The sequence below is a fragment of the Iodobacter sp. CM08 genome, assembly GCF_033446605.1.
Taxonomy (GTDB): Bacteria; Pseudomonadota; Gammaproteobacteria; order Burkholderiales; family Chitinibacteraceae; genus Iodobacter.
Window position 1 is genome coordinate 1 of the sequence record NZ_JAWQUO010000019.1, and the last position, 88564, is coordinate 88564.

Genomic DNA, 88564 nt, shown 5'->3' on the forward strand with positions numbered 1-88564 from the left:
AAAGCTATTTAGGCTGGCGGCGATGGTTAGACCGCGCAGGCCAAAATATCACGGCAAAATCAGGGATTGAGCAGGCGATAGGAAAAAATATCCTTTTCAACTATTAATGCAGACAGAGCCTTTATATTGCGCTAGCAAGGCGGGCTTAGAGCACTTTATTCGGGCGCTGGCCGCCGAGCAAAGCCTTACTACCTATCCGGTCACCTGCATTAATTTTGATCCAGGCGTGATGGATACTGAGATGCAGGCCGAAATTCGCTCACGCAGCACCGCCGAATTCCCCGATGTGGGGCGGTTTATTGCCCGCAAGCAACAGGGGCTATTGCGTCAGCCTCAGCAGGTGGCCGCCGCGCTAGTGCAGCGCTTGGCCTCATTGCCTCAAGGTGGTGAGCGTTATAGCGTTGAGGACGAGTTGTAGGGGCTAGGCTTAGTTTTATCTTAAGGAATTGATGTTGCACAGCCCACGTTGATAAAGGCTGATACATCCCGCGTGGGCTGCGCCCACCCTACAAGAGCTTGGCTTGGGGCGGACAAATTAAAACAACACCTCATCTAGCCGCTGGCTAAAGTCTTTTGGTGGGATGATATCGCTGCGCACAATTTTGACCGGTACGATGGTTCTATCCAGCCACTGCCCGCGTTCGGCTAATACATGGCTGAGGGCGATTTCGGCGGCATCGGCGTCGCTACTGACCACTACGCCCATTTTATTGAGATTTAAGCGCTGAGTTTCGAGCCGGATATGGCTATTGGCATCGGTGAGCGAGGTTTCTAGCAGCGCCAACATAGCTTCTGGCTCTAAGGCACTGCGGCAGGCGTTGAATTCTGTGGAGAGCTGATCAAGTTGCTGGGTCAGCGCGGCATAGCGTGCTTCGCTTGGTTTGCAATAGCGCCAGCTGATTCTTACTTGCTCTAGCTCGGCGGCTAGTTGGCGTTTAAATTGTTCTCTTGCTTCAATATGCCAAGCGGCGTGGCTGGCGACTAGCTTCAGTAAGCGTTGTTTTAACATTCCATGCAGCGCATCAATGCTGCCTGCTACTTGGCTAATCTGCTGGCCACGGCATACCAGTACTTGTTGCGCCACATCTTGCCTTACGCTATCGCCAAATACCTCCATACCATAGCGTTGTTGCAGCTGGCTTTGCATTACCAGTACGGCATAGGCGTGATCGGCCAGCGGGTTTTGGGCAAACCAAGTTTGGGCTTCTGCCGAATGGCTAATGGTTTCTTGCACACTTTCGCTGGTGCCAAATGCAGCGTGGGCATGGGGCTCGGTGTTCCAACTATTGCTAGATAACTCAATCGGCACAGGCAGCTGCGCCACGATGCGGCCACTCCAAGAAACTGCAATGGCACAGGCATTTTGTAATCGTACTTGATAGCGGCTGGCAAGCTTAATCCGTGGGTTTGCAATCTCTGCTAGTGCATCAAGTAAGCTTGGGTCGCAGCTCAGTACCGTAGGTTTAAATAGCGCTGTTAGTGAGTTCCAGAGTTTCATACGCTTTCCATATATAGCCGTGCTGCCAGTGTTTGCTTTATTGATTAACTTGGCCAATAGAGGCTAAGACTAAGCCTACTTAGATTGATTCAGCTTTTATGACTTTTCCCTACAATCCACACCCCCAGCATCACAATAGCCGCGCCCAGCCATTGAATCGGGCTGAGGCGTTCGTCCAAAATACCGATGCTTAATAAAATAGACAGCATGGGGCCAAGGCTGCCGATGATGGCAGTGCGGCTGGCACCAATCCGGCTCATGGCGGCGGCGGTGGCGTAGATCGGTAGCACCGTAGCAAACACGGCCATAGCGGCGGCAAGGCCATACACCGGCAGGGGCTGAATCAGCGCTTGCACGGGGTGAGTGATTAAAAAGTGGCAAATAATGGCGATGCTAGAAACGGTGAGCCCCAGCTCGGTAAAGCGCATCGCGCCGACGCGGGCAATCACCTTGGGGCTCAGGCTCATATACAGGGCGTAGCAGGTGGTGCTGGCAAGGATAAAGCCAATCCCGACCCAATCGGCATTGGTGTCTTTTAAGCCTGGGTACACCACTAAGGCGATGCCTAAGTAAGTAATTGGCAAGGCTTGCTTAATGCGCCGTGTGAGCACCGCACCGCCAAGCATCACAGAAAACAACACGGTAAGGGTGGGATACAGGCTAAGGATCAGCCGCTCCAAGCTAGCACTCACCGTCATTAAGCCAATAAAATCCAGCACGCTCGATAAATAATAGCCCAGCAGGCCTAAGCCAATCAGTGCCAGATAATCCCGCCTAGCCAATGTTGCCTTGCTACGCCATAGGCTAAAGCTGGCTAAAATCAGCAGCACAAATAACATGCGTAAGCAGACCATGGTAATGGCGTCCACACCGTGCCGGTAAGCCAGCTTGGCAAATATGGCTTTGCAAGAGAAACCTGTAGCGGCAAAAACGGCCAAAATCACACCAAAACGAAAGATGCTGTTGCTGGGGGATGTTGTATACATCTTGCTTCCATTTAGGGAAACGATGGTTTAGGCGGCCTTAGCCCGATCATCTGCCAAAATCTCTGCTAGCCCTGCTTGTATCAGGTGGTAGGCAATGCTGGAGTTGCTGGGTAGCTCGGGTAGGTTTTCTGGGCTAAACCATTGGGCATCTTCGATTTCATCTGGCTGGGGGGTGATCTCGCCCGAGCTGTAATCGGCAATAAAAGCCAGCATTAAAGAGTGGGGAAAGGGATGGCTTTGGCTGCCAAACCAGCGTAGCTCACCCACTTTTACCCCTACCTCTTCATAAATTTCGCGGTGAATACACTCTTCTAGGGATTCACCAGCCTCTACAAAGCCCGCTAAAGCGCTATAAACGCCTGGCCTAAAGTGTGGTGAACGGGCTAGTAGTAGCTCTCTGCCCTTTTTAATCAGCACCATCATGGCGGGTGAAATTCGCGGATAGCTACGGTGTAGGCAGGCTGGGCATTCGCGTGCGGTTTCTGTTGGCATGCGGGTGGTGGCGGTGCCGCATCGGCCGCAAAAACGGTGCTGCCGATCAAAGGTCAGTAGTTGCTGGGCGCGGGCCGCAATCCAATAGCTGCTGTTGTCGAGCAAGCCCCATGCACTGCGTAGGCCAATGGCCTGTAGCTGATCGGAGTATGGGGTTTCTTGGGGCCAAGCCAGTAAGGTACAGGCTCTGCCTGAGTACTCGCCAATTTGCACACTGATTTCAGCGCTGGCAGGTAGCGTTTCGGCGAGGGGCAGTTGGCCATCGGCGCAGACTAAAAGTTGATCGCCAATAAACGCCAAGCACAGCGCGTCCATGTTTGCCGCCGTATGAATATATTGCGGAATAAAATTGACAGGCCACATCACCATACCTTTATTGTTTTAATGAGTAGAGAAATTCCCGTCAGGATGGTGACGCTTTCAAAGCAGCGTTTAATCATCTGATTGCCTTGTTTTAAGCCCCAGTGCGCCCCTAAATACCCACCTAGGGCGGAGGCGATTAGCAAAATAGGAACCCAAGGCCAGTAGAGCCCCGCTTGCATTGCCAGTGAAATAGCGCCTGCGCCATTCCAAAATAAACCCACCAACACCATGGTGTAAGCCACGGCGCGTTTGTAATCTATCCCAAACCAATGCACCAGCCACAGCGTAACAAATAGCCCCGTACCCGAGGTAAATGAGCCATTGAGTATGCCGATTAAAAATAAGCCCGCCGCACCTTGCCAAAGCGCTAAGCCGCTGCGGTGACGGCTTTGCGCTTCTTGCCCAAGTGAGGGGGAGAGTAGCGAGTAAACACCCAAGCCACTAGTAAGCAGAGCGAGGATAAGTAATGTCCAGCGTTCAGGAATCTGTAACACCAACATGGTGCCAATAAATACGCCAGGTAAGCCACTTGCCAGAATAATCAGCGAAAAGCGCCAGTTGAGCGTGCCCGCTTTGAGATGCTTGACCGTAGCGCCTAAGCCTAGCGCTACGCTGGCCACTTTATGCGTAGCCAGCGCCACTGGGAAAGCCAAGCCTAGAAATAGCAAAATAGGTAACTGCAATAGGCCCGCACCGCCACCCGCAAGTGCGGAAAGGATGTTGGCAATGAGCGATACAACAAATAATGCAATTAATTCAGTCATGGATTTGGGCACAGGTGATGCTGTGGAATGAGGTGATCTAGCCGCTTGTTGGCCTGAGGCTAAGCTCGCTAGCGAGCGTATGTCGATTTAAATCCGCATAAAAAGTAGTTTTTCTTTAATCTGAGGCTACTTTAAGAAAGCGCTGCTAGCAGTGTGTCGCTTAAATACATCAGTACACGCTAAGTCATCCGCTGATCAGCAGCTAAGCCACCGTGGTTTCTGTGGCTATTTGTCAGGATACGCAAGTTATCCTGCTAGGTCATTCCTTATGAAAACTAACTAATTTGCGCTGAATCTTGGATGTGTAGGGGCAGATGTAGGTGGATATGCTGCAATTACATGACTATTTGCCTGCATTACTAATTTTTTACATAACCTTACCGTTAGTCGGTCAATAGGCAGCGTTAGCTCTTACCTAGGGATAGTCCTAAGCTGTTTTGGCTTGTCAAACACACGTTTGATTCGTAGCATCAAGATGGTTTACTACAGAGAGCATCGGGCTTTGGCTTGTGCTAATCAAAACAAGACGGGAGATTTACATGAATTCTTCGCTGCCACGGGCAAGCCGCCCCTTTGCTGTTTTGCTACTGACCTCCTTGCTCGCTGCGTGTGGCGGTGGTGGAGATGCCAATACTCCAGCGGATACTCGCAATATTAAAGAAGTGGTTTCTTTTGGCGATAGCCTGAGCGATATCGGCACGTATAACCCGACTACAGCAGATGCTGATTTAAGCAATGATATTCCGGTTGGTTTACGCTTTACTACCAAGCTTGTTGTAAAAGAGGCTGGCAAGCCTGATGTTCAAACAGCTGGTGCTGTTTGGACTGAGTTTTTTGCCGCTGAATATGGTTTAAATTTAACCCCAAATCGCTTAGTCAACTTCAGCGGGTTAAATCCAGTCACTGGTGCGCCAGTGGGTACACCAAGTTTAATGGGCAAGATTTATGAGCTAGGTGGTAGTGCCTACGCAGAAGGTGGCTCAAGAATTGATACAGAGCTAACTGTAAATGCCAAGGGCCAAGCGATTAGTAATGGGCTTGTAACGGTGGCTCCTGGCGTAACTTACCAATCGGCAACTGCGCTATCGATCAAGGGCCAAATTGCCAAGTATAAAGCGGCACGTACTAGCTTTAATGCCAGCCAATTGGTATTGATTCAAGGCGGCCCAAATGATTTCTTTGCTTTCTTAGCAGGGGTGGCTGCAGGCAAAATCAGCCCTACAACAGCGCCAACCGAGATTGGCAAAAATGTGACCTCAATGGTCACACAAGTGAAAACATTGGTTGCTATGGGTGCTAGCAAAGTGGTTTATGCCAATATGCCAGATCTAGGCGTTACCCCTCAGTTTGCACCAACGCCTTTAAAAGGCTTAGCAACAACGCTTTCTGTTGAATATAACAAAGCGGTTGCTGCAGCATTAGCCACCGAAATCGCCGCGAAACAAGTCGTGATTGTAGATACCGCAGGCCTTGTGGCTAAAGCGATTGTTAGCCCAGTAAGCTTTGGTTTGGTTAACACCAGCAATATGGCGTGTAATAACGACACCACGCCATCAATCAGCGCTCTACCGCCAAGCACAGATCCAACTAAAGTTTCTGCCCTGACTTGCACAGGAAAAACCCTAGTGGCGGCTAATGCAGATGTGACGTATCTATTTGCAGATGGCGTACACCCATCGATTACAGGACATGCTGTTCTAGGTAAAGCAGCAGCAGGCACTGCCATGGCAGCAGGCTTTGTGAAGTAAGCTTTACCCATAAAAAAACCGCGCTTGGCCTTGGGCTTAAGTGCGGTTTTTTATTGCCTAGAATTTGATAATAAGTACTTTGCAATCAGTTTTCCAAAAAGTAGTCAGCCGTCATTCCCGCGTAGGCGGGAACCCCGCCGAGCTGCTGGATCCCCGACAAAGGTGCTCGGGGATGACGCTTTTTTAGCTGGATTAAGATACAAGAAAACGGATGCTTCACTACTTATCGCCTAGGCGCTGTGTATCCGGTAAAATTCGCTCATGAGCAAATTAACATTAGATCGCATCCTGCAATCGCAGGGCTTTGGTACGCGCAAGGGTTGTCGCGAGATGATTACCGACGGTGAAGTGGCCGTAAATGGTGAGATTGTCAGCAACTTTAAGCTCGCTTTTGAAACTACAGGGCTAGAGCTCACTATTTTTGGTGAAAGCTGGCCCTATCGTGAGCACGTCTATATTGCGCTGAATAAACCGGCCAATTATGAATGCTCACGTAAACCTAGCCATCATCCAGGGGTATTAAAGCTATTACCTGAGCAGTTTAATTGGCGCGAAGTGCAGCCCGTCGGCCGTTTAGATCACGATACCACCGGCCTGTTGCTGATGTCGGACGATGGCTCGTTTATCCACGCACAATCCTCCCCTAAGCGCCACGTGCCCAAGGTGTATGTCGCCATCACTGCCGAGCCGGTGAGCGATGAATTGGTCGCGCTGTTAATCGCCGGTGTACAGCTCAACGATGAGCCTGCGCCTTTGGCTGCCGTGCATTGCAAAAAGCTAGGTGAGAATGAGCTAGAAATCGTGCTGGAGCAGGGCAAATATCACCAAGTCAAACGCATGCTGGCCGCAGCAGGCAATCATTGCGCTGGTTTACGTCGCTCGGAAATTGGCGGCTTAAAACTGGCTGAGATGAATTTACCTGAGGGTGAATGGTGCTATTTATCTGAGGCACAAATGGCGCTGTTGGTGTCAGCACAGTAAAACACATGGGGAAAGCATGAAATGTAATGGCGTAGTCATCTATTTGTTATAAACTTGCCATTAAATTTCATTATTCTTACTAATTTTTTGCTGCCTGCCTAAGGGTATCCCCATGAATTTATGTAATGGCTTGCTTATGGCCAGCATCGCGCTGGCACTTACTGCGTGTAATGACTCTGATTTGGCGGCTCCCGAAGCCGTAGCTGCTCCTGTTGAGGTTAAACTGATTGCCATTAATGATTTTCATGGCAATATCGAAGCAGGAGCGATCACCCTAACCGTTCCCGATGCCAGTGATCCAAGTAAAACCACCAAGGTGCCGGTAGGTGGTGCTGAATATCTGGCGACCTGGGTTAAAAACCTTAAAGCTAAAAATTCAAATAATGTGGTGGTTTCAGCTGGCGATTTGATCGGTGCTAGCCCGATGATTTCTGCGCTTTATCATGACGAGCCAACGATTGAATCCATGAATGCTTTGGGTTTGGATTTTAATGCGGTAGGTAATCACGAGTTTGATGATGGCCGTGAAGAATTACTGCGTATGCAAAATGGCGGCTGCCACGCAGATAAAGTAGGTTGTGCCGATGGTAAGTTTGACGGTGCAAAATTTAAGTTTCTGGCTGCTAATGTGCAGGACAGCAAAACCGGTAAAACACTCTTCCCCGCTTATCAAATCAAAGAATTTCAAGGCGTAAAAATCGGCTTTATCGGCATGACTTTAAAAGGCACGCCGGGTATTGTTACGCCGTCTGGTGTGGTGGGTTTAGATTTTAAAGACGAAGTAGAAACCGCCAATAAGCTGGTGCCTGAGCTGCAAAAGCAGGGCGTTGAAACCATTGTGGTCTTGCTGCACGAAGGTGGGGTGACCGTTGATAAAAAATACAATGAATGCAATGGCATTTCTGGCCCCATCGTCGATATCGTAAACAAGCTAGATAAAGCCATTGATGTGGTGGTTTCTGGCCATACTCATCAGCCCTACAATTGCAAAATCAACGATAAGCTGGTGACCAGCGCCTATCAATATGGCGGCATGGTGACGGACATTGATCTGACGATTGATCCTAAAACCCGCAATGTGATTAAGATGAGCGCCAATAATCTGGCCGTGACGCGTGATGTGCCAAAAGATGCGGCCCAAACATCGTTGATCGAAAAATTCCTGAAATTGGTTACGCCGCTTAAAGATCGAGTGGCAGGAACCATTGCAGGCCCGCTGACTAAAACAGCCACGGCAGCGGGCGAAATGCCGCTAGGCCGAGTGATTGCCGATGCTCAGCTTGATGCCACAGCAGATAAGAGCAATGGCGCTTCGCAAATTTCCTTTATGAACCCAGGTGGTGTGCGTGCCGAGCTGGGTCCAGATGCCGCTGCTAAGGTGACTTACGGCCAGCTGTTTACCGTACAACCCTTTGGTAATACCCTCGTGACGATGACGCTGACTGGCGAGCAAATCGATAAGGTGCTTGAGCAGCAGTGGAATGCTGGGGCGGCCAAAATCATGCAAGTGTCGGCAGGCTTTAGCTATATATGGGATAAGAGCAAGCCAGATGGCAGCAAGGTAGATATTGCCAGCATTAAGCTCAATGGCGTGGCTATTGATCCAAAAGCTAACTATCGCGTGACGGTGAATAATTTTATGGCAACGGGTGGCGATGGTTATCTGGAGTTTGTAAACGGTAAGAGCGTGCTTGGCGGCCCGCAAGATGTGGATGCCTTGGAAAACTACCTGAAGAAAAACCCAATGCTTGCTGTGCCAAAAGCAGAGCGTATTAGTGTTTTGAACTAAGCCATATCATCCGCTTGGCTGACGCGATAAAGCGTTACCCTTGATAGGATTGAGTCACCGCCCCCTTTGCTACTTAAGCGAGCAAAGGGGGCTTTTTGCATCTAATTAGCCCCATGTTTTTCTGCTGAGTTTGCTTCTGCTAGGGAAAAAGAGCCAGCTGCCGTTGATGATTTGGCATTGGTGCATGTTTATATAAGCGTATCGGTCAGCCAGAGCAGATCATCCCAGTGCCAGACTGACGTATTCTTAGTGGAAATGCAGTGATCAATGTCAGTAGATTTAGCTATGCTTAAACCTACCTGATTATGTCTTTTGCTCAATGAACTCTTTGTCGATGGATTTGTAGGGCGGGTGAAACCCGCGAGCAATGCTGAGTAAATACGCGGGTTTCACCCGCCCTACGATATTTATAATGAGATTGAGCAAGAGGCTAATCAGTTAAACCTCTATCTAGGGAGCGAGCCAATGAAGCATCAATGTCTACAGCGCAGGCAGTTTTTATTGTTGGTGGGCAGCTTACTTGCCACGGTGGCCATGCCAACATGGGCGGCTGGAGCCTCGGGTGAAGTTAAGCAGCTCCTTGGGCAGGCGTGGAGGAATGATCAGCCTTTAAAACTGGGCGACCCGATTAGCTTAGGAGACCATTTACGCACGGGGGCAGATTCAAAGCTGGTGGTCAGGCTGGATAATGATGTCTATTTGCTACGTGCCAATGGCTCTTTGCAATTAGAGAAAAAAGGCCTAGTGCTGGGGAGCTTACGTTTACTGAGCGGCGCTTTACTTGCGGTATTTGCTAAGGGTAATAAGCAAATTATTACGCCAACGGTAACGGCAGGGATACGCGGTACAGGGCTGTATGCCGAGGCCAGCGAGCAAAGCACCTACTTTTGCCTCTGCTATGGCGAAGTCGATTTAAGCCCAATGCACCAAGAAGCTCGGCGCTTTCGGGTAAAAGCCAGCCACCATAAAGCGCATACGCTGGATGCGAAAGGCAGCATAGAAAAATCGCCACTTCGTAATCATAGCGATGACGAATTGGCGATTTTAGAAGCATTAGCCGGCCGTAAGCCTCATGCACTGGCCGGCTGATTTAAACGCCTACTTTTGTTTAGCTAAGCGCTCATTCCAGTTTTTAACCACGGCATCTAACGCGGCCTTGGCAGATTTACGCCCTGTGATCGCCGATTGGATTTCATTTTGCAGGGTGCGCTGCATGGTGGTTTCATCTGGCAGAATGCCTGGTTCTAAAGTCAGTGTTTTAGCGTTGCCAATAGATTGGGCGGCCACGGCGCGGGCCTTTTCTACCGGATCACTGCTCTTCGCTCCAGACATAAAGTACTGGTCTGCTGCCGCTTTTTTTGTCGATGGGAACGTAGTGCCGGTTTCTTTAGAGAAGGCCAATTGAGCTGCATCGCTGGTAATAAACTTACCTAGCTTGGCCGCATCGCTGGGTGATTTTGTGCCTTTAGGGATCACGTAATCCATCATCCAGCCCCCAAATGCCATTTTTCCCTCTGCAATTGGAAAAGGGGCGATTTCAGTTTTGCCGTAAATCGCTTTGCTATCTTGCTCGGTGCGTTTTAATGCTTGTGGCGCGGTGGTCATCATGGCAATGCGCTGCGTGTTATACGCGGCAATTTCTTGCTCGAATTCAATTTTAAATACATCTTTAGGTATTGCGCCTGCTTTATATAAATCTACAAATTTTTGCAAGAATGCAATGTGCTGAGGGGAATTAAATACTGCTTTGCCATTTTCAATCACTGGCAAGCCCGCGTAATAAAACCAATTGATAAAACTGCCACCACTTTCTGCCGATAATTTAGGTGTAAATGCGGGTAATTTTGTTTTTGCAGTAATAGTTTTGGCTTGGCTAATTAATTCATCAAAATTTTTGGCTGGGGTTTTTATACCCGCTTTATCAAATATTTCTTTATTGTAGGCAATCACAGCCACAGAGTTATACCAAGGAAAGGCATAGATTTTTCCTTTATAAGTAACATCGTTAAGTGCATTGTCTTGATAAAGATTTTTATCCGCCCCCAAGTATTCATTCAGCGGCAAAATATTGCCTTGGCGGGCAAAATCATGCACCCACGGTACATTAAAATTGACTAGGGCCGGAGGGTTACCCGCTGCAATAGCAGCAATCAGCTTAGGCTGAATTTGATCCCAATTCATATCGACCCAAATGGCATCTAGGTTTGGATTTTGCTGATTAAATTGAGTAGCAAGGCCTTTAAAGTAATCATTAAATTTAGGTGCCATATTCATGGTCCAAAATTCTAGTTTTACTTTTTCAGCGGCAAAAATGGGTGAGGCGCTTAAAATACTGGTTACAACCATTGCGCTAGTAATAATTTTTTTATTCATCTAGATATGCTCCATTTTTTTTGGCGGTGCGGCTTGGTAACATAAGTATTGTGTTATCTATGTGATTTTAAATATTGTGTAAAAGTGTGAAGTGTTGTTGTAAAAATGTGACTTACATTTCTAATGAACTAGGTATAGATGGCTGTCATATTGGCATATGATGATTGACCGATATTTGTGTATATCTTTGTTTATTGAGCAATGATAAAACGATGGAGTAAGGCTTTTATATTGTGGGTATGTTGCTGGGTAATATGATTTTGCCTCATTGCTGATTTACTTATTTAAACTTAGTTTGCAACCTATACTTACTCAATTAACCCTTGCGAGGTATGAACACAATGTCTGTTTTGATCTGTGGTTCTATGGCTTATGACACGATTATGGTTTTTCCAGATCGGTTTAAAAATCATATCTTGCCAGAAAAAATTCATATGCTTTCGGTGTCGTTTATGGTGCCGGAAATGCGTCGGGAATTTGGTGGTTGTGCGGGTAATATCGCTTATAACCTTAAAATGCTGGGTGGGGACCCACAAATTATGGCAACCGCAGGCTGCGATTTTGCTCCCTATGCCAATCGCCTAGATAGATTGGGTATTCGTCGTGATAGCATTTTAGAAGTTGCAGACACGTTTACTGGGCAATGCTTTTTAACCACTGATTTAGACGACAACCAGATCAACGCTTTTCACCCCGGTGCCATGAGTTTTTCGCATCTAAACCGTGTGGCGGATATCCAAGTAGCGATTGAGCTGGCGATTATTTCCCCCGATGGCAAGCAAGGCATGCAAGAGCATTGTGAGCAGCTTGCTAGCGCTAATATCCCCTTTATCTTTGACCCCGGCCAAGGCCTGCCAATGTTTAATGCGGCGGAGCTATTGCGGATGATTACTTTGGCCAGCTATGTGACGGTGAATGACTACGAGCTAGAAATGGTACTGAACACCACTGGCCAGAGCATGGATGAGCTTAAAAACACCGCAAAAGTGCTGATTGTTACGCTAGGTGAAGATGGCTCTAAAATTTATGAAGGCGGTATTTGCCATGATATTCCCGTGGTTGTGGCCAATGAGGTGCTAGACCCAACCGGCTGCGGTGATGCTTATCGTGCTGGGCTGTTATTTGGCATCAACCAAGGGTGGGACTGGCCAAGGACTGGGCGCTTGGCCTCATTATTAGGCACACTTAAAATTGGCTATAAGGGCGGGCAAAACCATGTTTTTAGCCGTGAGGAGATTGCGGCACGGTTTGAGCAGGCTTTTGGCTTGTCCTTGGTGTAGGGGCGCTGTGCGGCTTGCTTAATAAGGGATGTTTTGCAGCAAGATCAAAAAAGATATAGTGCACTAAAAGTGTGAACAGTTGGCTGCATTCCAATGCTATCAACGTAAGCAATATGCCATTCTTAGGGCGGGCGTAACCCGCGAGCGATGCTGAAAAAACGCGGGTTGCACCCGCCCTACGAAAAATATTTCGCTTAAGTTGATAGGATTAGGCCGCACTCCCCTTGTTTTTTGATTTATTTAAATAATTACATTTAAACTAAAATAGTTATTAAAAAAATCTACGCATCATAATGAAAGTTGGTGGTAGATCAGCCATTTTTAACCCATTTTATTCATATATTTAGTGTTTTTCGCGGATGAATAGTCTTTGTACGTAATGTTAGTTAAATAATATTAGTAATTTCTACTGTATTAAATCTGTCATGCAACTGACTTGTTGTTTTCATGCTTTGTCTATATGGTTTGTGCTCACGTCGGGAATCCTGACTAACCATAAAAGCAGGGGTTGCAATGAATAAGAAGGCGGTAGAAGGCTGCAAGCTAAAAACGTTGATGGCACTGTGTTTAATGGCTTGGGGAATAAATGCTCCCGCACATGCGGCAGCAAAAGTGGTGATTAGCCAGGTTTACGGCGGCGGCGGTAATAGCGGGGCGATATTTAAAAGTGATTTTATTGAGTTATTTAATGCGGGTGACCAGCCTGCAGATCTTACTGGCTGGAGCGTGCAATACGCTTCGGCAACGGGCAGCAGCTGGCAAAAAACAGCGATCAATGGGGTCTTGCTTGCTGGGCAGTATTACTTAGTTCAGCAGTCTACCGGCACAGGTGGCAGTGCAAATCTACCCTCTCCAGAAGCGACAGGCACCCTGCTGTTAAGCGCAAGCAGTGGCAAAGTGGCTCTTGTTAAAAATAATTTGCTTTTGGCTTGCGGCGCGCAGTGCAGCAGCAACGCTAATGTTTTGGATTACGTAGGTTTTGGTTCTGCAAACAATGCAGAAACTAACCCAACTGCGCTATTAAGTAATAGTACGGCTGCCCTACGCAAAAACGCAGGCTGCACAGATAGCAACGACAATAGCGCTGACTTTATAGTGACCACTCCTGCACCGCGTAATGGTGCAACCCTGCTGCATACTTGCGGTGGTGTATCTCCAACGCCTACCCCAACACCCACTCCAACACCCACTCCAACACCAAGCAGCCAACGCATCCATGATATTCAAGGCCATACGCATCGCTCGCCTTTAGAAAATACCGTGGTGAGCAATGTACCAGGGGTTGTAACCCTATTGGCAAGCAATGGCTTTTATCTGCAAGACCCGCTGCCAGATAACGATCCTTTAACGTCTGAAGGGATTTTTGTGTTTGTTGGCAGTGCGCCAACGGTGGTGGTGGGCGATTCGGTATTGGTTTCTGGCACAGTCAGCGAGTTCCGCCCAGGCGGCACGGGTGGTACCAATAATTTAACCACCACGCAAATCAAATTAGCCAGTGGCGGCGCTAGCAAATTGTCTAGCGGCAATGCGCTGCCTGCGCCCGTTATCTTGGCTAGCAATGTGCCAAATCAGCGGCTATGGCAAGGTAATGTGGCTGATATTGAGCAAGCCACTACGCTTGATTTAGCCAATGGCCTCGATTTTTATGAAAGCCTAGAAGGCATGCGCGTGCAAATTAATGGCGCGGTAGTGGTTGGCCCGAGCAATAAATTTGGCGAAGTGTTTGTCGTTGCAGATCACGGCAGAGCCGCAGGCCCGCGCTCACCACGTGGTGGGGTAGTGGTGACTGAAGCCGATTTTAACCCAGAGCGCATTAAATTAGCCGCAGGTGCAATCAAGGCACCTGCTGTTAATGTGGGGGATTGGTTCCCGCAAGCGGTGGGCGTGGTGGATTATAGCTTTGCTAACTATAACTTACAGCTTAGCGAATTAGCCGCTCCTGTGAGTAGCAATTTGCAGCCAGAAACCACGGTTAAACAGACTAGCGATGAACTAGCGATTGCCTCATTTAACGTAGAAAACCTCGATGCCAATGAAGGCGGGGCTAAGTTTGCTCGCTTAGCGGTGCAAATCGTACAAAACCTGCAATCGCCCGACATTCTTGGCTTGATGGAAATCCAAGACAATAACGGCGCGACGAGCGATGGCACGGTTGACCCAGCCCAAACCTTGGCCAAGCTCATCACGGCGATTAAAACGGCAGGCGGTCCAGCTTATCAATATCGCCAAATCAACCCCGTAGATGGCCAAGATGGTGGTGAGCCAGGTGGCAATATCCGCCAAGTTTTCTTGTTTAATCCAGCAAGAGTGAGCTTTATTGATCGTGCGGGTGGCTCTGCCACTCAGGGCATCGACGTGGTGGCTTGCCCAGAACAAGCCTGCCTGACTGCTAGCCCTGGCCGTATTGCTCCAACAGACCCAGCTTTTAATGCCAGCCGTAAACCGCTTACCGGCGAATTTTCTTTTAATGGCAACAAGCTGTTTGTGATTGCTAACCACTTTAATTCTAAAGGGGGAGATCAGCCTTTGAGTGGCCGTTTCCAACCGGCTAATCGCAGCTCAGAAGTGCAGCGCAATAAACAAGCACAAATCGTGGCTGATTTTGTTAGCCGGATTAACGCCTTGGATCGTAATGCCAATGTAGTGGTGCTGGGGGATATCAATGATTACCAGTTCTCTACCTCAGTACAGCGCTTAAAGGCGGTGGGCTTAGTGGATCTAGTTGAAACGCTGCCAGAAAACGAGCGCTACACCTACGTTTATGAAGGCAATAGCCAAGTGCTGGATCATATTTTGGTGTCGCCAGCCTTAGCCAGCCGTGCTCAATACGATGTGGTGCATGTGAATTCTGAGTTTGCAGATCAAGCATCGGATCACGAGCCAGAAGTAGCAAAGCTAACCCTGCCACAAGCATGGTTTGATATCACTGCGCGCTTTAGTCAGCAAAAATCAGGCTTGGTTTATAACGCGGGCAGCAAAACATTTAATGGCAGCCTTAGCTTGGCCGCGCAAAGCGTTGTAAGTGGCCCAGTCCGTGTGCAAATCAAAGATTTACCTGCAGGGGTAACGCTGGCAAATGGCGCTGAAGATGGCGTACTGCTTGCTAATATTACTGCCGGTACGGCGCTGGTTTTACCGCTTAAATTTAACAATCCGGCACGTGTTGCGATTCGTTTTACTGCACAAATTCTGGCTAATAAGGACTTTAAATAATGAAACATATCCTTAAACTAGCATTGGCTGGCCTTGCCTTGGTTTGCAGCAACATGGCTTCGGCGGCGATGTATCAAGTGGATGTGGATACTCGCGCTTTGGAAGGGCAGGGCGGTTTTGTAGCCTTGGGTTTAAATGGCCTAAGTGATTCACCTTTGGTTCGTGCGCTCGTTAGCCAGTTCCGTGGCAGCAGCTTTGGGCTGGTCGATAACAGCAACACGTTTAACGTGCTTGGGCAGCTTAGCTCTACTTTAAAGCTGGATAATTTGCAGCCTAATCAATTTACTCAGGGCGTTATCTTTGGCAAAAAACTACAGTTCAATGTTGAATTTGCAGAAAGCAATTCGGTAATTGGTTCAGGCACTAGCTTTGCTTTTTCTTTGCTAGATAAAAACTACGGCTCTTTGTTAAGTGCGGATCCATCGGGTGTTGCGGTGATGGCAGAATTTACCCCGGGCAGCGCAACGTCATTTAACAGCTTGCTTCGTGCCGATGGTAAGGCCGTGGCAACGATTACCCCCGTACCAGAGCCAGAAACCTACGCCTTGATTGGTTTGGGTCTATTAGGTTTGGCCATGCAACGGCGTAAGCGCAGCTCTTACATCAGTAAGATTTAATACGGCAAAGAGCTGGTTTCACTGCTTGTGGTTAAAAACGACCCTGCGGGGTCGTTTTTTATGTTTTGAAGTTGTTGTAAAAATAGAATAATTAATTTTAGTATTTAATTTGATTGTTTGTAAGTTTACTTACAGCAATGTGAAGGCGCGTAGCTATTTCTCATTATTGTGGTTTTTATTGCCGAGAGCTTTCTTACAGAGCTTCTGACGAATCGCTACATAAATGCGCTGATCGATGAAATTATATTTTTTTATGCCAAATAATTAATTACTCTGAGCTTATGCTTGCTTAGAAATTTAATTGTGATTTTTTGAATCCTGCTTGCTTCTTTCTATTTGATTTATATCGGTTTTTTTGGAGTGCAGGTCACGTAGTGAAAAGGCCTAATACCAATTCCACAAAAAATCATAGCTAAAGACGTTGGGGATATCTCTAGTAGGAGTACTCCTTAACGTGAGGTTTACTGCTAGGCAGCACTTTTAGACTCGGAAAGAGTTTTCTCTATTAACGTAGTAAGGTGGGAGAATCACAAATGCGATTGAAACAGCTCGGATATATTCTCGCTACGGCGTGTGCTTTGAATGCAGGGGCTGCAATGGCCGCCGGCAAAACTTTGATTTTTTGTTCTGAAGGTAGCCCAGCCGGCTTTGATCCGGTGCGTTATACCTCTGGCACGGATTTTGATGCCTCTGCTGAGCCTGTTTTCAATCGCTTGGTGCAATTTAAACAAGGCTCTACTCAAATTGAGCCAGGTTTAGCAGAAAAGTGGGAAGTATCGGCTGATGGCCTGACTTACACTTTTAACTTGCGTAAAGGCGTGAAATTCCACACCACGCCTTTCTTTAAGCCGACTCGTGACTTTAATGCTGATGATGTGGCGTTTACTTTTCAGCGCATGACGGATAAAAATCTACCGTTTAACAAGGCCGCACCTTCAGATTTCCCATATGTATCTGATATGAGCCTTGATACCAATATTGTGGGTATCGAAAAAGTAGACGCTTATACCATCCGTTTAAAACTGAAAGCAGTGGATGCGGCCTTCTTGCAAAATATCGCCATGTCTTTTGCCTCTGTTTACTCGGCTGAATACGCAGATAGCCTGCTGAAGAGCGGCAAAACGGCGCAGCTAAATACCATGCCTATCGGTACTGGCCCATTTATTTTCAAAAGCTATCAAAAAGACAGCAATATTCGCTTTGATGCCAATCCAGAATACTGGAAGAAAGGCGAAGTAAAACTGGATAAGTTAATTTTTGCGATTACCCCAGATGCTTCTGTGCGTTACCAAAAGCTGCAAAAGGGTGAATGCCATGTGATGGTTTATCCAAAGCCAGCTGATCTGAAAGCCATGCAAGAAAACAAAAGTTTATCCGTGCCTTCACAAGCCGGTTTCAATCTTGGCTATTTGGCTTACAACGTTCAGCACAAACCACTGGATAAATTAGAAGTTCGCCAAGCGCTGGATATGGCTATTAATAAGAAAGCCATTATCGAAGCGGTTTACCAAGGTGCGGGCCAGTCTGCCACTAACCCAATGCCACCTACTCAGTGGTCTTACAATAAAAAGCTAAAAGATGCGGCTTATGATCCGGTTAAAGCGAAGGCGCTGCTGAAAAAAGCGGGCATTGCAGAAGGCACTGAGATCACGCTATGGGCCATGCCAGTACAGCGCCCTTACAACCCAAATGCCAAACTGATGGCTGAAATGATCCAAGCGGATTGGGCTAAAGTGGGCGTGAAAGGCAAGATCACCACTTACGAGTGGGGCGAGTACCTGAAGCGCGGCAAGGCGGGTGAGCACGATGCAATCTTGGTCGGTTGGACTGGTGACAATGGCGATCCTGATAACTGGCTAGGCGTGAATTTGGCTTGCGCTTCGGTAGAAGGCAATAACTACGCTAAGTGGTGCAATAAAGAGTTTGACGAGATGGTCGTAAAAGCGCGCACTATTACTAATCAAGCCGAACGCACTAAGCTGTACGAAAAAGCACAGGAAGTCTTTAAGCGTGAGCTGCCTTGGACAACCGTTGCACACTCCACCGTTTACGTGCCACTGCGTAAAGAAGTGCAAGGCTTCAAAATCAGCCCATTTGGTCTGACTTCTTTCTCTGGCGTGAGTCTGAAATAACTATTTGATCTTCCATAGAACGGCCGCTGCGATTCGGGCGGCCGTTTTTGCGTAGTGCTTTTGTGTATGTTGATGTCATTGGCCTTTGCAGTTGCTGTTTTTGTGCTGAAGGTGTGTTTACGTAGCTAAAGTTTTTTATGTTTTTCGCAGCTAAAACTGCCGTGCGCCGTATGGAGAAATATCCATGTTTAGTTTTATTTTTCGCCGCTTAAGCGTCACGATTCCCACTTTTTTGGGCATCACCGTTTTAGCGTTTGCGCTGATTCACATGATTCCGGGCGATCCGGTTTTGGTGATGGTGGGTGAGCGTCGTTTAGACCCAGAATTTTATCGCCAAGCCCTGATTCGGCTTGGTTTAGATCAGCCTTTATATGTGCAGTACTGGCAATATCTGCTGAAAGTATTGCATGGTGATCTAGGTTTTTCTTTGGTGACGCATGAGCCTGTGATTAGGGATTTTTGGGCGCTGTTTCCTGCCACATTTGAGCTTTCAATGTGTGCCATGTTGTTTGCTACGGTAACGGGGCTTGCCGCAGGGATTGTGGCAGCAACGCGTCGCGGCACCGCGATCGACCATGCCGTAATGGGTACGGCCTTAACTGGCTATTCAATGCCGATTTTCTGGTGGGGCTTGCTGCTGATTATGCTGTTCTCGGTGCAGCTAGGCTGGACACCGGTTTCGGGCCGTTTAGATTTGGAATTTGATATCCCGCGCGTGACTGGCTTGATGCTGATTGATACGCTGATTTCAGGTGAAGAAGGTGCGTTTAAATCTGCTGTGATGCATCTGATCTTGCCAACCATCGTATTGGGTACCATCCCAATGGCAGTGATTGCACGCATGACGCGCTCGTCCATGCTAGAAGTGCTACGCGAAGAATATATCCGTACAGCCCGGGCCAAGGGTCTTTCTAAAACGCGAATTGTCTTGGTACACGCATTAAGAAATGCGCTGATGCCCGTGGTGACCGTGATTGGTTTACAGGTAGGCACCATGCTGGCTGGTGCCGTACTGACAGAGAGCATTTTCTCTTGGCCGGGTATTGGTAAATGGCTGATTGATTCGATTTCACGCCGTGATTATCCGGTGGTGCAGGGCGGTATTTTATTGATCGCTACGCTGATTATTATTGTTAACCTAGTGGTTGATGTGCTGTACGGCATTATCAATCCACGTATTCGCCATGCGAGGTAAGTATGTCGAACATTAAGTCTTTGGCCGCAGCTGAGCCCCTTTATAGCTATCCATCACCACTCAAAGAATTTTGGCAAAGCTTTAGCGCCAATCGTGGTGCTTTGGTTTCATTTATCTTTTTTATGCTGTTGGTTGTGGCCGCTTTACTTGCTCCTTGGCTCGCGCCACACGCGCCTAGCGAGCAGTATCGTGAGTTCTTTTTAACGCCTCCTGCATGGCAAACCGGTGGCTCTTGGCAGTTTTTTTTAGGAACCGATGAAGTAGGCCGAGATATTCTTAGCCGCCTGCTGCACGGTGCAAGGCTGAGCTTATTAATTGGCTTGATCTCGGTAACGATGTCGCTATTGCCGGGGATTGTGTTGGGGATGATTGCCGCTTTTTACCCTAACTTTATTGGCACCTCCATCATGCGCGCGATGGATGTAATGATGGCACTGCCTTCATTACTCTTAGCCGTGGCAATTGTGGCCGTGCTAGGGCCGGGGCTGCTGAATACGATTTTGGCGATTTCCGTGGTGAGCTTGCCATCTTATGTAAGGCTGGCGCGGGCTTCTGCCATGGGCGAGTTATCAAAAGATTATGTGATCGCATCTCGCCTATCGGGTGCGAGCAAGTTGCGCCTGATGTTTAACACCGTGCTGCCCAATTGTATGGCACCGCTGATTGTGCAAGCAACGCTGGGCTTTTCTGCCGCTATTCTGGATGCCGCTGCCTTGGGCTTCTTGGGCCTTGGCGCACAGCCGCCTTTGCCTGAGTGGGGCACGATGCTGGCCTCTGCCCGTGATTACATCGAGCGCGCTTGGTGGGTAGTGACTATGCCAGGGGTAACGATCTTAATCACCGTGCTGGCGCTCAATCTAATGGGCGATGGCCTGCGCGACGCGCTAGACCCAAAACTGAAAAAGCTAGCTTAAGGCTGCATTGTAGGGTGGGCAGGATTTTCTGCCCACGCGGCGCAAGGTGCGCCATACCGCGTGGGCAAGATAAAACGCCTTGCCCACCCTACTCAAGACAGACCTTTTTAAAGGCTTGGAGAAAATAATGAGTTTATTAGATATAAAAAACCTCTCCGTTGCGTTTGGTTCGGTTGATAAGCCTTTTCGGGCGGTAGAAAGCGTTGATTTCTCGATTAATCGTGGCGAGATCGTCGGGATTGTGGGCGAGTCAGGCTCGGGTAAAAGCGTCACCATGCTTGCCTTGATGGGCTTGATCGATGCACCGGGCCGAGTAACGGCGGATGAATTGTCTTTTGAAGGCAAAGACCTGCTGAATATGAAGGCCAACGATAAGCGCAAAATCATCGGCAAAGATATCGCCATGATTTTTCAGGACGCTTTATCTAGCCTCAACCCTGCCTATACCGTTGGCTATCAGTTGATGGAAACCTTGCGTCAGCATGAAGGCTTGAAGGGTGCTACGGCGCGCAAGCGTGCGCTGGAGCTGTTAGAAATGGTAGAGATCCCAGACGCTAAATCTCGGCTTGATGCTTATCCGCATCAATTATCTGGCGGGATGAGCCAGCGGGTGATGATCGCTATGGCGATTGCCTGTAAGCCGCGCTTACTGATCGCTGATGAGCCAACCACGGCGCTAGATGTAACCGTGCAAGCACAGATTATGGAGCTGTTAGTTAATCTGCAAAAGCAGCACGATATGGCACTGATCCTTATCACTCACGATTTGGCAGTGATTGCCGAAGTAGCGCAGCGCGTGGTGGTGATGTATGCAGGCCAGGTGGCAGAAACCAGCCCTGTGCCGGCGATCTTTGATTATCCTCGCCACCCTTACACGCAAGCTTTGCTCAGCTCCATTCCAGAGCACAGCAAGGGCGCACATCGCTTAGCGACTTTGCCAGGCGTAGTGCCGGGGCAATACGATAGGCCAGTAGGATGTTTGCTTTCGCCACGCTGCCCCTATGTACAAGAATCCTGTAAAACCAAACGTCCGGCGATTACCGCAGTGGGTGCTGGCACCGTGCGCTGCATTACACCACTGGATGAAGCGGGGAGACCACAAGCATGAGCGACTTAATCCAACCTATCCTAGTCGCCAGCGAATTATCGCGTCACTACTACGTATCGCGCGGCTTTATGAAGCCTGCTGCCACGGTGAAAGCACTCAATAGCGTGAGCTTTAGTCTGCAGCCTAAAAAAACACTGGCGGTGGTGGGCGAATCGGGCTGCGGTAAATCAACCCTAGCACGCCAGCTCACTTTGATTGAAGAGCTTACCTCTGGGCAGTTGCAAATTGCCGGTGTGGATACCGTGGGGGCTTCGGCCGCTGATTTAAAAATCCTGCGCCCTAAAGTGCAGATGGTGTTTCAAAACCCATACGCTTCTTTAAACCCACGTAAACAAATTGGCACCATGCTGGCCGAACCGCTGCTGCTGAATACCTCGCTGAGCGCCGCAGAACGCGAAGAAAAAGTACGCGCCATGATGACCCGCGTGGGCCTGCGCCCAGAGCATTATCACCGCTATCCGCATATGTTTTCTGGTGGCCAGCGCCAGCGTATTGCCGTGGCCCGCGCCATGATGCTTACCCCTAGCGTAGTGGTGGCCGATGAGCCAACTTCGGCGCTGGATGTATCGATTCAGGCGCAGATTTTAAATCTGTTTATGGATCTACAAGACGAGCTGGGTATTGCTTACGTGTTTATTAGCCACAACCTATCGGTGGTTGAACACGTGGCTGACGATGTGCTGGTAATGTACTTTGGCGTAGGCGTAGAGCATGGCCCGAAAGATGTGCTGTTTGATCGGCCACTACATCCCTACACCCGAGCATTGATGTCGGCAACACCAGCGATCCGCGCTGAAGATCGTGGCTCTAAAGTCAAATTACTGGGTGAGCTGCCTTCACCGCTCAACCCGCCAACAGGCTGCGCCTTCAACACCCGCTGCCCCTTTGCCACCGACCATTGCCGCAAAGAAGTACCCAAACTGCGCCCAATCGAAGGCCGCTTAGTGGCTTGCCACCGCGTGGAAGAAATTACAGTTTGATGGAATGCGCGTGGGCAACGCCCGCGACCCATAACAATACGCCGCCATACCCATATTGGGATGGCGGCGTATTGTTTTGCGGTGAGTCTAAAGGGGTTAGCTTGATTTACTTTCCTTTTGATTTCATCAGCTTTGGCTTGTGGTGGAGCGCTCAATTATCTACAATTATCAAAAAATCATAATTTATGAAATATTGATAATTAAAGGTAATAGTGATGAAAATCTACAGCTATAGACGCCCAAAAGTGGCAGAGATGTATTGCGATGCGCTCCAAGGGGATAGCTTGGTAGATAAAAGATCTGGCTTATTTCTAACAGCAAAGCGCAGGGTTGGAAAAACCACTTTTTTACGTGAAGATTTGCTGCCAGAGGCAAAACAGCGAGGTTGGCTGGCTGTTTACATTGATTTATGGTCGGATCGATCTCGGGATCCTGCGGAGCTGATCGCCGATGTGGTGAAAGAGACGATCTATCAGGAGTCAGGAGCCGTGGCTAAGGCAGCTAAATCAACCGGCCTCAGTAAATTTAGTGTTGCTGGGTTTTCTTTTGATTTTCAGGCCATTGGCTTGCCTGAAGGGATGACACTATTTCAAGGATTGCAGCTCCTTTACCAACTCACCAAAAAACCAATTCTTTTAGTTGTTGATGAAGCTCAGCACGCCTTGATTAGTAAAGAAGGTGAGGCCAGTATGTTTGCCTTAAAAGCAGCTCGCGATGGCATGAACAATAGCAATGATGCGCCCAAACTTATGCTGGTTTTTACTGGATCAAATCGCGATAAGTTGGCTCATTTGGTGATGAGCAGCAAAATGCCATTTTTTGGCTCAAGTGTGATGGATTTTCCAATGTTGAATCGTGAGTTTACCGATGGATATACCGCGCACATTAATAAGAGTTTGGCTTCGGATAATCAGCTAGATCCAAATGCCGTTTGGGATGCCTTTCAATTAGTGGGCTATCGACCTGAGTTTTTACGCAGTATTATTAGTGATGTTGCTTTGGAGATGCAGTCTGCTCCTGACTTGAATCAAAAAATTCAAGCGGGTGGCACTTTATTACAAAGTAGAATTTGGGCTGAAATTGAAAATGAATACACATCTCTTTCGGCATTACAGCAGGCGATTATTCGGGTGATGTCGGTTCAGCATGGCCAATTTAGCCCATTCAGTGCCAGCTCAATGGCTGAATATGGTGCGGTAGCTCAAGGCCTATCAACAGGGTCTATTCAGACGGCTTTGGATGCCTTACGAGAGCGTGGCATTGTATGGAAGGAGTCGCGCGGTGCCTATGAATTGGAAGATGAATCATGGAATACATGGCTTAAGATGAAAAATATCGTTCATTAATTTACTGGATTTCTCTAATGCCAATAAATAGCCAATCTACATGCCTTGAGTTAAAACAGCATAGCTTGGCCTTTTGGCAATCGGCCCTAGGGCTAACAAATGCAGAAATGCTTAGCTCTAAGCACGCAATTAGCCATGCTGGGCATTATTTATCCAAATCAGGCGAGCAGTCTATTTTCCATTTTACGCATTTAGCCAATGGTAAACAGGTGCTTGCACTACCCGAGAAAACGCTGCCACTGCTTGCTTCAATCGATTTAAATAAAAATCGCATGTTGATTGATGCCGCAATTCTAGCGGCAGGGTTTGTAGAGCAATATCGTGATATTGACTATTACCCGAAATCCAACAATCAAATCAATTCGTTTAAGTGCATAAGTAATAGTATTCAATGTCTAAATTCAAGCTCGCTGCTATTTAAAGAATTACTACCTGATTTTTTACGTCAGCAAACAGCAGAAGATCTTGATGTTTTAGATTTGGAAGATGACGAGGCCGTTGCCCTTGTGGCGGATGGTGCAATACAGGCCATTGCCCGTTATGTGCCATTAAAACTATCGCCTTTAATTGCGGACATCACGGTTTTAGTGAACCCAGGTGCACGACAAGGGGCACTGGCGACTACGGTGGTATCGCGCCTTTGCGAGCTTATTCTTAGCCGTGGCTTAATTCCCAGATATCGAGTTGCCCATGATCACTCTGCAAGTATTAAAGTCGCAGAAAAATTGGGTTTTACACCCCAATTTACCATTACGGCTTGGCGGATTAAGGCTGGGGATTCACCTTCCAACATAAATGCTTAAGTATGAGGCCCGAGGCTCGTTTTCTTCTATGTACTCATGCGCGTGGGCACAAAGACGTGCCCACCCTACATTGCATCCTGTCCTATCCACAAGGACAGCTCCCGCCATCTCGCTTATACTTCGCACCCGTCAGAAATATTATCTAAGGCCCATCATGTCCTTTGCCACTCTGGGGCTATCACCCGCCGTTTTACTTGCTGCTAGCAAAAAATCCTATATCACTCCAACGCCTGTGCAGGCGGCGGTGATTCCTGCTGTGCTATGGGGAGAGGATGTTTTGGCGCAGGCGGCCACGGGCTCGGGTAAAACCGCTGCTTACGTTTTGCCGCTGCTGCATCTTATGACGACGGGCAGTAGCAAGGTGCTGATTCTGGTACCCACGCGTGAGCTGGCGGTGCAGGTTGGGGACGAGATCAAAGGCTTGCTGGCGGCTTTAGGCAAAATGACTCGGCCTATCAAGCTGGTGACGGTCTTTGGCGGGGTGGCGATTAATCCGCAAATGATGCAGCTGCGTGGTGGGGCCGATGTGCTGGTGGCAACGCCTGGGCGCTTACTGGATTTAATCGATAAGAACTCGGTTCGGCTCGAGTTCTTTAATACCCTGGTGCTGGATGAGGCCGATCGCTTATTAGATATGGGCTTTGCTGCCGAAATTAACCGCATCTTGGCGCTGTTGCCGGCTAAGCGCCAGAGTCTGTTTTTCTCGGCGACTTTTCCTGACGAAGTAACAGCGCTGGCCGAGGGGATTTTGCATCAGCCTAGCCGCGTGACGATTGAAAACACCGAGATCAACCAGCCGGATATCTTGCAGCGCGCGATCAGCGTCGATGCCCATGCTCGCACAGCGCTACTGGCTCAGCTGATTCAAGACAATGGTGGGCAACGGGTGCTGGTGTTTGTGGCTAGCAAGCAGGGGGCCGAGCTACTTGCAAATCAACTTTACGCCAAAGGCATTAACGCCGCGCCATTTCACGGCGAGTTTAGCCAAGGAAGGCGTAATCAAGTGTTAGCCGAGTTTAAATCAGGCAATTTGCAAGTGGTGGTCGCCACCGATTTGGCAGGCCGAGGTATCGATATCGATGCGCTGGCTTTTGTGGTGAATTACGATCTGCCCAGATCCCCCATTGATTACACCCACCGCATTGGCCGCACTGGCCGCAATGGTGCAAGTGGCTGCGCAATCAGCTTTGTTGCCGCCGCCACTGAAACGCATTTCCGCCTGATAGAAAGCCGCACGCATATTCGCCTTGTTAGAGAAGTGATCGCAGGTTTTGAACCCCTACAAACTAGTGCGTCTGCCGTGCCGAATAGCGGTGGAGTTAAGGGGGTAAGGATGAGTAAAAAAGATAAACTGCGCGCGGCAGCAGCTAGGGAAGAGAAGGATTAAACATGTAGGGTGGGCACGATGTTGTGCCCACATGTAGCCACATCAATCTTCCTGATTATCCCTCTTGCTCAAACAAAGCCATATATGACATGCAGGTCAATGTCCTGTAGGGGCGCTGCTTGCTGCGCCCTTTTCAGCGAGGGCGCAGCAAGCAGCGCCCCTACGCGTTAGCACTATCTCAGGCCAACGACAAAAAATAAGCAAGAGACATAATCAGGTCAATCTTTACCCGTGGGCACAAACACGCGCCCACCCTAAGCAACAAAAGGTTAGTTTTTTAGCCCATCATCACCAAATATTCACCCGTTTATCTTCGCTTCTTAATGCCGCTTTATCGCAAGAAAATGCGGCGGCAAATTCTGGCATATTGGCGGTGGGGGCAAGTACACGGTATTTATCTGGTGAATGCGGATCGGTCAGTATTTGCATACGCAAGGCTTCATTGCGAACATTGTTTCTAAAGCTTTGTGCATTAGCAATAAAGAAGCGTTGCTCCTGCGTTAATCCATCTATTTTTTCCGGCTGTGGTTTGCTCGCCAGCGATTTCTGTAATGCGATAAAGGCAATTTTTAAACCGCCTAAATCGGCGATATTTTCGCCAGCGGTGAGTTTGCCATTGATATGTAATTCATCGATGGGATTAAATTCATCGAATTGCTTAGCAATCTTACTCACTCTAATTGCAAAGTTCTTTTTATCATCGCTGCTCCACCAGCTTTTTAAATTGCCATCGCCATCAAATTGGCTGCCTTCATCATCAAATGCATGGGTTAATTCATGGCCGATGGTGGCACCGGTATTACCATAATTGCTAGCGGTATCTGCCCCTATATGAAACAGCGGCGCTTGCAAAATGCCCGCAGGGAACACAATCTCATTCATGCTTGGGTTGTAATAAGCATTGACGGTAGAAGGCGTCATTCCCCATTCATTTCTATCAATTTCTTTACCTAATTTGGCAAGCTGGCGTTTGAATTCAAATTCATGGCCGTGTTTAATATTGCTCACATAAGATTCTTTACTGATTTGCAAAGTACTGTAATCTCGCCAAGTATCTGGATAAGCAATTTTAACGGCGATTTTATCCAGTTTTTTTAAAGCTTGCTGCTTGGTGGCATAACTCATCCAGTCCAGCGTTTTAATTTGCTCAGCCATAGCATATTTAATATTGCTGACCATATCTAAAGCTTCGGCTTTGGCTGCTGGGCTGAAGTATTCAGCGACATAAAGCTCACCTAATGCCTCACCTAAATTTTGATCTACACTTTTTAATACCCGCTTCCAGCGCGGCCTTAATTCTTTTGCCCCAGATAAGGTTTTACTATAAAAATCAAAATCTGCATTTACAAAAGCTGAGGAAAGATATTTAGCTCGGTTATGGACTAGATGCCAGCGCAAATAAACCTTCCAGTCATCCAAAGATACGGTGTTAATAATATGGTTAATATGTTTAAAGAATTTAGGCTGGGCAATATTCATATCATGCGGCACAGCAATGCTTAATTCTTCAAAGTAATCGCGCCATGCCAGGTTGGGGCTGAGTTTTTGCAAGCCTTTTGCGCTGAGCAGATGATAAGTCGCCTCAGGATCGCGCTGCTCTACCTTCGTCATTGAAGCATGGGCAAGGCCAGTTTCTAAACGAAGAATACGAATAGCATTTTTTTCAGCCTGCTGAGGCTTATCCCCCAGTAGGACAAATACCTGAACCAAGTGGGCTTTATATTGCTGGCGGATGGTTTTATTTTTACTATCCGTTTTTAAATAATAATCTCGGTCTGGCAGGCCCAAACCGCCCTGCGATAAATCGACAATATAGCGCAGAGAGTTCTTTGCATCTTGATTGATATTAAAATCAAATAAGGGATTAATGCCCTCGCTATGCAATTGGGCGATGGTGCGAATTAAATCTTGCCTTGTTTTGATTGCCGCAATTTGGCTTAGCCGCTCAGCCAGCGGCTGAGCACCAGCCGCCTCTATTGCCGTCTCGTCCATTCCGCTTAAATAAAATGCACCTACTTTATCCGCCACTGGATTGGGGCTGGTGGATTGTGCAGCCTTCTCAATAATCTTTTTAAGCGCATCCAGATTTTTTTCAGCCACCTCGTCATACGCCCCATAGCTTGCTCGGTCTGCCGGAATGGGATGCTCGGCCAGCCATTTACCATTGGCAAATTGATAAAAATTGCTGCATGGATCGGCCGCTCTATCCATTGTTGCGGCTTCTAACACCAAACTATTAGCGTGGCTTAAAGCCGATCCAGCAATAAATAAAGCCGTAATGGCGGTGCGAATTGGATTGGGCATGGCGAGTCTTTGAGTGGATGGTTTGGCTTTGAATCTACGCAGTTATGCTTTTAAAATATATTGGGGTAAGCGAGATGTAAAAAAATGCAGCATTAAGTAATGCTTGCCAAGTGATTGAGTCCTCAATATAGTTGTAAAAAACAACTATATTGAGATTGGCATGAATTCAAGAGCGCTAAGGGCCGTATCGCGGGATATTGTTCGTGAATTAGGTGTGTTTGCTAAAAAATGTGGAAAGGTCGATCTCAGCCCCGTTGAGGCGCATATTTTGATTGAGCTGGAAAGCGCTAGCTTCACAAGTTTGCAATTGGTCGAGCGCTTGCGCATTGATAAATCCAACGCCAGCCGAGTTTTACAAACAATGCTAGAGCAGGGTTTGATTGAGTGGCAGGCGCATCTCAGTGATAAAAGAAGTAAGCAGGCCGTGCTAACCCTGATGGGTAAAGAGCTATTACAGGCGGTGCATGGGCAATATGATGGCGAAATTAATCAGGTTTTACAGCAGCTAAGCCACGCCGAGCAGCAGGCTTTGGAGGCGGGTTTAGTTTTGTATCGGCAAGCTTTAGTCAAAGCCCGTGCCCAGCAAGGCTATCAAATCCGCCGAATGTTAGAGGCGGATAATCAGGGCGTAGCGGCGGTGATTCGCCAAGTATCGGCAGAGCACGGCTTGAGCGCGGCTCAGGGTTATGGCGTGGCAGACCCGTATTTGGATCAACTTTATCCATGCTATCAGCAGGCAGGCGCTGCTTATTGGGTAATTCAAAAGGATGCTGGTGAGCTACTTGGTGGTGCAGGTATTGCTCCGCTAGCGGGCGCTGTGGGATCAGTATGCGAGTTACAAAAGATGTATTTATTAAGCAGTAGCCGAGGCTTAGGTTTTGGCCAACGTTTGCTTAATATTGCCTGTGATTTTGCAAAGCAGGCGGGGTATCAGCAGTGCTATCTGGAAACCACGGCCAGCTTACCGGCAGCGCTCGCCCTGTATAAAAAAATGGGCTTTAGGCAAATTGCTGAGGCTATGGGCGACACCGGCCATCACTCGTGCGAGATTTTTATGCTGAAGGATTTATGGGAACCTCGAAAAACCCATCTGGTCTCATAATACTGCGTTGCGCATTAAAAAAACCTCCTTACATATCAACGCATATGCAGCGTCGATTTTTTTAATACGCGCCTTGTCTTATTTAGAAATATAGGCTTTTCGAGGCCCCCATGTAAAAAACAAAACCCCGCCTTTTAAAAAGACGGGGTTTATTTTTAGTGCCTTAAAGCCGTTTACTTCTTAGCTACATGGTGGCCGCCAAAGGCATTGCGCATCATGGATAGCAATTTAGCCACGTAATCGCCTTTACCTTGGGTGGTGTAGCGCTGGAATAGCGACGCTGCGATCACTGGAGCAGGAACGCCTAGCTCTACGGCTTCTAGTACAGTCCAACGGCCTTCGCCAGAATCGGGTACGAAAGGTTGGATGTCTTCTAGCTTGGTGTCGTTTTTTAGGGTGTCGGCGGTTAAGTCGAGCAACCATGAGCGAATCACCGAGCCATGACGCCATGTTTCAGCTACTGCAGCTAAATCAAGATTCAGCTCTTTTTTAGCTTCTAAGAGGGCAAAGCCTTCGGCAAAGGCTTGCATCATGCCGTATTCAATCCCGTTGTGAACCATCTTCACATAGTGGCCGCTGCCAGCCGGGCCTGCGTGAATCCAGCCACGATCGGAAGCCGGAGCCAAGATTTTGACGAAAGGTTCAGCCATCGCAAACGCGTCTTTTTCACCGCCAATCATGATGGTGTAGCCGTTAGCTAAGCCCCATACGCCGCCTGATACACCCGCATCCATAAACTTAAAGCCTTTGGCATTGAGTTCTTTAGCGTGGCGTTGCGAATCTTTATACATGGCGTTTGCGCCATCAATAATCAAATCACCTGGAGCTAATAATGAAGTTAGCTCACCAAACATGGTTTCGCTGATTTCACCAGCAGGCAACATCATCCACACCACGCGTGGGCTTGGCAATTCGGCAATCAGGCTGGCTACGGAGTCAAAACTGCGGATATTGGCGTGTTCAGCGGCAAGTTGGGTGCGCGTTTCAGCACTTACATCAAAGCCAAATACGGTGGCACCACCAGCGGCAAGGCGGCGAGTCATATTTGCGCCCATTTTACCGAGACCAATCATTGCAATTTGCATTTTGAGCATCCTTGTTTGTTCGTTTTCTCTTGCTTGGCTTGTGCCCAAGCGGGAATGTCATGCAGCATGAACCTTAGTCGCATGTCTGCCAATTGGGAATTATGGCACTATGCCTTGTGCGTAGTGGGAAGCAAATGCCTACAAAATGCGGTAAACGCCCTTTCTTACTATTTTTTAGCAATTTTGGGCTTATTTCAGAGAAATTGATCTCGATTAAAGCAGAATATGTTGCGATGCAGTATGATGAATAAGTGTCATAAAGCGTGTGGGCTTTGTGGCATGGTCGCTCTGTGTGTGGGTTGATTAAGGCGTGCGGTGCTGCTTTTTGCAGACGCACGCTTTTTTCTGCGCGTTATTCTGGCGTTTGTTTGATATAGCTTAAAAGGCACGGTGTCAGATGTATTTAAGCTCCCCATGTTTATCATTCGGGGGTGCTTATGGCCCTGCCACAACTTGTTTGCCCCGCTGGCAGCCTGCCCGCCTTAAAAACCGCGATCGACCAAGGGGCTGATGCGGTTTATTTGGGTTTTAAAAACGCCACCAATGCCAGAAACTTTGCTGGCCTTAATTTTAGCGATGCTCAACTGACGGAAGGCGTGCGCTACGCCCACGCTAAATGCCGTGAAGTGCTGATCGCGATTAATACCTATGCCCAGCCGGGGCGAGTTGCCGAGTGGCGCACATCGGTGGATAAGGCGGCTGATTTAGGCGCAGATGCCGTTATTTTGGCTGACTTAGGGCTGTTGGAATACGCTCACCGCACCCATCCCCATTTGCATCTGCATTTATCGGTGCAAGGCTCTGCCACTAATTTTGAAGCCATTAATTTAGCCCATGAATGCTTTGGCGTGCGCCGCGCCGTGCTGCCGCGCGTACTGACGCTGCCGCAAGTTGAATATGTGATTAAAAATACAGTGGTAGAGATTGAAGTGTTTGGCTTTGGCAGCCTCTGCGTGATGGCTGAGGGCCGCTGCATTTTATCGAGCTATGTAACGGGGCAATCCCCCAATACCCACGGTGTGTGCTCCCCAGCCAGCTTTGTTCGCTGGGAAAACCACGGTGATCGTATGGATGCGCGTTTGAATGGTGTATTGATTGATCGCTTTGAAGCGGGCGAGCCTGCGGGCTATCCAACCCTTTGTAAGGGGCGTTTTGAGGTGGCAGGGGATACCTATTACGCCATGGAAGAGCCAACCAGCTTGAATACGCTAGCTATCCTGCCGGAGCTAATGCGAATGGGTGTAGCGGCGATCAAGGTAGAAGGCCGCCAGCGCAGCCCATCTTATGTTGGGGAGGTAACCAAGACCTTGCGTATGGCTATTGATGCCAGCGCTGACCCTCGTTATTCAGTTAAACCTGCGTGGCAGGCGGCTTTAGATAAGGTATCAGAAGGGCATCAGCAAACGCTGGGCGCTTATGATCGGCCGTGGCGTTGATGCTTAATTATCACTCCAATACTGGCGCAAAAAAATGCTAAGCCTGAATGACAGAAACAAGCGTAATAGTGTTTAGTTTTCTCTGTAGAACGCTGTGCTCTTTGTGTTTGCTGTGCTTAAAGATTTAGTAATATTCTATTAACAGGTATTTATGAAACTCTCCCTCGGTCCCATCCTTTATTACTGGCCTAAGCAGCAGGTGTTAGATTTTTATGCCGAGGCACTGACTTGGCCTGTGGATGTGATTTATCTGGGCGAGGTAGTTTGCTCGCGTCGGCATGAGCTACGCAGTGCAGATTGGCTTGAGCTGGCTAAAACCTTGCGGGCAGCGGGTAAAGAGGTGGTGATTTCTTCGCAAGCCTTGCTGGAATCGGCCAGTGATTTATCTAGCTTAAAAAAGCTAGCCGAAGCGGGGGGGTGTATCGAGGCCAATGACTTGGGCGCGGTTAAAGTGGCCCGTGATTTGGGGATTCCCTTTGTGGCTGGGCCACATCTGAATATTTATAACGGTGTAGCACTAGATTGGTTTGCCACTCAAGGCGCAATACGCTGGCTGCCTTCCTTAGAAAGTAGCCAAGCCGATATTGCTGCCATTTTGGCGGAAAAAACCACCGCCATTGAAACCGAAGTCTTTACTCACGGCTATTTGCCGCTGGCATTTTCAGCGCGCTGCTTTACCGCACGCTATTACGGGCTAAATAAAGATGCCTGTGAGTTTCGCTGCCTAGATCATGCTGATGGGCAGTTGGTAGCTACGCGTGAAGGCCAAGGTTTTTTACGGCTGAACGGCATTCAAACCCAATCATCCGCCTGCCAAGCGCTGTATGCCGAGCTGCCACAAATGGCCGAGATGGGCATCGATATCCTGCGCATCAGCCCCCAAGCCACAGGCACGAGCGAGCTGGTGGCAGCCTATGCCCAAAAATGCAGTTATCCCAAGGCTATCCACGACTTTTCAACAGCTTATCCACAGGGGATTGTGAATGGTTATTGGCATGGAGAAGCAGGTATTAAGGAATGTATATGAAACGCTTACGTCAATTTATCTTATTAAAGCTACCAGAAGCGCCTCTTGCCATTGCTTTGGCGAGCAGTTTGAATCTGGTCAAAAGCAAGCTCTGGCCAGAGGAAGATTTTATATGGCTGGCTGGGCGAAATATTCGCTTAGAAGTGCTGGATATTGGTCGAGGCCTGACGCTGTCTTTTCAAAATGGCGGCTTTAAGCGCGGGACCGGCACAGCAGACGTAAGCTTTAGTGCCAGCCTTGCTGATTATTTGGTGCTGGCCCGACGCTTAGAAGACCCCGATACGCTGTTTTTTCAGCGCCGCTTAAGTATTGAGGGCGATACCGAGCTGGGGCTCACGCTAAAAAACTTGATGGACGCGACTGATTTTGAGCCGCTCCTAGCGTGGTTACCCAGCAGATTGCGTGCACATTTGCCGGTTTGATTGCCGTGTAGGACGGGTGAAACCCACGTATTTATTCAACATCACTCGCGGGTTTCACCCGTCCTACGAATGGCATAGTGCTTAAGTTGATAGGATTGGGCTGAAGTGGGGTGTTAGCTAGCTTATATTTGAGCGAGAGCGTTCTCTGCAAATATTTGAGCTATTCAATGTAAATCCTTGCAATAAATATCATATCTTAATCAGTTGATAAGATTGCAAGGATATAATGCGATTCTTTTCAGGCTATTGGGCAGAGTATCAATGGATATCGTATTGCTGTTTAAGTCGCTCATTATGGGCATGGTTGAAGGTATTACGGAGTTTCTGCCTATTTCTAGTACTGGGCATTTGATTCTAACCGGTGATTTGCTCAATTTTATGAGCAAAGAAAAGCGTGACGTGTATGAAATATTTATTCAACTAGGCGCTATGCTGGCGGTAGTCTGGGAATATCGTGCAAAACTAACACAAACACTAACCGGCGCCGCTAAGCCAGGTGGAGAGCGTAATTTGCTGCTGGCGGTGGTGGTTGCATTTATTCCTGCTGCTATTTTAGGGCTGTTATTTAGCAAAACCATTAAAGCGCATTTATTTCAGCCAGTGCCGGTGGCGATGGCGTTTATTGTTGGCGGGATCATTATTCTTTGGGCTGAAAAACGTCAAGCTAACAAAGTGCCGGTGGTTGAGTCGGTAGACGATTTAAGCCTAAAAGATGCACTTAAAGTAGGTCTTTGCCAGTGCCTTGCTTTAATTCCGGGGACTAGCCGCTCTGGTGCCACCATTATTGGCGGGATGTTTCTTGGCATTTCTCGCAAGGCGGCAACCGAGTTTTCATTCTTTTTGGGGATTCCAACGCTGGGTGCGGCATCCATTTATAGCCTGCTAAAACATCGCCACGAGTTGGATATTGGCGATAGCGGTGTATTTGCTGTGGGTTTTATTGCCTCGTTTATCTTCGCTTTTATTGCTATTCGTGCGCTGATTAAATTTATTTCTACTCATACCTTTGTTGGCTTTGCCTATTACCGAATTGCCTTTGGCCTTATCGTATTAGCCACCGCGTATAGCGGCCTTGTGAGTTGGACGGTTTAATTTAGGTACGGCATGCCGTGAGTAGCGTGGGCACGTTTTTGTGCCCACGCGGATGCGCCAATCTTCTTAGGCATGCCGTGCCCCTACATTTAAGCCAGCAACACCATCAACCAATGATCTAGCAATAAAGCCGCAAATAAATACGCCAAATATTTAATCGAATACTTAAATAATTCGCGGGCAATTAGATCGCCTTCGGCTTCTTTCTCTTCCTGCCATAGCTTAAATGCGCGTGATAAAAAGCCGGTATTAAGAATGACGATGCTAATGCCGTAAAGCCAACTGCTCATTCCAATGGCTAATGGCAGGGCGGTGACAGCGGCGAGGATAGCGGCGTAGAGCAAAATAGATAAACGAGTAAATGCCAAGCCGTGGGTAATGGGCAGCATAGGCAAGCCCGCTTTGGCGTAGTCATTGCGGCGGTAGATGGCCAGTGCCCAGAAATGCGGCGGGGTCCAAGTGTAAATAATCAGAAATAACACCATCGCTTCAGCTGGCACACTGCCCGTAACCGCTGCCCAGCCTAAAATCGGTGGCATGGCCCCAGATGCACCGCCAATCACAATATTTTGCGGCGTAGCACCTTTAAGCAGACGGGTGTAAATCACTGCATAGCCAAAGAAAGTGGCCAGCGTTAGCCACATGGTCAGCATATTTACCCACGCCCCAAGCATCCATAAGCCCAGTGCCGTGGTGAGCAGGGCATAAATCAGCGCATCGCTTGGTTTTACCGATCCTTTAACCAGTGGCCGTTGCTCGGTGCGGCGCATATTGCTATCGCGCTCGACCTCAATCAGGCAATTAAACGCCGCGGCCCCACTGGCAACTAGGCCAATGCCTGCAGTGGCGGCCAGTATCAGGCTGAAAGCAGGCAGTGTAGGGCCCGCCAGCAGCATGCCCACCACCGCACAGAAAACAATCAAGGCAATCACGCGTGGCTTGCCAAGTTTCAGCAGCTCAGTCAGCTGGGCATGGGAGCGGGTAAGGGCGAGAGTACGCATGGTTAGACTCCGGTAAATTAAATCTGCGAAGAAGCTGTAATGCCGTTCACTTAAGCGGTTTTTTTGAGTTCCCCCCTTTGTAAAAGGGGGAAGCTCAGGTCAAAACCCTAGGTGGATGGCATTGTCGTTGAAGCCGCTACTTTTCCCTCTCTTGGGGTAAGGCTTAGGGGAGAGGTTGCTTTAGCAATATTTTGAACTGGTAAAACCTGTGCCAATACCGCAACCACCAGCATCAGTAAAATCGCTGCACCGCCGTTATGCGCCACAGCCAGTGGTAGTGGTAAATCAAACCAAACATTGCTGATGCCTAGCGAGATTTGCAGTAGTAGTGCTGCAGCAATCAGCCCCGCCCATCTTGGACTGGCTTTACGCAACTGCCAGATCAGCGCGCTGATACAGATAAGCAGCAGTAAAGCACCCAGCCGGTGCAGCCAGTGAATGGCCGCTAAGTGATGAATCGTCAGCGCTTCGCCATTGGTGGTATGCCCTAGCTGGCGCAGCGGCTGCATGGCTTCGCTTAAACCTGCAGGGGCGGTAAAGCTGCCTTGGCAGGCAGGGAAGCCATTGCAGGCGAGTGCTGCATAATTAGTGGATACCCAGCCGCCCAAGGCAATTTGTAGCACGATGGCAATCAGGCTGATGATTAAGATTGGGCGCAGCTGGCTGGGGAGTTGAGGCGCTAAAGTGGCGCGAGAGGTCAGCCAGGTGAGCAGCGCCAGCAGCGTCATTCCACCCAGCAAATGTGCGGTGACCACGACGGGCATCAGCTTCATGGTGACGGTCCACATCCCAAGTAGAGCTTGGAAAACAATCACCGCTAAGGGTAGCAAAATACTGATGCGGCTAAGCCGCTGGCGTTTTTGCCAGAGTAAGCAGCACGCTACCAGCACGAGCAATCCCAGCCCGCCAGCAAAATAGCGGTGGATCATTTCTTTCCAGCCCTTGGCAGGCTCTACTTCGCTACTCATATCTCGGCCAAAGTCTGCGCTGACCTTGGCAATCTCATGCGCTTCGTCCGGCGCGCTTAGCTGCCCGTAGCAGCCCGGCCAATCTGGGCAACCCAAACCCGCATCAGAAAGCCTTACATAAGCACCGAGCATCACCAGACAAAAAGTCCAGATGAGGGTGAGGTAGAGGAGTGGTTTCATTGAGTGGCTCCTGGTCAGTGAATGTTTTAAGTGCCTTCGGCACGTTGGTTTAGGAGCGGTAGCCACCGCAGGGGCGTTCTTTTCTTGAACGGCCAAGAAAAGAACCAAAAGAAGGCCGCCCCGACCAGCACGAAGGCCCCTCACTGCGGATAATCGGCCTGGCGAAAAAGGCTGCGCGCTCGCTGCCTCGCTACCCCTTTTTCGAAACCCCTGGCCGATTATTCCTCGCTCGGCGTGCTTCAAGGGGATTTTTAAGCCCCATGCCAAGAGAGTGGTTAATTGCATTTCTCGTTGTTTGTTAATGAAAAATGGTCAACCAAGTGCCTTATTATTTTTCAAGACTTGCCCAATCTCTTTCAGCGCTTTGCGCCTGCCGTCGTCGTTAGAAAGTTGTTCGGTGGAGTAACGCAGCACGGCGTTGCCGTGGGGGTCGATCAGGTAGAGGCCGCTGCTTGGTGCGTGGCTGGGTAGATAGGCGATATCGGCGCTGTTTGATGGGCAAAAGCTGGCGCGAACCATGCGCTGGCTGGCTTCCCCCTGTGCTAAACGCAACTGCCCAGCGGCAAAGAGCAGCTTGCTATGTACATCGCCGCAAGCCGCATCGGCGGCGGCCAATCGCCAAGGCCCAGGCGCTGCGATAGGGGTGGCCAGCAGCTCACCAAAGCTGTTCCCTCCTACAGGCCGCCACCATTGCCAAACAGCTTGTGCCGCCAGTATGGGTAGCAGGGATAACATAAAACATGCAATCAGTACCGTGCGTCCTTTCATAGTCTTGTCTCCCGTTTAAAGCGAATCCAAAGAAAAACGCCCACTAGGCTCATTCCCCACCAAGTGGCTGTGTAGCCAAGGTGCCGTTCTGGCGGGATAGCGGGCTGGCTGTGTTGCACGATCAAACCTGTTTCACCTGCTTGCATCAGTGCATAGGCACTGGGTTGTGGCAGCTTGCTCCATGCTGCAAAGCGGGCTGGGTTGATATTTTGAAAGATGTGGCCCGCTGGCTGGGTTTGGGCCAGCTCAACATAACGCGGCCAAGCTTGAGTGTTTACGATGGCGCTATCACTTGCCTTGGGTGGGTGGGTGTCCGGCCACCAGCCACGGTTGATCAGCACAATGCTGTGATCGTTGAGCTGAAAAGGGGTGATGACGTGATAGCCAATCTGGCCTGCTTCAATACGATGATCGAGCAGGATTTCGGCTTGTGGCAGCCATTGCCCTATGAGTTTGATCGGGCGAAATAAGGGGGGTGTTCCTTTATCCCAGGGTAGGGGAGCAAGGGCTTCTTGTTTTGCCAGTTGCTCAATTAATATTTGTTTATCGTGTGCACGGCTGAGTTGCCATAGACCCATGCAAAAAGTAATTAGGATTAAGATTGCTAAACAGACAAGCGCAGATCGCCGACGTTGCGCTAAGATGGGAGTAGACGGAGGATTTTTCATGAAGATTGTTGCCATCATCCTGCTCCTGATTATTCTGATCACTTTGGGGCGAGCGCTGTTGCAGATGGTTCGCGGCGGGCGATCCACACAAATGGTTAAAGCGCTAACGCTGCGAGTGGGCTTGTCGATTGTTTTATTTCTTTTATTATTGGCGGCTTATGGGCTGGGGTGGATACATCCCAATGCATGAGTGTTTTTTTTGTAGGGCGGGTGCAACCCGCCGTTTTCTATTTGTGCTCTAACTAAAATAAAAAAGATCTTTTTAGTGCCTTCGGCACGGTGATTTAGGTGCGGGAGTCCCCCGCGGGGGACTCCCTTTCTTGAACGGCCAAGAAAGGAAGCAAAACCGCAAACTCAAAAGCACGAAGGCCCCTCTCTGCGGATAATCGGCTCGGCGAAAAAGGCTGCTCGCTCGCTGCCTCGCTACCCCTTTTCCGAAACCCCGAACCGCTTATTCCTCGCTTCGGCGTGCTTAAAGGGGGGATTTAAGCCCCATGCTATGAGTTGCGAAATAAACTCAAATGGTTGGGAGATATTCCAAATCCAAATCCAAACCCAAACCCAAACCCAAACCCAAACCCAAACCCAAACCCAAACGATTTAACTCCGAGCTTGTTTTTCTCCGTGAAACTCCGTGTTCTCTGTGTCCTCCGTGGTTCAAGATTTGGGTTTTCTAGTGTGTTGCTTATAGCCAATAAACAAACACAAATAAGATCAGCCACACCACATCTACAAAGTGCCAGTACCAAGCTGCCGCCTCAAAGCCGAAGTGATGTTCGGGGGTGAAGTGGCCACGCATGGTTCGCACCAGCATGGTGGCGAGCATAATGGTGCCAACTAAGACGTGCATGCCGTGAAAACCGGTCAGCATATAAAAGGTTGCGCCATAAGCGCCTGAGCTCATTTTTAAGCCTAGCTCGGTCCAGCCGTGATGGTATTCAACGGCTTGTAGCGTTAAAAATAAGGTGCCAAGCAAAACGGTAAATAGCAGGCCCAGCTTGAGTTGGCCGCGTTTGTTTTCCATTAAGCCCCAGTGCGCCCAAGTGAGCGTTGCGCCGGATGTGAGCAGCAAAGCGGTATTGATGGCGGGTAGGCCAATGGCAGCCATGGGGGTGTAGGGTGCGGCTTTGGGGCCGGTTGCGGCTGGCCAGCTTTCATGAAATCCTGACCAAAGCAGGGTGTTGGTGTCCGAAAAGAAACCCAGCTCAGGCACGGAAATGGTTCGGGTATAAAATAGCGCGCCAAAAAAGGCGGCGAAAAACATGACTTCAGAGAAAATAAACCAGCTCATTCCCCAGCGAAATGAATAATCAACCTGAGTACCATAGCTGCCGCTTTGTGATTCTTTAACCACATCGCCAAACCAGCCAAAAATCATCCAGATGAGAATGGCAAAACCCAGTAGCAGAATCCAGCTACCAGCGGCAATGCTATTCATGGCAAAGGCCGCGCCTAAGCCCATACAGAATAAGGCTGCTGATCCCACCACCGGCCAATGGGATGGTGCAGGCACAAAGTAATGTGCATCGTGAATTCCGTTTTCTACATTCATTTCATTACTCCAGTAATGTAGGCTGGGCAGTTTTCTTGCCCACGCGTGAGGCGGTAAACGTGGGTAAAAAGACATGCCCACCCTACGATGTAGCGATCAACACTCGTACTAGTAAGAACACGCTCAATGCCAAACACAGTGCCAAAAATAGCCCCGCAGCAATAATTTGCTGTGGCTTTAATTTAGCGCTCTCGGCATTTTTACGGCTGCGGACGCCAAAAAAGGCAGCGAGTACGGTTTTAAGCGCTGCAATCATGATTTTAGCTCCGGGTGCAGCGTGTAAGAGAGCGTGGCAGCGCCTAGTTCTTCGGGTAGCTCTTTTGCCACCAGTAGTACAACGGTGACATCACGTTGCTCATTTGGGGCTAAGGTGAGCGCATCAAAACAAAAGCATTCCAATTTTTGCAGCAACCCTGCCGATCTGGCAGGGGCAAAGCTGGGTATGGCACGTACTTTTAAGGGCTGATCGCTTAGATTACTGAGGCGAAACCGCGCTTTAAGTAGGCCACCTGGTTTGGCCGTCATCACCGGATCAAGCGCGGTAAGCGTGGCGGGTAAGTTATCTGCCACATTGGTATCAAACTCAACACGGATCACGGCGGCGCTAAGATTGGCATAATCGCTATTAGCCCGATCAATCCCCATGGCCTTACACAGCGCACCATAAAACGGCACCATGATGTAGCCAAAGCTAAACATCAGGCAGGCAATCACTATCATGCGGATGGCGAGTCTACGATTGGCTTGCTGGATAGATGGGGTGCTTTGCATTGGTCACCTTAGGGTGGGCACGATTGTGTGCTCACGCTGTATATGCGATAACGCGTGGGCACAGGTGCCCACCCTACTTTACATATCCATCAGCCAGCGCCGGATAATGATGCCCACAAAAAAGGCGGCGGCGATGCTGGCGGTAATCAGGGCGGTGCGCAGGTTTTTACTCATGATGATCTTCCAGTAAGCCCTGTGCTTTCAGGCCTTTTTCGACCATTTCTAAAGAGGGCGGGGTTTCCCATGTGTGGTGTGGTGCTGGTGAGGGCACTTCCCATTCCAGCGTATTTGCGCCTTCCCAAGGCTTGGCTGGCGCTTTGCCCACGCCGCCACGAATGGTGTGAATCACATTAAACAAGAAAAAGATTTGCCCTAGCCCAAAGCAGAATGCACCCACCGATGCCATGGCATTGAAATCGGTAAATTGCATATTGTAATCAGGGATGCGGCGCGGCATTCCGGCTAAGCCCAAAAAGTGCATAGGGAAGAATGTGACGTTAAACCAGATCATTGACCACCAGAAATGAAACTTACCGCGCCCCTCGTGGTACATAAACCCTGTCCACTTTGGCAGCCAGTAGTAGGTAGCAGCAAATAGCGAAAATAGTGCGCCCGCCACCAATACATAGTGGAAATGGGCCACTACATAATAGGTGTCTTGCATTTGGGTATCGACCGGTGCAATAGCAAGGATCAAGCCAGAAAATCCACCAATGGTAAACAGGCAAACAAAACCGATTGAAAACAACATCGGTGTTTCAAAAGTCATGCTGCCTTGCCACATGGTGGCGATCCAGTTAAATACTTTCACCCCCGTTGGCACGGCAATCAGCATGGTCAGAAACATAAAAAACAGTTGGGTGCTGGCGGGCATACCCACCGCAAACATATGATGGCCCCATACCATAAACGACAGAATAGCGATCGAGCAGGTGGCGTATACCATCGACACATAGCCAAACAGCGGCTTACGGGCAAAGGTGGGGATAATCTGGCTGACGATACCAAAAGCAGGCAGCGCCATAATGTAAACCTCGGGATGGCCAAAAAACCAGAAAATATGCTGGAACAATACTGGATCGCCACCACCAACGGCTTTAAAAAAATGTGTATCAAAGTGCCGGTCGGTGAGCAGCATGGTGACGGCACCTGCGAGTACAGGAGCCACCGCAATCAATAGATAAGCCGTAATCAGCATCGTCCAGCCAAACAGCGGCATTTTCAGCATCGTCATGCCTGGTGCGCGCATATTCAGCACCGTGGTGACAATATTGATCGAGCCCATAATCGACGATAAGCCTAAAAGATGGATGGCAAAAATCGCCAGATCCATCCCCATCCCTGCTTGAATGGATAGCGGCGGATAGAGCGTCCAGCCACCGGCAGCAGCACCGCCGGGTACAAAGAATGAGATCAGTAGCAGCGCGGCGGCGGGGGGGAGCAGCCAAAAACTCCAGTTATTCATCCGCGCAAAGGCCATATCGGGTGCGCCGATCATTAAGGGCAGCATCCAGTTAGCAAGGCCAGTAAACGCCGGCATAATCGCGCCAAACACCATAATTACGCCGTGCAAGGTAGTCAGCTGATTAAAGAAATCAGGTTGCCAGAATTGCAGGCCGGGCTGAAATAATTCGGCGCGAATACACAGCGCCATAATGCCGCCAGTAATAAACATCGTGAAGGCAAACCACAGATATAGCGTGCCAATATCTTTGTGGTTGGTGGCGTAAAACCAGCGTTGAATAAAGGAAACATGATGTTCCTCATGGGCGGCATCATGCCCATGAGCGGCCGGAGTGTGGAGCGCGTCGTGTGCAGTAGTCATGTCTCTAATCCTTATTTTCTGGCGGCTTTCACATCGGCGGGCATAAGTGCATCGCCCGTGGTATTGCCGAAGCTGTTGCGCTCATAGGTAATCACGGCGGCAATCTCGGTGTTGGATAGCGCATTCCATGCAGGCATGGCGTTTTTACCGCCTAGCACAACGCCCAAGTGGCCAGCCATCGGCCCAGTGGCAATTTTTGAGCCAGCCAGCGACGGGTAAGGGCCAGCGCCCTTACCGTCGGCCTTATGACAGGCCACACAGTTGGCTTCGTAAACGGTACGGCCACGGGCAATCAGCTCGTCCTTAGTCCATTTTTTATTAGGATCATCCGCTGCGGCTTTAGCCTCGGCTTGTTTCTTACCTACCCAATCCTGAAACTCCTTATCCGTGACCACTTTAACGACGATGGGCATAAAGCCGTGGTCTTTGCCACATAGCTCGGAACACTGGCCACGGAAGGTGCCGGTGTTTTCTGCTTTAAACCAGGTATCGCGGATAAAACCTGGAATTGCATCTTGCTTAACCCCAAAAGCGGGCATCGCCCAAGAATGAATTACATCGTTACTGGTGGTTAGAATGCGGATTTTCTTACCAACAGGTACCACCAAAGGCTCGTCAACTTCCAAAAGATAATGCTCGCCCTTAGGGCTGGCTTTGCCGTGGTAATCGTTGATTTGATCCTGTTTGGTAGTCAGGCGGCTTTTAAAATCTACGCCATGATCCAAGTATTTGTAGCCCCAGAACCATTGATAGCCGGTGGCCTTGATGGTGATTTCTGAATCGCGGGTGTCTTTTTGTGCGATCACCACGCGAGCTGCAGGCCAAGCCATAGCAATCAGAATGAGCGCTGGGATAATGGTCCAGAGAATTTCGACCGTGGTGTTTTCGTGGAAAGGCTTGGCGGCGTGGCCGAGGGATTTACGGTGCCTTAAGATGGCGTAAAACATCACGCCAAATACTAAGACAAAGATCACCAGAATGACCCACATCAACAGCGTGTGCAGATTAGTGATTTCGTGGGCTATTGCTGATTGAGCAGGCTGAAAATTCATGCTTCCTGCTTGCGCAATAGCAGCAGGCAGCACTAATGCCAATGCAAGTCTTCGCATTACTCACCTCCCGAGGTGTAGCGCCTTCCTCGTAACAACAGGGTCGGTCGCAGTTTTAATCTTTATTCATATAAAAATAGCAGAAGATTTGACATATGCAAGTCAGATAGGAGACAGAATTTCTTACGCAAAGCTTTTTACCGTTTGTCTGCTTTTAGGAAGTGCCTTGCTGAATATGTACTAAAAAATAAATGACCATCTGTTTTTGTGGTCATCAGCATTTATCGGCCAAGGGGCGGGGCCAGATTCGATGATACGAATCGGCACCGAGTAAAGGCCATCACCAAGGAGGGATGATCATGAGCGTACATATGGCCGTATTAGATCAGCATTTCACGCTGCCTAAGACCAGAAAGGTAGCGGCCAATAGCCCCGTGCTATGGCTACAAAAAGGGTGGACAGATTTATGGGCTCATCCAGGGCCAAGCTTGATGTATGGCTTATTGGTTACCTTGGCTGGCGCACTGGTGTTGTCTCTAGCCATTAATCACACCTATTTATTTACCACTTCAATTACAGGTTTCTTATTGCTCGCCCCTTTAGGCGCTGCCGGTATTTATGAGCTGACTTCCGAGCGGGAAGAAGGGCGGCCAACGTCTTTTGTACAGTCGATTCGCGATTTGCTGGCCAATATGGGTCAGCTTGGCTTTTTAGGCTTGGCACTCGGGATGATTGCGATTGCTTGGGAGCGTTTTTCGGCTATTTTGTTTGCCATCTTTTACGGTGGGCAAGATGTCGGCTTAGCCAGCTACATTGGCTCGCTAACAGGTGAGTTTTTACCTTTCACCATCGTTTGGTCTTTAGTTGGGTTCTTGCTTGCTTTCTTTGTTTTTGGCTTAACGGCTATTTCTATTCCTATGCTGGCAGATCGGGAAGTGGATAGCGTAACCGCCATGATGAGTAGCCTGCGGGCAACGTCAGAAAATCGTATGGTAATGATCCAATGGGCTGCATTAATTGTGCTACTTACCGCCATTGGCTTTGTTACGGTGGTTGGCTTAATCGTGATTTTTCCTCTGCTAGGACACGCAACTTGGTATGCCTATAAAGATCTAGTTGAATAGTGGATAAAGGCCCTGCTTATTGGCTTAAGTGGGGTTCAATAGATTTTATTTATGGCTAAATCATTTTTAGTACGTCTTTTGTATTGACTCCCCGTTTAAGCTCTTGTATAGTTCGCCCCTCTGTCGCGGGGTGGAGCAGTTGGCAGCTCGTCGGGCTCATAACCCGAAGGTCACAGGTTCGAGTCCTGTCCCCGCAACCAGAATGCATTATTAGTAATACACCCGTCGCGGGGTGGAGCAGTTGGCAGCTCGTCGGGCTCATAACCCGAAGGTCACAGGTTCGAGTCCTGTCCCCGCAACCAGTGATGCATGATCAGTAATACACCCGTCGCGGGGTGGAGCAGTTGGCAGCTCGTCGGGCTCATAACCCGAAGGTCACAGGTTCGAGTCCTGTCCCCGCAACCAAAAATTCGAAAAAGCCGCTGTTCAAACGAACAGCGGCTTTTTCATGTGCGTTTTTTATGGTGGTAGATTTTTATCGCTATATATTTAAGATTTTCTGCGTTTGTGTCGCTTAAATATACAGTGCTTATTTGGTACTAGATAAAATGCGAATTAACTCAAATCGAAGCGACTCCTTGATTGCTAATACTGCAGCGGCTACCAGCCCTGCGGCCAAGCCCTCTGCTGCCAAAAATAGGGATGAAACTTCTGTATTAAGTGCCGCAAAGCAAGGCTTGCAGGCTAGCCCAGAAATCGATATGGCCAAGGTTCAAGAGATTCGTGCCGCTTTGCTGCGTGGCGAATTAAACTTTGATGCCGATAAAGTGGCGGCATTAATGCAGAGATATCACGGTGGGCGTGCTTGAATACGGTGATTCGCCAGTTTGCTGCGGATCTGCAGAGCGATGTGGGCGCTTATCAAGCTTTAATTGATTTGCTTGAATTGCAATTTACCGCCTCGCTTAATCAGCAAACTGCACAATTAAGCGCGCTACTGGCGCGTATCAGCACGCAGCTTGCCGAGATTGAATTACGCCGCCAGCGTCGTAGTAAAATTATTAAGGCTTTAAGCCCAGATGACGCGCGCTGCGAGGCCTTGATTGCTACTCTGCCCAATGCTTTGCAAAGTGTTTGCCAGCAAAAATGGCAACAATTAGCGCTGCTATTAAAGCAGGCCAAGGCGCTTAATCAGCGTAATGGTGAATTTATTTTATCGCAGCAAGAAATCATGCAAAGAATCTTGTTTGGTGAGCAGGATATTTATGATCCGCTTTGATCAAATTGGCTATTTACCTGCGCTCAATGCTGGGGCTGAAACTCCTCGCGCTCAAGCCGATTCGGCGGCATTTTCTGCGTTATTTGCTCAAACTCGCTCAGAAGTACACCGCTATATTGAAGAAGGCCAGACTCAGGCAATGCCTTTGAGCCCTGAAGGTTTTGCACTTAGAAACGCCAGTGTGCAGCCCGCGGCCTTAGATGCAGATAAGCAGGCATTTATCATGGAAATGTTGCCCTATGCACGCGAAGCTTCGGCCAAGCTGGGCGTGGCCAGTGATATTTTGCTGGCGCATGCGGCTCTAGAATCTGGCTGGGGTAAAGCGGTTATTAATCAAGCCAATGGGCAAAGTGCATTTAATTTATTTGGAATTAAAGCGGCTGGTGCTTGGCGGGGCCTGCGTGCGGATGTATTAACGACTGAATTTGAAAACGGTGCTGCGCTTAAGAAAATAGACCAGTTTCGTGCCTATCCTGATTATCGTAGCGCTTTTCAAGATTACACGTCTTTTTTTAGTGAGAGCAAACGCTTTCGTCCAGCCATGGGCTCGGGTAATAGCGCCGAAGCCTTTACCAGTGCTTTGGTGAAAGGCGGTTATGCGACTGACCCAGCCTATGCTGAAAAGCTATTAAAAGTAGTTGCAACGGTTAGAGCGCTAAAGCCTTAATATTTTCGCCTAGTATTGTAAGGGCGATACCTCCTGCGCTGATTTCACCTGCGCGTCCAACTTCTTTCCCGTACGTTTATTTCTTACCCTGATGACATCGCCTAATTTACCATTTTCCTCGGCAATCACGCTGGCTCTTATTTCTATTAACTCTGCATGCGCGATTAATTCTATTTGCTGGCCTTTTTTAATGAGATATCCGCTTGGCGCGCTCGCTTGAGCTGGTAAGGCACTGGCATTGATTAGATTTTGGCGAGTGAAGGGGCGAGGGGGCGCATTTTGTTCTAAGCGGAACATCGCTCTTGCCATATAGCGGATACTCCACTTACTGCCTGTAAGGCAACGTACTGCTACGTTTAGTAAGGCTAAATTTTTATCCGTGAATGCTTGTAGCTGCGGCTCGGAGTCGCAGGGCGGTAGTTGGGCTAAATCACGCGGAGGAATCAGCGAAATTGTCAGATAAATCTGACGCTTTGAGTATTGTTTTGCAGAGCTATCAAAGTAATTTTGTACAAATAAATTAACTTTTTCCGTTGGTTTATTATTTTCTAGGATGTTTGAGTATGCATAAGTCATTGAAAATGATAAACAAATAAGGGCGAGTGAGAATTGTCCCTGTATTTTTTTCATGTAAACATCAATATAGTAGAATATTAGGAGGTAATTATACCGTATACGGTTGCTGGGGGAATATTTACCATCCGCCATCGCCTTTTACGTGCTGAAAGGTTTTGTTATTTTTTTCAGAAAAAAATAAGAGCGAGGGATTGGTCGTGGGAATTCATTTCGATAAAGCCTTGAATATGCATCCCGAAGCCTTACGGCTGCGCTCAGAGCGTACGCAAGTTTTGGCAGCAAATATTGCAAATGAAAATACGCCAGGCTTTCAGGCTCGTGATTTTAGCTTTCGTGAACGCTTAGATGGCGCTCTGGCAACCGAAGCGGGCGAGCTGGGCGGGCTGGGTGAGGGCGACGAGTTAATGTACCGCGCTCCCAATCATCCAAGTCGCGATGGTAATACCGTTGAATTAGGCGTTGAGCAGGCTGAGTTTTCGCAGAATGTTTCAGATTTTCAAATCAGCCTTGCCTTCGTGAATATGAAGTTAAAAGGGCTGGCTAAGGCCATTTCGGGGTAATCATGTCTTTTAGAAATATCGCGCAAATTGCGGGCTCTGCAATGACAGCGCAAACCACACGCTTAAATACCATCGCCAGTAATCTGGCGAATGCTGAATCTGCCTCGGGTAATGAAGCCAGTACTTATCACGCCAGAAAGCCCGTTTTTTCAGCGCTCAGTGGCGGCAAAGTGCAGGTATTGGATGTGATTGAAAGCACTGAGCCGCTGCGAAAAGCCCACGAGCCTAGCCACCCGCTGGCAGATAGCGAAGGCAATGTTTTTTACCCAAATGTAAGCCCTGTAGCAGAAATGACCGACATGATGTCGGCCTCGCGCGCCTTTCAAACCAATGTGGAAGTCTTATCGCGGGTAAAGGCGATGCAGCAGGATTTACTAAAAATGGGCGAGAACTAAGCGCCAGAAGTGGTCATTTTCCAGATTTTTTTCCTCGATTTAGTTTCAAATCAATAAGCGCAGCCCATGTCTATCGCACTTTCCCCAACGCAGCAAAACGCCAGCCCGCAGCCGCAGATTAATCCGCTTGAGCCAGTTCAGGGCCAAAGCGATGGCAATTTCTTTATGACTTTGCTGGTGGCGCAAATCAAAAACCAAAACCCGCTTGAGCCGTCGGACCCTAGCCAGTTTGTAAATCAATTAGTCCAGCTTAATCAAATGGATAATTCCAAAAAGATGTTGGGCGAATTAAAAGCCAATTCACAAATGATGCACGATTTGCAAGTGCTGACTTTGGGCAATCATGTTGGCTCTACCGTGGCGGTGAGTGGTGGTGCTATTACCTTAGGTAAAGACGCGATATCGGGGCAATTTTCTTTAGAAAGCCCAGCTAAAAAAGTGTCTTTAGTGATTACAGGGGCAGATCAGCAGCGCACTGTGCTTGATTTAGGTAGCAAGCCGGTTGGGGATGTGGCGTTTAATTTTGATCCTAAAAAATTAGGTTTACAGCCAGGCTCCTATTCGCTTGCGGTAGAAACAGATAGCAAAGAGAAAGCGGCGGTAGAAGTTTTTGGTGTGATTAAGAGCGTTAATTTAAGTAATGGCTTGCCCATGGTGAGCATTGCAGGTTTGGGCGATTTTCCAGTGGCGGCGATTTCAAAGCTAAAAGGCCATTCTGTTTAAAGAATTAAGGATTGAATTATGAGTTTTGAAATTGCGCTTTCTGGTATCAATGCCGTTAATAATCAATTAGGTAGCATTAGTAATAATATTGCCAATTCCAGCACCTACGGTTTTAAATCAGGCCGAGCGAATTTTTCATCGGCCTATGCAGGCTCGCAGGCAATTGGGGTGGAAACCTCATCCACCACCCAAAATATCGCCAAGGGCGGTGGTTTACTGACTACGGGCCGTGCGCTGGATGCGGCCATTCAGGGCTCAGGTTTCTTTGTGACTAAAGATCCAAGTGGCGGCATGGCCTATACCCGTGTGGGTATTTTTGATAAAGACAAAGATGGCTTTATGGTGGATAGCTTTGGCCGCCGTGCTCAGGGCTACGCCCCTGTAGGTAATGGTGGCGGAACAGCCATGGGTGCGATTGGCGATATCAAAGTGCCGGTGGGGCAAGTGCCTGCTAAAGCCACGGATAAGCTGCAATTTACTGGCAATTTATCGGCTGATTGGCCTACGCCCATCATGGCCACTTTTAATAAAGATGAGGGCAGCTCGTTTAATGCCTCAATGGTTTCGACGGTTTACGATTCTGTGGGCGCTAAGCACAACCTAACTCAATATTTTGTAAAAGGAGCCGCGGGCGTCACGGCTCACTACTCCTTTGATGGCACAACGATTGCCACCACCAATACGCTGAGCTTTGATGCCAACGGTAAATTAAGCAGCCCAACAGCAGCCGTCACGCTGGCTTTGGGCACGCCTGCTAATGCTGCGCCGCTATCGATTAACCTAGATTACGCAGGCACATCACGCTTTGCTGGCGAAGTAACCAATACCGTAAACAGCGCCAATGGCTATGCATCTGGCACGCTAACCGGCGTGGTGATCGAAGAAAACGGCGAAGTGATGGCCAAATACAGCAATGGCCAAAAACAAAGCGCCGGCACGCTGGTGCTGGCTACCTTCCCGAATGAAAGTGCATTGCAGCAAATCTCTAATACCAGCTGGGCAGAAACGGCAGCTACAGGCACGGCGCTGTATTCAGCACCTGGCAGCGGTATGACTGGCAAGCTGACTGCGGGCGCACTTGAGCAATCCAATGTGGATATGACCGGTGAGCTGGTCAGCTTGATGACGGCTCAACGTAATTACCAAGCCAATACCAAGGTGATCTCTACTGAAAATCAAGTGATCCAAGCCCTGATGCAGGCGCTGTAATGGATGCCTTGATTTATACGGTAATGAGCGGCGCAGATCGCACCCTGCGCGCCCAGCAAATTCACGCTAATAATCTGGCGAATGCCGAAACCACCGGCTTTAGGGCTGATATCGAGCTGGCTAGTGCACAAGCTGTGCCAGGCTACGGCTATGAAGCCCGCCATATGGCGCAGCTGCAAGCCAGCGCGGTGGATGCTCGGGCCGGAACGGTAACACCAACAGGCCGATCCTTAGATGTGGCGCTAAAGGGTGAAGGCTATCTGGCGGTGGAATACGCAGGCGGTGAAGCCTATACCCGCAGCGGCAATTTAAATGTGGATAGCCAAGGTGCGCTGACCATCAATGGCCGTGCCGTTTTGGGTGATGGCGGGGCCATTACCCTGCCTGCTTTTGCTCAGGTTTCGATTAGCGATGACGGTACGATTTCTGTGCTGCCACAGGGCCAAGCAGGCGCTTTGCAAGAAGCAGGCAAGCTTAAATTAGTTCGCCCCAATGCCAGCGAGCTAACTAAAAATGAGGCAGGCTTAGTGGTCAGCCGCTCCGGCCAGCCCCTACCGGTGGACGACACCGTGCAAGTCTTGGGCGGCCATTTAGAGCGCAGCAATGTATCGGCAGTCGAAGAAATGATCGCCACCATGACGCTGACGCGCAGCTTTGAAGTGCAAATGAAAATGTTTAAATCCGCCGACGATATGGCCGACGCAGGCAATCGTTTGATTCGTGGGTAGTGAATGGGGCGTGATTAAGCAAGATTTAAAGGTCTTGTGATTAGTGCCTTCGGCACGTTGGTTTTGGAACGGTAGCCACCGTGGGGGCGTTCTTTTCTTGAACGGCCAAGAAAAGAACCAAAAGAAGGCCGCCCCACGAAACACGAAAGCCCCTCGTCTGCGGACAATCGAGCGGCGGCTGCGGAACTCGCTTCGCTCAAACAGTCCTCGCCGAAACCCCGCCCGCTTGTTCCTCGCCTCGGCGTGTTTCAAGGGGATTTGAAAAGGCCCCGTGCTGAGAGCGCGGTCATTACAGTTTATTTGTTGTTTGCTAATAAAAATATGTTACTCAGCGTTCATGGGGTTACCCACCCTGCGAAGTATCAATTGAACGAATAAATCACCCGGATAAGGACTATTTTATGAATCCAGCAATGTGGATCAGCAAGACCGGTATTCAGGCGCAAGACGCTAAGCTTAATGCGATTGCTAATAACTTAGCCAACGTGAATACGGTTGGTTTCAAGCGCGATCGTATGGTGTTTGAAGATTTGTTTTATCAGGTAGAGCGCCAGCCCGGCGCTAAGGTTGATCAGAACAACGCCGCGCCTTCGGGCGTGCAGCTGGGCAACGGTACTCGCCTAGCGGGTACGCAAAAAGTGTTTACTACCGGCTCGGTAATGACTTCTAGCCAGCCGCTAGATGTAGCCATTATGGGCAGCGGTTTTTTACAAGTAGAAATGGCCAATGGCGAAACTGGCTATACCCGCGCAGGCCAGCTGCAGCTTAATTCTGAAGGCCGAATTGTCAACGCGCAGGGCGTGCCGCTCTCGCCAGAAATCACTATTCCTAAAGAAGCCACATCGGTGACGATTGCAGAAAATGGCTTGGTTTCGGTCACGGTGGCGGGTAGTAATGCACCGCAAGAAGTGGGCCAAATTACCTTGGCAAACTTTGTAAATCCAACCGGTTTACTGGCCTTGGGCAGCAATTTATTTCAAGAAACCGCAGCCAGCGGCGCACCCACTTTAGGCAATCCAGGTGAAAGCTCGCTCGGCAAGCTAAAGCAAGGCTCCTTGGAAGGCTCCAATGTGCAAGTGGTTGAAGAAATGGTCGATATGATTTCGGCGCAGCGCACTTACGAGATGAATACCAAGGTGCTTTCCGCTGCCGACAATATGATGCAATACCTTGCGCAGTCTGTGAGATGAAATCCCTCTTTTTGATGCTGCTGCTCAGTCTGTTGAGCGCTTGTGTAAGCAACCCTTTGGCCGAAGCGCCAGAGCAAGATCCACCAGTGCCGGTGATTATTCCTCCAGCGGCCAAGGCTAAATCGGGCGGGGTGTTTACTGCTGACACGGCCAGCTCTTGGTTGGCGGATAGCCGCGCGTTTCGCGCAGGGGATCTGCTCACCGTGGTCTTGCAAGAAACCACGCAGGCCAGCAAAAAAGCCGGTACCAATTTTGATAAAAGTAGCGGTGTAGATATCAAGCCGACTATCTTGGGCGCATCCAGTTACGCCACCAATGTGGGCGTGCAAGCCAAGCGCGATTTTGCTGGCTCGTCTTCTAGTACTCAGCAAAATATGCTGAGCGGCGCTATTACCGTGGTGGTAGAGAAAGTGCTGCCCAATGGTCTGTTGCTGATCCGTGGTGAAAAACAACTCTCGCTGAATCAAGGCGAAGAAGCGATCCGCTTGGTGGGCTATGTGCGCAGCGACGATATCGACAGCGACAACCGCGTGATGTCGCCCCGCGTCGCCAACGCCAGAATCAGCTATTCGGGCAAGGGCGCATTAAATGATGTGAATACCGCAGGCTGGTTGACTCGTTTATTTAATAGCCCGTGGATGCCGTTTTGAGTGTGTTGGGAGCAAGAAAACCCAAATCTTGAAACACGGAGGGCACAGAGAACACGGAGTTTCACGGAGAAAAACAGAGAGTTGGCGTTGTTTTAATAGATTTTAAGTATTTTCAAATTTAGATGTATGGATTTGTATTGCAATCCGTTGCACGGGGCTTGGAGTCCCCTTGAAACACGCCGCAGCGAGGAACAAGCGGGCGGGGTTTCGGCGAGGACTGTCTGAGCGAAGCGAGTTCCGCAGCCGCCGCTCGATTGTCCGCAGATGCGGGGCCTTCGTGTTTCGTGGGGTCGCCTTCTTTTGGTTCTTTTCTTGGCGAAGCAAGAAAAGAACGCGCTCGCGGGGGCTCCCGCACCAAAACTAAGTGCCGAAGGCACTAAAAAGGTCTTTTTGTATTTAACGCCAAAGCTTGGCGGGCTTGCTCCCACCCCAAGTGCTGCACATCATTGTTTTGAAGTGGAATCTATGAAGTTTAAATATCTGTTTTGGCTCTGCCTGCTGCTGCAAACTGCCAGTGCTCAGGAATTGCGTACTTTGGTGAGTGTGGAGGGGATTCGTGAGAATCAGCTGATTGGTTATGGCGTGGTCGTGGGTTTAAACGGCACGGGGGATAACTCGCAGGTGAAGTTTGCTGGGCAGTCGGTGGCTAATTTGCTGCGCCAGTTTGGCATTAAGCAGACTGGGGAAACCAAGGTTAAGAATGTGGCTGGTGTGGTGGTGAATGCGGTCTTGCCCTCGGGTTATCACAAGGGGCAAACGGTAGATATCACCGTTTCATCACTCGGCGATGCTAAAAGCTTGCGTGGTGGTGTGCTGCTGCTTACGCCTTTACGTGCGGCCGATGGCGAGGTTTATGCCTTGGCGCAGGGCAATGTGGTGATTACTGGCTTGTCGGCGCAGGGCAGTAGTGGCTCTAGCGTCACCGTGAATACGCCGACTTCGGGGCGGATTCCGAACGGGGCTAGCGTAGAGCGTGAGATTGAAAGCGATTTTGATACTCGGCCAACGGTCACGCTCAGCTTAAAGCGCCCTAGCTTTCAAAATGCGACGCAGATTGTTAGCGCCGTAAATCAGCGCTTTGGCAAAATCGCCAGCACCCGTAATGCCACCAATATCGAGATTATTGCCCCAAGCGACCCAAGCGAGCGGGTGGCTTTTGTGGCTAAGCTAGAAGCCCTAAATATTAATGCAGCTGCCGAAGTGCCACGCGTGGTGTTTAATTCCCGCACCGGTACCGTGGTGATTAGTCAGGGCGTAACGGTGAGAGCTGCCGCCGTTTCGCATGGCTCATTAAGAATTGTGATTTCCGAAGCGCCCGCAGTCAGCCAACCAGGTGCGTTTAGCAATGGCACCACCGCTACCGTGCCTCGGTCCAAAGTGGATGTACGCGAAGGCTCTGGCCAGATGTTCCGCTGGCCGCCGGGCGCTAGTTTAAAAACGATTATCGATACGATTAACAGCACCGGAGCATCGCCAGATGACATTATGGCGATCTTGCAGGCGCTGGATCAGGCGGGTGCTTTGGATGGCGAGTTGGTGGTGATTTGATGAATCCTATTTCTTCATCGTCTTTGCAAATTGAAGCAACAGACTCGCCACCTATCGCTGAGAACGCGGCTTACCGTAAAAAAGCAGAAACGGCTGCGGTGCAGTTCGAGAGCTTTTTTATCCAAGATATGCTCAAGCAAATGCGCAAAGCCACGCGTGAAATCAGCAGCGAAGACAGTATTTTTAAAAACACCATCAATAGCGATATGCTCGATTTTGCCGATCAGGCCGTGGCGGCGGAGCTAGCCAAACAGCGGGTGTTTGGCGTGGCTAATGCCATCATGGCGCAGCTGCTGCCTGAAAAGTGACATGCCTTCACTTAGTAAAACCCAAATCTTGAACCACGGAGAACACGGAGTTTCACTGAGAAAAACAGCTTAGGAGTCTGGCTTTAATTTGGGTGCACAACAGCGCAGCGCAGCAGTGCGCAAGAAAAATACCTTGCCCGCCCTATACAAAACCAAGCTCAAGCCATCACAAACTATAGATATGTAAATACTCTGTTTAATAAAAACGCCAATCGTGTCGCCTTATAACAGAGTGCGCTGCTATTTGCAGACTGCTACACCTCCCTTTATCCCTAAATAAGCCACCCGATGCGCATGATGCAAAATGCGCTGGCCGGAGCGCTGGCTGCACAAGCCGCGCTGAATGCCGCCAGCCAAAATATTTCAAATGTACTCACTCCTGGCTATTCGCGTCAGGGCGTGGTTTTATCCGCCATTGCCCCATCGGTGGGCGATCCGCACAGTGCGGGTTCGGGCGTGGATATCCAATCGATTCGCCGTTTTAATGATCAATATCGCAGCCTGCAAATGTGGCAGGCATCGGCCAATATGGGCGAAAGCGCGGCCAAACAGGGTTATTTAACCCAGCTAGAGCAGGTGATGAGTGCATCGGGCAGCAGCATTAGCGGTGGCTTGGATAAATTTTATGCTGCTTTAGGCGCCGCCAGTGTAGAGCCTAGCTCCCTCGCGCTGCGCCAAGGTGTGATTACCGAAGCGGGAGCTATGGCGCAGCGGTTTAATAATCTAAACCGCGTATTAAGCGCCCAGCATGCCTCGATTAATGAGCAGCGCACTGCCTTAGTCACTCAGGTGAACTCCTTGGGTGGATCGATTGCCCGCCTGAATAAAGAAATTGTTGCGGCGACCGCTACTGGCGTGAATCCATCGGGCTTATTGGATGAGCGTGATCGCAAAATTGATCAGCTTAGCGGCCTAGTTGATGTGCGCGTGGTGAATCAAAACGACGGTGCCATCTCTGTTACCTTGCGTGCGGGCCAGCCTTTGGTTGTTGGCGATAGTGCATCGGTGATGAGTACCGAAGTGCAGCTTGATGGTAGCCAACTGATTAAATTGTCCTTTGCTCAGGAAAAATTCACCCTAAATGGTGGCAGTATCGGCAGTCAGTTAGGTGGCTTAAATGAGTACGAAAAAAACAGCTTAAAGCCGATGGAAGACTCGGTGCGTACCCTTGCCAGCGAAGTGGCAGGGCGGATTAATGGCCAGTTAGCTGCGGGTTTTGATTTACCCGATAGCGCTGGTGCGCTCGGCCAGCCAGGTAAGGCTTTATTTGTGTTTGATGCAAATAACCCTGAAGCAATGCTGAAACTGCGCTCTGGTGTATTGGCGGGTGATTTGGCTTTTGCGCTGGATGCGGCTAAACCCGGTGGCAGCGGTAATTTACAAAAATTAATTGATATTCAGAGTCAGCCCTTAGCGGTGCCTGGCCTTGGCACGGTAACGCTAAGCGATGCCTATGCTCAGCTTTTGGGGCGACTCGCCTCTGAAAGCCAGCAAAATCAATCCTCCTTAGCAACTGGCAAGGTGGTGCGTAATCAGGCGGAGCAAGATTGGAAAAGCACTAGCGGCGTAAACCGTGACGAAGAAGCGATGAATATCGTTGAATATCAGAAAATGTATCAGGCCAATATGAAGGTGATTGCAATTGCTAATCAGTTGTTCGATAGCACCTTAGCCATGTTCAACTGACGGAGTTTTTATGCGTATCGCCAGTACCCAGTTACAAACAACCTTGAATGATTCTTTGCAAACGGCCTCGGGCAATATGGCTGAGCTGCTGCAAAAAATGTCATCGGGTAAGCGTTATTTACTCCCTTCAGAAGACCCAATTTCTAGCGTGCGTTTACTGCGATTAGAGCGTGAAGAGGCCGCGATTGATCAGTACAAAAGCAATATCGGCGCTTTGCGTTCGCGCTTATCTATGAATGAATCTTATCTGGATGGTATGACTCAGGATCTCATGCAGGCGCGGGTTTTATTGCTGGGTGCGGACGATACGGTGTCTAAAGAAGATGTAAAAGACATTGCCGCAAGCTTAGTTAGCCTAAGAGATAGTTTGTTTTTTACGGCGAATACCAAGGATCAGGAAGGGCATTATTATTTCTCTGGCACAGCCAGCTCTATGCCAACGCTGACGTTAGATGGCACTGCGGCGGCCGGTAGCCGTTATACCGCTACTGGTAATAATGATCAGCAGCTAGTGGTGGTGGGTAATGGCGTAACGCAAGCTTCGAATGTGGCGCTGACAGAAATGGCGGCGCTGCTTAATCAGCTGGATCAATCGATTAGTGCACTGCAAAGCCCACCTGGCGGAGGCTACCGTGCCGCAGTAGAGCTGGGGATCAATGGCCTTGATATTGCGCTCAGAAGCGTTGGCAGCAAAATCGCTAATCTTGGCGGTGCGCAAAATAATATGCAGATGATGGAAGACAACCATGCCAATGTGAGTTTATCTAATCAGCAATCAGTGCGGCTATTGGGTAGCCTTGATTATGCAGAGGCAATGATTAGCATGGATGGTTATAAACTGGCCTTAGAAGCTTCGCAGAAGGCTTATGGCAGAATAAGCAACTTGTCTTTATTTGATGTACTCTGAACAAAGACTTTGCAGAAGCTTTATCGAATCAAAAACTTATCTGACGTGATTTAAAAGGAATGATGGGTATGGCAGCAGCGTTGCCCAGGCTGGACAGAAGTAATCCGAGCAGCCGCTTAGGGATTGATAGCCAGCCGGTGCTTGCACCCGCTGCGCCAGCCGTTGTTAGCATGGTGGCGGCAGTGCGCGAGCAAAAAAGCGAGCGTGCGGGTTCCTGGCGCTACAGTACCCAGTTGAACGAGCAGCTGACGGCTGGACAGCGGGCGCTGGAGTATGTTGATCAACTTAGCGATCAGCTAAGCGGGCTAAAGCTAAAGCTCAGCCAAGAGCTGGGTCAGCGCCGTGTTGACCGTGAAGAGCTGAGTAGCAAAGTGGCAGAGTTCTCCACGCTGTGGGCCGCCCGTAGCCAGCATACCGGTGGCAGCATAGATGGCCATTTAAAGTTTCATCTTGCTCAGGATGCAAAAGAAGTGTTCCGCGCCCGTGGTTTAGAGCTGGAATCCTTAAGCAGTGGCACTGCTGAAATGCTGACTTTTTATACCGGTGTGCGTGGCACTGGCCCTGCTTCGGTGGCGGTGGGCGGAGAGATCAGCCGTGAAAATCTGCTGCGCCAATTTAATCGCGCACTGGCGCCTTCTGGTATTCGCACCGAAGCCGATCAGAGCGGCGCTTTAGTTTTTTCAGTGGCAGAAGAAGCCCTACCGTCTTTGCAAAGTAAGCTAGCGATTCGGGGTGGCGGTATTCGCTTCCCCGCTGGGCAAGCTAATCGGCTTAAGCTGGAGAGTGAATTACCCGCTATTACGCCTAGCCACTGGAGCACCGATGATCACGCCAGTGTGCGGCAAAGCCTGCAAAAAGTAGTGATGGCGCTGGAGCAGCTAGAGCAAACCCGTGCAGCAATTAGTAGCGCCATGGGTGAGGCGAAGCTGGCGATTGAGCAGCTTTCCACCATGAATGAATCAGAATGGGCGCAAAGCTTTGTCGGCGATTTTAATGGCCGTTTTAATCAGAGCAGCGATTACCGTTTTTTTAGCGACATCGCTCCGGCGCTGATGGGAATGAGCCGCTACCGTGTGTTGTCTTTGCTAGCGTTAAGATAGTGCATCACTTTCGTTAGCGTGTTTTTTAAGCCCTATCGCCTAGTTTATAGCCTTGTAATTTAGTCTCTCAGCTACTTTAAAGGGAGATGGAGAGGTTTTTATGCCTATGCTGCTTGCTATCTGCTGCCTGCTTTTGCCTTTATTTTGTTCTGCAGAAGCGACGATTCAGGTGGGCACTGGTTATTCTAAGCCACCCTATGTTATCTCTGAAACTCAAAGTGGCTTGGAGCTTGATATTGTGCGCGCGGCGCTGTCGGCTGAGCAGTTACAAATGAACGTCGTATTTTTGCCGCCAGCACGGGCGCTACATATGTTTAAAAGCGGCGAACTTGACGCTATTACCACGGTAAATGAAGGCTCTCATTTAGTTGGTTATTGGTCAGATTCGCATATTTTTTACCAAAACTACGCCATTACGATGGCAAGCAGGGCCATTGTGATCAAGAAAATGGCCGATTTAGCTGGGCACAGTATCGCCGCCTTTCAAAATGCCAAACTCGCACTTGGCCCCGAATATGCTGCAGCAATTACGCAGGCCAGCTATCAAGAAATACCCAATCAACTGACGCAAAACAAATTGCTTTATACCGGCAGAGTTGAGGTGGTTATTGGCGATCGACTTATTTTTGAGTACCTGAATCATAGCTTGGCTAGTCGTTTTAATGTGCAGCAAAAGCTGCAATTTAGCGCTATTTTTCCACCAACTCATTATAAAGTCTTGTTTCGTAACCGTGATTTACGTGACCGCTTTAATCAAGGACTTGCCACCATTCACCATAATGGCGTTTATCATCAGATAGAGCAGAAATACCGTTCTGCCCGTCTTACGCACTAATTCCTTCAGTTTTATTCTTAGCATGTAAATATTTACTAATATACTACTTAAGAAACTCCACGGGCTTGCCGCCTTAGGTAGGTAGAGGCGCCCAATGGCGGGTGCCGTTACTTTGTCATTTGGAGTTCTTCCCCATGTTGAGCCTGCACACAAACGCCGCTGCCCTTTCTACCCAACGTAACTTAGGCACTAGCCAATCTGCTTTGACCACATCCATGACGCGTCTGGGTACAGGTCTGCGCATTAATTCTGCAATGGACGACGCTGCTGGCTTGCAAATTGCCACACGTATGGATGCACAAAGCCGCGGTATGCAAGCGGCGATGAAGAATACTCAAAACGGTATCAGCATGTTGCAAACAGCTGAAGGCGCTTTGGGCGAAGTAAGCAGCATCTTATTGCGTATGAAAGACCTTGCTACTGAAGGCGCCAATGCGACTGCGTCAGCAGATGACAAAACCGCAATGCAATCAGAATTTGATGCATTGGGTAAAGAAATGGCCAACATCATGAAGAATACTTCTTTTGGTGGTGAAAAATTAATGAATCAAGGCGCCGCTCCTGCATCTTCAGGAAAGCTTGCTGGTGCAGCAATTGACTTTCAAATTGGTGCTAGCGCAGCAGAAAAAATGACTGTTGATATGAGCGCCACCTTTACCGCTTTGGATGCAGGTTTGAAAGCGGCATCTAAGGCGTTCACTGACGCAACTGCTGCGACTCCTCCAGCAACGCCTGCTGCTGGTACAGAAATGACCACGGCTAATGCGCAAATCACCTTATTAGATACCGCGCTGAAAGCTGTAGGCACAGTTCGCTCCGACCTTGGCGCAAACGCCAACCGTCTTGACCACGTTTATAACAACTTAGGCAATATGGATAGCAATACCAAGATGGCTAAGGGCCGCATCATGGATACCGACTACGCTACCGAACAAGCAAAAATGACTTCTAACCAGATGCTGATGCAAGCCGGTACTTCGATGCTGAAGCAAAGCGGCTCGATGAGCCAAATGGTGATGTCTTTGATGCAATAATCCGGTTATGACTGGATAAACTAACCAGCTGCTGCGTGCGGCTGGTTTTTTTTTGCGGGTCGTAGGGGTTTAAATATGCTGGGAAGAGTAAGCGAGGCTGGATTCATGCCTTTGCTACAGGCTAAGGAATCCAGCTCATTTAAAGAAGGTGATCTACTCACTATTATTGCAAAGCAACAATCAGTGGTGCGCTTACGCACACCTGATGGCCTAGAGCTGGATATTTGCCTGCCTGATATCTCGGCAGATTGGCTTGGCCGGCAACTGCGGGTATTGGCTAGTCAACCTCGTTTGCAATTGGCGCTAGAGACGATTCCTAAGCCAGAGCTGAGCAATGACGGCTTGTTGGATGCCTTGGTTTTGCGTGATAACCCAAGGTTTTCCAAAAATAGGCCACAGATTTTTGAGCTAGCAAATGCGTGGAGGGTACAATTATTAGGCACGATTTCCTATCTAGCAGTGCGCCTAGCCCAAGATAATGGGCCACATTTGCCTCTCGCCTTATTGCAATTGGGAGTGTCTACCCAAGCAGCACCTGCCGAATCAGTGAGTATGCCGCTGTGGCTATGGGGTGGCCCAGTTTTGCAGCTGTGGTTTATCGAGGATGAGGCCGAGCCAAGTTTTGAATCAGCGGAATCTGCGGTTGAGTTATTGCTAGAAATTACTTTAGCGAAATGGGGCCCGATACAGCTGTTGCTGCGCTATCGGCATAGCAGGCTGGTGCTTAATCTAGGGGCGGAAAGTGAATGGCACTTTGCGCTCAGTGCTTTGGAGCCACAGTTTAAGCAGATCGCCTCCCAGTTGGGTTTGCAATTAGCTGTGTATGTGGGTGAGCCTTTAGTAGGCCTGCATCGCTTACAGGCCAGTAAAGCCGCTAGGCTCAGCCCTGCGCAACTACCGCTACCCATATTTAAGCTGGCGGCTGAAATATTGGTGCTATTAGAGGCTCATGCTTAGATGATTGGCGCTCAATAGCAGAGAGTGGCTTGAGTCAGCTTATAATATTGCGATCATTGAATAGCCTAAGAGCCAGCAAAAATGCGTATTAATTTGAAAGTTCCTTTTGCAGAGAAAGACAGCGCAAAAGCCTTAGGCGCGCGCTGGGACGCGGCAAAAAAGCTTTGGTTTATCGTAGATAAGCCGGATTTAAGCCCATTTTTGCAGTGGATGGATGCCAGCAGTGTGGAGCAAAAAACGGCGAAAGTAGCGGCTCCTATCGCCGCGCCACTGCCTAAAATAGCAGGCGTAGACTACGGCGAGCCGCCTTGGGAAGTGACCGCGAATGACATTATTTTAAAGTAAGGCACTGATGGGCAATAAACAGTCTGGTCTGGTGTTTACTAGCAAAGGGGTGGCAGGCTTGCTTCAGCGCAGCTTTTGTCGCCGGGCTGATTATCGGGCTTTACCCATACTGCAAAAAAACATATTCCACATCACCCCAGCGTCCCAAGCAAACTCACGTCGTAATTCTCTGGAATCTCGTTATAAGAAAGCACATGCAGCCCAGGTGCAAACAGCCTGCCGTAGCGGGCAAGGATAGGGCGGATTTGTGGCATAACCAGCAAGATAGGCGGGGCGCTTTGTTGTTTGAGCTGCTCACGCACTAGCGGCATATTGCTTTGCAGTTGGCTGAGTACATTTGGGTCTATGGGGAAGCTATCCAGCGCAACCTTGCCGTTTTGCTGAGCTTGGCTAAGTGATCCCAGCAGCATGTTTTCTAGCTCGGCGCTGAGGTTAAAGGCCTTAATTTCACTTTTATTGCCCAGAATAGCTTGGGCGATTTGCCGCTTTAAGGTGCAGCGCACTTCGGCGGCCAGCATGATGGGGTCTTTGGCGTTGTCGGCGGCGTCGACCAAGGTGGTAGCGATCGGCACGATGTCTTTGAGCGAGACATTTTCTTCCAGCAGATAGCGGTAAACGCGCAGCAGCTGGTTGGCATTCAGTGCGGTATTGAGTGCGCTGGCGAGCTTTGGTGCCAGCACGGTAAGCCGCTCAGATAAGGCGCTAACATCGTCGTGCCTAAATAGCTCGGCCAGATGGCTGCGGATTACTTTATTCAAGTGGGTGGCAATCACGCTTGGGCAGTCAATCACCTGATAGCCAAGGCCCAGCGCATTGGCTTTATCACCGCTGGCAATCCAAGTCACTGGCATGCCGTAGGCAGGATCTACGCCGGGGATGCCATCTAAATTACCGTAAACCTCGGGCGAGGGAATGGCCATCAGGTGATCGCTAAATACCTCGGCCTGCGCCACCACGCTGCCATTGAGGCGAATGGTGTATTGCGATGGCTTGATGCGCAAATCATCACGCATGGCGATATGTGGCAGCAAAATACCCATGTTTTCGCTGAGCGTTTGGCGCACGCCACGGATGCGTTTACTCAGCGGCGCGCCTTGCTCCTTATCCATCAGGCCGACCAATTTATAGCCTAATGAGATCGCCAGCACGTCCACATAAGGCAGGGCTTGCCAGTCTAAATCGGCCTCATCGCTGCTGAGTAGCGCCGATTCGATGGCTTTTAAGTCTTGGGCAGGTTTTGGGTTTTTTTTTGCATTTTGCGCCATTTTCCAGCCGCTATAGCCCAGCAAGGCGGCAAAGGCCAGAAAGGGTACGAGCGGCATGCCGGGAATAATCGCCAGCACAAACATAATGCCTGCTGCGCTGATGAGTACCGTTGGCGAGGCCAGCAGCTGCTCGCCAATTTGCTCCTGCATATCGCCAGAATCGCTGACGCGGGTGACTACAATCGCGGCGGCGGCAGATAGCAGTAGGGCGGGGATTTGCGCAACTAGACCATCACCAATGGTCATCAAGGCATACAGGCGGAATGCCTCACCCATGCTTAAATCGTGCATAGCCGCGCCAATAGCCACCCCACCAATCAGGTTGATCAGCAGAATCAAAATACCGGCAATGGCGTCCCCGCGCACAAACTTAGACGCCCCATCCATCGAGCCATAAAAATCGGCTTCTGCGGCGATATCACGGCGGCGTTGTTGGGCTTGTTCCTGATTAATCAGCCCCGCATTTAGATCAGCATCAATCGCCATTTGCTTGCCTGGCATGGCATCCAGCGTAAAGCGGGCCGATACTTCGGCAATGCGCTCTGCCCCCTTAGTGACCACAATAAAGTTAATGATCATCAGGATGACAAACACCACCATCCCCACCACAAAATTACCGCCAATCACTACCTTACCAAAGGCTTCAATCACCCTACCGGCCGCTTCTGTGCCTTGATGGCCGTGCAGTAACACCACGCGGGTAGAGGCTACATTGAGCGTTAGCCGCAGCAGGGTGGTGGCCAGAATAATGCTTGGAAAAGCCGAAAAATCTAGCGGGCGTTTCACCGATACCGCCACCAGCATCACAATAATCGCCAGCACAATATTAAAGGTGAATAAAAGATCTAATACCAGCGGCGGGATCGGCAGAATAATCATCGCCAGCATGGCCAGCAGGAATAAAGGCGCGGCCAGCTTGAACTGCTTTAGGGCGCTAAAATATTGGGTGAGTGATTTCATGCTGGTTCTTTAATCTCTGCAAGTTCTGGCGAAATATCCAAATCATTGGGTAGGTGAGGAGGCATACGGCGGCCTCCAGTGCGAAAGGCTTTTAGCTGCAATACATAGGTCAGCACCTGCGCCACGGCCTTAAATAAAGGCGCTGGGATTTGCTGATTCACTTGGGTGGTTTTATAAATAGCGCGAGCTAGCGGCGGAATCGGCACAATATCTATTTTGTGGATTTCGGCGAGTTGGCGAATATACATCGCCATTTCATCCATGCCTTTGGCCACAATAAAAGGCGCTTGGGCGCGGTTTTCGTCGTACTTTAAAGCCACCGCATAATGGCGCGGGTTGACGATAATCACGTCGGCATTGGGGATGGCTTTGCGGATGCTACGCTGGGCGATTTGCTGCTGAATCTGCCGAATACGTTGTTTAATCTCTGGTCGGCCTTCGCTGGTTTTATATTCGTCTTTGAGCTCTTGCTTGCTCATTTTTTGTTTACGCATAAACAAAAAGATTTGCAGCGGCAAATCAATGGCGGCAAATAAGATAAACACCAAGCAAAAGCTAAATAGCGCATCAAATAATAATTGCGCCGCACCCGTCAGCGCTTCGCTTAGCGTTCGCTCCTGCAGGCTAAAGAACCCGGGCAGGCTATTCTTGCTGACATAAAACAGTACGGCAGCCAGAATCAGCACCTTAATAATGGCTTTGATTTGCTCGCTGGCGTGTTGCGCAGAGAAAATCCGCCCAAAATGGGAAAGCGGATTCATCCGCTCAAACTTAGGCATTAGCTGCTTGCCAGAGAATACCCAGCCACCCGGATACAGCGAGGCAAGAATAATCATTAGCGGAATCATGGCCAAAGGCAGCAGCATTTTGATCAGCAGCATAAAGCTGCCGCTAAATAGGCCAGACCAAACGTTATCAATACTGCCTGGCTGGTCTAGCGAGCTAAAAGCCAGCTTAAACAGTGCGTCAAAATCAACTAAATAGCTGGGGGCCAGCAGCGCAAATACTTTTAAGCTGGCAAGCAGGCCCACTGCCGAGGCCACTTCGCGCGATCGGACAATCTGGCCTTCTTTTCTGGCGTTTTTGAGTTTTTGCGGGCTGGCTTTTTCTGTTTTATCGCCATTAGACGCTTCAGCCATGCACGCCTCCGTGCAACATCTGCTCAATCATTTGCAAAATCTTTTCGCTGAGCTGGCTATAGTGGCCTGGAATAAAACGGCTAATCAGGCCAAGGGTGAATAGGCCAAACAGGGTGATGAGAGGAAAGCCTAGAGAGAACAAATTAAGCGCTGGGGCCACGCGGTTGAGTAAACCAAGGCCAAGTTGCACAATAAAAGTAGAAAAAATACTGGGAATGGCCAGCAGTAAAGCCGCAGCAAATACCCAGCTTAGGCTTTGTGCCAGCATCTTGAGCGAGACAAAATTAATCCCATCTGCCACCGGCCATAGCTTAAAACTGCCGTAAATAATCTGCACCAGTACCAGATGCCCATCCATGGCAAAAAACAGCAGCGCACCTAATAAATACAGCAGGGTAGAAATCACATCCGACGAGCTGCCGCTCATAGGATCATTCATCACCGCCATACTCAGGCCCATTTGCGATGAAATCAAAAAGCCTAAGATGGATAAAATCGTCATCACCATCTGAAACGCCATGCCAAAAATCAGCCCGATAATCACCTGCGCAAAGGTGGCCGCAATCCACTGCATAGAAAAGGGATCGATACTGAGCTGGTTTTTTTGCATGATGGGCAGGGTGATTACGCTCAGCACCAGCGATAAACCAATCCGCGCACGCACCGGCACCATGGCTTCGCCAATTAAGGGCGCAAAACTAAACCCCGCCATATAGCGGCAAAAAGGCCACCAGAGCAGGGGTAGGATTGCGAGTAATTCCTTAATCAGGGAGTCCATTGTTTTCTTGTGTGAGGGATGATAAGTGCCTTCGGCACGTTGATTTTGGTGCGGGTAGCCCCCGCAGGGGCCTTACTTTCTTGCTTCGCCAAGAAAGTAAGCAAAGAAGGCGACCCCACGAAACACGAAAGCCCCTTCGCTGCGGACAATCGAGTCGGCGGCGGGCGGGATTGGCTCGTTCCTCGCTCCCTTGCCGAAACCCCGCCCCGCTTGTTCCTCGCTACGGCGTGTTTCAAGGGGATTCTTAAGCCCCTTGCTGATATCGTGGTCGTTTGTTTTTGTTTGCTGCTGCAAAATCAAACCGCTTTGCGTCTACCCCACCAACATCGCCGCATTATTAAAAATATCGATGCAAAACGTCATGAGTTGTCCAACGATCCAATGCCCAGCAAGGGCGATGACGGCGAGGGTGACGAGTAGGCGGGGTAAAAAGCTGAGTGTTTGCTCGTTAATCTGCGTAGCCGCCTGAAACAGGCTGACCAGCACGCCAACAATCAGCCCTGGTAACACTAGCAAAATCACTAGTTTTACCACTACATAAAGGCTTTGGTTGACCAGATCAACCGCGGTATCGGGGGTAATCATTAATAGGCCTGTATGCTGGTGACCAAGGTGTTGACGGTGAGCGACCAGCCATCTACCAGCACAAATAGCAGCAATTTAAGCGGCAATGAAATCACTAGTGGCGACAGCATCATCATCCCCATCGCCATTAAGACGCTGGAGACCACCAGATCGACCACCAGAAAAGGAATAAACAACATACAGCCGATTTGAAACGCAGTTTTTAACTCGCTCAGCACAAAGGCGGCCAGCTTGACGGTAAAGGCGTGATCGCTGGGTTTGGCTACTGGGCCTTCGCCAGCGAGGCGTGATATTTGTGCTAATGCCGATTTATTGGTTTGTGCCAGCATAAATTTAGACATCGGTTTTTCGGCGATTTGCAGTGCGGCCAGCAGGCTGATTTTGTCTTGATCATAGGGCAGCATGGCGGTTTGCCAGACTTCCACCCCCACGGGGCGCATTACTAGCAGCGTTAAAATTAGCGCCATGCCGGTGGTAATCCGGTTGGGCATACCCTGCTGCAAACCCAGCGCTTGGCGCAGCAGCGACAATACAATCACAAAGCGGGTAAAGCAGGTCATCATTAAAACCAGCGTGGGAATCAATCCCAGCAGGGTCATAATAATTAAAACTTGGGTTTTAACCGTTAAATCACCTGTGCTGCTGGCGGATAAAATCTTAAGTGCGTCGTCAGCAAATGCTGGGGCTGCGGCCAGTAGCAGGGCACTTAATCGCCAAAAGAACTTCATGAGGCCAGGGTTTGTAAATCGAGGTGATCTAATTCAACCACACGTAAGCCATAGCTTTCGCCGGTAATCACCACTTCGGCCTTGCCGATGGTGGTGCCGTTTACTTTGATATCTAGCGGCTCACCCGCGAGTTTATTTAGCTCCAGCACTGAGCCGTATTCAATGGCTAATAGCTCAGCCAAGGAGATATCGCTTGCGCCCACTTCTAAAGTCAGCGTAACGGGAATTTTTCTTAAAAATGGGTTGAGGTCGCGCTTAGGCACCGCCACAGGGGCTGCGGCGGCTTCACCCGATTCCATTTCTTGCAATGCGTTTTCTAAATCAAAATCTTCATTCATATTCATGGGATTAATCTGCATCTTCAAATGAGGTCAGGCATAAAGCGCCGTTATTTTCGGCGACGCTGGCGGTAAATAATTTGCTTTTACCGATATAAACATTAGCCCGCGCTTGCAGGCTAATTGGCATGATTTCACCGACTTTTAATTTGAGTACATCGTCTAAAGTCAGGGCTTTTTCTGCCAAGTGCACATGGCATTTTATTTTTAACTGATCAAAAAAAGCGGTTTGGCTTTTGCTATTACTGCGTGGCTTGGCCACTTGCTTTAGCAGTAAATCAAATAATGCATGATTTAGAACTAGGCAAATGTTGCCTAATTGCTGATCGATCTGATCAACAATTTCAATGTCTATTTGCCATACCGCATCAGTGTGCAAAACACTTGGGCTTGGGCTGATTTGGCTTTGATTTAAAAACGCTAAAAAAACGCCAGCTAATTTATTTGCCAAACTACTTTTTAAGCGCAGCTCGGTACTGCTTGGCTCACTGCTTAAATCTTGCTCAGTAATCGCCGTGGGTTTGGCTTTTGCGCCATAGCGGTAATCCAGTGTGCGCAGCAAAAAAGGGCGCGACATCTCTACTGCTAAATGGCCCAGGCTTAAATCTAGCCATTGCACGGGCGTGGCCTTGCTGGCGGATTGGCTGAGTTGGCTTACTCCAAGCATGGCGCGATAGGGGTGGTTGAATTCGCTTTTTAAAAATGTATTGACTTCATTTTTAAGCCGCTCGTTTAGCCCGGCTAAAAGATGCAGGGGGCGGCCTAGCGTGCTGTGATCCAACGTAATACTGTTTTTTTCGTGCAGAGCACGTTTTGCTTTTGCCATGGACGCGCTGCTTTTTTAGAACAAGGAAAGAACGAGGAAGAAAGATGAATTTGGCATTTCGCGCGCATTGTACTTTAGTATTAGAATTTTATGATATGTTCATGTAAGAAATTTGCAGGGTAAAAATTCACACAGCATCATGCCTATGTACTGCTGTTAGAATCCGCGCCCTGTAAGTAGTTTGTAAAAATAGCTGCGTTATTTTCTGGTCAATACTGGATGTTTATATGGTGAATGCAATCGCTTCGGCGTTGAAAACTGAGCAGACAAAGATGCTGGGTGAGATGGCGGCCATCTCTGGCAACAGCCAGTATTCGCCCGCAGAACATAGCCAAGGCAGTGGCGGATTTATTGCGATTATGGCCAATGCAGTCCGTAATGTAGATCAGCAGGAGCAGCAGGCAGCCAGCAAAATGGCCGATGTGGATAGTGGGGCTAGCAATGATCTAGTTGGCGCAATGCTGATGAGCCAAGAGGCGAGCTTGTCGTTTTCGATGATGACTCAGGTACGCAATAAGGTTATGGCTGCGGTCGACGATCTGATGAAGATGCCCTTATAAAGGCTGCAGGGAAATATGTTTGCACAATTAAAAATGGGATTTGATCGATTACGCAATACTGAGCGTAATAGCAATCCTTCATCATTTATAAAAATGGTATTACCAATTATTGCATTCGCCATTGCCATTAGCGTATTGCTGATGGTGTATCTATGGCACGACGATTCCAATTACAAACCGGTATTTGGCAATACAGAAAAGATTGCCGCTGCCGATATGATGGCGGTGCTAGATAGCGAACATATTAAATATCGTCTACATCCACAAAGTGGCCAAGTATTGGTTGAAAACGGCGATTTAGGCAGAGTCAGAATGCTATTGGCCGCTAAAGGCGTGGTGGCTAAATTGCCAATGGGCCTTGAATTGCTGGATAAGAATGATCCGCTAGGCGTGAGCCAATTTGTGCAGGATGTGCGCTTTCGCCGTGGGCTTGAGGGCGAATTAGTGCAGAGCATTATGGCATTAGAGCCAATTGCTAATGCGCGGGTGCATTTATCTATTGCCCGATCTTCTTCATTTGTTGATTCGGGAATTGATAAAAGCTCGGCATCGGTGATTGTTTCTTTAAAGCGTGGCCAGAAATTAAATCAGGAACAAATTGCTGCCATTGTTAATTTAGTGGCTGGCAGCGTATCTAGCCTTAGCCCGCAAAAAGTCACCTTGGTGGACGAGGCGGGCAGTCTTTTATCTGCGCGCCTTGATACGGCGGCCAGTGGTTTTGCAGGCAACGAGAACGACAGCGCCAGCCGCTACCGAGAACAAACCCTTAGCAGCATTCGTGATCTGCTTGATCCGGTGTTAGGTGCAGATAATTTTAAGGTGAGCGTTACCGCCGATGTGGATAACGATCAGGTGGAAGAGACACGCGAGCAGTATGGTGCTGATCCAAAAATTACCAGCGAAGCCACCCGTGACGAGCAAACCAGCGAGAAAAGCGCCATCGGCATTCCAGGCTCTTTAAGTAATCGACCGGTTAATGCTGCGCCAGCCAAGCCTGAAACTGACGCTAATGGCTTTAAAAAGAATGCGATGACCCGCCAGTATGCTTACGATAAAAGTATTACTAGCACAAAAAAAGCCCGTGGCGTGCTACGTCGCTTAAATGTGGCGGTGGTACTTAGCAATGCAGCAGCGCCTTCGGTGAAGGCCGGTTGGACGCCTGCACAAATCGCCAATATTGAAAAAATACTCAGAAATGGTTTAGGCATTGATAGGGAACGTGGCGATCAGTTGATGGTGTCTTCTTTGCCGTTTACACCTCGTCCATATGCAACGCCGTGGTGGCAAGAGCGCAGCACTATTTATGATGCCGCCAGTGTGTTGGGTTATGCCTTAAGCGTATTGCTGGCGTTTTTATTCTTGGTGCGCCCCGCTTTCAAGCTGTTAAAAGAAAGGCTTAATAAGCCCGCCACTCCTTTAGCTTTGACGGCAGCTGCCGAGTTAGATATCACGCCAGCTAGCCCTGCTACTGCCGAGGGCTATACCGCTGCCGTACCGAAAGGCTCGGCGATGCCGGTGGTGCCGCTACTAGAAAACTATGATCTTCCTCCGGCTGGTTCGTCGGTTGACGTGCTGGTCGATCACTTAAAAGAGTTGGCCGCCAAAGAGCCGGAACGCGTTGCCGAAGTGGTTAAACAATGGGTGCAAAAAGATGGACGCAATCAATAATCAGGCTGAAACCGTGCTGACTCCGGTTGAGCAGGCGGCCATTGTTTTATTAAGCATGGGCGAAGAGCCTGCTGCCAATGTGCTGCGCTGCTTGGGCCGTGAAGAATTGCTGGCGGTGACGCAGGTGATGTCGCGCATGAGTGGTATTAAGGTGGATACGGTAAAGGTATCCATCCAGAAATTCTTTGATGAGTATCGTGAGCAAAGTGGTGTGCACGGCGCATCGCGCTCTTTTTTGCAGCGCTCCTTGGATTTGGCCTTGGGCGGCGATATTGCCAATAGCGTGCTGAACAGCATTTATGGCGATGAGATTCGCCCCAAGATGGCGCGTTTGCAATGGGTTTCGCCGCAGTGGCTGGCCGATAGAATTGCCCATGAGCATGTGCGGATGCAAGCCGTCTTTTTAGCTTTCCTACCGCCTAATCTAGCGGGCCAAGTGGTAGAGGCGCTACCCGTAGGCACGCAAGATCATGTGTTGGTGGGGATTGCCCGTTTAAAAGAAGTGGATCGCGAGTTATTAACCGAGCTAGAAGAGCTGGTGAATCGCTGCCTAGATAATCTGCACACCCAAAGCACCGAAGTAGCGGGTATGCAGCAAACCGCCGATATTATTAATCGCTATTCGGGCAATAAGCAGCAAATGATTGAGCTATTGCGTGCCCACGATGCCGATCTGGTGGCTGAAATAGAAAGCCGAATGTACGACTTCTTTATCTTGTCGCGCCAAACCGAAACCGCGCTGATGCGCATTGTGGAAGACGTGCAGCTAGAGCAGTGGGCGATTGCCTTAAAAGGCGCTGAGCCGGAAGTGCGTCAGGCAATTACCCAAACTATGCCACGCCGCCAAGCGCAAAGCTTTGAAGATATGATGCGCCGCTCTGGCCCTGTGCCGCTTAGCCGTGTTGAGGAAGTTCGCAAGGAAATCATGGCCATTGTGCGTGAGCTGGCCAGCAGTGGCGAAATTGATTTACAACTCTTTCCTGAGGCGGTGGTTGAGTGAAATCGGTTCGCCCTCATCGTTTTCCTTCTTTACAGCGGCTGCAGGCGGCCCAAGGTAGCAGCAGCGAAGCCCCACTGTCTGCCGAGGCCTATCAGCAGGGCTGGGATAGCGGCCATGGCGATGGTCATGCTGAGGGTTTAATCAGTGGTCAGGCGGCGGGTTTTAGCGAGGGTCATGCCGCTGGGCTGGCTCAGGGCGAGGCCGAAGCAAGGCTGGCTGCCCTGGCGCGCTTTGATGAAAAAGCTGTCCTGATGGAGCAGCTGCTGCAACAAGTGCAGCGGGCCAGTGATGATTTTCAACTGGCCTTGCGCCAAGAAGTGGTCGATTTGGTGGCCAAGGTGGCCAAGCAGGTGATTCGCTGTGAGCTGACTTTGCAGCCGGTGCAATTGCTGGCCTTGGTCGATGAAACCCTAGCAGCAACGTCGCAAACCAATACCTCGGTTGCCGTACATTTAAATGCCGAAGAATGCCAGCGCGTGATTGAGCTGGCCCCAGAGCGGGCTGCTCGCTGGCAGTTGGTCGCCGATCCAAATCTAGCGCCAGGCGAATGCCGAATTCGTAGTGCAGAAATGGAAGCCGATGCTGGCTGCATGCAAAGGTTAGATCTTTGCATGGATCAGCTTAGCGGGCAGCTGGTGGGTGAGATGGCCAAGGTTGCACCATGAGCTTGATTGGCGATGCTTTGCGCCGTTTAGATTTAAACGACGTACCTGTCGCCACTATGACCGGGCGCTTAATTGGCGTGACTGGCATTTTATTAGAAAGCGTAGGTTGCCCCTTAGAAACCGGCCAGCGTTGCCTGATTGAAACCTCATCAGGGGAATGGATTCAGGCGCAGATGGTGGGCTTTCGCCGCGAAGTTTCTTTTCTTATGCCGTTTAAAAAGCCAGTTGGCTTGCAGACCGGAGCCAGAGTTCAAGCCGCGCCACAGGCTAGCTCGTTAATGATTGGCGAATCTTGGCTGGGCCGAATTGTAAATGGTCTTGGCGAGCCGATGGACGATCTTGGCCCGCTGGGTGGCGATAAGCCACTGGCCGCCGCACCTCCCAAAATTAATCCCCTACGTAAACAGCCGGTGCTCGAGCCGCTGGATATTGGCGTGCGTGCCATCAATGGCCTGCTCTCCTTAGGTAAAGGCCAGCGGGTTGGTTTATTTGCCGGCAGTGGCGTGGGTAAAAGCGTATTGCTGGGGATGATTACCCGCAATACCTCGGCGGATATTGTAGTGGTTGGCCTCATTGGCGAGCGTGGCCGCGAAGTGCGTGAGTTTGTCGATCACTCGCTTGGCCCAGAGGGCTTGGCAAAAGCCGTGCTGGTGGTGGCCCCAGCCGATGAGTCGCCGCTGATGCGCTTAAATGCTACTGAGCTTTGCCACAGCATTGCTGCCCATTATCGTGATCAGGGCCATCGGGTTTTGCTGCTGGTAGATTCGCTCACCCGCTACGCTATGGCGCAGCGCGAAGTGGCTTTGGCTCTGGGTGAGCCACCTGCTACCCGTGGTTATCCGCCATCGGTATTTGGGCTGTTGCCTAATCTGGCCGAAAGCGCAGGTAATGGTGAAAACCCGCAGGGCAGTATGACGGCAATTTATACCGTGCTGGCCGAAGGCGATGATCAGCAAGACCCCGTGGTGGATACCGCCAGAGCCATTTTAGACGGCCATATTGTGTTATCGCGCCAGTTGGCCGAGCGCGGGCATTTCCCTGCCATTGATATCGCCCAATCGGTTAGCCGCTGTATGAGCCAGATTAGTAGCAGCGAGCATAACGCCGTGTCACGGCAGATTAAGGCGCTGCTATCGCGCTACCGCGAAGTGCGCGATCTGATTCCCTTAGGTGCTTATGTGCCGGGCATTGATGCAGAAACCGATAGAGCGGTGCGCTTATTTCCGCGTATCGAAGCCTATTTACAGCAGGGCGTGCATGAGGCCGCGCCGCTGGCCGATTCACTGGCCGATTTACAGGCGCTATTGCAATGAGTACGCCTCAAGCCGTGCAGCGTTTAGAGCTGATGCTGCGTTTACGCCAAAGCGCTGTGGATCAGCAGGAAACCGTAGTGCGCAATAAACACCAGCTGACGCAGCGCTATCAAAAAAACATCAGCCGCATGGAAGCGCTCTGCCAGCACTTGGGCGCAAGCGCCGTGCCGCATCCCGCTTTGGCCATTAATGCGGGTGCGTTTAAACAGTCGCTGCTTAATTTAATCACCCTGCAAAAGCAAGACTTAGCCTTGGGCGATGCCGATTTGGCGGTGGCACGTAAAGATTTATTAGCGGCGGTATCGCGCCGTGAAGTGATGGATAAATTAGGCGAGCAAGAGCGTATGGCCTTGCAAAAACTGCGTGACCGAGCTTTGCAAAAGCAGTCAGATGAAACGGCTACGCAGGCTTATTTGCGCAGAAAAGTGGGTATTGATGTTATGTCGTAATGGGGAAGAACTTATTTAAGTTTGTGCTCGTCGCGCCGGTGTTTTTGTATCCCCTGAGACAAGCCGAGCGAGGAATAAACGGGGCGGCGAATTCGTCAATTCGTGTTTGAGCGAAGCGAGTTGAATTGACGCCGACTCGCTTATCCGCAGCGAGGGAACCCCGCGAAGCGGGGCGCAGACGTTGGGGCGGCCTTCTTTGGCTTCCTTTCTTGGCCGCGCAAGAAAGGAAGGCCCAAGCGGGGGCTCCCGCACCAAAATGAGATGTGCCGAAGGCACTGAAAAGATAAGAATAGGGATGTAAAACAACTTGGTGTAATTATTTACATTTTTAAATGCGAAGGCTTTGGTCGCCTTGTTTAATTAGAATCCTCTAATTTGCTTTTACGGAAAAAACGCCATGGCAGAAATTAATCCCCAGCAACTGGCCAGCCAAGTTGCCAGCTATGCAGTACAGCAGGCGCAAAGCCGTAATGACACGCGGACCAAAGATAATAAGGCGCGTTCTGATGCCTTGGTTCAGCTGCAAAAAACGCTACAAGATTTTAAAACCACGCTGGGTGGTTTAAGTGGCAAGAAGTCGGTGTTGGCCCATGCTGCGGCTTTGAGTCAGGAAGGGATTGCTACGGTAGCGGCCGGTGCTAAGGCGCAGGATGGCAATTACTCGCTGTTTGTCAAACAGGTGGCTACGGCAGAGCAGCAGGCCTTTGCTCGCCTTGATGGCATGAGCGTGGCCGCTGGCGATAAGCTCAATATCAAAGTGGGTGCGGCGACCATTGTCATTGATTTAGCCAGCGCAGATAAAGACGCCGACGGTAAGTTATCGCTGACCGAACTGGCGCGCAGCATTAATCAATCTAAAGACAGCTCAAGCAAAGTGAGTGCCATGGTGCTGACGGCCAATGGCCAGTCGCAATTGGTGCTGACCTCCAGCCAAACTGGCGAAGCTAATACTTTGCAAGTGAGCGGCAGTGGTGCAGGGGTTGAGGCGGCTTTGGCACTTGAAGCGCCTAAGGTTTTATCTAAGGCACAAGATGCCTTGGTGTATTTAGGTGACGAAAACACCGGTGTGCCAATCAAGCAGGCATCGAATACCTTTACCGGTATCGAAGGGGTAACGGTTAATTTAAGCCGTGCGATGAAAAGCGGCGATTCCGCATTAAAGCTCACCGTCAGCACCAGCAATAACGATACTGCGGCCAATTTGCAGACCTTTATCGATGGCTTTAATGCGGCGAAAAAATCCTTAACCGCCATGCTGGCCAATGCTAAAAACGATAAAAATGACAGTGGCAAACGGGACGCAGGTGGTGCATTTGCCTCTGATTCGGGTATTCGCGCGCTGCGGGATAAATTAAACGGCTTGGTCAGGCAAAGCTTTGATGGCGTGCGCCTGATGGACTTTGGCGTAAAAACCGATCGCGACGGCAATCTATCGCTTGATCGTACCAAGCTTGATAAAGCGCTGATCGAAAACCCAGCGGGGCTAGAGAAGCTTTTTAACGCCAGCACGGGTACCGATCTGATTAAAGAAAATAACGATTACCTCGGCAAATGGCTAAACGCCAGCAATGGCCTGTTAAAAGCGCGCAAGGAATCGGTATCTAAAGTAGGCATTGATCTGGCTGCCGCGAGCAATAAGATTTCTCAGCAGTACGATCAGGCTTATCAGCGTGCATTAAAGCAATTTACTCAGCTAAAGCAGCTGCAGGCGCAAATGGGTGAGACATCCAATATGTTTAACAATATGTAATTGATTGGTGGGATGGGTGAAAAGCGTGCCTTACGCATCGAGGCCAACCCATCGATAGAAGGTATCTTTCGTATGGCTGGTTTCACCTCAGTCCTATTAACTTAACTATTTATCATGGCGCTACCGCATAAATATTGAATCATCGTAGGGCGGGTGCAACCCGCGTATTTGCCAGCATCGCTCGCGGGTTGCACCCGCCCTACGAATGATTGCTTAAATTGGTAGGATTGGGTTCAGCCGCTATACGCCATATATATACAGAGTACAGGAGCTTAGATTTTGGATTACGAAGCTTATAGCAGTTATCACTCGGTGAATTTGGAAGCGCAGACTTCTAATGCATCGCCAGTGCAATTGGTTTTGGTTTTATTTGATGGCCTTTTGGAAGAGCTCGCTCGTGCCAAAGCACATATGGAACACAAGCGTTTCGAGCAAAAAGGCGAGAGCATTAATAAATGCATCGATATCTTAAATGGTTTATCGAGCGCGCTAGATTTTGATCAAGGCGGTGAAGTGGTCACCAATTTGGCGCGTTTATACGATTTTTGCGTCTACCGGCTTTATAGCGCCAGCAGCCAGTTGGATATCGAAGCCGTGGTAGAAGTTGAGCAATTATTAGCCACCTTGCGTGGTGGTTGGCTGGGTGTGCGTGATGCCAAGGCTTAAAGTAATTTGCAGCAAAATAAGCCAGATGCAGGGCGCATTGGCAGCGCAAGATTGGGATCAACTGCTGCTGCTGGATCAACAGTTTTCCGCTTTATTGGCTGGACAAGTTTGGGATCAGCAGGAGCAGCTTGCCCTGCAAGAAGTGCGGGATGCATACGCCACCATGCAGGAAGCCTGCCGCCTAGCGACTAAAGAATTGGCGGATAAATTGGCGCAGTTTGCCGTGCAGCGCGATGCCAGCCTTGCTTATGCGGCGCAGACACTATGAATCTGCTCGCAACTATGCCGGTTGCTCCGGCAGAATTAAGCCCAGTGCCCATCTCGATTCCTGTGCTTGATCCTAGTTTGTTGGCTATGTCTTTTAGCGCTGAAATGCAGGACTGCGCAGCGCCTGTTGAGGGCGAAGCAGCGGTGTCTACAGAGGCAGCAGAGCCACCATCGCTAGCGACTGCAGATACGTCGCTCTTTAGCATGCCCGCGTTTTTCGCGCCGATTATTCCTCAGCGGCCTCAGCCATCCGCATCCGTGCCTGTCGCTGAGTTGGGGCTCGCTGAGCAGATATCCGTGGCTCCCACAGCGCCAGCGCTTATTGCTGCTTCGCTGATGAGTCAGCCACGCCAAGATGCTGATGCGCCGGTACTAAAGAATGATGCTGTGGCAGCGATCGCCAATGATGCACCAGATCAGCCTATTGCTATGCGCCCTTTTGAATTAAATACGCTGGCAGCCAGCAGCGCGCCAGAAGCCAAGCCATCTGAATGGGCACCGATTAAGCTGGAGCCCACTCAGCCTGCTACTTGGTCACGCCAGTTAGAAACGGCACTAAAAGATCGCCTTGATGTGCAGCTTGGGCATGGCATTGAGCGTGCGGTGATTAAATTATCCCCGCCTATGCTGGGCTCATTAGAAATCAGCATTAAGCATGAGGCGGGCGCTTTATCGGTGCAATTGCACGCCAGCAATAGCGATGTCACTAAGCAGCTTCATGCAATGACCGAGCAGATGCGCACTGATTTAAGCCAAAAGGAATACAGCAGCGTGGCCGTTGAGGTGAGAGATTCATCTACAAATGGCTCGCCAAATAAAAAACATCAGCAGCAGCCGGATGAGGTTGGTAAAGCTTTAGCAGAATTAAACGAAGAAGCGAGTGAGTTTGGCTCCATTCTGGCGCGCATTTAATCGATCTGGAAACCACCATGTCTAAGAATATTATTTTTATTGTTTTAGGTTTATTAGTTGCTGCTGGAGTGGGCGGTGGGGCGGCTTATTACTTTAAGCAAGATAGCGCCCCTAAAGTAGTTAAGCATGAGCCAATTGAATATAAATTTGCCACGGTGGATAAGATTATTGTCATGCTGCGTAATGACGATGGCAGCTCTTTATCTACGCATTATATTGCGGTGGATTTGGTGTTTAGAACCAGTAAGGAGAAAGAGGCTGAAATTAAAAACCATCTTCCTTTTTTAAAGAGTACCGCCGTAAAGGTTTTATCGCATCTTAATCTCACTATAGCCAATAAAATGACCATAGAAGATTATCACAGTTTATTAAATAAAGAATTTGCGACTGCCTATATTGGCGGAGGTTCAGAAAAGCCATTTTCTGATGTGATGGTTAGTAAATTGATTGTTGAGTAAATTGTGGATCTTGCCGACGCATACATTCATTTGGATAGCACCTTAGATGCTAAACAAGAAGCGGCTTTACTTGCGGAATATACGCCTTTGCTGAATCGGGTGCTTAGGCAGCTTTCTTCCCAAGTGGGTGCTGTTTTAGATCGTGAAGATATGGAGCAAATTGGCCTGATGGCCTTGCTCGATTCCTTGCGGCGCTATGGCACGCCCGATGATAAATTTATTGGCTTTGCATTATTGCGTATGCGCGGTGCAATTTTAGATGAATTAAGGCGATTAGATTGGCGGCCCAGATCGGTAAGGCAAAGCGCGCACCGCATTCGGGATGAGATTAGAGCCTTAAGAAAAAAACTAGGCAAAGAGCCTACTGAGGCCGATGCGGTACAAGGCTTAAGTATTAGCGCTCAGGAATACCGTGAGTATCAAATGGCAGAAAATGCCGAAGTATTATCGAGCTTTGATGATTTATTAGCGGGCGGTGCACATGAATCAGGCGGGGCAGAATCGCCGGAAAATGCGGTGATTAATCGGCTGAGCCTAGCACGTGCTTTATTAAACCTAGATGAAAAAGAGCAGCGCGTTATCCAAATGTATTACGAGTTTGAATTAAATTTAAAAGAAATTGCTTTGGTGCTGGATTTAACAGAAGCGCGGGTTTGCCAAATTAATAAATCGGCAATTAAGAAAATGAAAATCGCCCTTGGCGGGGCTTAATTAGAGTTGGAATAAAGCATGCAGCTGTTGTTAGGTATTGGCATCGTAATGATGTGTGTGTTTGGTGGGTTTTTTATGATTGGTGGTACTTTCCACTTAATCTGGCAACCGGTTGAGCTGTTAATCATTATTGGCGCTGGCTTTGGTGCCTTGGTATTGGGCAATCCTAAACATGTACTGGCAGAAATGTTGGGGCAAATTCGCCGTGTGGTGATGGGCAAGAAGCAGGGGCCAGATTTTCAGCGCCAATTATTATTACTCATGTACGAGCTATTAATTACTGCGGGCCAAGGGCTAAAAGCACTCGATCAGCACGTTGAATCGCCAAGAGAAAGCGCCTTATTTCAGCGTTACCCGCTGGTGTTGGAGCAGCCTAAATTACTGGCCTTTATTGTGGATAACTTCCGCCTAATGGCGATGGGAAAAATCAATGCGCATGAATTAGAAGGCGTGCTAGAGCAAGAGTTAGAAGCCATTCACGAAGAGCTGAATCAGCCTTCTAAATCGCTGCATAAAATCTCTGAAGGGATGCCAGGCTTTGGGATTTTGGCCGCGGTGCTAGGGATTGTGATGACCATGCACACCATTAGTGAAGGCGCTGAAGTGGCCGAAATTAGCGAGCGCGTGGGCGCTGCAATGGTGGGGACATTTATTGGGATTTTCCTCTGCTACGGCGTGTTGGATCCGCTGTGCAATATGATGCATCAGCAGGTAAAAGAAGAATTATCCAATCTGGAATGTGTAAAGGTGGTGCTGGTAACGCATGTATCGGGCAAACCGCCTTTGCTGGCGATTGATGCTGGGCGTCGTTTGGTGCAGCTCAATATTAAACCTAGTTTTTCTCAGCTGGAAATGTGGATCAACACGCTAGAGGGAACGGCGTGAGCAATAAGAATAATAAACACGAAGAAACAATTATCCGCCGCGTTTCTCGCAAGCAAAGTTCTGAAGCGCACGGTGGAGCATGGAAAGTGGCCTTTGCGGATTTCGTATTGGCGCTGATGTGTTTGTTTCTGGTGTTATGGGTTCTTTCAGCCCGCGATAAAGAAAATATTGAGCGGGTTTTGCGCAACGGTGCGGGCCGCTCTTTAGCCAGCAATGGTAACCGTGAGCTAATCGATCATCAGGGCAACCCCAAGGGAAGTTTAATCCCGCGCGAGCCGGTGCCGGGTAGCAATCAATCTGGCTCGATTCAGACCACGCCAGGGCAGGGCGGCGGGGCGCAGGTCTCTTTGCAATACTCAGATAATGCCTCACCTAAAAAACATTACGACACGCCGCGTGATATGCAGGAGCTGGCGCAAACCTTTGTTCAGCTATTTAAAGAGGCTGGACTTTCAGACAATATCCAAACCATTATCACGCCCTATGGCCTGCGCATCATGCTGCACGACACCGATAAACAAGGCATGTTTGAGCGTGGCAGCCAAGTACCAAGTGAGCGCTTTCGCCGTCTACTGCTCAAAATGGGCGCAATCTTCTCTCACATCGATCACCAGCTTTTGGTGATTGGGCATACCGATTCAATGCAATATAAGAATGCCAATTACGCCGCGTTTTCTAATTGGAGCTTATCTAGCAACCGCGCCATGGCTGCCAGAGTCGGGCTATTAGAAGGCGGCATGCCGGTAGAGAATATCCTGCAAGTGGTCGGCATGGCCGATCGTGCGCCTTATGACGCTCAAAACCCGCAAGCAGCATCTAATCGCCGCATAGAGCTATTGGTGCTGACACAAGAGCAAGCCCAAGAAATGGCTGCCATGTTTGGCATGCCCAATGGCGGTAAAAATGAGATCAGCGTGGATAAATTGAACGCAAGCCTAGCAAAGTAGGGGCACGGCAAGCCGTGCCATCTCCGAAGGTATTTTGGATTTAAGATTGACGCTAGCTGCCACACAGGCTATAGTGCGCCTCTCTCTGTCGCGGGGTGGAGCAGTTGGCAGCTCGTCGGGCTCATAACCCGAAGGTCACAGGTTCGAGTCCTGTCCCCGCAACCAAGAATACTAAGCCCCTGATCTGTGATCAGGGGCTTTTCAATTTCCGCTCGCTTTTAGCCTAGGTTATACTTGCACCAATCTTATTAATACAAAGATAGTGATGCAAGTATTAATCCTCGCCTTCCTCTTATTTAGTTTCTCTGCCCATGCGGCAACCAAACCCTGCCGCGTTGATGGCTTTGCTACCGAGGTTCAATGCGGGCAAATTGAACGTCCGCTCAATCCCGCTGATCCTTCTGGCAAAAAAATTCAGATTCACTATATGGTTTTGCAGGCGCAAGACCGTAATAAGCTCGCCGATCCGGTGTTTATGTTGGCGGGTGGCCCAGGCCAAAGCGCGATTAATGTCGCTAGTTGGGCGGAAGGGCCGCTCAATAAATTGCAGCGCCGCCGTGATTTAGTGTTTGTAGATCAGCGCGGCACAGGCCGCTCCGCACCGCTGGAGTGCCCAGAAACACAGGATTTAAGTAAGATTGCCGATGCTGAATGGGGCATTGCCGCGCTTAAAAGCTGCAAGGCTCAGCTGCAAAAACTTCCCTATGGCGATCTGCGTTTTTTTACCACGGCCATTGCCGTGCAGGATTTAGAAGCGGTGCGTAAAAGCGAGGGTTATCCAGCGATTAATCTGCTGGGCGTTTCTTATGGCACCCGCGTGGGGCTGGAGTATTTGCGCCAGTATCCGCAAACCGCAAGGCGAGTGGTACTCGATGGCGTGGTGCCGCCGGATTACGCCTTATCGGGTAGCGATTTACAAAAAGCACTCGACAGCTTGTTCGGCGATTGCAGCCACGATACCGCTTGCCAAAAAGCCTACCCCCTGCTCGCGCAAAGTTGGCGAGAGTTGCTGGCCAGCCTGCCCAAAGCCACCGTTTTAAAGCACCCTCGTTTAAATACTGAGGCCAGCGTAAGCATGAGCCGCGATACCGTATTGGGTATGGTGTCGGCGGTATTGTATTCGCCGCTTAATAGCTCGGGCCTGCCGTTTGCCATTACCGAGGCGAAGGCAGGGCGCTTTAACCCGCTCTTGGCCTTGAGCGGAATGACGGCACTGCCCAACCCGGGCAATATTGCGGTGGGCATGCATTATTCGGTGTGGTGTGCCGAAGAAGCGGCGCGCCTGCCGCTAATTATAGAGAAGGACGATTTTGGCCGTTTCAGGACAGAAGCTTATCGAAAAATTTGTGCCGATTGGCCACGCGGTGAGGTTCCGGCGGTTTTTTATACCCTTCCTAAAAGCCCCCAGCCGGTACTGTTATTAAGTGGTGGGCTTGATCCGGTTACCCCGCCCGCCCACGCGGCCCACGTTGCCCAAGCCTTGGGGGCAAAGGCAAGGCAAGTGGTGCTGGGCAAATCCGGCCACGGCATGCTGATGCAAAGCTGCGTGGACGATCTGGTTTATCGCTTTATCAATAGTGAAGACCCGCAAAAAGTAGAGCTAAGCTGCGTCAAACCCATCCCGAGGCCCGTGGTGTGGGTCTTGCCTAAGAGCTAATTAAATCCAATTGAAAAACCTAAATCTTGAACCATGGAGGACACAGAGAACACAGAGTTACAAGGAGAAAAGCAATTCAATGTTTTCTCCGTGTTCTCCTTAACTCCGTGTTTCAAGATTTGGGTTTCTAAAGGAATGATTCAATGTTTGAAATAGCGCCATGATTATTGTTGAGCAATTATCTAAGCAATTTGTTCGCCAATCCGCATGGCCGCGCCGTGCTAAAGACGTGGTGCAGGCGGTAAAAGACATTCACTTTAGCGCGGCAGATGGCGCGGTGACTGGGCTTTTAGGCGCGAATGGCGCAGGCAAGACGACTACTTTGCGCATGATTGCCGCGCTGCTACCTAGCGACTCCGGCCAGATTCTAGTCGATGGTGTAGCCGTTGAAGCGGGTAAGCAGATTACCCAAGCAAGGATGGGCGTGTTGTCCGATGCGCGAGGCCTGTATCCACGGCTGAGCGCCCGCGAAAACATTGCTTATTACGGCGTACTGCACGGCATGACTAGGGATGAGGCCAATGAGCGCGCCACTGCACTGGCCGATGCACTGGATATGCGAGCCCTAATGGAGCGGCGCTGCGAGGGCTTTAGCCAGGGCGAAAAAATGAAAACGGCGCTAGCAAGGGCGCTGGTGCACGATCCGCAAAATATCATTCTGGACGAGCCCACCAATGGCCTCGACGTACTTGCCACCCGAGCGCTGCGTGAGTTTTTGGCTTGGTTAAAGTCTCCAGCAGGCGGCAGCAAATGTATCTTGTTTTCTACTCATATTATGCAAGAAGTAGAGCGGCTTTGTGATCATGTGGTGATTGTGGCTGGTGGCCAAACTGTTGCTCAGGGCACGGTAGCCGAGCTATTAGATCAGGCAGCAGAAAGCAATTTTGAAGACGCCTTTGTGAAGCTGGCCTTTGCTTGAAAACTTTAGAACCTTAGGCCTGTAGACACAGAGAAAAACGAATGAGAGATGAGGTTAATCCTGTCAACTTAAGCGAAACGTTCTTTGTAGGGCGGGTGCAACCCGCGAGCCGTGCTGAAAAGAACGCGGGTTGCACCCGCCCTACGATGATTCAATGTTTGTCGTATCGTCGCTTGGTTTACGCGATAAATCGCTGACTGAGGTAACCCGCACGCGCAGGCCGAAAACAAAGCTGCTTAGTGCTTTTGGTTTTCTCAGTGTGCTCTGTGTTCTTATTTAGTTTTGTGTCTACAGATCTTTTTGACCTTGTTTGATATATACAATCAATCGGATATCGCATGATGATTTGGGAAATTTTCAAAAAAGAATGGGTCGATTCTTTAAGAGATAAGCGCACCATGCTGGTGGTGATTTTGTCTTCTTTAATGGGCATGCCATTTTTTTTATTTATTAGCTCTGAAGCGTATTCCAGAATGGATGAGCAAAATGAAAAGCGCTTTATTCGCGTGTTAGGGGCCGAATACGCACCAGAGCTGGTGAATTATATTCAGCGCCAAGGCTTTGAAATTAAACCTGCCGCCACAGATTACGCCCAAAAATTGCATAGCAAGGAATATACCGAGCCTGTGCTATCTGTATCTAAAGATTTTGCTAGCCAATTTGCCCAAGGCATGGCACCAAAGGTAGAAATCATTACTGATTTAGCCAATAAAGATTCCCAATTGGGCGTGCGGCCAGTTAAATTATTATTGCAGGGCTTTATGCAAGAAAGGGCGGGATTAAATCTAGCCTTACGCGGCATTTCGGCTGAAGTGCTGGCGGTATTAAAAGTAGAAGAGCGCCATCTAAGCCGCGCACAAAATCAGCAGAATGCTGGCTTAAAAGAAATGCTGCCCTTTATGTTTATTATGACGCTGCTGGGTGTGGGAATGTATGCCGCCATTGATACCTCGGCAGGCGAGCGCGAACGCGGCTCATTAGAGCCATTAATGATGAATCCGGTATCGAGCTGGCATTTTGCTCTGGGCAAATGGGCGGCGGTGGGCACGCTCACGGTATTGGTATTGTTTTTTAATGTAATGAGTATTTTTCCCTCATTACTGCTGATAAAAAACGAAGTATTAAAAATAGCTTTTCAGTTTTCATTTAAAGACGCATTCATCTTTATGGCCGTACTCTGCCCTTTAGCGCTGGCCATCTCCGCCCTGCAAATCGCCGTGGCCATCAATGGTAAAAGCCACAAGGAAGCGCAGGCCAGAAACTCCATGCTCATGCTACTCGCCCCGCTTACTTTAGTTGTTGGCATGTTTAAACAGGGTGCAGACCCAGCATGGTTTGCCTGGACGCCTCTCTTGGCGCAAAACCAGCTGATCGTCAAAATCCTCAACGGCGAAGCCCTTCGCCTTGCAGAAATCTTTACGCCCGTGCTGGTTTGCATGCTCATTACCCTAGCCAGCCTTGCCTATACGGCGAATAAAATGCGGCGAGTGGTGATGCATTAGGAGGGCAGTTGCACTGCCTCCTTAAAAAGAACTCCTTTGTATTGATATCAGCGTAGCAAGTGATCCGCAGATCAAAATTACTCCACCTAGGTTCTGGCTCCATCCTGCTAGCGTTAAGCCACTGCCAATTAGGATGTAATACAGCAGCCCCAAGAGTGCTCCTGCTGTGCCGGTTCGGTCTTGATAAGCATGTAGTGCTGAGCTAAGAATGTTTGGAATGGCGATTCCAAATCCTGTTACTGCTAAGAGCATAGGCAAGACAAATAGGGCGCTGTGTTGTAATAGCAAGACCCCGATGCCGCCTAAGATTGTTAGCATAGATGCCAAGAGCACCAACTGATGTGAACGAGCGCCACGCTTGAGTAAATGCTTATTTAACATTGACCCAGCACCCGCACCCATGGCCAAGATTAGCCCCGTATAGCCAAATAAGCGCGTACTGAGGCCAAGTTGCTCAAACATAAATGGCGCTAAGCTGTAATAAGCAAACAGGCAGATATTGAATGAAGCTACTAAGAATGCAACTTGCCAAATTTGCAGATCTTTAAGCATGATCTTTGCTGTGGCTAGGAGTGGAGCAGCGGCAGCTTCTTTCGTCTGTTTTGTCTCTGGTAAAGCTAGAAAAGCCCAGATAAGCAATACCAGCGCTAAAAATAATAAGCCGGTAAATACGCCTTGGTATCCAAAATGGCTACTGAGCAGTGAGCCGCTATACATCCCAATAGCAGGGCTAATTGCCAATGCAAGGCCCATTAATGAAAACACATGGGCAAGTTGCTTACCTTTAAAAAGATCCCTAAGCATGGTTTGTGTCACCACAGATCCCACTGCCGCGCCAAAGGCGGCCAGCATCCTCGCTAATAAAATAGCGTTAAAATTGCTTACGCAAAGCGCGATTAAAGAGGCGATGGCATAAATCAGCAGGCCCATCATCATCGTAGGGCGTCTGCCATAGATATCACACATCCTTCCCCAAACAACCACACCTACAGCAAATGCTAAAAAATAGAGTGAGAGTGTTTGCGCCGCCAGCTCAGGGCTCACGGCAAAATGGTGGCTGATATCCGATAAGGCTGGGCTATAGATGGTTTCTGCAATTTGCGGAAACATCATCAGCAGGGTGGCGAGTATTAAACTAAATGTACGAGCCATTTTTTTATTCCTTATTCTTAAACTTGCTGCGATTTTATAAAAAACATAAACGGCACATTACAATAATAAGAACAATAAATATCTAAAATCGGACAAATATGGCGTACTTGCACGCGAATGATCAATTTAATCCCGACGAGCTTGGGGCTGGCATGGTGGGGATTGCTTCTTTGCTGGGCAATCATGATTCGGGCCTACATCAGCATCAGATGGGGCAATTATTGTTTGCTAAGAAGGGCTGTATTCGTATCTCTTTAGATGGCTTACTTTGCTTATTGCCATCATCGAGGGCGGCGTGGATACCGCCGGGGATAAAGCACCGGGCAGAAATGCGGCAGGTTGTGGATTACCGCTCACTCTATTTTGATCTTGGCCAGTTCCCTGCCTTGCCGAGCAAAGTGCAGGTGATTGAGGTTAACCCGTTATTAAGAGCCGTACTAGAGCGGCTGGCTATGGCGGATTTTGATACAGACTGGCAGCAGGCACGGCATGCCAATTTGCTTTCGCTATGTATTGAAGAGATCAATCAGGCTAAGCAAGAGCCTTTATTGCTGGTTTTTCCGCTAGATCAGCGCGTATCTTGTTTGCAGGAAAACTTAGAACAATTGCCTTTAGCGCTTCATTTATTCGCGCAGCAAATTGCGGCCAGTGAAAAAACCATAAGCCGCATATTTCAACGCGAAACAGGGATGAGTTATCAAGAATGGCGGCAGCAATGGCGCTTATTACGTGCCGTAGAAATGCTGGCAGAAAATGGAAAATTATCAGAGACCGCCAGCGCCTTGGGTTTTGCGAGTGATAGTGCGTTTATTGCCTTTTTTAAAAGCCGCACCGGCAAGACCCCAAGGGCTTATTTTAGCTAATTGCACTGGCCAACTGAGCGACTGCTGGCCCCTTGCCAACTTACACCAACTCAACCACCTCGCTAAGTGGCCGACGGGGTTTCTGAGGCCTTTTCTCTGCTCCTGCATAGCCTGCGGTGACTAAGATAACCGGTATTTCGTTGGCTTTAAGCGCAAATGCCTCCATCATGGCGGGTGTATCGAAGCCACCTATTGTTCCGGTTGATAAGCCCATACCTTCAGCGGCCAGAATTAAGGTCATGGCGGCGAGCGACGCTGAGCGTATGGCTTCGTCACGCTGTAATTGTGGGTTGTCTGCATAGGCGCTATTCGCTGCGCTAACCCAGCTATCGACGATTTGCTGCGGTAAAGCCCCTGTATCGAGTGATGGACGAAGCACCGCTGCTAATTGCTGATGCGGCATTAAGCTGCCGCAAATAATAAAGGTAACTGCCGCGTCTTCTACTTGGTTTTGCCCAAAGGCAATGTCTTTTAAGCGTGTCTTGGCCTCGCTGGAGCGCACGGCGATCAGCTTCCAATTTTGAAAATGATAGGCCGACGGAGCAAGGGTGGCTAAACGCATTAGCTCGGTAATTTGGCTATCTGTCAGTGGCTTGCTGGCATCGTAGTGGCTGGTGGAGCTGCGATTTTCGATAAGGTCGCTGAGATTCATGATGAGGCCTTTTGAGTAGGAATTGAAATTGAATGGGTGTGTTTACTGGCAGAAATACTGCTCCACTGCACCGCCAGTACACTGGCCAGCACGGTGATCAGCCCAGCCAGAGCGGTGGGGGTCATGCTCTGGCCCAATAGCAGCCAGCCAAGCACAACGGCGGTGAGCGGGCTGAGTAGGCCAAGGGAAGAAACCGCTACCGCAGGCAGCCGTGTGGTGCCTCGAAACCACAGCAGATAAGCCAGCAGCGCACCGATGAGCGATAGATAGCCGTAGCCCAGTATCTGTGTGCCGGTGAGGACTGGCAGAGGCGGATCGGCCAGCAGGGCCACAGGCAGCAACATGATTCCGCCAAGCAATAATTGCCAGCCGGTAAAGGCGATTAAGGGCAGCTCAGATTGCCAGCGGCGGGCTAGATAAGTTCCCGTGGCCATGCAGAGCGCACCTGCAAATGCAGCAGTTAGGCCAATTGCATCCCACACGGCACCCGGCGCGAGTAGCAGGGCCGCCATCCCAGAAATACCCGCCACGCTGGCCCACATAGCCAGTGTCGAGGGCTGACGGCGATCAGCCAACCAGACCAAACCCATAACGATTAATGGCTGAGTTGCACCCAGCACGGCAGCCAAGCCACCGGGTAGGCGATAAGCCGCAATAAAGAGCAAAGCCTGAAAAGCGCCAATATTGAGTGCAGATAGCAGCAGCAAACGTCCCCAAGCGCTCCTTTTGGGTAGAGCACGGCAGCAAAGCAATAAAAGCAGGCCAGCGGGCAGGGTGCGTAATAAGGCTGCGGTAAACGGGCGGTCTGGCGGCAAAATCTGCGTGGTGACGATATAAGTTGAGCCCCAAATAGCAGGGGCAAGGGCGGTACTCAGGGTATCTAGCCAGGGGATGGAGGGCTTGCTCATGTCGATTCCTTCAAGGGAGCCTCGAAAAGCCAGTCTTTCGTCATAATACTGCGTTGCGCATTAAAAAAATCTCCTTACATATCAACACATATGCAGCGTCAGTTTTTTTAAAACGTGCCTTGTCTTATTTAGAAATACAGGTTTTTCGAGGCCCCCATTGTTCAAGATGAGACCCGCAGCGGTTTATATGGCAAACTGCGGTTCTGGCAATATGTCTTGAATTGAAGATAACATATATCTTGAATTCAAGACAATTAATCTTGATATCAAGATATATGGAGTTGTAAATGAGCACAAAGCAAGCTGCTGATGCGGTCGATGTCATCCTTGGTCAATGGCATCAAGAACGCCCCGATCTGGATGTCAGCCCCATGGGGCCGATCGGGCGGATTAGGCGCTGTGCGCTGCTGCTGCAACGCAAAATGGACGTGGTTTTTACTGAGTATGGAATGAGCAACTGGGAGTTTGATGTACTGGCCACACTTCGCCGCTCAGGCCCGCCTTACTGCCTAGCCCCAACGGCCTTATTTTCATCGCTGATGATTAGCTCTGGCACGATGACACACCGCTTAAAAGGCCTAGAAGCCAGCGGCTGGATAGAGCGTATCCCCAGCAGCAGCGACGCCCGCAGTATGCTGGTGCAGCTAAGCGATGCAGGCTTTGCACTCATCGATCAAGCCGTCACCGCCCATGTCGCCAACGAGCACGCCATGCTCGCCGCCATCACGCCAGAAGCTTTGCTGGAGTTAGATGCCAGAATGGCAGAATTGTTGGGGGCGCTGGAGGGAAATGCCGAGGGGCGTTAGTGCTTTGAAACCTTGCCGGATGGATAGCAGAGTGAACATTGCTTTGTGCTTAGCCCTGTAGGGCGCTAATAAGTCTGGGTGTTTTTCCAGACGCATTACGCCGTATGAAGCACAACGGTGCAATGCGCTGCGCTTATTGGCACCCTTGTATCTTGTTCCCTGTGGTGGTTAGCTACTACCACACGAGGTGAAGTGAGCTTGATAGCGCCCTTAAGGCATCGACCTTGTTTTGTAGATAAAGCCCTTCACCTCACT

The 88564-nt window shown here is 49.5% G+C and carries 90 protein-coding genes and 4 tRNA genes; 65 read left to right on the forward strand and 29 right to left on the reverse strand.

Annotated features, from left to right (window positions below):
• The first annotated feature begins 106 nt into the window (after window positions 1-106).
• Window positions 107-418 (forward strand): SDR family NAD(P)-dependent oxidoreductase, encoded by a 312-nt coding sequence (locus R6242_RS12240; RefSeq protein ID WP_318427188.1) that lies wholly within the window; start codon window positions 107-109, stop codon window positions 416-418.
• Between the two features lie 117 nt (window positions 419-535).
• On the opposite strand, the gene R6242_RS12245 is transcribed toward R6242_RS12240, so the two are convergent.
• The 4 genes from R6242_RS12245 to R6242_RS12260 form a co-directional block, all read right to left on the reverse strand.
• Window positions 536-1498: a hypothetical protein gene (locus R6242_RS12245; protein WP_293933865.1), complete on the reverse strand. Its 963-nt coding sequence runs from the start codon at window positions 1496-1498 to the stop codon at window positions 536-538.
• A gap of 89 nt (window positions 1499-1587) precedes the next feature.
• Window positions 1588-2484, reverse strand: a complete 897-nt coding sequence (locus tag R6242_RS12250; protein WP_318427190.1) for a DMT family transporter — start codon at window positions 2482-2484, stop codon at window positions 1588-1590.
• Window positions 2485-2511: 27 nt separating this feature from the next.
• A complete protein-coding gene (gene nudC / locus R6242_RS12255) occupies window positions 2512-3339 on the reverse strand; it encodes an NAD(+) diphosphatase (protein WP_318427193.1) in 828 nt (275 codons plus the stop codon).
• Window positions 3339-4103, reverse strand: coding sequence for a sulfite exporter TauE/SafE family protein (locus R6242_RS12260; protein ID WP_318427196.1), 765 nt, complete (start codon window positions 4101-4103; stop codon window positions 3339-3341). Before R6242_RS12260 ends, nudC begins: the two co-directional genes overlap by 1 nt.
• Window positions 4104-4642: 539 nt before the next feature.
• On the opposite strand from R6242_RS12260, the gene R6242_RS12265 reads away from it, so the two are divergent.
• The 4 genes from R6242_RS12265 to R6242_RS12280 all read left to right on the forward strand — a co-directional run bounded on the left by R6242_RS12265 (window position 4643) and on the right by R6242_RS12280 (window position 9710).
• Complete coding sequence (locus R6242_RS12265) at window positions 4643-5851, forward strand: SGNH/GDSL hydrolase family protein (protein WP_318427198.1); 1209 nt, start codon at window positions 4643-4645, stop codon at window positions 5849-5851.
• A gap of 261 nt (window positions 5852-6112) precedes the next feature.
• Window positions 6113-6832, forward strand: coding sequence for a 16S rRNA pseudouridine(516) synthase (locus R6242_RS12270; protein WP_318427201.1), 720 nt, complete (start codon window positions 6113-6115; stop codon window positions 6830-6832).
• 112 nt (window positions 6833-6944) lie between these two features.
• Window positions 6945-8621 (forward strand): bifunctional metallophosphatase/5'-nucleotidase, encoded by a 1677-nt coding sequence (locus tag R6242_RS12275; protein ID WP_318427203.1) that lies wholly within the window; start codon window positions 6945-6947, stop codon window positions 8619-8621.
• 465 nt (window positions 8622-9086) lie between these two features.
• The gene (locus R6242_RS12280) at window positions 9087-9710 is read left to right on the forward strand and encodes a FecR domain-containing protein (RefSeq protein WP_318427205.1); all 624 of its coding nucleotides are present in this window, start codon (window positions 9087-9089) and stop codon (window positions 9708-9710) included.
• Between the two features lie 9 nt (window positions 9711-9719).
• Here R6242_RS12280 and R6242_RS12285 read toward each other — a convergent pair whose 3' ends face one another.
• Window positions 9720-10994 carry a sugar ABC transporter substrate-binding protein gene (locus tag R6242_RS12285; protein WP_318427208.1) on the reverse strand — a complete coding sequence of 425 codons (1275 nt, stop codon included), beginning with the start codon at window positions 10992-10994 and terminating at the stop codon, window positions 9720-9722.
• Between the two features lie 341 nt (window positions 10995-11335).
• Between R6242_RS12285 and R6242_RS12290 the strand changes: the two genes are divergently transcribed.
• The 11 genes from R6242_RS12290 (at window position 11336) to R6242_RS12340 (ending at window position 25969) form a co-directional block, all read left to right on the forward strand.
• On the forward strand, window positions 11336-12274 hold the full coding sequence (locus R6242_RS12290) for a carbohydrate kinase family protein (RefSeq protein ID WP_318427211.1): 939 nt from the start codon (window positions 11336-11338) through the stop codon (window positions 12272-12274).
• Between the two features lie 513 nt (window positions 12275-12787).
• Entirely contained in the window at window positions 12788-15487 is a 2700-nt protein-coding gene (locus R6242_RS12295) for a lamin tail domain-containing protein (protein WP_318427213.1), read from the forward strand.
• Entirely contained in the window at window positions 15487-16104 is a 618-nt protein-coding gene (locus R6242_RS12300) for an NF038129 family PEP-CTERM protein (protein WP_318427215.1), read from the forward strand. The genes R6242_RS12295 and R6242_RS12300 overlap by 1 nt, the downstream gene beginning before the upstream one ends.
• A 533-nt stretch (window positions 16105-16637) precedes the next feature.
• Window positions 16638-18236: an ABC transporter substrate-binding protein gene (locus tag R6242_RS12305; protein WP_293933901.1), complete on the forward strand. Its 1599-nt coding sequence runs from the start codon at window positions 16638-16640 to the stop codon at window positions 18234-18236.
• Window positions 18237-18420: 184 nt separating this feature from the next.
• Window positions 18421-19431, forward strand: a complete 1011-nt coding sequence (locus R6242_RS12310; protein WP_293933904.1) for an ABC transporter permease subunit — start codon at window positions 18421-18423, stop codon at window positions 19429-19431.
• 2 nt (window positions 19432-19433) lie between these two features.
• A complete protein-coding gene (locus R6242_RS12315) occupies window positions 19434-20345 on the forward strand; it encodes an ABC transporter permease subunit (protein WP_293933907.1) in 912 nt (303 codons plus the stop codon).
• Between the two features lie 127 nt (window positions 20346-20472).
• The gene (locus R6242_RS12320; RefSeq protein WP_318427219.1) at window positions 20473-21453 is read left to right on the forward strand and encodes an oligopeptide/dipeptide ABC transporter ATP-binding protein; all 981 of its coding nucleotides are present in this window, start codon (window positions 20473-20475) and stop codon (window positions 21451-21453) included.
• Window positions 21450-22433, forward strand: coding sequence for a peptide ABC transporter ATP-binding protein (locus R6242_RS12325; RefSeq protein WP_318427223.1), 984 nt, complete (start codon window positions 21450-21452; stop codon window positions 22431-22433). Before R6242_RS12320 ends, R6242_RS12325 begins: the two co-directional genes overlap by 4 nt.
• 215 nt (window positions 22434-22648) lie before the next feature.
• Window positions 22649-23779 carry a hypothetical protein gene (locus tag R6242_RS12330; RefSeq protein ID WP_318427225.1) on the forward strand — a complete coding sequence of 377 codons (1131 nt, stop codon included), beginning with the start codon at window positions 22649-22651 and terminating at the stop codon, window positions 23777-23779.
• A 17-nt stretch (window positions 23780-23796) separates the two neighbouring features.
• Complete coding sequence (locus R6242_RS12335) at window positions 23797-24582, forward strand: GNAT family N-acetyltransferase (RefSeq protein ID WP_318427227.1); 786 nt, start codon at window positions 23797-23799, stop codon at window positions 24580-24582.
• Window positions 24583-24736: 154 nt separating this feature from the next.
• Complete coding sequence (locus tag R6242_RS12340) at window positions 24737-25969, forward strand: DEAD/DEAH box helicase (protein WP_318427229.1); 1233 nt, start codon at window positions 24737-24739, stop codon at window positions 25967-25969.
• Window positions 25970-26257: 288 nt separating this feature from the next.
• Here R6242_RS12340 and R6242_RS12345 read toward each other — a convergent pair whose 3' ends face one another.
• Window positions 26258-28273: a M13 family metallopeptidase gene (locus R6242_RS12345; RefSeq protein ID WP_318427230.1), complete on the reverse strand. Its 2016-nt coding sequence runs from the start codon at window positions 28271-28273 to the stop codon at window positions 26258-26260.
• Between the two features lie 160 nt (window positions 28274-28433).
• Here R6242_RS12345 and R6242_RS12350 point away from each other — a divergent pair, with 160 nt between their 5' ends.
• Entirely contained in the window at window positions 28434-29375 is a 942-nt protein-coding gene (locus tag R6242_RS12350) for a bifunctional helix-turn-helix transcriptional regulator/GNAT family N-acetyltransferase (protein ID WP_318427231.1), read from the forward strand.
• Window positions 29376-29548: 173 nt separating this feature from the next.
• Here the strand turns inward: R6242_RS12350 and gnd are convergent, their stop codons facing one another.
• Window positions 29549-30460, reverse strand: coding sequence for a phosphogluconate dehydrogenase (NAD(+)-dependent, decarboxylating) (gnd, locus tag R6242_RS12355; protein ID WP_318427233.1), 912 nt, complete (start codon window positions 30458-30460; stop codon window positions 29549-29551).
• 437 nt (window positions 30461-30897) lie between these two features.
• On the opposite strand from gnd, the gene R6242_RS12360 reads away from it, so the two are divergent.
• The 4 genes from R6242_RS12360 to R6242_RS12375 all read left to right on the forward strand — a co-directional run bounded on the left by R6242_RS12360 (window position 30898) and on the right by R6242_RS12375 (window position 34437).
• A complete protein-coding gene (locus R6242_RS12360) occupies window positions 30898-31896 on the forward strand; it encodes a ubiquinone anaerobic biosynthesis protein UbiU (protein WP_318427235.1) in 999 nt (332 codons plus the stop codon).
• 151 nt (window positions 31897-32047) lie between these two features.
• Window positions 32048-32923 (forward strand): U32 family peptidase, encoded by an 876-nt coding sequence (locus R6242_RS12365; protein ID WP_318427236.1) that lies wholly within the window; start codon window positions 32048-32050, stop codon window positions 32921-32923.
• A complete protein-coding gene (gene ubiT, locus R6242_RS12370) occupies window positions 32920-33345 on the forward strand; it encodes a ubiquinone anaerobic biosynthesis accessory factor UbiT (RefSeq protein WP_318427238.1) in 426 nt (141 codons plus the stop codon). The genes R6242_RS12365 and ubiT overlap by 4 nt, the downstream gene beginning before the upstream one ends.
• A gap of 261 nt (window positions 33346-33606) precedes the next feature.
• Window positions 33607-34437 (forward strand): undecaprenyl-diphosphate phosphatase, encoded by an 831-nt coding sequence (locus R6242_RS12375; RefSeq protein WP_318427239.1) that lies wholly within the window; start codon window positions 33607-33609, stop codon window positions 34435-34437.
• An 89-nt stretch (window positions 34438-34526) separates the two neighbouring features.
• On the opposite strand, the gene cyoE is transcribed toward R6242_RS12375, so the two are convergent.
• From cyoE to R6242_RS12395, 4 genes are all read right to left on the reverse strand, one after another.
• Complete coding sequence (gene cyoE, locus R6242_RS12380) at window positions 34527-35438, reverse strand: heme o synthase (protein WP_318427242.1); 912 nt, start codon at window positions 35436-35438, stop codon at window positions 34527-34529.
• A gap of 107 nt (window positions 35439-35545) precedes the next feature.
• The gene (locus tag R6242_RS12385) at window positions 35546-36586 is read right to left on the reverse strand and encodes a COX15/CtaA family protein (protein ID WP_318427244.1); all 1041 of its coding nucleotides are present in this window, start codon (window positions 36584-36586) and stop codon (window positions 35546-35548) included.
• A gap of 312 nt (window positions 36587-36898) precedes the next feature.
• Window positions 36899-37354, reverse strand: coding sequence for a hypothetical protein (locus R6242_RS12390; protein WP_318427246.1), 456 nt, complete (start codon window positions 37352-37354; stop codon window positions 36899-36901).
• On the reverse strand, window positions 37351-38022 hold the full coding sequence (locus R6242_RS12395; RefSeq protein ID WP_318427248.1) for an SURF1 family protein: 672 nt from the start codon (window positions 38020-38022) through the stop codon (window positions 37351-37353). The genes R6242_RS12390 and R6242_RS12395 overlap by 4 nt, the downstream gene beginning before the upstream one ends.
• On the opposite strand from R6242_RS12395, the gene R6242_RS12400 reads away from it, so the two are divergent.
• Window positions 38021-38212: a twin transmembrane helix small protein gene (locus R6242_RS12400; protein ID WP_318427250.1), complete on the forward strand. Its 192-nt coding sequence runs from the start codon at window positions 38021-38023 to the stop codon at window positions 38210-38212. The two genes, R6242_RS12395 and R6242_RS12400, sit on opposite strands and share 2 nt — an antisense overlap.
• A 495-nt stretch (window positions 38213-38707) precedes the next feature.
• On the opposite strand, the gene R6242_RS12405 is transcribed toward R6242_RS12400, so the two are convergent.
• The 6 genes from R6242_RS12405 to coxB form a co-directional block, all read right to left on the reverse strand.
• Window positions 38708-39574 (reverse strand): cytochrome c oxidase subunit 3, encoded by an 867-nt coding sequence (locus tag R6242_RS12405; protein ID WP_318427251.1) that lies wholly within the window; start codon window positions 39572-39574, stop codon window positions 38708-38710.
• Between the two features lie 82 nt (window positions 39575-39656).
• Window positions 39657-39830 (reverse strand): DUF2970 domain-containing protein, encoded by a 174-nt coding sequence (locus R6242_RS12410; protein ID WP_318427253.1) that lies wholly within the window; start codon window positions 39828-39830, stop codon window positions 39657-39659.
• Entirely contained in the window at window positions 39827-40345 is a 519-nt protein-coding gene (locus tag R6242_RS12415; RefSeq protein WP_318427255.1) for a cytochrome c oxidase assembly protein, read from the reverse strand. The genes R6242_RS12410 and R6242_RS12415 overlap by 4 nt, the downstream gene beginning before the upstream one ends.
• 78 nt (window positions 40346-40423) lie before the next feature.
• A complete protein-coding gene (locus R6242_RS12420; protein ID WP_318427256.1) occupies window positions 40424-40519 on the reverse strand; it encodes a cytochrome oxidase small assembly protein in 96 nt (31 codons plus the stop codon).
• Window positions 40512-42170 carry a cytochrome c oxidase subunit I gene (ctaD, locus tag R6242_RS12425; protein ID WP_318427257.1) on the reverse strand — a complete coding sequence of 553 codons (1659 nt, stop codon included), beginning with the start codon at window positions 42168-42170 and terminating at the stop codon, window positions 40512-40514. Before ctaD ends, R6242_RS12420 begins: the two co-directional genes overlap by 8 nt.
• A gap of 11 nt (window positions 42171-42181) precedes the next feature.
• A complete protein-coding gene (coxB, locus tag R6242_RS12430; protein ID WP_318427259.1) occupies window positions 42182-43279 on the reverse strand; it encodes a cytochrome c oxidase subunit II in 1098 nt (365 codons plus the stop codon).
• A 299-nt stretch (window positions 43280-43578) separates the two neighbouring features.
• On the opposite strand from coxB, the gene R6242_RS12435 reads away from it, so the two are divergent.
• The 7 genes from R6242_RS12435 (at window position 43579) to R6242_RS12465 (ending at window position 46229) form a co-directional block, all read left to right on the forward strand.
• The gene (locus R6242_RS12435; RefSeq protein ID WP_318427260.1) at window positions 43579-44343 is read left to right on the forward strand and encodes a DUF2189 domain-containing protein; all 765 of its coding nucleotides are present in this window, start codon (window positions 43579-43581) and stop codon (window positions 44341-44343) included.
• Window positions 44344-44467: 124 nt separating this feature from the next.
• Window positions 44468-44543, forward strand: a tRNA-Met gene (locus R6242_RS12440).
• A gap of 26 nt (window positions 44544-44569) precedes the next feature.
• Window positions 44570-44645 (forward strand) — tRNA-Met (locus R6242_RS12445).
• Between the two features lie 27 nt (window positions 44646-44672).
• Window positions 44673-44748 (forward strand) — tRNA-Met (locus tag R6242_RS12450).
• A gap of 143 nt (window positions 44749-44891) precedes the next feature.
• On the forward strand, window positions 44892-45152 hold the full coding sequence (flgM, locus tag R6242_RS12455; protein WP_318427261.1) for a flagellar biosynthesis anti-sigma factor FlgM: 261 nt from the start codon (window positions 44892-44894) through the stop codon (window positions 45150-45152).
• Window positions 45153-45157: 5 nt separating this feature from the next.
• Window positions 45158-45562 carry a flagellar export chaperone FlgN gene (gene flgN / locus R6242_RS12460; protein WP_318427358.1) on the forward strand — a complete coding sequence of 135 codons (405 nt, stop codon included), beginning with the start codon at window positions 45158-45160 and terminating at the stop codon, window positions 45560-45562.
• Window positions 45549-46229 (forward strand): glucosaminidase domain-containing protein, encoded by a 681-nt coding sequence (locus tag R6242_RS12465; protein WP_318427263.1) that lies wholly within the window; start codon window positions 45549-45551, stop codon window positions 46227-46229. The genes flgN and R6242_RS12465 overlap by 14 nt, the downstream gene beginning before the upstream one ends.
• Before the next feature lie 9 nt (window positions 46230-46238).
• Here R6242_RS12465 and R6242_RS12470 read toward each other — a convergent pair whose 3' ends face one another.
• Window positions 46239-46859: a flagella basal body P-ring formation protein FlgA gene (locus tag R6242_RS12470; protein ID WP_318427265.1), complete on the reverse strand. Its 621-nt coding sequence runs from the start codon at window positions 46857-46859 to the stop codon at window positions 46239-46241.
• A gap of 143 nt (window positions 46860-47002) precedes the next feature.
• Here R6242_RS12470 and flgB point away from each other — a divergent pair, with 143 nt between their 5' ends.
• The 16 genes from flgB to R6242_RS12550 all read left to right on the forward strand — a co-directional run bounded on the left by flgB (window position 47003) and on the right by R6242_RS12550 (window position 60980).
• On the forward strand, window positions 47003-47365 hold the full coding sequence (gene flgB, locus R6242_RS12475) for a flagellar basal body rod protein FlgB (protein ID WP_318427267.1): 363 nt from the start codon (window positions 47003-47005) through the stop codon (window positions 47363-47365).
• A gap of 2 nt (window positions 47366-47367) precedes the next feature.
• Window positions 47368-47760, forward strand: coding sequence for a flagellar basal body rod protein FlgC (gene flgC / locus R6242_RS12480; protein ID WP_318427269.1), 393 nt, complete (start codon window positions 47368-47370; stop codon window positions 47758-47760).
• A gap of 66 nt (window positions 47761-47826) precedes the next feature.
• Window positions 47827-48483, forward strand: coding sequence for a flagellar hook capping FlgD N-terminal domain-containing protein (locus R6242_RS12485; RefSeq protein WP_318427270.1), 657 nt, complete (start codon window positions 47827-47829; stop codon window positions 48481-48483).
• A gap of 18 nt (window positions 48484-48501) precedes the next feature.
• Window positions 48502-49692: a flagellar hook-basal body complex protein gene (locus tag R6242_RS12490; RefSeq protein WP_318427271.1), complete on the forward strand. Its 1191-nt coding sequence runs from the start codon at window positions 48502-48504 to the stop codon at window positions 49690-49692.
• A complete protein-coding gene (locus tag R6242_RS12495) occupies window positions 49692-50420 on the forward strand; it encodes a flagellar basal body rod protein FlgF (RefSeq protein WP_318427273.1) in 729 nt (242 codons plus the stop codon). The genes R6242_RS12490 and R6242_RS12495 overlap by 1 nt, the downstream gene beginning before the upstream one ends.
• A gap of 401 nt (window positions 50421-50821) precedes the next feature.
• Window positions 50822-51610, forward strand: a complete 789-nt coding sequence (gene flgG / locus R6242_RS12500; protein ID WP_318427275.1) for a flagellar basal-body rod protein FlgG — start codon at window positions 50822-50824, stop codon at window positions 51608-51610.
• Window positions 51607-52260 (forward strand): flagellar basal body L-ring protein FlgH, encoded by a 654-nt coding sequence (gene flgH, locus R6242_RS12505; RefSeq protein WP_318427277.1) that lies wholly within the window; start codon window positions 51607-51609, stop codon window positions 52258-52260. The genes flgG and flgH overlap by 4 nt, the downstream gene beginning before the upstream one ends.
• Before the next feature lie 465 nt (window positions 52261-52725).
• Entirely contained in the window at window positions 52726-53808 is a 1083-nt protein-coding gene (locus R6242_RS12510) for a flagellar basal body P-ring protein FlgI (protein ID WP_318427279.1), read from the forward strand.
• Complete coding sequence (locus R6242_RS12515) at window positions 53808-54116, forward strand: rod-binding protein (RefSeq protein WP_318427281.1); 309 nt, start codon at window positions 53808-53810, stop codon at window positions 54114-54116. The genes R6242_RS12510 and R6242_RS12515 overlap by 1 nt, the downstream gene beginning before the upstream one ends.
• A gap of 294 nt (window positions 54117-54410) precedes the next feature.
• Window positions 54411-55802: a flagellar hook-associated protein FlgK gene (flgK, locus tag R6242_RS12520; protein ID WP_318427283.1), complete on the forward strand. Its 1392-nt coding sequence runs from the start codon at window positions 54411-54413 to the stop codon at window positions 55800-55802.
• Window positions 55803-55812: 10 nt separating this feature from the next.
• Window positions 55813-56709: a flagellar hook-associated protein FlgL gene (gene flgL / locus R6242_RS12525; protein ID WP_318427286.1), complete on the forward strand. Its 897-nt coding sequence runs from the start codon at window positions 55813-55815 to the stop codon at window positions 56707-56709.
• Window positions 56710-56777: 68 nt separating this feature from the next.
• Window positions 56778-57809: a hypothetical protein gene (locus tag R6242_RS12530; RefSeq protein ID WP_318427289.1), complete on the forward strand. Its 1032-nt coding sequence runs from the start codon at window positions 56778-56780 to the stop codon at window positions 57807-57809.
• A gap of 100 nt (window positions 57810-57909) precedes the next feature.
• Complete coding sequence (locus R6242_RS12535; RefSeq protein WP_318427292.1) at window positions 57910-58644, forward strand: substrate-binding periplasmic protein; 735 nt, start codon at window positions 57910-57912, stop codon at window positions 58642-58644.
• Between the two features lie 134 nt (window positions 58645-58778).
• Window positions 58779-59678: a flagellin gene (locus R6242_RS12540; RefSeq protein WP_318427295.1), complete on the forward strand. Its 900-nt coding sequence runs from the start codon at window positions 58779-58781 to the stop codon at window positions 59676-59678.
• A gap of 105 nt (window positions 59679-59783) precedes the next feature.
• Window positions 59784-60635 carry a hypothetical protein gene (locus R6242_RS12545; protein ID WP_318427298.1) on the forward strand — a complete coding sequence of 284 codons (852 nt, stop codon included), beginning with the start codon at window positions 59784-59786 and terminating at the stop codon, window positions 60633-60635.
• An 81-nt stretch (window positions 60636-60716) separates the two neighbouring features.
• Window positions 60717-60980, forward strand: coding sequence for a DUF5710 domain-containing protein (locus R6242_RS12550; protein ID WP_318427300.1), 264 nt, complete (start codon window positions 60717-60719; stop codon window positions 60978-60980).
• A gap of 131 nt (window positions 60981-61111) precedes the next feature.
• Here R6242_RS12550 and flhA read toward each other — a convergent pair whose 3' ends face one another.
• The 8 genes from flhA to R6242_RS12590 all read right to left on the reverse strand — a co-directional run bounded on the left by flhA (window position 61112) and on the right by R6242_RS12590 (window position 67599).
• Complete coding sequence (gene flhA, locus R6242_RS12555) at window positions 61112-63205, reverse strand: flagellar biosynthesis protein FlhA (protein ID WP_318427303.1); 2094 nt, start codon at window positions 63203-63205, stop codon at window positions 61112-61114.
• A complete protein-coding gene (gene flhB / locus R6242_RS12560; protein ID WP_318427306.1) occupies window positions 63202-64344 on the reverse strand; it encodes a flagellar biosynthesis protein FlhB in 1143 nt (380 codons plus the stop codon). The genes flhA and flhB overlap by 4 nt, the downstream gene beginning before the upstream one ends.
• Window positions 64337-65122, reverse strand: coding sequence for a flagellar biosynthetic protein FliR (gene fliR, locus R6242_RS12565; protein WP_318427307.1), 786 nt, complete (start codon window positions 65120-65122; stop codon window positions 64337-64339). The genes flhB and fliR overlap by 8 nt, the downstream gene beginning before the upstream one ends.
• 72 nt (window positions 65123-65194) lie before the next feature.
• Complete coding sequence (locus R6242_RS12570; protein WP_318427310.1) at window positions 65195-65422, reverse strand: hypothetical protein; 228 nt, start codon at window positions 65420-65422, stop codon at window positions 65195-65197.
• 12 nt (window positions 65423-65434) lie between these two features.
• Window positions 65435-65707, reverse strand: coding sequence for a flagellar biosynthetic protein FliQ (locus R6242_RS12575; RefSeq protein WP_412100094.1), 273 nt, complete (start codon window positions 65705-65707; stop codon window positions 65435-65437).
• Window positions 65707-66435 (reverse strand): flagellar type III secretion system pore protein FliP, encoded by a 729-nt coding sequence (gene fliP / locus R6242_RS12580; protein ID WP_318427312.1) that lies wholly within the window; start codon window positions 66433-66435, stop codon window positions 65707-65709. Before fliP ends, R6242_RS12575 begins: the two co-directional genes overlap by 1 nt.
• On the reverse strand, window positions 66432-66779 hold the full coding sequence (gene fliN, locus R6242_RS12585) for a flagellar motor switch protein FliN (RefSeq protein ID WP_293932834.1): 348 nt from the start codon (window positions 66777-66779) through the stop codon (window positions 66432-66434). Before fliN ends, fliP begins: the two co-directional genes overlap by 4 nt.
• A gap of 4 nt (window positions 66780-66783) precedes the next feature.
• Window positions 66784-67599, reverse strand: coding sequence for a FliM/FliN family flagellar motor switch protein (locus R6242_RS12590; RefSeq protein ID WP_318427315.1), 816 nt, complete (start codon window positions 67597-67599; stop codon window positions 66784-66786).
• A 227-nt stretch (window positions 67600-67826) separates the two neighbouring features.
• Between R6242_RS12590 and R6242_RS12595 the strand changes: the two genes are divergently transcribed.
• The 18 genes from R6242_RS12595 (at window position 67827) to R6242_RS12680 (ending at window position 83928) form a co-directional block, all read left to right on the forward strand.
• The gene (locus tag R6242_RS12595; RefSeq protein WP_318427318.1) at window positions 67827-68159 is read left to right on the forward strand and encodes a flagellar hook-basal body complex protein FliE; all 333 of its coding nucleotides are present in this window, start codon (window positions 67827-67829) and stop codon (window positions 68157-68159) included.
• 15 nt (window positions 68160-68174) lie between these two features.
• Window positions 68175-69827: a flagellar basal-body MS-ring/collar protein FliF gene (gene fliF, locus R6242_RS12600; RefSeq protein ID WP_318427320.1), complete on the forward strand. Its 1653-nt coding sequence runs from the start codon at window positions 68175-68177 to the stop codon at window positions 69825-69827.
• Window positions 69811-70827 (forward strand): flagellar motor switch protein FliG, encoded by a 1017-nt coding sequence (locus R6242_RS12605; protein WP_318427322.1) that lies wholly within the window; start codon window positions 69811-69813, stop codon window positions 70825-70827. The genes fliF and R6242_RS12605 overlap by 17 nt, the downstream gene beginning before the upstream one ends.
• The gene (fliH, locus tag R6242_RS12610; RefSeq protein ID WP_318427325.1) at window positions 70824-71492 is read left to right on the forward strand and encodes a flagellar assembly protein FliH; all 669 of its coding nucleotides are present in this window, start codon (window positions 70824-70826) and stop codon (window positions 71490-71492) included. The genes R6242_RS12605 and fliH overlap by 4 nt, the downstream gene beginning before the upstream one ends.
• Window positions 71489-72805, forward strand: a complete 1317-nt coding sequence (fliI, locus tag R6242_RS12615; protein WP_318427327.1) for a flagellar protein export ATPase FliI — start codon at window positions 71489-71491, stop codon at window positions 72803-72805. The genes fliH and fliI overlap by 4 nt, the downstream gene beginning before the upstream one ends.
• Complete coding sequence (locus R6242_RS12620; protein ID WP_318427329.1) at window positions 72802-73254, forward strand: flagellar FliJ family protein; 453 nt, start codon at window positions 72802-72804, stop codon at window positions 73252-73254. The genes fliI and R6242_RS12620 overlap by 4 nt, the downstream gene beginning before the upstream one ends.
• A gap of 397 nt (window positions 73255-73651) precedes the next feature.
• Window positions 73652-75004 carry a flagellar filament capping protein FliD gene (fliD, locus tag R6242_RS12625; protein WP_318427332.1) on the forward strand — a complete coding sequence of 451 codons (1353 nt, stop codon included), beginning with the start codon at window positions 73652-73654 and terminating at the stop codon, window positions 75002-75004.
• A 279-nt stretch (window positions 75005-75283) separates the two neighbouring features.
• A complete protein-coding gene (gene fliS, locus R6242_RS12630; protein ID WP_318427334.1) occupies window positions 75284-75670 on the forward strand; it encodes a flagellar export chaperone FliS in 387 nt (128 codons plus the stop codon).
• Window positions 75657-75938 carry a hypothetical protein gene (locus R6242_RS12635; protein ID WP_318427336.1) on the forward strand — a complete coding sequence of 94 codons (282 nt, stop codon included), beginning with the start codon at window positions 75657-75659 and terminating at the stop codon, window positions 75936-75938. The genes fliS and R6242_RS12635 overlap by 14 nt, the downstream gene beginning before the upstream one ends.
• A complete protein-coding gene (locus R6242_RS12640) occupies window positions 75935-76849 on the forward strand; it encodes a flagellar hook-length control protein FliK (protein ID WP_318427338.1) in 915 nt (304 codons plus the stop codon). Before R6242_RS12635 ends, R6242_RS12640 begins: the two co-directional genes overlap by 4 nt.
• A gap of 17 nt (window positions 76850-76866) precedes the next feature.
• Window positions 76867-77307 carry a flagellar basal body-associated protein FliL gene (locus R6242_RS12645; RefSeq protein WP_293936590.1) on the forward strand — a complete coding sequence of 147 codons (441 nt, stop codon included), beginning with the start codon at window positions 76867-76869 and terminating at the stop codon, window positions 77305-77307.
• A gap of 3 nt (window positions 77308-77310) precedes the next feature.
• Window positions 77311-78018, forward strand: coding sequence for an RNA polymerase sigma factor FliA (gene fliA / locus R6242_RS12650; protein ID WP_293936588.1), 708 nt, complete (start codon window positions 77311-77313; stop codon window positions 78016-78018).
• A gap of 18 nt (window positions 78019-78036) precedes the next feature.
• A complete protein-coding gene (motA, locus tag R6242_RS12655) occupies window positions 78037-78903 on the forward strand; it encodes a flagellar motor stator protein MotA (RefSeq protein WP_293936586.1) in 867 nt (288 codons plus the stop codon).
• Window positions 78900-79850 (forward strand): flagellar motor protein MotB, encoded by a 951-nt coding sequence (locus tag R6242_RS12660; protein WP_318427339.1) that lies wholly within the window; start codon window positions 78900-78902, stop codon window positions 79848-79850. The genes motA and R6242_RS12660 overlap by 4 nt, the downstream gene beginning before the upstream one ends.
• Window positions 79851-79939: 89 nt before the next feature.
• Window positions 79940-80015, forward strand: a tRNA-Met gene (locus R6242_RS12665).
• 100 nt (window positions 80016-80115) lie between these two features.
• The gene (locus R6242_RS12670) at window positions 80116-81507 is read left to right on the forward strand and encodes an alpha/beta hydrolase (protein ID WP_318427341.1); all 1392 of its coding nucleotides are present in this window, start codon (window positions 80116-80118) and stop codon (window positions 81505-81507) included.
• Window positions 81508-81667: 160 nt separating this feature from the next.
• A complete protein-coding gene (locus tag R6242_RS12675) occupies window positions 81668-82426 on the forward strand; it encodes an ATP-binding cassette domain-containing protein (RefSeq protein ID WP_318427343.1) in 759 nt (252 codons plus the stop codon).
• Between the two features lie 338 nt (window positions 82427-82764).
• Window positions 82765-83928 (forward strand): ABC transporter permease, encoded by a 1164-nt coding sequence (locus R6242_RS12680; protein WP_318427346.1) that lies wholly within the window; start codon window positions 82765-82767, stop codon window positions 83926-83928.
• Between the two features lie 21 nt (window positions 83929-83949).
• Here R6242_RS12680 and R6242_RS12685 read toward each other — a convergent pair whose 3' ends face one another.
• On the reverse strand, window positions 83950-85080 hold the full coding sequence (locus R6242_RS12685) for a Bcr/CflA family efflux MFS transporter (protein WP_318427348.1): 1131 nt from the start codon (window positions 85078-85080) through the stop codon (window positions 83950-83952).
• 98 nt (window positions 85081-85178) lie between these two features.
• Here R6242_RS12685 and R6242_RS12690 point away from each other — a divergent pair, with 98 nt between their 5' ends.
• The gene (locus R6242_RS12690) at window positions 85179-85943 is read left to right on the forward strand and encodes a helix-turn-helix transcriptional regulator (RefSeq protein WP_318427350.1); all 765 of its coding nucleotides are present in this window, start codon (window positions 85179-85181) and stop codon (window positions 85941-85943) included.
• 40 nt (window positions 85944-85983) lie between these two features.
• On the opposite strand, the gene R6242_RS12695 is transcribed toward R6242_RS12690, so the two are convergent.
• Both R6242_RS12695 and R6242_RS12700 read right to left on the reverse strand, forming a co-directional pair.
• Window positions 85984-86595 (reverse strand): nitroreductase family protein, encoded by a 612-nt coding sequence (locus R6242_RS12695; RefSeq protein WP_318427352.1) that lies wholly within the window; start codon window positions 86593-86595, stop codon window positions 85984-85986.
• Window positions 86592-87503: an EamA family transporter gene (locus tag R6242_RS12700; RefSeq protein ID WP_318427354.1), complete on the reverse strand. Its 912-nt coding sequence runs from the start codon at window positions 87501-87503 to the stop codon at window positions 86592-86594. The genes R6242_RS12695 and R6242_RS12700 overlap by 4 nt, the downstream gene beginning before the upstream one ends.
• 287 nt (window positions 87504-87790) lie before the next feature.
• On the opposite strand from R6242_RS12700, the gene R6242_RS12705 reads away from it, so the two are divergent.
• Window positions 87791-88309 (forward strand): MarR family transcriptional regulator, encoded by a 519-nt coding sequence (locus R6242_RS12705; RefSeq protein ID WP_318427356.1) that lies wholly within the window; start codon window positions 87791-87793, stop codon window positions 88307-88309.
• The last annotated feature ends 255 nt before the right edge of the window (window positions 88310-88564 follow it).

What these genes read in the sequence shown, in the direction of transcription:
- R6242_RS12375 (WP_318427239.1), top strand. Translation starts at nt 33,607, where the DNA reads ATGGATATCGTATTGCTGTTTAAGTCGCTCATTATGGGCATGGTTGAA.
- nudC (WP_318427193.1), bottom strand. Translation starts at nt 3,339, where the DNA reads ATGTGGCCTGTCAATTTTATTCCGCAATATATTCATACGGCGGCAAAC.
- R6242_RS12305 (WP_293933901.1), top strand. Translation starts at nt 16,638, where the DNA reads ATGCGATTGAAACAGCTCGGATATATTCTCGCTACGGCGTGTGCTTTG.
- R6242_RS12270 (WP_318427201.1), top strand. Translation starts at nt 6,113, where the DNA reads ATGAGCAAATTAACATTAGATCGCATCCTGCAATCGCAGGGCTTTGGT.
- R6242_RS12485 (WP_318427270.1), top strand. Translation starts at nt 47,827, where the DNA reads ATGTCTATCGCACTTTCCCCAACGCAGCAAAACGCCAGCCCGCAGCCG.
- R6242_RS12265 (WP_318427198.1), top strand. Translation starts at nt 4,643, where the DNA reads ATGAATTCTTCGCTGCCACGGGCAAGCCGCCCCTTTGCTGTTTTGCTA.
- ubiT (WP_318427238.1), top strand. Translation starts at nt 32,920, where the DNA reads ATGAAACGCTTACGTCAATTTATCTTATTAAAGCTACCAGAAGCGCCT.
- flgH (WP_318427277.1), top strand. Translation starts at nt 51,607, where the DNA reads ATGAAATCCCTCTTTTTGATGCTGCTGCTCAGTCTGTTGAGCGCTTGT.
- R6242_RS12645 (WP_293936590.1), top strand. Translation starts at nt 76,867, where the DNA reads ATGTCTAAGAATATTATTTTTATTGTTTTAGGTTTATTAGTTGCTGCT.
- R6242_RS12510 (WP_318427279.1), top strand. Translation starts at nt 52,726, where the DNA reads ATGAAGTTTAAATATCTGTTTTGGCTCTGCCTGCTGCTGCAAACTGCC.
- flgG (WP_318427275.1), top strand. Translation starts at nt 50,822, where the DNA reads ATGAATCCAGCAATGTGGATCAGCAAGACCGGTATTCAGGCGCAAGAC.
- flgL (WP_318427286.1), top strand. Translation starts at nt 55,813, where the DNA reads ATGCGTATCGCCAGTACCCAGTTACAAACAACCTTGAATGATTCTTTG.
- R6242_RS12260 (WP_318427196.1), bottom strand. Translation starts at nt 4,103, where the DNA reads ATGACTGAATTAATTGCATTATTTGTTGTATCGCTCATTGCCAACATC.
- gnd (WP_318427233.1), bottom strand. Translation starts at nt 30,460, where the DNA reads ATGCAAATTGCAATGATTGGTCTCGGTAAAATGGGCGCAAATATGACT.
- R6242_RS12385 (WP_318427244.1), bottom strand. Translation starts at nt 36,586, where the DNA reads ATGAAACCACTCCTCTACCTCACCCTCATCTGGACTTTTTGTCTGGTG.
- ctaD (WP_318427257.1), bottom strand. Translation starts at nt 42,170, where the DNA reads ATGACTACTGCACACGACGCGCTCCACACTCCGGCCGCTCATGGGCAT.
- R6242_RS12295 (WP_318427213.1), top strand. Translation starts at nt 12,788, where the DNA reads ATGAATAAGAAGGCGGTAGAAGGCTGCAAGCTAAAAACGTTGATGGCA.
- R6242_RS12675 (WP_318427343.1), top strand. Translation starts at nt 81,668, where the DNA reads ATGATTATTGTTGAGCAATTATCTAAGCAATTTGTTCGCCAATCCGCA.
- flgK (WP_318427283.1), top strand. Translation starts at nt 54,411, where the DNA reads ATGATGCAAAATGCGCTGGCCGGAGCGCTGGCTGCACAAGCCGCGCTG.
- cyoE (WP_318427242.1), bottom strand. Translation starts at nt 35,438, where the DNA reads ATGCGTACTCTCGCCCTTACCCGCTCCCATGCCCAGCTGACTGAGCTG.
- R6242_RS12275 (WP_318427203.1), top strand. Translation starts at nt 6,945, where the DNA reads ATGAATTTATGTAATGGCTTGCTTATGGCCAGCATCGCGCTGGCACTT.
- R6242_RS12320 (WP_318427219.1), top strand. Translation starts at nt 20,473, where the DNA reads ATGAGTTTATTAGATATAAAAAACCTCTCCGTTGCGTTTGGTTCGGTT.
- fliR (WP_318427307.1), bottom strand. Translation starts at nt 65,122, where the DNA reads ATGGACTCCCTGATTAAGGAATTACTCGCAATCCTACCCCTGCTCTGG.
- R6242_RS12415 (WP_318427255.1), bottom strand. Translation starts at nt 40,345, where the DNA reads ATGCAAAGCACCCCATCTATCCAGCAAGCCAATCGTAGACTCGCCATC.
- fliF (WP_318427320.1), top strand. Translation starts at nt 68,175, where the DNA reads ATGTTTGCACAATTAAAAATGGGATTTGATCGATTACGCAATACTGAG.
- R6242_RS12530 (WP_318427289.1), top strand. Translation starts at nt 56,778, where the DNA reads ATGGCAGCAGCGTTGCCCAGGCTGGACAGAAGTAATCCGAGCAGCCGC.
- R6242_RS12620 (WP_318427329.1), top strand. Translation starts at nt 72,802, where the DNA reads ATGAGTACGCCTCAAGCCGTGCAGCGTTTAGAGCTGATGCTGCGTTTA.
- R6242_RS12340 (WP_318427229.1), top strand. Translation starts at nt 24,737, where the DNA reads ATGTCCTTTGCCACTCTGGGGCTATCACCCGCCGTTTTACTTGCTGCT.
- R6242_RS12250 (WP_318427190.1), bottom strand. Translation starts at nt 2,484, where the DNA reads ATGTATACAACATCCCCCAGCAACAGCATCTTTCGTTTTGGTGTGATT.
- R6242_RS12550 (WP_318427300.1), top strand. Translation starts at nt 60,717, where the DNA reads ATGCGTATTAATTTGAAAGTTCCTTTTGCAGAGAAAGACAGCGCAAAA.
- R6242_RS12410 (WP_318427253.1), bottom strand. Translation starts at nt 39,830, where the DNA reads ATGATTGCAGCGCTTAAAACCGTACTCGCTGCCTTTTTTGGCGTCCGC.
- R6242_RS12605 (WP_318427322.1), top strand. Translation starts at nt 69,811, where the DNA reads ATGGACGCAATCAATAATCAGGCTGAAACCGTGCTGACTCCGGTTGAG.
- R6242_RS12515 (WP_318427281.1), top strand. Translation starts at nt 53,808, where the DNA reads ATGAATCCTATTTCTTCATCGTCTTTGCAAATTGAAGCAACAGACTCG.
- R6242_RS12465 (WP_318427263.1), top strand. Translation starts at nt 45,549, where the DNA reads ATGATCCGCTTTGATCAAATTGGCTATTTACCTGCGCTCAATGCTGGG.
- R6242_RS12540 (WP_318427295.1), top strand. Translation starts at nt 58,779, where the DNA reads ATGTTGAGCCTGCACACAAACGCCGCTGCCCTTTCTACCCAACGTAAC.
- R6242_RS12685 (WP_318427348.1), bottom strand. Translation starts at nt 85,080, where the DNA reads ATGGCTCGTACATTTAGTTTAATACTCGCCACCCTGCTGATGATGTTT.
- R6242_RS12310 (WP_293933904.1), top strand. Translation starts at nt 18,421, where the DNA reads ATGTTTAGTTTTATTTTTCGCCGCTTAAGCGTCACGATTCCCACTTTT.
- fliD (WP_318427332.1), top strand. Translation starts at nt 73,652, where the DNA reads ATGGCAGAAATTAATCCCCAGCAACTGGCCAGCCAAGTTGCCAGCTAT.
- R6242_RS12240 (WP_318427188.1), top strand. Translation starts at nt 107, where the DNA reads ATGCAGACAGAGCCTTTATATTGCGCTAGCAAGGCGGGCTTAGAGCAC.
- R6242_RS12640 (WP_318427338.1), top strand. Translation starts at nt 75,935, where the DNA reads ATGAATCTGCTCGCAACTATGCCGGTTGCTCCGGCAGAATTAAGCCCA.
- R6242_RS12490 (WP_318427271.1), top strand. Translation starts at nt 48,502, where the DNA reads ATGAGTTTTGAAATTGCGCTTTCTGGTATCAATGCCGTTAATAATCAA.
- motA (WP_293936586.1), top strand. Translation starts at nt 78,037, where the DNA reads ATGCAGCTGTTGTTAGGTATTGGCATCGTAATGATGTGTGTGTTTGGT.
- fliN (WP_293932834.1), bottom strand. Translation starts at nt 66,779, where the DNA reads ATGAATATGAATGAAGATTTTGATTTAGAAAACGCATTGCAAGAAATG.
- R6242_RS12405 (WP_318427251.1), bottom strand. Translation starts at nt 39,574, where the DNA reads ATGAATGTAGAAAACGGAATTCACGATGCACATTACTTTGTGCCTGCA.
- R6242_RS12350 (WP_318427231.1), top strand. Translation starts at nt 28,434, where the DNA reads ATGAATTCAAGAGCGCTAAGGGCCGTATCGCGGGATATTGTTCGTGAA.
- R6242_RS12335 (WP_318427227.1), top strand. Translation starts at nt 23,797, where the DNA reads ATGCCAATAAATAGCCAATCTACATGCCTTGAGTTAAAACAGCATAGC.
- fliI (WP_318427327.1), top strand. Translation starts at nt 71,489, where the DNA reads ATGAGCTTGATTGGCGATGCTTTGCGCCGTTTAGATTTAAACGACGTA.
- R6242_RS12590 (WP_318427315.1), bottom strand. Translation starts at nt 67,599, where the DNA reads ATGGCAAAAGCAAAACGTGCTCTGCACGAAAAAAACAGTATTACGTTG.
- R6242_RS12595 (WP_318427318.1), top strand. Translation starts at nt 67,827, where the DNA reads ATGGTGAATGCAATCGCTTCGGCGTTGAAAACTGAGCAGACAAAGATG.
- R6242_RS12690 (WP_318427350.1), top strand. Translation starts at nt 85,179, where the DNA reads ATGGCGTACTTGCACGCGAATGATCAATTTAATCCCGACGAGCTTGGG.
- R6242_RS12285 (WP_318427208.1), bottom strand. Translation starts at nt 10,994, where the DNA reads ATGAATAAAAAAATTATTACTAGCGCAATGGTTGTAACCAGTATTTTA.
- R6242_RS12365 (WP_318427236.1), top strand. Translation starts at nt 32,048, where the DNA reads ATGAAACTCTCCCTCGGTCCCATCCTTTATTACTGGCCTAAGCAGCAG.
- flgM (WP_318427261.1), top strand. Translation starts at nt 44,892, where the DNA reads ATGCGAATTAACTCAAATCGAAGCGACTCCTTGATTGCTAATACTGCA.
- R6242_RS12700 (WP_318427354.1), bottom strand. Translation starts at nt 87,503, where the DNA reads ATGAGCAAGCCCTCCATCCCCTGGCTAGATACCCTGAGTACCGCCCTT.
- R6242_RS12345 (WP_318427230.1), bottom strand. Translation starts at nt 28,273, where the DNA reads ATGCCCAATCCAATTCGCACCGCCATTACGGCTTTATTTATTGCTGGA.
- R6242_RS12695 (WP_318427352.1), bottom strand. Translation starts at nt 86,595, where the DNA reads ATGAATCTCAGCGACCTTATCGAAAATCGCAGCTCCACCAGCCACTAC.
- R6242_RS12470 (WP_318427265.1), bottom strand. Translation starts at nt 46,859, where the DNA reads ATGAAAAAAATACAGGGACAATTCTCACTCGCCCTTATTTGTTTATCA.
- fliP (WP_318427312.1), bottom strand. Translation starts at nt 66,435, where the DNA reads ATGAAGTTCTTTTGGCGATTAAGTGCCCTGCTACTGGCCGCAGCCCCA.
- R6242_RS12670 (WP_318427341.1), top strand. Translation starts at nt 80,116, where the DNA reads ATGCAAGTATTAATCCTCGCCTTCCTCTTATTTAGTTTCTCTGCCCAT.
- R6242_RS12535 (WP_318427292.1), top strand. Translation starts at nt 57,910, where the DNA reads ATGCCTATGCTGCTTGCTATCTGCTGCCTGCTTTTGCCTTTATTTTGT.
- R6242_RS12395 (WP_318427248.1), bottom strand. Translation starts at nt 38,022, where the DNA reads ATGAAAAATCCTCCGTCTACTCCCATCTTAGCGCAACGTCGGCGATCT.
- R6242_RS12495 (WP_318427273.1), top strand. Translation starts at nt 49,692, where the DNA reads ATGGATGCCTTGATTTATACGGTAATGAGCGGCGCAGATCGCACCCTG.
- R6242_RS12330 (WP_318427225.1), top strand. Translation starts at nt 22,649, where the DNA reads ATGAAAATCTACAGCTATAGACGCCCAAAAGTGGCAGAGATGTATTGC.
- R6242_RS12360 (WP_318427235.1), top strand. Translation starts at nt 30,898, where the DNA reads ATGGCCCTGCCACAACTTGTTTGCCCCGCTGGCAGCCTGCCCGCCTTA.
- R6242_RS12300 (WP_318427215.1), top strand. Translation starts at nt 15,487, where the DNA reads ATGAAACATATCCTTAAACTAGCATTGGCTGGCCTTGCCTTGGTTTGC.
- R6242_RS12545 (WP_318427298.1), top strand. Translation starts at nt 59,784, where the DNA reads ATGCCTTTGCTACAGGCTAAGGAATCCAGCTCATTTAAAGAAGGTGAT.
- flhB (WP_318427306.1), bottom strand. Translation starts at nt 64,344, where the DNA reads ATGGCTGAAGCGTCTAATGGCGATAAAACAGAAAAAGCCAGCCCGCAA.
- R6242_RS12245 (WP_293933865.1), bottom strand. Translation starts at nt 1,498, where the DNA reads ATGAAACTCTGGAACTCACTAACAGCGCTATTTAAACCTACGGTACTG.
- R6242_RS12420 (WP_318427256.1), bottom strand. Translation starts at nt 40,519, where the DNA reads ATGAGTAAAAACCTGCGCACCGCCCTGATTACCGCCAGCATCGCCGCC.
- R6242_RS12400 (WP_318427250.1), top strand. Translation starts at nt 38,021, where the DNA reads ATGAAGATTGTTGCCATCATCCTGCTCCTGATTATTCTGATCACTTTG.
- R6242_RS12290 (WP_318427211.1), top strand. Translation starts at nt 11,336, where the DNA reads ATGTCTGTTTTGATCTGTGGTTCTATGGCTTATGACACGATTATGGTT.
- coxB (WP_318427259.1), bottom strand. Translation starts at nt 43,279, where the DNA reads ATGCGAAGACTTGCATTGGCATTAGTGCTGCCTGCTGCTATTGCGCAA.
- R6242_RS12705 (WP_318427356.1), top strand. Translation starts at nt 87,791, where the DNA reads ATGAGCACAAAGCAAGCTGCTGATGCGGTCGATGTCATCCTTGGTCAA.
- R6242_RS12280 (WP_318427205.1), top strand. Translation starts at nt 9,087, where the DNA reads ATGAAGCATCAATGTCTACAGCGCAGGCAGTTTTTATTGTTGGTGGGC.
- flhA (WP_318427303.1), bottom strand. Translation starts at nt 63,205, where the DNA reads ATGAAATCACTCACCCAATATTTTAGCGCCCTAAAGCAGTTCAAGCTG.
- R6242_RS12390 (WP_318427246.1), bottom strand. Translation starts at nt 37,354, where the DNA reads ATGAAAGGACGCACGGTACTGATTGCATGTTTTATGTTATCCCTGCTA.
- R6242_RS12315 (WP_293933907.1), top strand. Translation starts at nt 19,434, where the DNA reads ATGTCGAACATTAAGTCTTTGGCCGCAGCTGAGCCCCTTTATAGCTAT.
- R6242_RS12680 (WP_318427346.1), top strand. Translation starts at nt 82,765, where the DNA reads ATGATGATTTGGGAAATTTTCAAAAAAGAATGGGTCGATTCTTTAAGA.
- flgC (WP_318427269.1), top strand. Translation starts at nt 47,368, where the DNA reads ATGTCTTTTAGAAATATCGCGCAAATTGCGGGCTCTGCAATGACAGCG.
- R6242_RS12325 (WP_318427223.1), top strand. Translation starts at nt 21,450, where the DNA reads ATGAGCGACTTAATCCAACCTATCCTAGTCGCCAGCGAATTATCGCGT.
- R6242_RS12575 (WP_412100094.1), bottom strand. Translation starts at nt 65,707, where the DNA reads ATGATTACCCCCGATACCGCGGTTGATCTGGTCAACCAAAGCCTTTAT.
- R6242_RS12435 (WP_318427260.1), top strand. Translation starts at nt 43,579, where the DNA reads ATGAGCGTACATATGGCCGTATTAGATCAGCATTTCACGCTGCCTAAG.
- R6242_RS12635 (WP_318427336.1), top strand. Translation starts at nt 75,657, where the DNA reads ATGCCAAGGCTTAAAGTAATTTGCAGCAAAATAAGCCAGATGCAGGGC.